The sequence below is a fragment of the Streptomyces sp. NPDC028907 genome, from assembly GCF_055564995.1.
In genome coordinates this window covers 54,921-168,863 of sequence record NZ_JBVHVE010000010.1, presented here as the reverse complement: position 1 = coordinate 168,863, position 113,943 = coordinate 54,921, and the positions used below count along the sequence as shown (strand labels likewise).

Sequence of the window (113,943 nt, the reverse complement as noted above, 5' to 3'; positions counted from 1 at the left end):
TCTGGTGGTGCGAGCCGCCGGGCCGTACCCGCATGTCGAGCAGGCATTCCCCGCCGCCCGCCTCGACCGCCTCGCCCAGATGGCGGTTCTCGGCCTCGCTGAACTGGAAGCGGTCCAGGTGGGAGCGCCAGAGCAGCCCCTTGACGATCACCCGGCGCGCGGCCGCCTCGCCCAGGACGCGGCCGATCTCGGTGCCGGGGCCGTCGAGGCGCTCGTCGGGGTCGCCCCGCCAGTCGGTGAACAGCAGCAGGTCTCCCGCGCGCTGCGCCCGGATCGCGTCGAGGAGTGCCAAGAAGTATGTCGAGCCATGGATGAGGGGCCGCACCAGGTTCCCGTGCGACCAGGCGGTTCGATCCGATCGGCGGCTGTCCAGCCGTGTGGCGCTGTTGCCGCGTTCGGCCGGGGTCAGCAGCCAGTCGGTGAGATCCACGACTCCTCCAGACAACACGGACGGGTAACCAGCCGGCGCCATTTCACGCCCGCAGGGCCGCAACGCTGGAATCCCTGCACCCCTCCCCCACTCAGGGTGACTCACCACGCCGCGATATTCGGTTGCCTGCCGACGAGCGTGATGGATGCAATGACCGGCATGATCACCCAGGTGCCCGATTCCGACACGGGAGACGCCCAAGCATGAATCCGCCGTCAACGCCACCCGGGGCAGCCCGAACTGACGGACCGTCCGTCCGGATCGGCGCTCTCGTTCCGCTGACTCGCCCGGGCTGGGTCCAGGCAGGCCAACACCTGCTCGCCGGGCTCGAACTGGCCGTCCACGAGGTCAACGACGCGGGCGGGATCGGCGGGCGACCGCTGGAGCTGGTGGTACGAGACACCGCTGCCGACCCGGAGAAGGCCAGGACGGCCGTGGACGAGTTGGCTCAGCTGGGCGTGGCCGCCTTGGCCGGCGAGTATCACAGTGTCGTCGCTCGCGCCGCCGCCACCAGGGCGGACGCGCTCGGCCTGCCGTATCTCTGCTCGTCGGCGGTGCTCGACGCCCTCACCACCGAGCAGCGGACGGACTGGGTAGCGCGGCTCTCCCCGCCGCAGTCCCGCGGCTGGCGGATCTACGCGGACTTCCTCCTCGCCGCAGGCCACAGTCGTATCGCCGTGGCGAGCCAACCGAGTGTCTACTGGGCCTCGGGGATCGGCATCCTGCGGGACCATCTGGCCCCACGCGGCGGTACCGTCCTCGAACTCGACATGCGGACGCTCTCCCCCACGGCACTGTGCGACGAACTCGTCGACAGCCGCGCGACAGCCCTCCTTCTCCTGGTCGGCCACCCGGAGCCGGCCGTGCCGATCGTCAAGTCCGTCCGCAGCGACCCGCGTCTCGCCCGGATCATGCTCGGCGCTCCGGCCGGGCAACCGGAGTTCGCGGAATGGGCGAGGTTGCTGGGCGACGACGGCACCGGGATCCCGTTCCTGCGCTATCTGCCCGAGCGCCTCGGTCCGCTCGGTGCCCGAGTCGAGGCCGCCCTGCGCGAGCGGCTGGCGCAAGCGCCCTCCTTCGTCGCCCACGAGGGCTACGACACGGTCGTCGTCCTCGCCGACGTGCTGCGTTCCCAGGGCACGGACCGGGCGCGTATCGCCGAGTCCTGGCCGCGGGTCGCCGTCGAAGGCACCCGCGGGCCGATCCGGTTCTCGCGCACGCCGGGGATCAGCGTGTGGCAGTGGGCCTGGCCGCCGGTTCAGGTCGTCGATCGGGATCCGGCGGAACCTGGACGCTTTCGCATCCTGCACACCGGCTGAGGATCGGGCCGTGAAGACCAGGTACGAGTGGCGCGGCGACTTCGACAACGGCGCCCTCGACGCGCTCCATGCCGACGGCTTCGGCCACCCCGTCGCGCAGACGGACTGGCGAGCACGACTTGAGCGGCACAGTCTCGGCTGGGTCTGCGGTCGGGAGGACGGCCGTCTGATCGGCTTCGTCAACGTGGTGTGGGACGGCGGAGCGCATGCCTTCGTCCTGGACACCGTGGTCGCGCGCGACTGCCGGTCGAGAGGAGTCGGAGCCGCGCTCGTCGCGACCGCGGCGGAAGAAGCCCGTGCCGCGAAGTGCCAGTGGCTTCATGTCGACTTCGAGGAGCACCTGCGCTCGTTCTACTTCGACGCCTGCGGCTTCAAGCCGACGGCAGCCGGGCTGATCGCCCTGTAACTCCGCCTGCGACTGCTCACCGAACAGCGCGACCCAGGACCGGGGCAGCAACTGACCCGTGCCGACGCGGGTCGCGTTCCGCGCGCTGGTCGACCGCTGACCGGCCCCGAGGTCTTCGACCAGGACCTCGAGGACGGCCACGTACTCCTGCGGCTCCTGGCTCTGTGGTGCTCCTAGCTCTGCGGGACGTCCTTCACGAACACGATGCCGTCGCAGGCCGTCAAGTGGGCCGGGTCGAACGGGGCATAGCCGAACCACGGGGACACGCGGGGCGCGGGAGGCGTGTCGCCGAGGGAGGTGGCCAGCCGCGTGGCGTCGATCACGCTGCGGTCCTCCGGGAGCGCGTACAGGAGTCCTTCGAGCGTGTCCGGCGGCGGGGTGTCCACTCCCTGGTGCCGGATGGTGCCGAGGGCCGTGGCCACGAAGGCGTACTGCTCGCCGAGTTCGGCGCTCACCAGCGCGCCGGCGCTCCACCACTCCACCCGCCCCTCCCACATCCGCATCGAGCTCTTCGGCCGCTGGAGATGGGAGTTGTGGGCGTGGACGAAGGTCCGGCCCCGTTCGGCGAGGCCGATGAGGTTGTGGGCCATCATCACGTCCCGCTGTGCGCACAGCCGGGTCATGCGGGCCGGTGAGGTGTCGGCCATCCAGTGGTGGTAGCGCAACAGGCCGGTCGCGGTACGTCCGTACAGGCGCGCGCGGTCCCAGTCGTCGCCGGAGGTCGCCTCGACGAGGTTCGGCAACTGCGTGTCGAGCAGCGTCACCAGGTCGTCGGCGAGCAGCCGCAGCCGAGCGGCCTCGGCGGACTGCCCCTCGGACCGGGCCGGGTCCATCATCGCGGCGGGGTCGGTCCACCGGTCGTCGCTGCCGAGCAGGCGGTCGAGTGTTTCCGCCGTGCACGGGAGCAGGTCCGCGTCCACCCAGGCGGAGAGGTAGCCGTGGAGTGCGGTGAGGGGCTGCCGCGGGCTCGCGGCGGCGGTGATCTCCAGCGGGCCGTCGAACCCGGCGAAGCGCAGCCACTGCGACTCGGGCCGGCCGTCGTTGTGGGCGCGCATCCAGCGCACGAGTTCGCGGTTGGCCTCGCAGGCGCCCCAGCCGTGGCTGAAGCCGCGTTCCATGACCTCGTCGAGGGTGCCCTTGCCCGAGGTGACGTAGTCGTCCACGACCAGGCCCATCATGCAGTCGCTCTCGATCGCGATCGTCCGGTAGCCGTCCTGCTCGACGAGCTGCCGGAAGATTTCGTTGCGCAGGTCGAGCAGAGCGTCCTCCCCGTGGGTGGGCTCGCCCAGCGCGAGCAGCCGGGGCCGGGCCGCCGGGAACAGCCTCATGAGGGTGGCGGCCTCGACGGCCTGGGCGATGTCCTGGAAGTCGTTGTCCTGGGTGTCGGTAGCCATGGCTTCAACGGTATCGTTGAACCTTCGGTTGAAACTTTTCCGCGATACTGTCGGGTCCATGGGGCGAAACCTTCAAAGCGGCGCACAGCTCAGGCCGATCGACCTGGCCCGTCGGCACGGTCTGTCCACGCAGGCGATCCGGAACTACGAGGAGGCCGGCATCCTCCCGGCCGCCGATCGCACGCCCCACGGCTACCGCACCTACACCTCGCTGCACGCCGCGGCCCTGGACGCGTTCCTCGCCCTGGTCTCCGGCCACGGCCACGGGACGGCGACGTCGATCATGCGGGCGGTGAACGAGGGCGCGCCCGACGAGGCGTTCCGTCTCATCGACGAGAGCCATGCCCAACTCCTCGACGACCGACGCACCCTCGAAGCCGTGGAGCGGGCCCTGCGCGATCTGCGGCCCATCGCGCCGCCACCCGAACCCGGTCCCAGGTCCGAGCCCGGCGGCACGTTCATCGGGCCGTTGGCGGAGCGGCTCGGAATCCGGCCCGCGACGCTGCGCAAATGGGAGCGCGCCGGGCTGGTGCACCCGCGCCGCGACCCCGGGACCGGCTACCGGGTCTACGACGAGGACGCCGTACGGGACGCCCGGCTCGCCCACCAACTCAGGCGGGGCGGCTACCTCCTGGAGCAGATCGCGCCGCTGATCGCCCAGGTACGGGCAGCCGGCGGGCTGGAACCACTGGAGACCGCACTGCGCGACTGGCACGGCCGCCTGTCGGCCCGCGGACGGGCCATGCTGACCGGGGCAGCGGAGCTGGAGGCGTACCTTCGCCGGTGAGTACGACAGCCTCACCACCAACACGGTCCTGCACTGCCTCGGCCCTGAGGGCTCACGGTTCCCGTCAGCTCTGCTCGATGGTGGCCGGTTCGGCGGGGGCGCGTTCGCCCTTGAGGGACTCGACGCCCTCAGCGGCCTCCGCGTCCCGCTTCGCCTCCGCGACGACCATCGCGGCCATGGGACCGGCGCCCAGCGCCCCGCCGACCAGGAAACCCACTCCCATGGCGACGACCATGATCACGTTGCCGACCCACACCATGGTGTCCACCGGCAGCGTGTACGCCCCCACGACCCGCACCACACACTCCGTGAGCAGTACGACACCCCACACCAGCGAGAACATCCGCTCGGCCCGTCGAAACCGCGCCGAACCGGCCCGCAGTCGTGCCCAGGCGGCCTCCCGGCCCGGGTTCCCCTTCACCACCCACGGCTTCATACCGGCCGTCATCATCGGCTTGCCGAGCACCACGGAAGCGATGATCCCGATCCCGATCACGCTGCTGACCACGCTGTCCTTGGCGATCATCAGTCGCGGGTCGCCCGCCACGAAGCCCAGCAGCAGGGACACGATGTTCACGCAGAGGATCAGAGCGGCCAGCCCGTTGACCTCGCGCGCCTTCAGCACACCCCATCCGGTCCGCACGGCCGGCACGACACTGCTCAGGGCGAGCGCCGTCAGCGTGCTCGTCCCGAAGCCGTTCTTCAGGAGGTAGTACGCCCCGAGAGGCACTGCGACATCGATGAGCAGCGGCGCGAAGTTCCGCAGCACATTCCGGCCGCCCGCGGTGCTCGTCCTGGTGGTCCCCGTGTTCCCCGTGGCCCCCGTGATCCCCGTGTTCGTCGTCATGCACCCAGCTTCGTGGCCATCGCCGGGTCACCGGTAGAAACGATCGTCCCGCCCTCGGCATGACAAATGTCAGCTCCGCACCAGCGCGCGGTGCCCGGCCGCCGCTCAGGCGCCCGGTGCCTCCAGGGTCGCCGGTGGCTCGGCGGGGCTCGCGGCGGGTGGGTGGAAGAGGACGGCTCGGGCGACGGGCGGGGCGAACAGGGTGGTGACGGGGGCCGAGAGGGTCAGTACGGAGCGGAAGGCGCGCCCCACGACGGGGTCGCCGGGCGCGCGGTCCTGCACGCGCTGGAGGTACCAGTCGGCGGCGCGGTCCGCGGGCCCGCCGGCCACCGCGTTCCCGACCGCGCCCGGCATCTTGCGGTCCGCCCCGGCGGAGATGTCCCACGCCTGCCGGGACGCGGCGAGAACGGCCCGCTGCACGCGCCGAGTCGTGGGCGTCCGGCGCGGATCGGCCAGTGCGTCGCGCAGCGCGACCGCGCTCATCGCGGCGACGGCCATGCCCTGGCCGTAGATCGGGTTGAAGGTGCACAGGGCGTCACCGGTGGCGAGGAATCCGGCCGGGCAGCTGCCGGGCAGGTCGTAGCGGCGGCGGACGTTGGCGGTACGCCGGTAGCCGAACGCCGGCGTGAGCGGTTCGGCCTCGTCCAGCCACCGGTGCAGGAGCGGGTGCGGCAGCCTCTTGGTGTACGTCACGAACTCGTCGTCGTCCGTGGGCGGTTCGTCGCCGCGCAGCCCCGAGACGATGACGAGATGGCTGCCGTCCTCCAGCGGCAGTGCGCCGCCGGCGTGGACCTGGTCCGGGCTCGGGTAGACGTAGTAGCCGGCGGTGTCACCGCCGAGGACGCCGTCGCGGCCACGGTAGACGCGCGAGGCGTATGCGAGACCCGTGTCGATGGTCTCCTCGTGCGGGACCCCGGACCCGATCGACTGGAGCCACCCCGGTGCCTTCGTGCCGCTGCCGGAGGCGTCGACGACCAGGTCGGCCGCCAGTTCCCGCTGTTCCCCGCGGGCGTCGCCGGAACGGTCCCGCAGGATGACGCCCCGCACGCGTGCGGCGTCGCCGAGCAGCCCTACGACCTCGGTCCCCTGCACCGTACTGATCACCGGGTCGGCCAGGACCCGTCGCCGTACCAGTTCCTCCAACTGCGCACGGGAGCCGGTGTAGATGTGCGTCGTCGCGGGCAGCCGGCGGAACCAGCGGCCGTTCTGCCACAGCACCAGGCCCGACGGCAGGCCCACGCGCGGCGCTCCCGCCGCCCGCAGGTCCGCCAGGATGCCCGGCAGCAGCGACTCCATGGCCACCTGCCCGCCCTCCAGCAGGACATGCGGATGCCGGCCCTGCGGTACGCCGGGCCGCGGCCCCGTCCCGTCCGGGAACCGGTCGCGCTCCACGACCGTCACCCGGTCGGCGTGCCCGGCCAGCACGTGTGCCGCGAGCATCCCCGCCAGACTCCCGCCCACCACGACCGCGTGCCGCCCGCTCCCGCGTCCCACGCCCCAACCACCCGTATTTCCGGCAGAGTTCACCGAGCCGCTCCCCTGTGTCGCCACGTCGCGAGAAGCCACCAGTATTCCGGACCGCGGCACGGGTCGACCGCGTTACAGCCGTTTCGCGCCACCCCGTGTCAGCGCGGGTCCACGTCGGTCTGCAGCATGTGGTGGTCCGAGTACGCGCTGGGTTGCACGCGGTGCTCGAGCGGGGCGAAGCCGCGCAGGAAGACGTAGTCGAACTTGGTGTGCCAGTCGGTGGTCGTCTCGCAGCCGGCGGTCTGCGAGGGACGGCACCGGGGGTCGGTGTCCGTGGCCAGCGCCCACATCTTGGAGAGTTCGGGGGCGTCCGGTACGGCGTTGAAGTCGCCGAGCACGATCGCGCGGTCGTGCCGGGCGACCGCGGCGGCGAGTACGCCGACCTGGCTCGCGCGGAAGGACTCTTGCCGTCGCTGGGCGAGGTGCGTGTTGAAGACCCGCACGGACCGGCCGCCGACCGTGGTGGTGACCGCCATGTACCCGCGGTCCTCGGATCCGCCGTCGGGGTACTCCACGTTGACCCGGTCCGTCATCGGAGCCGCCGAGAGGATCGCCTGGCCGAAGCCTCCCGGGTTCCACGGCACGCCCCCGCAGCGGCCCCAACTCTGCAGAACCGAGCCGTACTTGACGTGGTAGACCAGCCCGTGGAGGTTCTCCAGATAGTCCCGGATCATCTCGACGTCACGCACGCACGCTTCCTGCATGCCGATGACCTGCGGCGCGTACGCGGCGATCTCCGCCGCCCGGTCGACGTTGCTCACCTCGCACGGGTTGCAGATGTTCCACGTCATGACCCGGTTCGGTACGACGTCCCGGGCGGCCTCGACAGGCTGCGATCCGGCGGAGGAGGCACCGAGGGGTGTGCTGGGGCCGACTAGCAGCATGCAAGCCGCGATCACGGCTCCCACCAGCAACCACGCGCTCCGTCCGAGCACCATCGCCTCCTCGATGCGGGCTCTGTCCCGCCCCGCGCCCTGGAGCGACGATAACCCACCCGCCCCACCGGGAGGCGTCCGCGCCCGACTCCTGACTCAGGGCCGGGAAGGCGACACAGGTATCACTGCGGCCAGGGCCGGGCATGAGCGCTGGCCGCGCCGACCGCCGCTCTCGCCGCCCGTTCGACCAGCGAGATGCCGGCTTCCATGGATCGATTGCCGGCGCTGAGGACGGAGACCAGATAGCGGTGCCCGTGCACCGTGACCTGCCCGACGCTGTTGATGATCCACAGGCCGGTCGTGCTCCGCTGCAACCAGCCGTTCTTGAGAGCCCAGCGGGAGCCACGGGAGCCGGCCGCCGACACTCCCCAGTCCTGGTCGTCGGTGATCGAGCCCATCAGGTCCCGGATGTAGGCACGGGACGCCCGGTCGAGCCCTTGGGGTGGGCGAACGGAGGCCATCGGACCCCGCGCGAACACGGCGCGCAACAGCTTGACCTGGTCCGTGGCCGTGGTCCGGGTGAGGCCCCATCTGATGCCTGGGCCGCCCCGTGTCGAGGAAAGCCCCAGCCGTTCGTTCGCCACGCTCAGGCCGTCCGCCTCGCCGATCGCCTGCCAGAGGACGTTGGTGGCGTGGTTGTCACTCGTCCGGATCATCGCCTCGGCGTGTTCGCGCTCCTCGACCGTCAGCTCCCGGCCCTCGTCCTGCGCCTGGAGCAGCAGGGTCGCGAGGATACCCACCTTGATGACGCTCGCCGTTTCGAAGGTCGCGCCCTTCCCGTACGACGCGATCTCCTGGTCGGCGCTGTCGAGGTCGAGCACCGCCACCGCCAGTCGCGTGTCACCGCGCGGCAGGACCGGTCTGAGCGCCCGCGAGAGAGTCGTGCCCCGTTTCTCGCGCGGCGCCGCCGCCGGCCCGGCGGCCGGGGCGCCCGCCCGTGGCAGGGGCGTTGGCGTCTCGTGAACCGTACCGACGGCGGAACAGCCGGCGAACGCCGCCACGACTGCGGCGGCGACACAGGAGGCGGCCCAAACCCTCAGCGAGGGTGCGCGCGGGCCGCGCGCCGTGTGCGTCCGGTTCTGTCCGTCGAACATGGCGGGGCGGGCCTCGATGTTCCTGTGATGAAAGGACGGCGATCAATCTGAAAATATGTCATTCCTGATGGGATCGTGATCATTGATGCCAGGACAGGCGTGTCGTCCCCGATCGCCCGCTGGCGGGAGCTCTTTGCCCGGTGTGCCACCGTGCGGCCAGGGTCCCACCACGGGTGATCGCTCAGTCGTTGCAGCGTGCTGCGCCGCTGTGGGCCCTCGTCGGCGCTCGCTCGGGCGGTCGTCGTGCTGCTCACGCCGGCCGGTGACGGTCCGCAGGAGGCGGTGGAGCGCAGGGCCGGGATGCAACACGAACGTTCACGGTCACGTACAACCCGTCGCCGGAGCCCGGTGGGTACGACTGCGCGCGGATCACCGTCAGAGCCACGGGCACGGACGCGAGTTGAAGGTTCGGCACCCCGCCCGTCAGTTCTCCTGGAGGACGGAGAGGACATTGCCGGCGGGGTCGGTGAACCACGCGATCGCCGCGGGGCCGCCGTTGCCGACCCGGACGATGCCCTTCTCGTCGTGGTCGAATCCGGAGTAGCGCTCGAGGGTCACACCGCGTCGCTCCAGTTCACCGACGGCGGCCTCGATGTCGTCCACGGGGAAGTTGAGGATCGTGAACGTCGCGGGGGCGTGGTTCTCCTTGGGGTAGACGAAGACCTGTGCGCCGCCGCCGAGCTTGAGGGTCAGCAGCCGCATGTCACCCTGCCCGGACTCCTCCACGTCGAGGCCGAGGGTCTCACCGTAGAAACGGCGGGCCTCGCCGAGGTCGTCGACCGAGAAGCCGCTGAACGCCTGTGATTGTCCGAGCATGCCGTGTGTCTCCTTCGCGGATGAGCTGTCCTGCCGTCTCAGGGCACATCACGCATGCGGAGGCTCGGACGCGCGCCGCGCGGGTGGCGTCCGGATGGTCCTGTGTGCTTCACCCTCGCGAAGCGCCCGCCCCGACTCCGGGAGGCAACGGCACTCACTCGACATGCGCGGCGGTCCGGTTCGGTGGAGTCTGGGGATCATGGAGCGTAAGCACGGGCGACGGGCCGGCTCGGCCTTCGACGTGGAGTCCGTGCTCGACGACCTCTACACCACGCCGCCGCCCGGCTTCGTGGCCCGTCGCGAGGAGTTGGCCGCCGCGGCCAGGACGTCCGGCCGGGCGGAGGACGCCCAGAGGATCCACGCCGCCCGCCGCCCCACGCTCGCGGCCTGGGCGGCGAACCTGCTGCTGCGCTCCCAGCCGGAGGAGAGCCGGCGTTTCCTGGAGTTGGGGCGGGCGCTGCGCGATGCCTATCGCACACTGGATGCCGACGGGATCAAGGAGCTGTCCGAGCAGCGACGAGGTGTCGTCTCCGCGTTGTCCCGGCGGGCCGCCGAGCTGGCCCGTGCGGACGGTCACCGCCTGTCGGACGCGGCGCAGCAGGACGTCGAAGCAACGCTGCGGGCCGTGCTCGCCGACGAGGGCGCGGCCGAGCAGTGGGCCACGGGCCGCCTGGAGGGCGCGCTCACCCCGCCCTCCGACTTCCCCTCCCCCACCGGCACCAACACGGCGGCCGGTACGCCGCGCGAGACTCCGAAACGCGCAGCGGCATCGTCGGCGCCGGCGTCGGCCACGCGGGCGAAGGACGACCTGGCCGAGCGGCGGCGTCGCAAGCGGCAGGAGGAACTCGCCCGGGCTCGCAAGGCGGCCAAGGAGGCCGAGCGGCGGCTGCGCGATCGGCGTACGGAGCAGGCGGATGCCGACGCCGCGTTGCGGCAGGCACGTCACCGGCATGACCGGGCCCGTCAGGAGGCCACGGATGCCGAGCAGCAACTGCAGCGGGCACGCCGGGAACTTGAGCGCGCCGACCGGGAAGAGCGGGAAGCCGAGGACCGGCTTCAGGCCACCACGGAGGCCCTGGCCCGGGCAGAGCGGGCGGCGGGCGAGGCGGCCGACGAGGTGGAACGGCTCGCCACCTCCGACGGATAGGGCCGGCCGGGGACGGACGGGCGAGGCCTCGCCGGCCGTGGACGCGTTCGAGGCGGCCTTCGTGGGCACCGAAGTGCCCGGGCCGGCCGACGCGTTGAGCGTCATCGGGATCCACCCCGGTCAGTGCGGGGTGCTGGTCCATCTGGCCGACGCGCCGGCCGCGGCGTTCGTCGTGCCCCACCCGGACGACCACCGCACGCTGCACGCCACCCAGTGGGCCGACTTCCACGACACCACTTTCTGCCGAGTTTCCGTCCCAAGCAGGACAACCACATCGCTGAGGCGATCAGCGACGAGCAGGGGCGGACGGTCTGCCTCAAGACCTTCCGGCTGTCCGAGAGCCAGGTCCGCCGTGGCTATCCGCTCAGCCGTCTCGCCGCCCACGACTGGCACCTGATCTGCTGCGGCCGGAGATGAGGGGCCGCCAGTAGGCAGGGGGTTGGCCTATACCAAAGTCTTGACAGGGCGTTTCCGCCGCTCCTTAAATTCATGAAGTGAAATAAGTGCCCCGGAGGTCGAGCCCTCTGAGGGCTCACCTGTCATGCGCAGGCCAAACGCCCCCTCCCTGCTTGCCGCTCCCGACTCCCCCACCCCCCACTCATGCCGCTTCGCCGGCGCAGGAGAAACCATGCTCCCCACCCCGCGACCAGCCATCGGCGGCCGCCCCCCGTCACGCCGGGCCCGCACCCGTGGCCCCTTGACCGCGGCCCTCGTCGCCGCCGCGACGACCGCCTCGCTCCTGAGCGCTCTCCAGCCCACGCAGGCCGCCGCCGAACAGGCCGCCTCCTCAGCCCCGTCCGCCGCCGCCCTGCCCACCGGCTGGTCCACAGTGGTGAACAGCGGCAGCGGCAAGTGCCTGGACGCGCGGGCGGCCGGCACCGTCAACGGCACGGCGGTGCAGCAGTACGCCTGCAACAACAGCACCGCCCAGCAGTGGAGTCTCACACCGACCAGTGACGGCTTCGTGCGGATCGGCAATCGCAACGACACCCAGCAGGTGGTCGACGTGAGCGAGGTGTCCACGGCCGACAACGCGGCCGTACACCTGTGGACGTACGGCGGCGGGAACAACCAGCAGTGGCAGGCCGTGGACGAGGGCGGCGGCGCCTATCACTTCGTCAACCGGCACAGCGGCAAGTGCCTCGACGTCCCGTCCGCCTCGACGGCCGACAGCGTCCAGCTCGTGCAGTACACCTGCAACGGTACGGCCGCCCAGCGCTTCCAGGTCGCGCCCGTGAGCACCGCCCCGGGCGACGTCGACCTCGGTCCCAACGTGGCCGTCTTCGATCCGTCGATGCCCTCGTCCACGATCCAGAGCCGACTGGACTCGATCTTCCGGCAGCAGGAGACGAACCAGTTCGGCTCGCAGCGCTACGCGGTGATGTTCAAGCCGGGCACGTACAGCAACGACGTCAACGTCGGCTTCTACACCCAGGTCCTGGGCCTCGGCCAGTCCCCGGACTCGGTCACCGTCAACGGGGCCGTTCACGTCGAGGCCGACTGGTTCCCGCCGCAGAACGCCACCCACAACTTCTGGCGGGGCGCCGAGAACCTCTCGGTGAACCCCACCGGCGGCACCGACCGGTGGGCGGTCTCCCAGGCCTCCGGGTACCGGCGCATGCACGTGCGCGGCAACCTCGAACTCAGCGACGGCGGCTGGTCCAGCGGCGGCTTCATGGCCGACACGAAGATCGACGGCCAGGTCCGCTCGGGCACCCAGCAGCAGTGGCTGACCCGGAACTCGCAGCTCGGCAGCTGGACCGGCTCCAACTGGAACATGGTCTTCGTCGGCAGCCAGGGCGTGCCCGGCAACACCTTCCCCAACCCGCCCTACACGACGGTCGGCCAGACCCCGACCGTACGCGAGAAGCCCTTCCTGTACGTCGACGACGCGGGCGCCTACCGGGTGTTCGTGCCTTCGCTGCGTACCAACTCGACGGCCACCAGCTGGGCGAACGGGAACGCGCCCGGTACGTCGCTCGGCATCGACCAGTTCCACGTCGTCAAGCCCGGCGCCACCGCCGCGCAGCTCAACGCCGCCCTCGCCGACGGCAAGAACCTCCTGGTCACGCCCGGCGTCTACCACCTCGACCAGACTCTGCGGGTGACCCGCCCCGACACCGTGGTCCTCGGTCTCGGCCTCGCGACGTTCATCCCGGACAACGGCATCACCGCCATGACCGTCGCCGACGTCGACGGGGTGAAGATCGCGGGCGTGCTCTTCGACGCCGGCACCACCAACTCCCGGACCCTCGTGGAGATCGGCCCCGAGGGCGCCTCGGCCTCCCACGCGGCGAACCCGACCTCGCTGCACGACGTGTGCTTCCGCGTCGGCGGGGCCGCCGTGGGCAAGGCGACCACGAGCCTCGTCGTCAACAGCGACCATGTCATCGGCGACCACATGTGGATCTGGCGGGGCGACCACGGCAGCGGCATCGGCTGGAACACGAACACGGCCGACACCGGGCTCGTCGTCAACGGCGACGACGTCACCATGTACGGCCTGTTCGTCGAGCACTACCAGAAGCACCAGACGATCTGGAACGGCAACGGCGGGCGGACGTACTTCTACCAGAACGAGATGCCCTACGACCCGCCGAACCAGGCCGCCTGGATGAACGGCTCCACCCAGGGGTACGCCGCCTACAAGGTCGCGGACTCCGTCACCAGTCATCAGGCGTACGGACTGGGCAGTTACTGCTTCTTCAACGCCAACCCGTCCGTCACGGCCGAGCACGCCTTCGAGGTGCCGAACAGGCCCGAGGTCCGCTTCCGGAACATGGTGACCGTCTCGCTCGGCGGCACCGGAACCATCCGGCACGTCATCAACGACCGCGGCGGCCCCTCCAACTCGTCCACCAACGTGGCCAACCTGGTGAGCTACCCGTGAGGCGGCTCGTGGCACGTCTGCTGACGGGACTCGCGCTGGTGCTGGGGCTGACCGCGGCCCCGGCGCCCGCCGGGCCCGACGCCTCCGCCGCGCACGGGGCCGCCCCCGCCTTCAAGGTCATCGCCTTCTACAACGGCACCTGGGACGCCGCGCACATCGACTTCGTCAAGGAAGCCAACAAGTGGTTTCCGCGCACCGCCGCCCAGCACAACTTCACCTACAGGGCGACGACTGACTGGAACCTGCTCGCGAACGGAGGCGTGAACGACTACCAGGTCGCCCTCTTCCTCGACGACGCACCGGACACGGCGGCGCAACGGGCCGGATTCGAGCGGTACATGCGGGCCGGCGGCGGCTGGATGGGCTTCCATGTCTCGGCGTTCACCACCGACGCCGGGTCCTGGCCCTGGTACCACGACACCTTCCTCGGCAGCGGGAACTTCCGCTCCAACACCTGGGGGCCGACGACGGCGGTGCTGCGCACCGAGAACCGGACGCATCCGTCCGTGACCGGGCTGCCCGCGACGTTCACCTCGTCGGTGAGCGAGTGGTACAGCTGGTCCAGGGACCTGCGCACCAACCCGGACATCAAGGTGCTGGCCTCCGTCGACCCGACGAGCTTCCCGCTGGGCACGGACCCCAACCAGTCCTGGTACAGCGGCTATTACCCGATCCTGTGGACCAACAGCCGGTACCGGATGCTGTACGCGAACTTCGGCCACAACGCCATGGACTACGCCACGGGCACCCGGCTGTCCTCCACGTTCGCGAGCCCCACCCAGAACCGTTTCCTCGTCGACGGGCTCAAATGGCTCGGCGGCGCGGCCGGCAGCCGGGCACCCGGAGGTGTCGACTGAGCGTGCGCGGCTGGTGATCGGCCTGCGACGCCGTGGCCGCCAGTTCGGCGATCCCCTCGTCGAAGCTGATCGGCGGCTCGAACCCCAGGTCGCGGCAGGCGGCCTCGATGCTGAACCAGTGCGGCTGCACCAGCTCGGCGACGAGGAAGCGGCTGAGCGCGTGGGTGCGGGTGCGTCCGGTCAGGCGTAGGACGTTCTCGCAGGTGGCCGCGGCCGCCTGGGCCAACGGTGCCGGCACGGTGCACCAGGTGGCCCTCAGGCCTGCCGCGCGCAGGAAGTGGGCGGTGAGGTCGCGCAGGGGACGGGGGTCGTCCTGGGTGATGAAGTAGGCGCGGCCTCCGACCGGGGGGCCGCCCTGCTGGAGCCGGTCCAGGGCGAGCAGGTGCGCGTGGGCGGCGGTGCGCAGGTGGGTGGTGTCGACGAGGTTGGCGCCGTCACCGGGCATCACCAGTCGGCCCGCGTGCACGGCCCGTGCCAGGGCCGGTGCGAAGTGCGGGTCGCCGGGGCCCCAGATGATGTGCGGGCGCAGCGAGACCGTGGCCAGGTCGGGGCAGTTGGCGGCCAGGACGAGGGCTTCGGCCCGGGCCTTGGTACGGGGGTAGGCCGCCAGGTGCCGGTCGGGGTAGGGGCAGCTTTCGTCGGCGTCGCGCAGGCCGCCGGGCTGGAAGACGACACTGGCGGTGGACGTGTGGACCAGGGTGCCGATCCCCTGGGCGCGGCACTGGGCGATGACGTTGCGGGTGCCCCGCACATTGGTGTTCCAGTACGGCAGGAGGGGGCCGCTGACGCCGGCGAGGGCGGCGTTGTGGACGACGGCGTCGCAGCCGGCGAGCGCGCGGGAGACCGCGGACGGATCGGCGAGGTCGCCCCGGTGCTGCCGGACGCCGAGGCTCTCCAGGGCGGGGCTTGGGCGGCGGCTGAGGGACGACACCGTGGTGCCCCGGGCGACGAGTTGCCGGCAGATCTCCCGCCCGAGGAAGCCGCTCCCACCGGTGACCAGGACCCTCATCGCGTGGACCTCGGCAGATGCCTGGCGGCGGAGGCGGCGAGCCGGGCGCGGTCGGTCTTGGAGTTGTGGCGGATGTCGGTGGGGAAGCGAGGGTGGAACAGCACGGTGCCGATGCGGCGGCCGTGCGGGTGGTCGCCGAGGGCGGCCCGCAGCGCGTGCAGGATGTCGTCCCTGTCGGTACCGGGGACGGGCTCGACGCACAGCACCGGCCGCTGCTGTCCTGCGGGGCCGAGTCCGACCAGGGCGGTGCGGCGGACTCCGGTGGCGGTGTCGGCGACGGCCTCGACGTCCTCGGTGGTGAGGGTGAAGCCCTCGCCGGTCACGAGGTGCGCCTTGCGGCCGAGATACCAGAGGCGGCCCTGGTCGTCGAGGCGGCCCAGGTCGCCGGTGCGGTGCCACAGTCTGCCGTCGGCGACCGTCTTGGCGGTGACCGTGGCGTCGGGGCGGGCGTGGTAGGCGGGACTGACCACGGGCCCGGCGACGGCGATCTCCCCCAGTGCGGTGGCGTCGGCGTCCAGGATGCGGGCCTCGACACCGGGCAGGGGACGGCCCAGACAGGTGCCGGCGTGGCCCCGGGGCGGCCGGGTGCTGAGCTCGCGCAGGTCACCGGCCGCGATGGCGGCGACGGGCAGGCACTCCGTGGCGCCGTACACGCTGAGGATCTCCGCGTCGGCGGGCAGCACCTCGGCCAGGGCGTCGGCGAGGCGTGGGCGCAGGGACGCGCCGAAGGACAGGACGCGGCGTACGGACGGCAGGGTCAGGCCGGTGCGGGCGCAGTGGCCGACGATGAGGCGAAGGACGGCCGGTGAGGCGACCACGGCCGTGGCGCTGTGCTGCAGGAGCGGGCCGACGATGTGGCCGGGAGGTGTGCGGGCCGGAGCGAGATGGTTGATCCGCGGGGCGACGGTGGGCAGGCCGAGCAGCGGGCCGAACAGGGCGATCGGCAGGAAGCAGGAGAGCAGGACGTCATCGGGTTCCGGCCGCAGGACGGCGGCCAGGGTGGTGAGTTGCCCGGCGATGGTGGCGTGCCGGTACTCGACGCCCTTGGGGCGGCCGGTGGAGCCGGAGGTGAAGGCGATCATCGCCAGGTCGTCGTCGTGCGGCACCGGGGCGGAGGGCGGCGGCCCGCTCCCGTCGGCGACCGGCACCGGCAGGCTCGGGCCCAGGAGCCTGTCCTGGCCGGGGATTCGGCCGCCGGTGACGAGGGCGGTGTGGAGGTGGCCACGGCCCCAGCCCAGCGCTCTGCGCCCGACGTGGGCCAGGCGTTCCCCGACGAAGACGCCGGGGGCGATCTCGTCCAGGCAGCGGCGTACCTCGGCGCGCGGCTCGATCAGGGTGGGGACGGCACCGAGGAGGGCCAACCCGTGGACGGCGACGAAGAGTTCGTAGGCGTCGCGGGTCATGATGACGGCCTTGTCGCCGCGCTTGACTCCGGCCGTGCGGAGGTTGTCAGCGGTGCGGCGGCAGCCGTCCAGGAGTTGCGCGGCCGTGATGGTCTGTGATGCGCGGGCACCGGCGCAGCGGACGAGCGCGGTCGCCTCGGGGTGTTCGTGCAGCCTGGTCAGGCGGGCGTGGATGCTGTCCTGTGGGGTGGTCATCGCTGTCCTCGCAGGAAGGCGCGGAGGTCGACGCCGAGTTCGTGCCCGGCGTCCTCCATCGCGAGATGGCCGGCATTCGGGTAGCGGTGGACGACGGCGTGCGGATGGCGGCGGGTCCACTCGGTGAGGACCTGCGGGGTGAAGACCGGGTCGCGCATGCCCCAGCCGATGAACATCGGGATCCGGCGCAGGTCGTCCGATTCGGCCGACGGTTCGAGCAGCCGCCACGCCTCGTCCGTGTCGTCGCGGGGGATGGCGCGGACGAACTCCGTGATCGCCCTGCGGTTGCCGCGACGCCGGTGAGGCAGGAGGTAGGCGCGCCGTTCGGCGGGCGACAGCGGGTGGGTGACGCCGACGCGGAGCGTGGCCCGGGCGAAGGCGTTGGTGGCGTGGACGGCGGCGGCGACAGATCGGTGGTCCCTGATCCAGCGCAGGTAGAACGGCAGCCGGTAGCCGTCCGGCCAGGGAAAGGCGATGGTGTTGAGGACCACCAGGCGGGAGACGACGCCCGGGTTGCGCAGCAGCCAGGCGAAGCCGAGCGGGCCGCCCCAGTCGTGCACGGCGAAGGTCCAGCCCCGGGCCGGAACTCCCTCCTGGTCGACCAAGTGCCGGTAGAGGGCGTCCAGATGGTCCAGCTGGGCCTGGTAGCGGGCGGCCGTGTCCGTTGGCAGGGCGAGGTGATGGGACAGGCCGAGGCCCGGCAGATCGGGTGCCAGGCAGCGCGCGTGCGGGGTGAGCGCGGGAAGCAGTTTGCGCCAGGCGTAGCTCCAGGTGGGATTGCCGTGCAGGAACAGCAGCGGTTCGCCCGTGCCGACGTCCAGATAGTGCTGGCCGGTCGAGGGGACGAGTCGCCAGTGGTCGCGGGCGGGGTAGCCGGGCAGCAGCCGGCCGAGGAGGGACGCGTGCGGGGCGCCTGCCGTACGGCTCTCGGCGGTCACAGGCGGATCAGCGCCAGACCGAAGCTCATGCCGCTGGCCAGGCCGAGCATCGCCACTGTGTCGCCGGGTTCGACGCGGTCGGCCTCCCTCGCCTTGACCAGTTGCAGGGGCAGGGAGGCCGCGGCGCAGTTGCCGTGGTCGGCGACGGCGGGCATGCAGCGGTCCGCGGGCAGGGGCAGTTTGTCGACCATCTCCTGGTACTGCGGCATGCCGATCTGGTGGAAGGCGATGAACGAGCTGGCCCGGAGCGCCTCCAACTCCCTCTCGGCGGCCCGTTGGAGGAACGTCAGGCCTTCGACCGCGGTGGTGCGCAGCAGGTCGCCGTTGAGCCGTAGGGTCGTGTGCTCGTCGTCGAGCGAACGCGGGTGCATGGATCCGCCGCCGCTCACGGTGCAGGCGTTCCAGGCGGTCGAGTCCGCCGCGAAGCGGAGGGTGAGCACGCCGGGGTCGCCGTCCCCGTCGGGCCCGGCGGTGAGCAGCAGGGCGGCGCCGGCGTCGGAGACCGTGTAGCCGGGCATGGCCCGCATCAGGGCCTCGTGGTCGGGGACGTGCCAGCGGGTGACCATGGAGCCGACCTCGCCGCAGGCGATCAGCACGGTGCGGTAGCGGCGCGTCGCGATGAGCGCGCCGGCCACCTCCATGGCGTTGAGGACGCTGTTGCAGGCGTTCTTCACGTCGAACACCGGGCAGGTGGCGCCCAGTTTGGCCGCCACGATGTGCGAGGTCGACGGTTCGATCATGTCCAGACAGGTGGCGGCGAACAGCAGCAGGTCCACCTGGTCGATGGTCAGGCCGGCGTCGTCGAGCGCCTTGCGGGCGGCGGCGGCCGCGAGGTCCGAGGCACACACGCCCTCTTCGCACGCGTGGACGCCGCGTACGCCGGTGACGTCCTCGAGCAGGCCGGGTGGCGGTACGTAGGGGCTTCCGGCGGCGGCGATGCCGGCCCGGATGTCCTCCATGGTCCGGTAGCGGGGCGGCAGATGGACGGCGACGGCTGTCAAGCGGGCACGCGGGGCTTCGAGCACCGCGCCACCGTAACGGCCGGTCACGCACCGTGATCGATGATTCACTCGTTTGCCTCCCAAGACCCCACCAACGGGTGAAATCGGCCTTGGCCGGTGAACGATGAGGGCAGTGTCCTCCCGCTCGGACCGGCAAGCAGGCGGCGCAACAGGGGGCGGGGCATGGGTGTGGGGCGGGGCATGGGTGTGGGGCGGGACGACCGGTCAGTGGCGGTGGTGGGCGTCGGCTGTCGGCTGCCGGGCGGCATCACCGACCTGGACGGGCTGTGGGCGGCTCTGCGGGACGGTCGTGATCTGGTCGGGGAGATGCCGGAGGACCGGTTTCCCAAGCAGCGGTTCGTAGACCCGGGGGCGGTGCGCCCGGGCCGCAGTTACACGGCCGCCGGGGGCTTCCTCGACGACATCGCGTCCTTCGACGCCGGGTACTTCGGCATCTCGCCCAAGGAGGCGGCGCACATCGATCCGCAGCAGCGGCTGCTGCTGGAGATGGCGGCCGAGGCGCTCGACGACGCGGCCGTCCCGGCCGAGACGCTCGCCGGCTCCGACACCTGCGTGTACGTGGGCGTCTCCGATCCGGCCTACGGCACCGTCCTGTCGATCCTGGAGGACCACACCAGCCCGCACACGATGCCGGGCACCACCCTGTCCATCACCGCGAACCGCATCTCGTACGCCTTCGACCTGCGCGGCCCCAGCATGGCGGTGGACACGGCGTGTTCCTCGTCCCTGGTGGCAGTGGACCGCGCCTGCCGCACCCTGCATGAGGGCACGAGCCGGGTGGCGCTGGCGGGCGGAGTGAACGTGCTCGTCAACCCCTTCTCGTACGCCGGTTTCTCCTACGCGGGGATGCTGTCGCGGCGCGGCCGGTGCGCTGCCTTCTCCGCCGAGGCCGACGGTTTCGTGCGGGCCGAGGGCGGTGCGGTGCTGGTGCTGAAGCGGCTGGCGGACGCGGTGGCCGACGGCGACCGGATCCACGCCGTCCTGGCCGGCACCGGCAGCAACTCCGACGGACGTACGACCGGTATGACGCTGCCCAGTTCCAAGGCGCAGGAGGCGCTGCTGCGCACGGTGTGCCAGGAGGCCGGGATCGAACCGGACGACCTGGTGTACTTCGAGGCGCACGGCACCGGAACGCCGGTCGGTGACCCCGCCGAGGCCCGCGCCATCGGACAGGCCCTCGGCTCGCGGCGCGGCGCGGGCCCGCTGCCCGTCGGGTCGGTGAAGTCCAATCTGGGGCACCTGGAGCCTGCGGCGGGCATGGCCGGCCTGCTCAAGGCGATCCTGGTGCTCCGGCACCGGATCGCCCCCGCCTCGCTGCACGCCCTGCCGCTCAACCCGGCGATCGACTTCGACGCGCTCGGCCTGGCGCCCACGGTGACGCCGGTGGAGTTGCCCCGGTCGGAACGGGCCGCGGTGGGGGTGAACTCCTTCGGCTTCGGCGGCACCAACGCCCACGCGGTCGTCGTACCGCCGCCTGCCGTACCCCGGCCGCTGCGCCCGGGAGCGGAGCCGGCCGACAGGCCGGTTCCGGTGGTGGTGTCCGCGCGGTCGCCCAAGGCGCTGCGGCAGTTGGGCGAGCGGATGGCGCAGCGGCTGCGGGAGGCGGCGCCGGAGGAGTTCTACGACCTGGCTCGCACCAGCACGCTGCGGCGCGGCGCCCACCCGCACCGTGCCGCCGTGCTGGCCGCCGACGCGGGGCAGGCGGCCGACCGGCTGGAGGGGCTGTTCGCCGGATCGCCGTCCCACGGGGCCGTCGTCCGCAAGGCCGAGCGGGGCGCGGTGGCGTTCGTGTACTGCGGCAACGCCTCCCAGTGGCCCGGGATGGCCGCCGACCTGATGGCGGGCGAGGTCGTCTTCCGTACCGCAGTCGAAGAGGCCGACGCCGCGCTGTCCCCGTGTCTGGGCTGGTCCGTGGCCAAGGAACTGGAGCGTCCCGCCGCGGCCCGCTGGGCGCGTACGGAGATCGCGCAGCCGGTGCTGTTCGCCGTGCAGGTGGGGCTCACCGCCCTGTTGGAGTCCCGGGGCGTACGGCCGTGCGCGGTCGCCGGGCACAGCGTGGGCGAGGTGGCCGCCGCGTACGCGGCCGGGGCACTGACCTTGGAACAGGCCGCTCTGGTGCTCGCCCAGCGCAGCCGGACGCAGGCCCGCACGGCGGGCCGGGGCCGTATGGCCGCAGTACGCCTGCCCGAGGACGCCGCCCGGGCGGAACTGGCCCGCTTCGGAGGCGAGTTGGAGATCGCCGGAATCAACAGCGACCGGGACGTGACGGTGGCCGGCGCCCCGGACGCCCTGGCCTTCCTGGGCGCCGAACTGACGGCCCGTGACGTCTTCTTCCGCGAGCTGGAGCTGGACTACGCCTTCCACAGCCGCGCCATGGATCCCATCGAGGAACCGCTGCGCGCCGCCCTCGCCGCTCTGGCACCGGCCGAGGCCCGGGTGCCGTTCGTCTCCACCGTGACGGCGACCCCGTTGACCGGACGGGAGCTGGACGCGGAGTACTGGTGGCGCAACGTGCGCGAGCCGGTCCGCTTCGGGCCGGCCATGGAGCGCCTCGCGGCCGACGGCATCGGCATCGTCGTGGAGATCGGCCCGCATCCGGTCCTGCGTGCCTACCTGCGGCGCACCGGTCTGACCCATGTGCCCACGCTGCACCGGGACGGGGACGGGCCGCGTGAGGCGACCGCCGCGGTCGCCACCCTGCTCGCGGCCGGTGCCGACGTGGACTGGCGGGCCCACTTCCCGCACCCCGGCCGCGTCGTCGACCTGCCCGCCTACCCGTGGCAGCGCGACCGGCACTGGCACGGTGCTCCGCAGGATCTCGTACTGCACACCAGCGGCAGCGGGGTACTGGACCATCCGCTGCTCGGCGAGCGGCTGCCCGCGCCCCACCCCCTGTGGCACGGCACCGTGGAGCCGCAGCTCGTGCCCTGGCTGGGCGATCACCGGATCGGCGGCAGCGTGCTGATGCCGGCGGCCGCGTACGTGGAGATGGCGGTCACCGCCGGGTCGCGGGCGCTGGACCGGCCGGTGGAGGTGCGGCACCTGGACATCGCCCGCCCGTTCGCGCTCGGGTGGCCGGACCCGGCGGGCGCCGCGCTCCAGACCGCCGTCACCCCGGCCGACGGGGCGCTGACCATCAGCACCCGGGACACCCACGGCGGCGAGGTCCAGCCGGTCCTCCGCGCCCAGGTACGCACCCGGCTGGGCGACGCCCCCGGTCCGCTGGACATCCCCGGGGTGAAAGCCCGTTGCTCCCGCACCTTCACCGGCCCGGACCACTACGCGCACTGTCACCGCGTCGGCCTGGAGTGCGGTCCGGCGTTCCAGCTCCTGCGCAGCCTGGACGTGGGCGACGGCGAGCTGCTGGCGTGGTACCGGCTCGACCACCCGGCGGACGGCTACACGGTCCACCCCGTGCTGCTGGACGGGCCGTTGCAGGCCACCGTCGCGCTGGCCGACGGGCCGACCCGTCAGGACGCGGGCTATCTGCCGTCGGCGTTCGGGGCGGTACGGGTGTGGCGCACCCCGGCGCCGGAGGGCGTCGTCCATCTGCGGCGGCGCGGTCGCAGTGCCAACGAGATCTGCTGGGACATCACGTACGCCGATCTCGACGGCACCGTCACCGTCGAGATCGACAAGTGCCGTACCCGGCGTGCCCGGTTCACCGACCACGCCCCGTTGACCGTCCAGCGCACGGTCCTGCGCGCGGCCCCGCACCCGTCGGTGCCCGCCCCGCCGTCCCCGCTGCCCGCTCCGGCCGAGTCGGCTCGCGGCGCCCGCGCGCGGATCGTCGCCGCCCGTGCCGAGCTGGACGACAGCGGTCACGAACGGTTCACGGCCGCGGCGGAACGGGCCGGGGCGCACTGCTGGGCGGCGGCCCTGCGCGGCCTGCTGCCCCGCCCGAGCGAGCCGTTCACCATGCCCGTTCTGGTCGGTCACGGCCTCGCGCCCCGGCACCGCAGGCTGGTGCGGCTGATGATGCCGCTGCTGGTCGAACAGGGACTGGCCGAGGCGGACGGCGAGGGGTGGCGGCTGACCGACGTCACGGCGAACCCCGAGGCGTCCCTGCGTTCCCTGCTGGAGGATCACCCTCCTTTCGGCCCGGTCGCGTTGCTGATCAACACTCAGTTGCGGCATCTGCCCGACGTGTTGCGGGGCGGCCTCGACCCACGTGACCTGCTGCCCGTCGGCGAGAGCTTCCTCGAACAGCACCAGGAGACCGCGCCCGCCCACCGCTTCACCCACCGGGTGGTGCGGGCGCTGCTCGACCGGGTCGTCCGGGACTGGCCCGCCGACCGCCCGCTGCGTGTGCTGGAGGCCGGCGCGAACGACACGGCCCTGACGGCCGCCGCGCTGCCGATGCTGCCGCCCGAACGCACCCACTACGTGTGTACGGCCCCCGCCCACTCGTCCTTCGCCCGCGCGCGGCACCGTTTCGCCACCTGCCGGTTCATCGAGTACCGCACCCTCGACCTGGACGCCGATCCTGCCGTCCAGGGCTTCCCACCGGGGAGCTTCGATCTGGTCCTCGCCGGGGACTGCCTGCACGCGACGGCCGACCTGGCCGCCACCCTGGGACACGTCCGGTCACTCCTCGCCCCGGGCGGCCATCTGCTGGCGACCGAGCGGCATCACGATCGGCTCGACGCGCTGTTGTCGGGCGCTCTGGAGTCCTGGTGGCGACGCGCTGACCGGACCCTGCGCCCCACGACCCGGCTGCTCCCCCGTGACGCGTGGGTGCCCCTGCTGGAACGCTGCGGTTTCACCGGCCCTTGGCAGACGGGGCCCGCGGACCATTCGGTCCTGGTGGCCGCCGCGCCCCGGGTCCCCGTGACCGCGCCCGCCCTCCCCGATCCGCCATCGGGCACGTCCTGGCTCGTCGCCACGGAGAGCGACGCCGAGACCCCGACCGCCCGGGAACTCGCCGTACTGCTGGGCCGCCCGGTCACGGTCCTGCACTCGCCCACCGACGCCGATGCCTGGACGGCGGCCCTGCCCACCGACGCCGCACCGCGCATCGTGCTGCTGCTGGCCGAGCCCGACCCACGGCAACTCGTCGCCCAGGCCGGCCGTCGCGCGACCGTCCTGCGCGCGCTGGCCGCCGCCTGCCGGATTCTCCCCGCCGACCGCGCCCCCCAGGTCTGGCTGGTCACCCGCCCCACCGGTCTGTTCCCCGCGCCGGAACGTCCCGCGCATCCCGAGGACGCGGCCGTCTGGGGCGCCGCCCGCACCCTGGCCAACGAACAGCCCGACCTGGATCTGCGACGCCTCTCCTTCGACCGCACGGCGGAACCGGCCGCCGACGCCCGGCGACTGGCCGCGGAGTTGCTCACGGCATGCCGTACGCCGGACGACGGCGAAGGCGCGGGCGAAGGTGGCGGCACGGTCGAGGGGATGATCGAGGACGAGGTCGTCCTCACCGCGGCCGGTCGCTTCACGCCCCTGCACATCGAGCATCCGGCCGACGAGGCTCCCGCCGTCCCCCTCGGCGTGCCCTTCCTGCTGGAGGCCCGCGACCCCGGGCCCGCCCGGCGCCTGGTCTGGCGGGAGACGACGGTGCCGCGGCCGGGCCCTGGGGAAGTCGTCGTCCGGTTGCGTGCCGTGGCGCTGAACTATCGCGACCCGATGCGCGCCAACGGACTGTTGCCGCCCGAAGCGGTGGAGGACAGTCCGCTCAGCCGCGGGCTGGGCACCGACGGTGCCGGAATCGTCAGCGCCGTCGGCCCCGGCGTACGCGACTTCGCCGTCGGCGACCGGGTGTGCGGTGTCATGCCCGCAGCCCTCGCGTCCCACGGCGTCACCTACGACTACGGCCTGCTCAAGATCCCCGACGGAATGAGCTACGCCGAGGCGGCGACCTTCCCCGTCGCCTTCCTGACGATCCACCACGCCCTGGTCGACCAGGCCCGCATGGCTCCCGGCGAGACGGTGCTCGTGCACGGCGGCGCCGGAGCCGTGGGCCTGGCCGCGCTGCAATGCGCCCACGCCCGCGGGGCCCACGTCATCGCCACCGCCGGGACCGAGACCAAACGGAGCCTGCTGCGCGGCCTCGGCGCCCGGCATGTGCTCGACTCACGCAGCCTGGACTTCGTCCCACGCGTCCTCGAACTCACCGAAGGCCGGGGCGTCGACATCGTGGTCAACTCCCTCAGCGGTGAGGCCATCGCCCACGGCCTCGACCTGCTGCGGCCCAACGGGCGCTTCGTCGAACTCGGCAAGCGTGACATCTTCCTCGGCAACACGCTGCCGATGCGCCCGTTCGACCGCAGCCTGACCTTCATCGGCTTCAACCTCGACCACGTCCTTCTCGACCGCGACCGCGGCACCCGTCTCGTCGCCGACCTGGTGCCCCACATCGAACGCGGCGAGTACCGGCCGCTGCCGCACACGGTCTATCCGGCCGCCCGGGTGGAGGAGGCCTTCCAGGTCCTGCAGCACTCCCGGCACATCGGCAAGGTGGTCATCTCCCTCGACGGCGTCGACGGGGCCGACGAGAGCCCGCTGGACGAACCCGTCCTCGTCCAGCCGGCCTCCCCCTTGCCGCCCCTGGACGGCGACGGCACCTACCTGGTGACCGGCGGCCTGAGCGGGTTCGGCGCCGCGACCGCGCTCTGGCTGGCCGACCACGGCGCCCGGCACCTGGCGTTGGTCTCCCGGCGTGGCGAGGCCGCCCCCGGGGCGCCGGCTCTCCTGGACGACCTGGCCCGACGCGGAGTACAGGCCACCGCGTACGCGGCCGACGTCACCGACGCGTCGGCGCTGCGCCGGGTCATCGAGGCGGTCGACGCCGGCGGGCACCGGCTGCGGGGCGTGGTCCATGCCGCCATGCACCTCGACGACGCGCCCCTGTCCGAGCTCACCGACGACCGGTTCGCGGCCGTCCTGTCCCCCAAGGCGCACGGCGCGGCCCAACTGGACCGCCTCACCGCGGGCCACGACCTCGACCTGTTCCTCACCTACTCCTCGATCGCCGCCGCCGTCGGCAACCTCGGCCAGGCCCCGTACGCGGCCGGCAACGCCTACCTGGAGGCCCAGGCCCGCGCCCGGCGCGCTCAGGGGCGTGCGGCCACCGCCCTCGCCTGGGGGCCGATCGGCGAGACCGGATACGTCGCGCGGCACGACATCGGCGACGCCATGGCGGAGCGGGGCTTCCAGCCCCTCTCCGTCGCCGAAGCCCTCACGACCGCCGAGGGCCTGCTCCACGACGGCGTACTCCGCGACGGCCGGACCGGCCCGGTCACCGACGTCGCGGGCATCGGCCGCTACCGCTGGACCCGCGCCCGCCGGCTGCTGCCCGCCCTGGGCACGGCCCGGTTCGGCGACCTCGTGCCGGCCGACGCCGCGCCCGGCCCCGAGGGCCGCGCGGACCTGCTGCGCGAACTGTCCGCTCTCACACCCGACGAGGCCCGGGCGGCGATCACCCACACCCTGACCCGGCTGCTCGCCGCCGTGCTGCACGGCGACCCCGAGGAACTGGATCCCGCGCGGCCGGTGACGGACTTCGGCCTCGACTCGCTGCTGAGCACCGAGTTCCTGGTCCGGGCCGGCGAGCACTTCGACGTCCGTCTCGCCGCCGCCGAACTGATGACCAGCGACCGCACCCTGAACCATTTCGCACGGCTGGTGCACAGCAGGCTGGACCTCGGCTAGGCGCCGGAATCCCATACGTCGGGGCCACCGCCGCGCCATTCGATCAGTCCGGTCTGCCGCACGTAGTCGGGGTCCGCGCCCTCGATCCCGGCCCGGCGCAGGAACTCGGCCACGTCCAGCAGGCCGTACGCCATCCCCAGGAACTGGTCGTCGACCCGTACGCGCCGCCCGCCGTCCACGGCGGGCGGGTAGACGACGACGGGCTGCGCACTGGCCATGGCACCAGGGTGCGGGGTGGGCCGCTCCCCCGCATGTGGGGCGCGGCATATGCCCCTTACGGTGGCTTCGGGATGAACGGCCCTCCTGAGTCGGACCCGCGGTCCGAGCGTCGCTCCTGGGCACCGCTGCTGGCGGTGTGCGCCGGGTACTTCATGGTGATCCTGGATGTGACGGTCATCAACGTCGCCGTGCCGGTGATCGGCCGTGAACTGTCGGCGTCGCTCACCGGGATCCAGTGGATCACCGACGGCTACACCCTGGTCCTCGCCGGGTTCCTGCTGACCGGGGGCGCGCTGGGCGACCGGCTGGGCAACCGTCGGGTCTTCTGCTCGGGCGTGGTCGTGTTCACCGCGGCCTCGGCCGCGTGCGCGCTCGCGCCGAACGCGCCCTTCCTGGTGGTGGCCCGGCTGGTGGAAGGGCTCGGCGCGGCACTGATCGTGCCAGGTTCCCTGGCGCTGCTCCAACAGGCGTACCCGGGGGCGGCCGCACGGTCGCGGGCCTTCGGGCTGTGGGGTTCGATGGCGGGCATCGCGGCCTGCGCGGGGCCGCTGCTGGGCGGGCTGCTCGTCTCCACCGTGGGCTGGCGCTGGGTGTTCCTCGTCAACCTGCCCGTCGGCGCGGCCTGCCTGGCGCTGACACCGCGGTATGTGGCCCGCTCGCCCCGGCGCGCCGACCGGGCCCTGGACTGGCCCGCGCAGTGCGCGGTCGTGGCGACGGTGGCGCTGCTGACCGGGGCGCTCAACGAGGCCGGGCGGCGCGGCTGGTCCGATCCGGTGGTGCTCGCCGGGGCGGGCCTGGCGGTGCTGGCCGCCGTGGCGTTCGCGGTGCGCGAGCGGCTGGCCCGGTCCCCGGTGCTTCCGCTGGGTCTGCTGCGCTCACGTGCGATGAGCGGCGGGGCCGTCATCGGTCTGCTGTTCAACTTCGGTTTCTACGGCATGGTGTTCACCGCCGGCCTGGCGTTCCAGCACCATCGCGGCTTCAGCGCCCTCGGCACCGGGCTGGCACTGTTCCCGGCGGTGGCGATGACCATGTTCGCCTCCGTGCTGTCCGGGCGGCTGAGCGCCCGCACCGGCGACCGTCCGCTGGTGGTCTCCGGCATGCTCCTGGCCGCCCTGGGGCTGGCCGGCTGGGCCGCGGCGGGCGCCGACCCGGCCTACGCGCTGCTGGTCGCCCCGATGATGGCCGCGGGGTTCGGTACCTCCTTCGCCCTCACCGGCTCGACCGCCACCGTGATGGGCGCCGCGCCCCCGGCGTACTCGGGGGCCGCCTCGGCCCTGTTCAACACGACCCGTCAGATCGGCAGCGCCACCGGTGTGGCCCTCGGCGGCAGCCTGCTCGCCTCAGCCGGCGACTTCGACACCGGGCTGCGCACCAGCATGGCCGTCGGCGCGCTCGCCTACCTGGGCGCCGCCGTCCTCGCGTGGCTGTGCGTGCCGGGCAGGTCCGAACGGGCGTAGGGCCGTCAGTCCTCGTCGACGACCCGGATGGTGCTCAGTTGCTTGTCCGCCGCGTCGGGCAGGTTCATGCCGGCGCGGACGCCGGTCGACAGGTAGCGCAGGACCGGTTCGGTGAGGAGTTCACCGGGGAGGACGGCGGGGATGCCGGGTGGATACGGCGTGATCATCTCGCCGGCGACCCGGCCCTCGGCCTTGTCCAGGGGTACGTCCGTGTGGTCGCCGAAGTAGGCGTCGCGGGGCAGCGTGACCTGCTCCATGCGCAGGTCGGCCGGGCCGGGCACGTCGACGCGGGGTGAGTCACACAGTTCGCCGGCGTGGTCGGCCAGGTCACGCAGGGCGGCGAGCAGACGGGCGGTGGTCCGGTCGTCGTCGGCGTGGGTGAGCTGGGCGCTGACCCGCCGGTGGTCGAAGAGGTGCATGTCGATGTGGTGGTGTTCGCGCAGCCAGTCGGCGGCCCGATAGCCGGTGGTGTCCAGCGTGTCGATGTCCATCACGACCGGGAGCGGGTCGAATTCGGCGGCCCGTCCGGGACCGCAGAAGTCCGCCGCGTCGTTGACGTGGAAACCGTCGATCTCCTCGATCGCGGCACGGGTACGCCTGCCCAGGGCGAGCGCCCGGTCCATGAGTTCACGGCCGTGCTGGACCATCTGCCGGCGCCACGCGTCGATCCCGGCGTACAGCAGGACGTTGGGGCTGGTGGTGCCGAGCAGGTCGGCGCGCGCGGCGAGTTCGGCGGGGTCGACGAGCTCGCCCTGGAGGTGGAAGACCGAGCCCTGCTCCAGGCCGCTGCCCATCTTGTGGATGCTGGTGACGCAGACGTCGGCGCCCGCGTCCATGGCCCAGGACGGCAGCGCGTCGTGGAAGGGCAGGTGCGCTCCCCAGGCCTCGTCGACGATCAGGGGCTTGCCGCGGCGGTGGCAGACCTCGGCGATCGCGCGCAGATCGGCCGCCGAGCCGTACGGGGTGGGGCTGGTGACGAGGGCGCCGTCGGCATCGGGATGCTCGGTGAACGCCTTGTCGTAGGCGGCGGCCGACGGCGGATGGGCGAGGTGGCGTTCCTCGTCCCACTCCGGTTCGACCCAGGCGGGCCGGACGCCGGACAGGACGAGTCCGGCGACCACGGACTTGTGGGCGTCCCGCCCGACGAGAAGGCTGTGGCCCGGGCAGGTCACCGTGAGCATGGCCGCCTTCACGGACAGGGAGCTGCCACAGGTGGAGAAGAACGTGTGCTCGGCGTGCACGGCATCCGCCATCAGCTCCTCGGCCCGCTCCAGCACCCGCCCCCGCAACAGGCGGTCGTCCAGACCGCCGTCGGCCAGCACGTCACCGAAGTAGACGGCGTCGCCGAGGACGGCCCGGGCTCTGGGGTCCGCGCCGCGTGCCTGTTTGTGACCGGGCGGGCTGAAACCCAGCTCGTCGGCGTCGTGGTAGCGGGAGAGGGCCTCCAGGACGGGCGCCTCGTCATGGTTCGGACGCATGCTTCCGGGGTTCCCAGGGCGGCCATGTGCATGCGTCCCGCCGCCCGGCGGCCGGTGCCCCGGGCGGCGGCCAGGCCGGCCCGCAGCAGCAGGGTGCCGATGGCGGCGCCGGCGAAGACCGCCACGAGAGCGGCGAGGCGGTAGGGCTGGAAGGTGTCCGGCGTGCCGCCGCCCGCCGCCGACTTCCTGATCCTGGTGACCAGGGTGCCGGTCACCAGGGTGGTGTTCAGGCCCGTCCCCAGCCGCCACATCGTCGCACCGCGCACCCCCATGGCCGGCGCGGTCAGCGCGATCACGGCGTAGTGCCTCGCGGCCGGTCCGCCCCGTACCGACTGCGGGCCGATCGCCGGACGTCGCCCTCGGCCGGGGGTTAGCCCCAGCACAGGTCCGGATGGCCGCCCCATCGCGACGGCAGGCCCGCCGCGGACATCGTGGGACAGCGGGGCGGGGCCGCCGGTGCTCCGTGCCCGATGGTTGTCACGACCGAGGGGGCACACGTGATCAAACAGAAGCAGCGTGCGACGGGCGGCTTACTCACACTGGCGGTGGTGGTCGGTGTCGCGGTGGGCGCACCCGCGAGAGACGACGTGCCCCGGCCGAGTACCACCGCTCCGGTCGGCTCCGCCGAGTCCGCCGCCCACAGCTCCGACCACGCGCGCCTGCGCGCACTCCTGCGGCGGCTGACCACGGTCGACGGCGGGCCCGGAGCGCTCGTCGAACTGCGGGGCCGGCGCGGCAGCGCGGTGCTGACCGACGGTGTCGCGGACGTGCGGAGCCAAGCGCCGGTGCGCCCCGACAGCAGGTTCCGGATCGGCAGCATGACCAAGACGTTCGTGGCGAGTGTTGTGCTCCAGCTGGTGGGAGAGCGTCGCATGGTCCTCGACGCACCGGTGGAGCGGTACCTGCCCGGCGTCGTCCGTGGACACGGCAACGACGGACGGGCGATGACTGTCCGTCAGTTGCTCCAGCACACCAGCGGCGTCCCGGACATCCTCGACCACCTCAGCCCGCAGGAGATCCTTCAGGACCCACTGGCCCATCGCGACCTCCGTGACCTCGTGGACATCGCGCTGGCCCACCCTCCGACCTTCGAGCCGGGCACCGGCTGGCGCTACTCCAGCACGGGCTACCTGCTGGCCGGCCTGATCATCGAGAAGGTGACCGGGCACCCCTACGGCGACGAGATCCGTCGGCGCATCATCGCTCCGCTCGGCCTGCGCGAGACGTATGTACCCGGTGACTCCCCGGCGATCCCCGGGCCGCACCCGCGCGGGTACGTACGGCCGGGCGACGACGCGCCCCTCAGGGACATCACCGCGATCAACCCGTCGGTGGGAGGCCCGGCCGGCGAGATGATCTCCAGCGGAACCGACGTCAACCGGTTCCTGGACGCCCTTGTACGCGGCAGGCTGCTGCGCCCGGCCCAGCTCCGGGAGATGATGCGGACCCGCCCGACCGGCAAGCCGGACGGCCAGGCGTACGGTCTCGGTCTGGAGAGCAGGCCGCTGCCCTGCGGCGGCCTCTACTGGGGACACACCGGTGACTTCCCCGGGTTCGAGACGGCGGCCGGTGCCACGCTCGACGGCAGGCGGGCGACGGTCATGGTGAACCTCGGCCCGGGTGGTCCGGACGCGCAGAGCGCCGACATCAAGGCGGCCGTCCGGACGGCGCTCTGCGCGGGCCGGTCCCGTGATCAGGGCACCCGGTGACCCCGGGTGCCCTCGCTCATACGGGGCCGACGGGGCCGTTGCCCTGGGCCGCCTTCGTGGCCTCCTCCGGGGCGGGTGCCTCCGTCTGGCGCGGAACCGACAGGGTGCGGCGCCGGGTGATCCACGCTGCGGCCGGTTCGGTGAAGCGGGCGGTGAGCGGGCCGACGACGACGAGGATCAGGACGTAGGCGGTGGCCAGCGGGCCGAGGGACGGCTCGATGCCGGCGGTGACGGCGAGGCCGGCGATGACGATGGAGAACTCGCCGCGGGCGACCAGGGTGCCGCCGGCGCGCCAGCGTCCCTTGACACCCACGCCGGCGCGCTTGGCGGCCCAGTAGCCGGTGGCGATCTTCGTGGCGGCCGTGACGACGGCCAGCGCGAGGGCGGGCAGGAGCACGGGCGGGATGCTCGCGGGGTCGGTGTGCAGGCCGAAGAAGACGAAGAACACCGCGGCGAACAGGTCCCGCAGCGGGGCGAGAAGGTTGTGGGCTCCCTCGGCGACCTCGCCGGACAGGGCGATACCGACCAGGAACGCGCCCACCGCGGCCGACACCTGGAGCTGCTGGGCGATCCCGGCGACCAGCAGGGTCAGGCCGAGGACGACGAGCAGCAGCTTCTCGGGGTCGTCACTGGAGACGAAGCGGGAGATGTGGCGTCCGTAGCGCACGGCCAGCAGCAGGACGAGGCCGGCCACGCCGAGGGCGATGGCGAGGGTGAGGCTGCCCGCCGCGAGCCCGGCACCGGCGAGCAGGGCGGTGAGGATCGGCAGGTAGACGGCCATGGAGAGGTCTTCGAGGACCAGGATGCTCAGGATGACCGGGGTTTCGCGGTTGCCGAGCCGGCCCAGGTCGCCCAGGACCTTGGCGATGACGCCGGAGGAGGAGATCCAGGTGACGCCGGCCAGTACGACGGCGGCGACCGGGCCCCAGCCCAGCAGCAGGGCCATCGCGGCGCCGGGCAGGGCGTTGAGGGCTGCGTCGACGAGACCGGCGGGGTACTGGGTCTTGAGGTTGGTGACGAGGTCGCTGGCCGTGTACTCCAGGCCGAGCATGAGGAGCAGCAGGATGACGCCGATCTCGGCGCCGATCGCGACGAACTCCTCGCTGGTGCCGAGCGGCAGCAGACCGCCCTCGCCGAAGGCGAGCCCGGCCAGCAGGTAGAGGGGTATGGGGGAGAACTTGAGGCGCCCGGCCAGTCGGCCGAGGAGGCCGAGACCGAGGATGATCGCGCCGAACTCGATCAGGAAGACCGCGGAGGAGTGCATCGCTCAGTCCCGCCCGAGTATCTCGGCGGCCGCCTCCACACCCTCGCGGGTGCCGATCACGATCAGGATGTCACCGCCGGCCAGCCGGAAGTCCGGCGTCGGCGACGGGATCGCCTGGGCCCGCCGGAGTACCGCGACGAGCGAGGCGCCGGTCTCGGTGCGCATCCTGGTGTCCCCCAGGACCCGCCCGTTCCAGTAGGAGGCCGCGGACAGCTCTACGCGCTCCGCCACCAGTCCCAGGTCGGTCGTGGACAGCAGGTTCGGGCTGTGGTGGGAGGGGGTCAGCGCATCGATCAGGGAGGCGGCCTCCGGCTCCGTCAGATGCAGCGACTGGGCGCACGCGTCCGGGTCGTCGGTCCGGTACACGTTCACCGTCCGGGTTCCGTCCCGGTGCGCGATCACCGACAGATGGCGGTGTTCCCGTGTGGTGAGGTCGTACTGGACACCGATACCCGGCAAGGGTGTGGTGCTCATCCGCGGAGCAGGCACAACCCCTCCCTCCCTGTTCATTCGTTGCGACGTTCGTGCGTGCACGGCGGAACGGAGCTGGTGGACCGCCGCGACGAAGGTCATCGTGCCAGGTGCGAACCGGCCCCGAACATGGGTGTCAGCACGGATGGACGCGCCGTGTCCACAGCGGTCAGAGTGGTGCGGGGCAGTGGGCCCGCCGCCAGGCCGGGCCCCGGTGCGGGCCGGTCGGCGATGGCAGGAGACAGTGGAGGTGAGGGACACCGGGAAGGGAACGCGATCATGACGTTGTACTGGCGGATCTTCCTGCTGAACGCGGCGGTGTTCGTCGCCGCGGTCCTGCTGCTCCTCGGTCCGGTCACCGTCTCCACCCCGGTCCTCCTGGGCGAGGCCCTGGTCCTGCTCGCCGGGCTGATGGTGATGCTGATCGCGAACGCCCTCCTGCTGAGGATCGGCCTCGCGCCGCTGGCCCGGCTGACCCGGGCCATGGCGACCGCCGATCTCCTCAGACCCGGCAGTCGTACGACCGTCACCGGCCCCGGCGAGATCGCCGGGCTGACCACTGCCTTCAACGCCATGCTCGCCCGGCTGGAGACGGAGCGGGCCACCAGCTCCGGCAGAGCGCTGTCCGCACAGGAGGCCGAGCGTCAGCGCCTCGCCCAGGAGCTCCACGACGAGGTCGGGCAGACCCTCACCGCCGTACTGCTCCAGCTCCGGCACACGGCCGACCACGCCCCCGAAGCGGTGCGCGCCGACCTGCGTCAGGCGCAGGAGACCACCCGTGCCGGCCTGGAGGAGATCAGGCGGATCGCCCGCCGTCTGCGCCCCGGCGTCCTGGAGGAGCTCGGGCTGCACAGCGCCCTGCGCGCGCTGACGACCGAGTTCACGAACTCCCGTCTCAGTGCGACGGCCCATATCGCGCCGGGCCTGCCGCCGCTCGACCCGGCCACCGAACTCGTTCTCTACCGCATCGCCCAGGAAGGGCTCACCAACACCGCACGCCACGCCGTCGCCACGCGCGTCGAGGTCCATCTGCGCCCGCTGCCGGGCTCCCGGGTCGTCCTGCTCGTCCGCGACGACGGCCAGGGCATCGGTGCGGCGCCCGAGGGTGCCGGCATCAGCGGTATGCGGGAGCGCGCCCTGCTCGTCGAAGCGGACCTCACGATCGGTCAGGTCCCGCGGGGCGGCACCGAGATTCGGCTGAACGTGGCGGGCCGTACGGCCGGCCACCGTCCCCGGGAGGTCGTGCGATGACCGCACCGGCCCGCATCCTGCTCGCCGACGATCACGCGCTCGTCCGCCGCGGCGTCCGCCTCATCCTCGACGCCGAACCGGACCTGACCGTGGTGGCCGAGGCGGCCGACGGCGCGGAGGCCCTGTCCAAGGTCCGGGACAACGAGGTCGACCTGGCCATCCTCGACATCGCCATGCCCCGCCTGACCGGGCTGCAGGCCGCCCGTGAGCTCGCCCGTATCCGGCCCGGACTGCGCACGCTGATGCTGACGATGTACGACAACGAGCAGTTCTTCTTCGAGGCGCTCAAGGCCGGGGCCTCCGGCTACGTCCCGAAGTCCGTCGCCGACCGCGACCTCGTCGAGGCCTGCCGTGCCGCCCTGCGTGACGAGCCCTTCATCTACCCGGGCGCCGAGTCCGCCCTGATCCGTACCTACCTCGACCGCGTCCGCACCGGCGCCCGGCTGCCCGCCCGCCCCATCACCGAACGTGAGGAGGAGATCCTCAAACTCGTCGCCGAGGGCCACTCCTCCAAGGAGATCGCCCGTCTCCTGGTGATCAGCGTCAAGACGGTCGAACGCCACCGCGCCAACCTGCTCCAGAAACTGGGCCTGCGGGACCGTCTGGAACTCACCCGCTACGCCATCCGCGTCGGCCTCATCGAGCCCTAGGCTCGCGGAGCACTCCAGGCGGACCTGCTCGGGCCGTGCGACGGTAGCAGAACCGCCACCGCCACCCAGGAGGCCGCGACATGGGCGAAATGATCAACACTGAGGGTGTCGAACTCTGGGTCGAGCGCCGGGGCGAGGGACCCGACGTCCTGCTCATCGCGGGCCTCGGCGACCCCGCCGAGGCCTGGCAGGCGCAACTCGACGGTCTGTCGGACCGCTACCGGCTGACCGCCTTCGACAACCGCGGCGCCGGGCGTACGCGTTCCCCCGAGGAGTCCGTAACCGTCGCGCAGATGGCCGACGACGCCGCCGCACTGCTGCGTGCGCTCGGCGTCCCGGCCGCCCATGTCGCCGGCTTCTCGGGTGGCAGCTTCATCGCCCAGGAACTGGCGCTCCGTCACCCCGGCCTCGTCCGCAGCCTTGTCCTGATGAGCACGGTGGCCCGCCCGGACGCCTACTTCCGGTCCATGACGGACTTCTGGCGCTGGATGGTCGAGAGGGCGCCGAGCGAGCGCGCCATGCTCAAGGCGTTCTACCTGTGGATCTACACGCCTCGCGCCCACGCCGACGGCACCGTCGACCGGCTGATCGAGGAGACGCTGGCCTTCCCCCACCCCCAGTCGGTGGAGGCCTTCCAGGGCCAACTGGCGTCGTTCATCGGCCACGACACGTTCGACCGGCTGCCGCAGATCGCCGTACCGACCCTCGTACTGGCCGGTGAACTCGACATCGCCACGCCGCCGCGCTTCGGCCGCGAGGTCGCGCAGCGGATCCCCGGCGCCCGGTTCGAGGTGCTGCCCGGCGAGGCCCATCAGCCCTTCCAGGAGGTCCCGGACCTGTTCAACGCCCGGATCGACGCCTTCTGGCGCCAGGTCGAGACGCGCGGCTGACCAGGCCGGGCGGTCCGACCGGGGGACGCCGGCGCGGCACGCTGGTGATGCGGCCTCGCGAGGTCGGGCGCAGACTGGACGGGTGAGTGGCACGTACTTGCGGCGTGGCGAGACCGCGTCCTCACCCCGCTCGGCACCACGACAGACCGTGGCGCTCACGGCGATGATGTTCGCGGTCGCGATGACGTTCATCGACCAGACCATCGTCGCCATCGCCGCCCCGGACATCGTCCGTGAACTGGGGCTGTCGGCATCCGGTATGCAGTGGGTCGTCAACGCCTATCTGCTCGCGCTGGCCGCGTTCTTCGCGCTGGGCGGCCGTCTCGCCGACCTCTACGGGCCGCGCCGGATGGTCGTGGTCGGCACGCTGGTGTTCGTCGTCTCGTCGGTGCTGTGCGGCTGCGTCCCCAAGGGCGACGTGGCGCAGGGCTGGCTGATCGCCTTCCGGGCCACGCAGGGCTTCGGCGCGGCGCTTCTCTTCCCCGCGGCGCTGGCCGTGGTGGTGGCGGTGTTCCCGCCCGACCGACGGGGCCGGGCCCTGGCGTTGTTCTTCGGGCTCTCCGGCGCGCTGACCGCCATCGGGCCGCTCCTGGGCGGCTGGCTCACGGGCTGGACCTGGCGTGCCGTGTTCTGGGTCAACGTCCCCGTGGCCGTCGTGGCATTGGTCCTCACCGCGCTCGCCCACGTCTCCGACCGGCGACGCGCGGGCACCCTCGACATCCGCGGCGCCGCTCTCATCGCCGTCGGCATGGGGCTGAGCGTCCTCGGCTTCCAGCAGGCGTGGTCCTGGGGCTGGGACAGCGCGGCGACTTGGCTCTGCATCGTGGGCGGCCTCATGGTGCTCGGCGTGTTCGTCGCGTACGAGCGCGGGGTCCGCCATCCGCTGATCGATCTGCGGGTCTTCAAGGACAAGGCGTTCAGCGTGGACGCGGCGGTGCTGTTCTTCTCCATGCTGGCCTTCGTACCGCTGTTCTTCTTCGCCTCCGTGTACGCCCAGGTGTGTCTGAGCGCCTCCCCCAACCAGGCGGCGCTGTTCCTGCTGTACTTCTTCGCGGGGTTCGCCATCGCCTCGCAGTGGGGCGGCCGGATCCTCGACAAGCAGGGCGCGCGCCCGGCGCTGAAGATCGGCACCGTCGTGGGCTGCGTCGGGTTCGCCCTGTGGGCGGGCGAACTCACCGATCTGAGCATGCACGACCAGTGGCCCTACGCGGCCCTCGCGGGCGCCGGCATCGGCTTCATTCTCGCCCCTGCCTCCACGGACGCCGTCAACCGCTCCATCGGCGCCTCGTACGGTGAGGTCACGGGCATCACCCAGACCGTACGCAACTTCGCGGCGAGCGTCGGTCTCGCCGTCCTCGGTACCGTGTTGACCCACGTCACCAACACCAACGTGGTCAACACCCTGGAATCCCGTGGCCTGCCCCCGAACGTGGCGGACGACGTCGCCCGCGACATCACCGAATCCGTCACAGGCAACGGCGACGCCGCCCCGCCCACCGGCACGGGCCCCGCCGCCACGACGATGCGCGACGCGATGAGCGCGATCCGCATGGACTTCGCCGAGGCCAACCAGTGGGTGTTCTACGGCATGGCCATCGCCCTGGGCATCGGCTTCGTCTGCGCGCTCCGCCACCCGGGCGGCCGCGCGGTGACTCCCGAGGAACCGGAGGAGACACCGACCCCGGCGAGCCGCCCCGGCCGGCGAACGGGTACGTGACCTTACACCGGGTTGGCCAGGTCGCTCACGCCGCCGATGAGGTGACCTCCGGTGGCCACCTTCGTGGCCTTGCGCCAGTCCTCCTCGTCCACCTCGAGGCGCCAGCCGAGCGTCTGGGCGAAGAAGGCCGCGGTGCCGGACAAGTCGCGGGTCTTACGGTCGTCCATCCAGCAGAATTCGTTCAGTGAGCCCAGACGGCCCCGCCGGGCGCCCGCGCAAGCGGGATTCACGGTGCCGGTGCCGGTGCCGGTGCCGGTCAGGTGTCGTACGGCGTGTCGCCGGGCTCCGGTGCGGCGGAGCCCGAGCCGGCGGTGAGGCGGCGATAGGCCGCGCGGGCGTGGAGCAGGCGGGCCAGGGCGGTGCCGACGAGGGCGGCGACGAGCAGGCAGGTCAGCCAGAAGGTGTCGCGGTGCCCCACCCAGGTGAGGATTCCGGCGGGCGGGATGGCGAAGCCGTTGAGGAACAGCCAGCACAGCAGGGCGGTGCCGGGTGCCGCGGTGAAGCGGGCGCACAGGCCGAGCAGGGCGGCGAGCAGGGACAGCACGGCCAGGGCGAGGCCGGGACGGTCGGTGCCGACGACGGAGTTGAGCAGTGCCACCAGCAGCAGCGCCCCGCCGCACGCCGCGGCCCAGACCAGCGGGGTGGCGACGGGCCGTGGGACAGGCCTGGCACCGCTGCTGACGGACACCCACTCGATCATGCTGACGTTCCCTCCCCATCTCCCCGATGCGGACGGAGACGGGCTCCGGTCACCCGGCATCGGCGCCGTGGATCCTGGCCCGCCCATTGTCCCAGGCTTCCCACGGCCGCCTCCCCCGCGGTCAACTCCGGGCGCTCGTTAGGGTGGCACCGAACGCCGACCGATGAAACACCCGAACCAGACAGGGGGACAGTCGTGGGGGTCACGCGTCTGAGCCGTACGCCGTTGCCGGGCATCGGGGTCCGTTACGACCTCACGACGCGCGAGCAGCGTCGCCTGTCGGTGGTCGCGCACCGGGACGGGGCGCGGACGCTGAACGCGTACCGGCAGGACGATCCGGACGCGTCCGCGTTCTCGGTACGGATGACACCGGGTGAGGCGGAGGCCCTCATCGACGCCCTGATGCCGGCGCACCACAGCCCGAATCTGCTGTCCACCACCGAACTGGGCCTGGTGGCGGAACGGATCGAGCTGTCGTCGCTGTCGCACTGGAACGGGCGGGTCCTGGGCGACACCCGGATGCGTACCGAGACCGGCGTGTCCATCGTGGCCGTACTACGGCGCGCCGAGGCGATCCCCTCCCCCGGGCCGGACTTCCGGCTGGCCGGCGGCGACGTCCTGATCGTGATCGGCACCCGCGAGGGCGTGGACGCGGCCGCCGGCATCCTCGGCCGGGAGTGACCGGCCGCTGTCGAACGCCGGTTGCGGCCGCCGCGAGGAACGGGAGAGGCGGCGGGCCAGGGGCTCGGTCCAGCGAGCGGCGAGCGGGCCGAGGACGACCAGGATCAGGACGTAGGCCGTGGCCAGCGGACCGATGCGGGGTTCGACGCCGACGGCGAGTCCGGCGATGACGATGGAGAACTCGCCCCGCGCAACCAGGGTTCCACCGGCTCGCCAGCGTCCCTTCGACGAGATCCCCGCGCGGCGGGCGGCCCAGTAGCCGGTGGCGATCTTCGTGAGGGTGGTGACGGCGGCCAGGGCGAGGGCGGGCAGCAGGACGGGCGGAATGTCCGCGGGGTCGGTGTGCAGGCCGAAGAAGACGAAGAACACCGCGGCGAACAGGTCCCGCAGCGGCGTGAGAAGGTTGCCGGCCCCTTCGGCGACCTCGCCGGACAGGGCGATCCCGACCAGGAACGCCCCTACCGCAGCGGAGACTTGGAGCTGCTGGGCGATGCCCGCGACGAGCAGGGTGAGGCCGAAGACGACCAACAGCAGCATCTCGGCGCTGTCCGAGGAGACGGCACGGCTGATGAGGCGGCCGTGCCGCAGCGCCACGTACAGCACGGCGCCGACCGTGCCGAGGGCGATCAGCAGGGTCACGGCGCCGCCCGCCAGGCTCACCCCGGCCAGCAGCGCGGTGAGGATCGGCAGGTAGACGGCCATGGAGAGGTCTTCGAGGACCAGCACGCCGAGCACGACGGGGGTCTCGCGGTTGCCGAGCCGGCGCAGGTCGCCGAGGACCTTGGCGATGACGCCGGACGAGGAGATCCAGGTGACACCGGCGAGGGCCACGGCGGCGATCGGCCCCCAGCCCAGCAGCAGGGCCATCGCGGCGCCGGGGGCGGCGTTGAGTACGAAGTCGACCGCGCCGGAGGGGTATTGGGTCTTGAGGGTGTCGACCAGTTCGGAGGCGCTGTACTCCAGGCCGAGCAGGAGCAGCAGCAGGATGACGCCGATCTCGGCGCCCGTGGCGACGAACTCCTCGCTGGCCTGGAGGGGGAGGATGCCGCCGTGGCCGAAGGCGAGTCCGGCGAGCAGGTACAGGGGTATGGGCGAGAAGCCCACCCGGCCGGCGAGGCGGCCCAGCAGCCCCAGGACGAGAATGATCGCCCCGAGTTCGATGAGCATGGCAGCGGTGTTGTGCACGGGCGTCGGACCTCCGTGATCGGTTCGGCGGCGTCTGTGCCTGTTGCGGGTGCAGGCGGCCGGGCTTGAGCTCCGGACGGGCCGTTGGGTGCTGTTGCCGGTACGCGCGCCGTCGCCGGGACCGGTCGGATTCCCGGCGTAACCCGGCGGGACGGGTGTCGAGGTCGTGTCCCGAAACGAGCGCGACGGCCCAGCGGGCGGCGCGACGAGGTGGTGGTGCCCCGGCGCCGGGGCGGGGCGCTCGTCAGCGCGCGGAGCGTCTGACCGAGTCGGCGGCGCTGTCGGTATCAGGGACGCCGTCGCGGGCGGCGTTCTCGACGCGGACCGGGACGTCGATGCGCACGGGGACGATGACGCGCACAGAGACGACTCTGCTCATCCCACGCCCCCCATCACGTCGGCCGGAATCCGGCGACGACCACCCCAACGACTGAGCGAGCCCTCGCTCAACGGTGCGTAAGGGCTTGGTAAAGGATTCTAGCGCACCCCAACGGCCGACAATCGTACGCACGTTGGCACATCGGCCTGCCGAGGCTGTCAGAAGTACGGCGGAAGGCGCCGCTCCGGCCGCGCGCGATGGGGGTCGAGCAACTGCACGGCGATCCCGGCGAGGACCAGGCCGGTGGCGATGAGCAGACCGTCGGGCAGCACGACGCCGGTGATCAGTACGGCCATGGCGGTCAGGAGCATCCACCACGCGCCGGTACGCCGGTACTCGCGGGGCGGTGCCGGGCGCCCGGCGCGCAGCGCCTCGGCGAACCGGGGGTCGTCACGTGCGAGTCGTGCTTCCAGAGCAACCAGACGCTCGTCGTCGGAGTGGGGCATGGCTCCTCCTTCCCGGAGACCGTCACCGTCCAGGGGCGGTTGAGAGACGGTGGGTTGATGGGCCATGGGTGGCTTCTCCGACGCCGGGCGTCGCGCTCAAGGTCAGGCAGGCTGTCGGCGTACCACGCGTCTGCCGGTCGGGGGCCTCGCCGCTCCCGCCCACTCCCGCCACTGCGCCCACCAGTCATCCTTCCTGGCGGCGCACACGCACAAACGCTCGACGAAGGACCTGCACGAACCCTGCCGAGGACATCCGACGGCCCTGCACCGGCCAGGTACGTGAGTTGCCGCGCAGCAGCAGGAAGCCGGACGGCGCGCCGGTGCCCGGCGCGGCGAACCATGTCCGACGCCCGAGCACCCGGGCGAGGAGGGTTGAGCCGACACCTGATAACTTCTACATCGCTGTAGAAGTCAACGACGTATGGAGCCCTCATGGCCCTGTGGGACCGCATCAAGGAGTCCGCATCGACGATGCAGACCCAACTGGTGGCGAAGAAGAACGACCTCAAGAGCGGCGCCTTCCGCGACGCGAGCATGGCGATGTGCGCGCTGGTCGCCGCGGCCGACGGCACCGTCGACCCCTCCGAGCGGCAGCGTGTGGCCCAACTGATCGCCGGTAACGAGGTGTTGCGGAACTTCCCGGCCGACGATCTGCGCCGGCGGTTCGAGGAGAACCTGGACCGGCTCACCGCCGACTTCGACTTCGGCAAGGTGAGCGTGATGCAGGAGATCGCCAAGGCGAAGAAGAAGCCCGCCGAGGCCCGTGCCGTGATCCAGATCGGCATTGTCATCGGCGGCGCGGACGGCGACTTCGACAAGGACGAGCAGGCGGTGGTCCGCGAGGCGTGCTACGCGCTCGACCTGCCGCCGCACGAGTTCGACCTCTGATCGGGCGGCTTTCACTCGGCGCGGCGGATCACCGGATGTCGTCGGGGTCGAGGTCCTTGCCCACGACCAGGGTGACCACGTCCGCCGCGGCATCGGACGCCTGGGCTGCCCGCACGCCGGGCAACCGGGCGGCCAGCGCCTCGGCCTGCTTCTCCAGGCCCGCCGGGTACGTCACCGTCGTCTCGTCGGCGTCCTGCGGGGCGTTGCCCGTGCCGGCGACGGTGACGCCGGCCCTGCCCAGCTTGTCGGCGACGGTGGCGGCCCGCCCCGAGACTCCCGTGCCGTTGAGGACCTGGACGCGCACGGAGGAGGCGTACACGGGGTTCTCCGCATCGGCCTCCAGGCGCTTCTTGTCGACCTCCTTGTCCTTGGCCAGGGAGGTGAACAGGTCGGTGGCCTGCGGGTACTGCCAGACGACGTTGGCCCGGTCGGTGGGCACGTCGGCCTCGCGCGGGTAGTTGGGCACGGTGAGGAAGGTCAGGCGATCGCTCGGTATCCCCTTGAGCTCGGAGGCGAGGGCGTACAGCGGTTTGATGCCCGCCAGGTCGGGGTCCGTGGTCAGGGACTTGGTGGCGGACCCCAGGAAGCCGTACAGCGCCTTCGGGTTGGTCAGCTTGTCCTGCGCCTTCTCGGCCAGGGCGTTCATGAACTCCTGCTGGCGTCCGATGCGTCCGATGTCGGAGTTGTCGCCGACGCCGTAGCGGACCCGTACATAGCCGAGGGCCTTCTCGCCCGACACGGTCTGGCAGCCGGCGGCCATGTCGAGGCGGGCCTTCTTGGAGTGGATGGCCTGCTGGGGGCAGACCTCGATGCCGTCCAGGGCGTCGACCATGCCCTTGAAGCCCTGGAAGTCGACGGACATGAAGTGGTCTATGCGCAGGCCCGTGTTGGCCTCGACCGTCTTGATGGAGCAGGCGGCGGCCCCGGCGACCTCACCGCTGCTGCCGCCGAGCGCGAACGCCTCGTTGATCTTGGCGTGGTGCAGTGTGGAGTCGCTCCCGTCGCCCTTGTCGCAGGCCGGTATCTCCACCCAGGAGTCACGCGGGAACGACACGACCGCGGCCCACTTACGGTTCGCGGGGACGTGCAGCACCATCAGCGTGTCCGACTGCATGGTGTCGAGGTCCTTGCCGTACTCGGCGTTGGCGCCGTCGCGGCTGTCGGAGCCGACGACCAGGATGTTCTTCGAGCCCGGGCTGAGGTTCTCGGGGCGGTCGCCGCCGATCTTGTCGTCGACGTCGGCGGACTTGATGTTGTTGTCGAGGTCGTTGTAGACCCAGGCGCCCACCCCGGCGACACCGAGGACGACCACCGAGGTCACGCCCCCGCCCCACGCCAGGATCCGCCCCCGCCGCGTCAGCCGTGTCCTGCCCGCACCACCGCTCGACGTACGTCGCCGCCGCCCTGTTCCACTCACCCGCGCCCCCTCTGTGGATGTACGTCGTCGTAGATGTACGTCCGTCGTTGTACGGCCGAAAGGCCCCGGCCCCCTCACCATCAACAGACGACGATCTTCGCATCATCCGTTGCCCGAACCGCACGACTTTCTCGCGCTCCCGCGAACGCGGCGCCTCAAAGAGGCGTGGCCGCCCGAAGGATCAGGACCATCGTCACCGCCGAGTTCGCCGACGACATCGCCGAGATGGCCGTCCCCGCCGCCGCGCACCACGCCGCCAGACCCACCGAGGTGAACAACGAGGGCCAGCGGCGCGCCGACGGAGCCGGGCCGAGCAGCGCGGCCACGCGGCGCGGCACCGGCCCCGGCGCGGCGAAGCCCGCGAGTGTCGCGACCGGAGTACCCCGCGACACCAGCGCCGCCTTGCCGATCGCGCACGCCACCGCCCTTCGGCTGCCGACGGCTCGGGCGGCCTCTTCGTCGGCCCATCGCTCGGTGGTGTACGACACGGCCGTGCGCAGCGGGCGCAGGAACGGGTTGGCCCGCGCGGCCAGTTGGACGGCGAGCAGGAAACGGTGGTGCCGCGCGGTCAGATGGGCGCGCTCGTGAGCGAACAGCGCTCGGCGTTCGGCGGGTTCGAGGCGGTCCAGCAGGGCCGTGGTGACGACCACACGGTCCCGGCGGCCGCCCGGCAGTGCGTACGCGTACGGCACCTCGTCGGGGAGGACGGCGACGGCGGTCGCCGGCAGTCCCGTCAGCGCCCGGTGGGCCCGGCGGCGCACCCGGCCGTGCCGCCAAAGGGTCCGCCCGCAGGCCGCGACCACAGCGCACAGTGCCGGAATCGCCGCCTTGCCGGCGATCTCGTCGAACGGCACCGCGGCCCGCACCTCGGGGTCCGACCAGCCGTCGGGCAGCGGGTTCCCGGGCAGTTGGGCGGTGCCGACCACCATCACCAGGCCCAGGCACACCGTGCTGCACAGCGCCATCACCGCGGCCACCGCGGTGAGCAGCCGCGTCGCGGCGCGGGGATGCAGATGCTGCTCGGCAAGGCGTGCGATCGGCCATGCCGTCAACGGCAGGACGAGCGGCAGAAAGACGAAGACCCCCATGAGGTGTCAGGCTTCCCCTTCGCTCCCGGACTCACCCAGCAGCTCACGCAGCAGCCGCTCGTCGTCCGGCCCGAGGCCGGTGACGAAGCTGGCCAGGACGGCCTCCCGGTCGCTCTCGCCGTCCAGCACCTTGCGCATCCTGTGCGCCGCGAGGCCCGCCTGGTCCGAGGCCGGCGTCCAGGCGAAGGACCGGCCCGCGCGCTCCCGGGTCACCGCACCCTTGGCCAGCAGGCGGGTCAGGATCGTGATCACCGTCGTGTAGGCGAGGTCGCCGCCGAGCCTCTCCTGCACCCAGCCGGCCGTCGCCGGGCCGTCCGCCTCCCGCAGCGCCGACAGGACCAGCGCCTCCAGCTCGCCCTGTCCCCGGCGCCCGGAACGCTGCCGGTGATCCGTCATGCCCTGTCTCCCTTCCGCTGGCCTGTGCGTCATGTGCGGCATATCAAACGATGCATCGAGCGGTACATCGTAAGGAAAGCAGAGGCGGCGCAGGCAAAGCAGCGGCGGTACAGCATTCTATCTACAGTGCTGTAGATTTCATGGGTGTCACTCACCAGAAGGACGGGACCCATATGTTCGGACTGAGCGAACTCGCGATCATCCTCCTCGTCGTCATTGCCGTCCTCTGCGCGAAGAAGCTGCCCGAGCTGACGCGTTCGGCGGGCAAGTCGGCACGCATCCTCAAGGCCGAGGCCCGGGCCATGAAGGACGAGGACGATCCGGCGGTGCCCCGGGTGATCCAGGGGGAGACCGTCGATCCGGACCACCCGAAGCCCCAGGGCACTCAGCGACACCCACAGTGACCGAGGGGGGCCGCGCCCCGGCTTTCCGCCCCCGCATCCACGCCGTCCGGATTCGCCTCTTTGATCAGCCATTCCGTCGTTGAGGTGAAAAAGCAGGCGGAATAGGCGAGTTCACGGCCACGGCCCTACCGTGATCATTGTGCCTTCCGATGTGCGCAACCAGTCGCTGACCACCGGTTTCCCTCTCCCGCCACGTTCCGCACCAGGGCTGACTTCCGCGATACCCGACAGCGGTCACCGTTCGAGGTGACCACCTGATCGCTCGATCACACAGGGTTACGGAATTGGGGTGTGGGGATGGTGGATTCGTCCGCCGCGGACGCGTTCGCGATCGTGGGACTGGGGTGCCGACTGCCCGGCGGGATCGTGGACCTGGCCGGGTTGTGGGAGGCGCTGGAGGCGGGGCGCGATCTGGTCGGCGAGATCCCGCAGGACCGGTTCGAGGCCGCGCGCTTCGTCGACACGGAGATGGCGAGGCCGGGGAAGTCGTACACCGCGAAAGGCGGATTCCTGGCGGACCTCACGGCGTTCGACGCGGACTACTTCGGGATCTCGCCGCGGGAGGCGGCGCAGATGGACCCGCAGCACCGGCTGCTGCTGGAGACCGCCGTCGAGGCGCTGGACGACGCGGGGATCGACCCCGTGACACTGGCGGGCTCCCACACCTGCGTGTTCATCGGCATCTCCGACTTCTCCTACGCCGGCCTCCAGATGTCCAGACCCCGGCGGATGAACGCCTACTCCATGGCGGGCGGCGCCCATTCGATCGCGGCGAACCGGCTGTCGCACTGCTTCGACCTGCGCGGGCCGAGCATGGTGATCGACACGGCCTGCTCGTCGTCGCTGGTGGCCGTGGAACGCGCCTGCCGGGAACTGGCGTCGGGCGGCAGCCGGGTGGCCCTCGCGGGCGGGGCCAACGTGCTGCTCAACCCGAACGGGTTCGTCGGCTTCAGCCAGGCGTCGATGCTGTCGAGGCGGGGCCGTTGCTCGGTGTTCTCGGCGGACGCCGACGGGTTTGTCAGGGCCGAGGGCGCGGGCGTGGTCGTGCTGAAGCCGCTGGCCGACGCAGTGGCCGACGGGGACCGGATCCAGGGCGTGATCGCCGCGTCCGGCAGCAACTGCGACGGGCGCACGGCCGGACTGTCCCTGCCCAGCGCGCGGGCTCAGGAGGACCTGCTGCGCCGGGTGTACGAGCGGGCCGGGATCGCGGCCGACGAGGTGGTGTACGTGGAAGCGCACGGCACGGGCACCCAGGCGGGCGATCCGGCCGAGTGCACCGCGCTGGGCCGGGCGCTCGGCGTGGCACGGACGGTGGGGCCGCTGCCCATCGGCTCGGTGAAGTCCAACGTGGGGCATCTGGAGCCGGCATCGGGCATGGCGGGGCTGTTCAAGGCCCTCGCGGTGCTGCGGTACGGCACGATCCCGGCCTCGCTGCACCTTCGACCGCTCAACCCCGGCATCGACTTCGCCGGGCTGGGGCTGGAGCCGGTCGAGCGGGCGCGTCCGCTGGCGGCCGCGGAGGGGCGGCGGTTCGTCGGGGTCAACTCCTTCGGGTTCGGCGGGGCGAACGCCCATGTCGTCGTCGGACCGGCGCCTGCCTCCGTACCCCGGCCCAGGATCGAGGCGGTGGCCGAACTGCCGGTGATCGCCTCGGGTCGTACCCCGCGGGCGGCCGAGGAGGCGGCGCGGCGGCTGGCCGCCCGGCTGATGGCTGCCGCGCCCGAGGAGCCGTCGGAGTTCTACGACATCGCCGCCACCGCCGGCATGCGCCGGGCCAGGCACCGTTACCGCAAGGTGGCACTGGCCTCGACGGCGCACGAAGCCGCGCGGATCCTGTCCGGCGAACAGGTGGCGGGCGAGCCCGCGACCGGTGAGGCGGTCCAGCGCGGCCGAGTCGCGCTGGTCTTCGCGGGCAACGGCTCGCAGTGGGCCGGGATGGCCGCCGATCTGCTGGAGGATCCGGTGTTCCGGGCCGAAGTGGAGGCGGTCGACGCCGCGTTGGCGCCGCAGCTCGGCTGGTCGGTCGCCGCGGCGCTGCGGCGGCCCGCGGACGAGTGGGGGCTGGAAGCCACCGAGGTGGCGCAACCGCTGCTGTTCGCGGTGCAGGCCGCGATCACCGCGCTGCTGCGGGAGCGGGGCGTGCGGTGGGCGGTCGCGCTCGGGCACAGCGTCGGGGAGGTCGCGGCCGCGTACGCCGTCGGCGCGCTGACGCTTCAGGAGGCGGCCCGGGTGGTCGCGGAGCGGGGCCGGGCCCAGTCCGCGACGGCCGGTCAGGGGCGGATGGCCGCGGTCGGGATGTCGTCGGCCGAGGCGGAGGAGGTCCTGTCGGCGCACCCGCGTCTGGTCGTGGCCGCCGTGAACAGCGGCAGGGACGTGACGATCGCCGGTCCGGTGGACCAACTCAAGACGCTGGGAGACGAGTTGGCGGCACGGGAGGTGTTCTTCCGGCTCATGGACCTCGACTACGCCTTCCACAGTCCGGTCATGGAACGGGTCCGGGCCCCGCTGGCCGCCGGTCTCGACGGGTTGCAGCCGCGCGGCGGCACCGAGGCTCTGATCTCCACGGTCACCGGTGGCCCCGTGCCCGACTCCGGCCTGGCCGGCGACTACTGGTGGCGCAACGTCCGCGAACCGGTCCGGTTCGCCGCCGCCGTCGAACACGCCCTGGACACGGGCGTGGACGTGCTCCTGGAGGTCGGCCCGCATCCCGTCCTGCGCACGTACCTGCGCCGGATCACCGCCGGACGCGGCCGAGTGGCCGTCCTCGCCACCCTGCGCCGCGACACCGCCGGACCGACCGCGCTGCGCCGGTCGGTCGAGGCGCTGATCGCCGCCGGCGCGGAGACCGACTGGACGCGCTGGTTCCCCCGCCCCGCCCGGGTCGCGGAGCTGCCCGCGTACCCGTGGCAGCGGGAACGGCACTGGAGCGGCACCCCTCAGCAGTGGGTCATCAGCAGCGGGACAGGACGGCTGGACCACCCCCTGCTGGGCGAGCGGCTGCCGACGGCGGAGCCCGCATGGGAGGGGCCCGTCGAACCGGCGCTGGTGCCCTGGCTGGCCCACCACAAGGTGGCCGGATCCGTGCTGTTCCCCGCGACGGGGTACGTCGAGATGGCCCTGGCCGCCGGGCGGCGGGTGCTGGACGGGCCGGTGGAGCTGGCCTGGCTGGAGGTGAGCCGCCCGCTGGTGGTGCCGTGGAGCAGGGCCGGGGACGTCCGCGTGCAGCTCGCGTTCTCGTCCGACGACGGCCGGGTGTCCGTCACCAGCACCGAGGCCGTGGACGGCGCCGAGGCCGACGGCACACAGCCCCGGCCGCACGCCCGGGGCCGGGTCCGTGAGCTGATCGGCCGCGCACCCGTGCGGCTCGACGCGGCCGGGGTACGCGCCCGCTGCACCCGGCGGGTCGACGTCGAGGCCCTGTACCGCGAACTGGCCGCGAGCGGCCTGGCCTACGGGCCCGCGTTCCGGCAGCTCGTGCGGCTGCACCTCGGAAAGGCGGAGGTGCTGGCCGCCTACCGGCACACCACGGACACGGCCGACACCGCCCCCTACGTGGCGCATCCGGCGCTGCTCGACGGTGCCCTCCAGGCGTGCGTACCGCTCGCCGCCCACCGCGCGGAGGCCGCGGAGGCCTGGCTGCCGGCCTCGATCGCAGCCGTACGCGTGTGGCGGAACCCGTCCCCTACGGGGCTGATCCACGTCCGTGACCGCACGCGCGGCGCCGTCGAACTCTGCTTCGACATCTGCGTCACCGATCCGGACGGCGGCGTCACCGTCGAACTGGACGGGGTGCGGATGCGGCGCCTGCCCGGCCCGGGCGACCGGGTGCCGAAGCGGTACGAGACCGTCTTGCGTGCCGCGCCCCACCTGGGACTGCCTGCCGCGCCCTCGCCGCTGCCCGGCAACCAGGACCTCGCCGACGCCGTGTCGGGCAGCGTCGACGCGGCGCGGGCCGACGCGCGGGCCGTACGGTCCGGTGACTTCATGGTCCGGCTCAAGGAGGTCACCGCCCATGTGGCCGCGACGGCCTTCGCGGACCTGCTGCCCTCGGGCGTGGCCGAGTTCACGACCGCCGACCTCGTGCGGGAGGGCATGCTCCCCGATCACGACCGGTTGGCGCGGGCCCTGCTCCGACTGATGACCCGGCACGGCCTGGCCGCCCTCGGCCAGAACGGCGACTGGCGGCTGACCGGCACCGCGGCCCCGGCGCCCCTGCTGTCCCGGCTGCCGCTGGACTTCCCGGCCGGGAGTGCCGAAGTACAGCTGGCGGTAAGCCAGTTGGCGCATCTGCCGCAGGTGCTGCGCGGCGCGCAGGACGCCCTGCATCTGCTCACCGACCAGGGCTCACGCGAGGCTCTGGAGCAGTTCTACGACCTCTCGCCGACCTGCCGGGGCCGTAACCGGATCCTCGCCGCGCTGACGGCGGAGGTCGTGCGGGCCTGGCCCGAGGACCGTCCGCTGCGGATCCTGGAGATCGGCGCGGGCACGGGCGGCACCACCGCCGCCCTGCTCCCGCTGCTGCCGCCGGAACGCGCTGTCTACCACTTCACCGACGTCTCGGCGGGGTTCTTCGCCCGCGCCCGGCATCGCTTCGGCGCTCACCCCTTCGTCGACTACCGCCCGCTCGACCTGAACACCGACCCCGGCGAGCAGGGCTTCGCCGACGGCGCCTACGACCTGGTCCTCGCGGCCAACTCGCTGCACACCGCGGCCGATCTGCGCGCGGCTCTGCGCCGGGTGCGGGGGCTGTTGGCGCCCGGGGGCCGGCTGTTCGCCTTCGAGACCCACGACACGGACTATCTGCTGCCGTTCTTCGGCCTGCTGGACAGTTTCTGGAGTCACGGCGACGAGCTGCGGCCGGAGTCACCCTTGCTGCTCCCGGAGCAGTGGTCCGAGGTGCTGCGCGCGGGCGGCCTCACGGACGTCGTCTGCCTCGGTGCCGCCATCGAGTCGGCCGCCGAGACCGCCTCGGTGCTGCTCGCCTCGGCACCCGTGTACCGGACCGCCCGACCCGTGGTGGCCGGACCCGAGGACGGCACCCGGTGGCTCGTGGCCACCGAGAGCGGACCGGAGACCGAGCCGGCCGAGCACCTCGCGGCACTGCTGACCGGCGGCGGAACGCGGTCCGTGCCGGTGCTGCCCGCTCCCGTCGACGCGGCGGCCTGGACCTCGGTGCTCACCGGGGACGGTGACCCATCGGTCGTGCTCGTCCTCGGTGAGTCGCCCGCCGACCCGGAGCCCGTGCTCGACCAGGCCGTGCGCCGTGCGGCGACCCTGCGCGCCCTGGCCTCTGCCTGCCGGGACCTCCCCGAGGGCAGTCGGCCGGCGCTGTGGCTGGTGACCCGGCCCAGCGGCGCGCTGCCCGCCCCCGAACGGGTCGTCCAACCGCAGGACGCCGCCGCCTGGGGCATGGCCCGCACCCTGGCCAACGAACATCCGGGTCTGCGGGTGACCCGGCTGTCCCTGGAGCGCCTCGGCGACCCCGCGGCCGACGCGCACCGGCTGGCCCTCGAACTGCTGGAACCCGTCACCCCGTCCGCCCACGACACCGGCGCCACGGCACGTGAGGACGAGATCGTGCTCACCTCGCGCGGCCGTTTCGTCCCCCGGGAACGCGAACTCCCCTGCGGCGAGCACACCGTGCCGAGCGGGGACGAGCCCTACGCCCTGGAGATCGGCGCGCCCGGGCTGTCGTACGAGCCGGTCTGGACGCGAACCGGGCCGGTCGCCCCCGGGGTGGGCGAAGTGGTGATCGCGGTGCGCGCCGCCGCGCTCAACTACCGGGACATCATGCAGGCGACCGGGCTGCTGCCCCCGGAAGCCACCGAAGCCGGGCCCAGCGAGAAGGGTCCCGGGTTCGAATGCGCCGGGATCGTCACGGCCGTGGGCGAAGGCGTGCACGGTCCGGCCGTCGGCGACCGGGTGTGCACGGTCGTGCCGGGCTGTCTGGCCTCGCACACGGTGGCGCCCGCGTCAGCCGTGGTGAGGGTGCCCGACGGTCTCGCTCTCACGGCGGCCGCGACCCTGCCGGTGGCCTTCCTGACGGTCCACTACGCGCTGCGCGACCTGGCCCGCCTGGCGGCCGCGGAGACGGTGCTGGTGCACGGCGCCGCCGGCGGGGTCGGGCTGGCGGCGATCCAGTACGCCCGCCTGGTGGGTGCCACGGTGATCGCCACCGCTGGCACCCCGGCCAAGCGTGACCTCCTGCGGGCCCTGGGCGTCGAGCACGTGCTGGACTCCCGGACCCTGGAATTCGCCGACCAGGCGCTGCGGATCACCGGCGGGCGCGGGGTCGACGTGGTCGTCAACTCGCTGGCCGGGCAGGCCATCGACCGGGGCCTGGAGATCCTGCGGCCCGGCGGCCGGTTCGTGGAACTCGGCAAGCGGGACATCTACGCCGACAAGCCGCTGCTCATGCGGCCGTTCAGCCGCAACATCGCCTTCTTCGGCGTCGATGTCACCGCCCTGCTGAACCACGAGGCCGGACTCGTGGCCGGGCGGCGGCTGCTGGCCGAGGTGGCCGTGCGGGTGGCGGACGGCCGCTACCGGCCGCTGCCGCACACGGTGTTCCCGGCGGCCCAGGTCAAGGAGGCCTTCGCGCTCCTCCAGCACTCTCGGCACATCGGGAAGGTCGTCGTCAGCCTCGATCCCGCGGACGGCCCGGTTCCCGTCCGCACCCGGCCGGAGCCGCCCGCGCTCGATCCCGACGGCAGCTATCTCGTCACGGGTGGGCTGAGCGGGTTCGGCGCCGCCACCGCCCGCCGACTCGCCGAGCGCGGTGCCCGTCATCTCGCCCTGGTGTCCCGGCGCGGCGCCGACGGTCCCGAGGCGGCGGCCGTGCTGTCCGGGCTGGCCGAACTGGGTGTGACGGCCACGCCGTACGCCGCCGACGTCACCGACGCCGACGCGATGGCCGACGCGATCGGCCGCGTCGACGCCACCGGGCATCGGCTCGCGGGGGTCGTCCATGCGGCGATGACGCTGGACGACGCGCCCCTCACCGAGCTGACCGACGAACGGATCCGGGCGGTCCTGGCCCCCAAGGTGGCCGGCGCGGTGGTCCTCGACGCCCTGACCCGGGACCGCGAACTGGGCCTGTTCTGGCTGTACTCCTCGTTCTCCGCGTCCGTCGGGAACATCAAGCAGTCCGCCTACGTCGGCGGAAACCTGTTCGCCGAAGCGCTGGCCCGACGACGGCACGGCGCCGGGCAGCCGACGCTCGCCGTCGCGTGGGGCGCCCTCGGGGGCCACGGGCACATCGTCCGCGAGGGCCTGGCGCCGGCCATGGAGGCCCTCGGGACCGCGCCGGTCGGCTCCCGCGAGGCGCTGGACGCCCTGGAGACTCTGGCGGCGTGCGGTAGCCCCGTCGCCGGTGTCGGCCGCTACGAGTGGTCCCGGCTGCGCACCTTGCTGCCCACCCTGGCGGCACCCCGCTTCGCGGCACTGCTGCCCGCCGACGGTGAACTCGGCGGACACTCCCGGCAGGACCTCGTGGCCGCCCTGGCCGGACTCAGTGCGGACGAGGCGCTCCATGCCGTCAGCGCCACACTCGCCGAACTGCTGGCCCGGATCCTCCAGAGCGACGTCGCACGCCTCGATCCACGACAGCCGCTTCAGGACCACGGCGTCGACTCCCTGATGGCCGCCGAACTGCTCACCACACTGCGGCAACGCCTCGACGTCGAGATCCCGCCGATGGAACTCCTCCAGGGCGGCATCACCCTCACCGACCTCGCCCGCCATGTGCTGCTGCGCCTCGGCGTCCGCACCACCGACACCGCCAACGGCTGAAAGAGAGGCCTGCCATGGTGACCTGTCAGGAGACCGACGGCCCGGCGACGGACGGCGCCGACGGCATGCTCAGCTTCGGCCCGCTCATCGGCGGCGCCACCGTCCCCGACCCCACCGACTGGGTCTACGCGGTCCGCGCGAGCGCGCTCATCGACGATCCCGTAGGCGCCACCTGCTACCGCAACGCGCTCAACAGCGGGCGGATGAGCCCCGACGCCCACCCGGAGGCGATCCTCGGCCGCTGCGCCCTCGCCGGTCCCGACCACCTCGATGCGGCGCTGCGGGCCGCACGGGACGCGGCCGCCGAGTGGGGCGGCGGCCCGTCGGACCGGCGCGCCACGCTCGCCGAGGCGTTCCGGGCCAGGCTGCGAGAGCACGCGGACACCCTGACCGGGCTGCTGGTGGAGGAAGGGCACCCGGTGCGGCTGGCCCGCTCGGAGGTCGCCGACCTCCTCACCTTCTTCGGCCCGGAGACCACCCGGTGGTGTCTGGGGCAGATGGAGACCCGGCACACGGCCGAGGGACGGTCGGTGGTGCTGCGCCGGGTACCGGACGGTGTGGTGTGCGTCCAGCCGCCGCAGAACACCCCGGCGCTGAGTGTCGGCGCGGCGTTCCAGTCGGTCCTGGCCGGCAACGCGCTGGTGGTGCGGCTGTCCCGGCACGCCCCGATCGCCGCCATGTACCTGCTGGAACGCATCGCCGCGCCCGCGCTCGCCGACGTCGGCGCCCCGCCGGGCGTGCTGTCGGCACTGTGCACCGACCCCGCCCAGGCGTTGGACGCGTGGCTGGCCAGCCCGCTGGTGGACGACGTGCTGTACTTCGGCGACTCGATCCGCGGCGAGCAGCTGGAGAAGGCGTGTCTCGCCGCGGGCAAGAAGCCGATCCTGGAACTCGGCGGCAACGACATGGTCGTGGTCTGGCGGGACGCGCCGCTCGACCGTGCCGTGGCGGCGCTGATGGAGTCGTACCACGGCAGCGGCCAGATCTGCTGCGCGCCCAACGTCGCGCTGGTCCACCCGGAGATCGCCGACGAACTCACCGACCGGCTGACCGAGCGGGTCAGAGCCCTGCGGCCCGGCTTCCCGGACGACCCCGAGGTGGTGCTGGCCGCGACGCCCAACACCGCGGGGTACGACGCCACTCTCGCCGACGCCCGGCGGGCGGGCGCCCGGTTGCTGACCGGCGGACGCCATCTGGACGTCCACGGCCACGAGAGCGACGTCGCCGTCTTCGCGGAGCCGGCGCTGGTCCGGGTCGACGGGCTCGGCCGGGCGCGGGAGCTGCGCTCGGTCCGCTACGAGACGTTCTTCCCGCTGCTGACCCTGGCCGTCCCGCACCCCGTCGGTGACGACGCCGAACTCCTCACCGAGATGGTGTCGTTCGTCGCCACCGGTACGTACGGACTGCGCAACTCCCTGTGGACGCGGTCCGAGGAGGTCATCGACCGGTTCGTCCGGGACGTCCGCTCGTGCGGGCAGCTGCGGGTGAACGACTCGCACCTCGCGGGCGTTCCGTTCCTGTCCAACCACGGCGGGCCGGGCCTGAGCGGCGACCGGTTCGGCGAGCTCAACTACCCGATGCTGCGCACCAGCCGCCTCCAGGGCGTGTCCGTCGCCCGGTCCGCGCCGCCTGCCGAGGCTGCCGTCACGTACGTCCCCGCGGTACCGAGGCCGAGGGTGGAGGCCGTCCGGGAGTACCCGCCGGGCTGGCCGCCCGAGGAGCTGCCCGGTGGGCTGCCGGCGCCGTTCACCGCGGCGTTCCACCACGACCCGTACCCGACGCTGCGCTGGCTGCGTGAGCACCGTCCGGTGAGCCGGGTGATCAGCCCGGACGGTCCGGGCTGGCTGCTGACCCGCTACGACGACGTCCGCGCGGCGCACACCGATCCGCGCGTGACCTGTGACAGCAAGCGCGTCCCGGCCGGTCTGATGTGGCTACGGCACTGGCCGTCCGAGCTGCGGGAACGGCTGTTCGTGCATCTTCTGGACAGCGACGACCCGCGCCACGGCGAACTGCGGGCGATCATGCGGCCGTTCTTCACGCCCGCCCGGCAGGAGCAGTGGCGCACCCGGGTGCAGCGCATCGTCGACGCCCGGATCGACCGGATCGTGGACCGGGGCCGCGGTGATCTCATGGCCGCGGTGGCCTATCCGCTGGGCGGCAACGTCCTGTTCTCCGTCCTCGGCGCCACGCCGCCCCAGATGAACCATCTGCGGGCGATGATCTGGCGTACCGCCGAGTGGAACAACGACGTCCCCTACGTCGCGGCGCTCGCCCACGAGGTCGACGCGTTCGTCCGCGCGGCCGTCGCCGACAAGCGCCGCTCCCCCGGCGACGACCTGATCTCACTGCTGGTGCGGGCCCGCGACCAGGACGGTCTGATCAGCGAGGACGAACTGCACGGCCAGGTCATGATGATGCTCGTGGCGGGCCAGGACCCCAGCATCAACAGCGTCGGCAACAGCCTGCACGCCCTGCTCGCCCACCCCGACCAGCTCACCGCGCTCAGAGACGACCCCACCCTCATCGGGACGGGCATGAACGAACTGCTCCGCTATGAGAGCCCGTTGCCGTTCACGAGCTGGCGGGGCACCCTCGAACCCGTCGAGTTCGGCGAGGTGACCGTCCCCGCGGACGACTCCCTGTTCCTGTGCCTCGGCGCGGCCAACCGGGACCCCGCGCGCTTCCCCGATCCCGACCGCCTCGACCTGTACCGCACCGCGCCGGGCCATCTCGCGTTCGGCCACGGCGCCCACTACTGCCTGGGCGCCCATATCGGTCGTATGACGGCCGAGGCCGCCGTCACCACCGTGCTGCGCAGACTGCCCGGCCTGCGGCCGGACGGCACACCGCGCTGGCGGCCCAGCATGTTCGAACGCGGGCTCAGCGTCCTGCCCGTCGCCTGGGACGTCCCGCGCAAGAGGGTGGCCCTCCGGTGAGGCGCTCCGAGATTCTGGCCGAACTGAAGGCGATGCTCGCCGAGTTCGGCGACGTCGACCCCGAACTGGTCGACGAGCAGACGGCGTTCATCGCGGACCTAAGCCTCGACTCGCTCGTCCTGGTGCGGACGACCGTCGCCGCCGAGGAGAGGTTCGGGGTGCGGATCCCCGACGAGGTCGCCTGGGAGCTGCACACCGTCGGCTCCGTGGTCTCGTACGTCGAGGAGGCCCTGTCCGGGCGGATCGGGGCCGGCGGTGAGTGAACTCGTCCGGTTTCTGCGCGAGAAGGTCTGGATCCTGGGCGACACCCGCTGGTACGCGCGGGTGGACAGCGTGCGCGACGAGCTCGTCGAGGTGGAACGCCTCGGCTACGCCCAGCTCGACGCGCGGGCCAGGGCGGTGGGAGCGTGGCTGGCCGACCGTACGCCGCCCGGGGCGCGTGTGATGCTGATGTACCCGGCTGGCCTGGAGTTCTTCGCGGTCTTCCTCGGCTGTCTGTACGCGGGGCGGGTCGCCGTCCCGGCTCCCCTGCCGGACACCGACCGGCGGGCCCTGGAGCGCGCCGCGGGCATCATCCGTGACGCGGAAGCGGGCCTGGTCCTGAGCGACGCCGCACACCAGCCCGCCCTCGCCTCCTGGCTCGCCGGCCTGGCCCCGGCGCCGCCGGCCGAGTGCGTGGCCACGGACAGCGCCGGGCTGCCGGACCCGGGCACCTGGGCGCCGGCCGCGCTGGAACTGTCGGCGACCGCCTACGTCCAGTACACCTCCGGGTCGACGAGCGAACCGCGCGGTGTCGTCATCACCCACGGGAACCTGCTGCACAACCTGCTGTCGATCAGGGAACTCCTCGCCCCCGCACACATCCTGGACGAACTGCGCCTCGACCCGGCACCGACCGGTGCGGGATGGCTTCCGCACTACCACGACATGGGCCTGGTCGGCATGCTGCTCAGCCCGCTCGCGAGCTACGGCAATCTCGTGTTCTGCTCGCCGGTTTCCTTCGTCGCCCATCCGCGGCTGTGGCTCCAGATGATCAGCCGGTACCGGGCGTTCTACACGTTCGCCCCGAATTTCGGATACGACTGGCTGCTGAGAAGCCTCAAGAACACCCGGCTCACCGACCTCGACCCGGACCTGGACCTCGGCTGCCTGCGGTTCGCGCTGAACGGCGCCGAGCCCGTCCGCGCCGAGGTCCTGAACGCGGTCGCACGCCGACTCGCCCCGGTCGGCTTCGAGTCGGACATCTGGGCGCCCAGCTACGGCCTGGCCGAGGCGACCCTCATGGTCACCGGCACGCCGTGCGGCCAGGGGCCGGCCCTGGGCCGTTTCGACCGGGACGCGCTGGAGACCGGCCTGGCCGTGCCCGCAGCGGACGGAGTGGATCTCGTCGGCTGTGGTCGGCCCGTCGGCGCCGACGTCCGCATCGTCGACCCCGACACCGCGCATCCCCTCGAAGAGGGGCACATCGGGGAGATCTGGGTGTCCGGCGAGAGCGTGGCCGACGGCTACCTCGGGGGCCCGCAGGCCACCGCCGAGCAGTTCGCCGCCATGACGGCCGACGGCGAGGGCCCCTTCTTGCGCACCGGTGACCTCGGCTTCCTCCAGGACGGTGAACTCTTCGTCACCGGCCGCGCCAAGGACCTGATCATCGCCAACGGCCGCAACATCCACCCCCAGGACATCGAGGGCGTCAGCGAGTCGGCCGACCCCGCGACCGGCCCCTGCGCCGCCTTCACCCTGCCCGACGCCTCGGGGCGGGAGCACGTCGTCCTAGTCCAGGAGGTCCGCCCGCTCCATCTCGACGGCCGTACGCCCGCGGCTCTCGCCGACCTCATCAGACGGCGACTGGCCCAGGAACTGCGCCTCGCCGTCCAGGTCGTGGTCGTCGGTCCGATGAGCGTGCCCCGGACCACGAGCGGCAAGATCCAGCGCTCCCGAACCCGGGACGAACTGCGCGCGAGCCGCCTCAGCGCTCTGCACTGCGACCTCCCGTCCGACCTGTTCACGGGCGCGCGCGCAGGTGCCTGACCTCACTTGCGCCGGTCGTGGACCGCTGGGCCGACGACCGTGTCGTGGTGGGGCAGCCGGCCGGCGGAGGCTCGCGGCACGTCGAGGCGGGACGGGCGCAGCCGCAGCATCAGGTCCGTCACGACACTGACGCCGACGCCGGACTCGACCAGGGTGAGGGTGGCGGCCGTGTCGGTCACCTCGTCCACGTCCAGGTCCCTGCTGCGCACGGTCCCGCCCGGGTGCAGCTCTCGGATCCGCCGCAGGGCCGGCGGCGGAATCTCGGCTGCGGCCGTGAATCCGGCTCGGACGCCTGCAGGGCCTATCTGCGCCCGGCCACCAACACCATCAACTGCTCCGGCGAACCTGTGGTGGCCGGCGCGGCGCAGGCCGTGCTCGATCAGCTGTCTCATATCCAGGTGTCGAACCACATCCGGGCGTGCCAGTCGGCGTACGGGATCGTCTGCCCGGTGTAGATCGGGAAGAGGTGGATGAAGTTCCAGGCGATCAGCAGCACCAGCGTGCCCGCCGGCACGGCACCCCACATGCGACGTTTCTCGCTCGCGCTCCGTGGCCCCAGCAGCGCGCCGATCGCCATCGACACGGCGAGGCACAGGTATGGCACGAAGACGACCGCGTAGAAGGAGAAGATCGTGCGGTCCTGGTAAAGGAACCAGGGCAGATAGCCGGCGCCGACCGCGCACAGGACGGCGCCGGCCCGCCAGTCGCGGCGCAGGGCCCAGCGGTAGAGCAGATACAGCAGCGCGCCGCACGCCGACCACCACAGGAGCGGTGTGCCCAGCGCGAGGATCGCCTGTGAGCAGTCGGCGGTCGCGCCGCAGCCGTCCCGCCCGGCCGGCACCGACTCGTAGTCGAACAGGACGGGGCGGCCGAGGACGAGCCAACTCCAGGGGTTGGACTCGTACTTGTGGAAGGAGTGCAGCCCGACGTTGAACTGGTAGACCCCGTACTCGTAGTGCCACAGGCTCCGCAGCGGCGCCGGGATCCACGACCAGGTGCCGCCGCGGCCGTCCGCCCAGTGGCGCGCGTAGCCGTTGTCGGACAGGAACCAGCCGGTCCACGTCAGCAGATACGTCACCACGGCGACCGGCACCACCGACAGCACCGACCGGCCGAGGTCCTTGCGCAGAACGGCCGGATACGGCCGCCGCGCCCCCGCCACGCGACGGGCGCCGACGTCCCACAGCAGCGTCAGAACCATGAAGAAGGCGAGGAAGTACAGGCCGTTCCACTTGGTGGCGGCCGCGAGTCCCAGGAAGAGGCCGGCGGCGAGCCGCCACGGGCGCAGTCCCGTCCCGGCGCGGTCGCCGGTGAGAGCGTCCGGGCGGGCGCGGCCGTCCTCGCCGACGGGCAGGGCCGCCGCGAGCCGGGCCCGTGCGTGGTCGCGGTCGATCAGCAGGGATCCGAACGCCGCCAGCACGAAGAACATCACCACGAGGTCGAGCAGAGCCGTCCGGCTCATCACGTAGTGCAGACCGTCCACGGCCATCAGCGCGCCGGCCAGGCAGCCCAGTGCCGTCGAGCGGAACAGGCGGCGGCCTGTTCGGCACAGCATCAGCACGGAGAGCGTGCCGAGGACGGCCGTCATGAAGCGCCAGCCGAACGGGGTGAGACCGAAGCCCCACTCGCCGAGGGCCATCACCCACTTTCCCATCGGGGGGTGCGCGACGAAGACCCCGGTGTCGGAGAGCGGGATCACCTGAGGGTCCGCGAGTATCTGCGGGTCGGCGACCTTGCGGTCCGGCCAGGTGCCCTCGTAGCCCAACTTCAGCAGGGACCAGGCGTCCTTGGCGTAGTAGGTCTCGTCGAAGACGAGGGTCCGGGGGTTTCCCAGGTGCCAGAAGCGAAGAGCCCCGGCGAGGAGGGCGACGAGTGCGGGTCCCAGCCAGCTCATCGCCTGTGCGGCCCGATGCGACCGCGCCGGCTCGGGGAAGGGCGGAACAAGACGTTCGCGGGTGTCGGTGCGAGGGCCTCCGGCGTACCCGAACAGGCGTAGGCGGTCCCGCCAGTTGTCGGATGCCGTGGTCGGAGGGGTGCCGTCGATGACGTGGGCACGCGACAACCTGCTACTCGTCATCGGACGACCTTAATGGGACGGCCCCGAACGGATTGAACCGAGCCGGGCCGAGCCGGGCCAGGCCGAGTCGGGCCGAGCCGGCAGAGCTGAGCCGGGCATCGTGGCGCGGCGTACGGCAGCGCAGGGTGAGGTCCAGGAAACTTCCCGTTCACATCAGTCGGCCCCCACTGAAACAACCGCTTTCTAACGTGGCGGCCCGTGGGATCCGAGTCGTATACAGGCCCCTTGGGCGGTTCATGACGAACCGTCGGCTCCCCCGTCCTGCCGACGACGTCAAGCGGGGCTCCCATACATCCCCCACCACCCGAACCGAGCGCCACCGGGAGGCGTGACATGAGCACCACAGAGTCACGGTCGGCTGCGGCAGACCCGACACCATCCGCCGACCAGGCGGTGAAGGAGACTCTGGAGGACTACACCCTCCGTTTCGCACCGCGCAGTTACCGCCGCTGGACCCCGATGGTGGTGGCGACGACCGCGCTCGGCGGCATCGCCTACATGGCGGACTTCTCCATCGGCGCCGGCATCGGCCTGGCCCACGGCACCGGCAACGCGCTGCTCGCCATCGCCGTCGCGGCCGTCGTCATCTTCGTGACCGGATTCCCGCTGGCCTACTACGGGGCCCGATACAACATCGACCTGGACCTCATCACCCGCGGTTCCGGCTTCGGCTACTTCGGTTCGGTCCTCACCAGTGTCATCTTCGCCAGCTTCACCTTCATCTTCTTCGCCCTCGAAGGCTCGATCATGGCCCAGGGCCTGAAGCTCGGCCTCGGAATGCCGCTGTGGCTGGGCTACCTGGTCTCCACCCTCATGGTGATCCCGCTGGTGATCTACGGCATGAAGGCGCTGAGCACGCTCCAGGTATGGACGACGCCGATCTGGCTGCTGCTGATGGTCGGCCCGCTGGTCTACCTGGTCGCCACCGATCCCGGGACCGTCGACCGCTTCCTCGCCTACGCCGGCACCGACGGCGAGGGCGGCGTCAACACCGCGGCCGTACTGCTCGGCGCGGGCGTGTGTCTCTCCCTGATCGCGCAGATCGGCGAGCAGATCGACTACCTGCGTTTCATGCCGCCCAAGACCGAGGCGAACAAGCGCGCCTGGTGGACGGCCGTCGTGATGGCCGGGCCCGGCTGGGTGGTGCTGGGCGCGCTGAAGCAGGCCATCGGCGTGTTCCTCGCGGTGTACATCCTCGCCGAGGTCGGTCCCGCCGCCGCGCCCGAGCCGATCCAGCAGTTCAAGCACGCCTTCGACGCGATGCTGCCGTCCTGGATCGTCGTACCGCTGGCCGTGGCGCTGGTTGTGATCAGCCAGATCAAGATCAACGTGACCAACGCCTACTCCGGCTCCCTGGCCTGGACGAACTCCTTCACCCGGGTCACCGGACGCTACCCGGGCCGCATGGTCTTCGTCCTGGTCAACCTGGCCTTCGCGCTCGCGCTGATGGAGGCCGACATGTTCAGCTTCCTCAACGGCATCCTGGGCTTCTACTCGAACTGCGCCATCGCCTGGGTCGTCACGGTCGCCACCGACATCGGCGTCAACAAGTACCTGCTGAAGCTCTCCCCGCTCCAGCCCGAGTTCCGCCGGGGCATGCTCTACGCCGTCAACCCCGTGGGCGTGGTGGCCTTCGTCGCCGCCTCCGGCCTCTCCATCGCCATGTACTTCCACGCACTCGGCGACACCCTCCAGCCGTACTCCCCCGTCGCCGCCGCCCTCATCGCCTTCGTCCTCACCCCGCTGATGGCGCTCGTCACCAAGGGCAAGTACTACCTGCGCCGCACCGACGACGGCATCGCCGAGCCGCTCCTGGACGAGGACGGCAACCCCAGCGCCGTCACGTACGACTGCCACGTCTGCCGGCAGCAGTTCGAGCGCCCCGACGTGGCCGCCTGCCAGACGCACGACGCCGTCGTCTGCTCCCTGTGCCTGAGCACGGACAAGGTCGGCGACCACGTGCTGCCGGCCGCGCCCGCAGCCACCTGACGGCCCTTCACCCCGAGGACGTGGCGGAGGGCTCCCGTGAGCAGTTGCTCACGGGAGCCCTCCGCCGTGTCAAGCGCGAACGCGCCTCACTCGCCGCCCTCCAGGTCACCCTCGGTCTCCAGGTACACCTGCCGCAGCGCCTCCAGCACCGCCGGGTCCGGCTTCTCCCACATCCCGCGCGACTCGGCCTCCAGCAGCCGCTCGGCGATGCCGTGCAGGGCCCAGGGGTTGGCCTCCTGGAGGAACTCGCGGTTGGTGGGGTCCAGGACGTAGGTCTCGGTGAGCTTGTCGTACATCCAGTCGGCGATCACGCCGGTCGTGGCGTCGTAGCCGAACAGGTAGTCCACGGTGGCGGCGAGTTCGAAGGCGCCCTTGTAGCCGTGGCGGCGCATCGCCTCGATCCACTTCGGGTTGACGACGCGGGCGCGGAAGACGCGCGAGGTCTCCTCGACGAGGGTGCGGGTGCGGACCGTCTCCGGCCGGGTGGAGTCACCGATGTACGCCTCGGGGGCCGTGCCGCGCAGGGCGCGGACCGTGGCCACCATGCCGCCGTGGTACTGGAAGTAGTCGTCGGAGTCGGCGATGTCGTGCTCGCGAGTGTCCGTGTTCTTGGCGGCGACCGCGATCCGCTTGTACGCCGTCTCCATCTCGTCGCGCGCCGGGCGGCCGTCGAGTTCACGGCCGTAGGCGTAGCCGCCCCAGACCGTGTAGACCTCGGCGAGGTCGGCGTCGGTGCGCCAGTCGCGGGAGTCGATGAGCTGGAGCAGTCCGGCGCCGTAGGTGCCGGGGCGGGAGCCGAAGATGCGGGTGGTGGCGCGGCGTTCGTCGCCGTGGTCCGCGAGGTCGGACTGGACGTGGGCGCGCACGTGGTTGACCTCGGCGGGCTCCTCCAGTGAGGCGGCCAGCCGAACGGCGTCGTCGAGCAGGCCGATCGTGTGCGGGAACGCGTCCCGGAAGAACCCCGAGATGCGCAGCGTCACGTCGATGCGCGGGCGGCCCAGCTCCTCGTACGGGATTGCCTCCAGTCCCGTGACCCGGCGCGAGGCGTCGTCCCAGACCGGGCGGACGCCGAGCAGGGCGAGCGCCTCGGCGACGTCGTCGCCCGCCGTGCGCATCGCGCTCGTGCCCCACAGGGACAGACCGACGGAGGTGGGCCAGTCGCCGTTGTCGGTGCGGTAGCGCTCCAGGAGGGAGTCGGCGAGGGCCTGGCCGGTCTCCCAGGCGAGCCGGGACGGGACGGCCTTCGGGTCGACCGAGTAGAAGTTGCGGCCGGTCGGCAGGACGTTGACCAAGCCGCGCAGGGGCGAGCCGGAGGGACCGGCGGGGACGAAGCCGCCGTTGAGGGCGTGCAGGGCGTGGTCGAGTTCGGCGGTGGTGGCGGCGAGGCGGGGGACGACCTCGCGGGCGGCGAACTCCAGGATGGCGGCGACCTGTTCGCCGTGCTCGGTGGGGACGGCGGCCGGGTCCCAGCCCGCTTCGTCCATCGCCTGGACGAGGGCGCGGGCCTTGTCCTCCGCCTCGTCGGCGGTGGTGCGGGTCGCGGCGGACTCGTCCAGGCCGAGGGCTTCGCGCAGGCCGGGCAGGGCGGTGGTGCCGCCCCAGATCTGGCGGGCGCGCAGGATGGCGAGGACGAGGTTGACGCGGTCGGCGCCCTGCGGCGGCGCGCCGAGGACGTGCAGGCCGTCGCGGATCTGTGCGTCCTTGACCTCGCACAGCCAGCCGTCGACGTGCAGCAGGAAGTCGTCGAAGCCGTCGTCGTCGGGGCGGTCGTCCATGCCGAGGTCGTGGTCGAGCTTGGCGGCCTGGATGAGGGTCCAGATCTGGGCGCGGATGGCCGGGAGCTTGGCCGGGTCCATGGAGGAGATCTGGGCGTACTCGTCGAGGAGTTGCTCCAGGCGCGCGATGTCGCCGTAGGAGTCGGCGCGGGCCATCGGCGGGACGAGGTGGTCGATGAGGGTGGCGTGGACGCGGCGCTTGGCCTGGGTGCCCTCGCCGGGGTCGTTGACCAGGAACGGGTAGATCAGCGGCAGGTCGCCGAGGGCCGCGTCGGGGCCGCAGGCGGCGGAGAGGCCGGCGTTCTTGCCGGGCAGCCACTCCAGGTTGCCGTGCTTGCCGAGGTGGATCATCGCGTCGGCGCCGAACCCGCCGTCCTCGGCGCGGGCCGCGATCCAGCGGTAGGCGGCGAGGTAGTGGTGGGACGGCGGGAGGTCCGGGTCGTGGTAGATGGCGATGGGGTTCTCGCCGAAGCCGCGCGGGGGCTGGATGAGGATCAGCAGGTTGCCGAAGCGCAGGGCCGCGAGGACGATGTCGCCCTCCGCGTTGCGGCTGCGGTCGACGAACATCTCGCCGGGCGCCGGGCCCCAGTGCTCCTCGACTGCCGTCCGCAGTTCCTCGGGCAGCGTGGCGAACCAGCGCCGGTAATCGGCCGCCGGGATCCGCACCGGGTTGCGGGCCAACTGCTCCTCGGTGAGCCAGTTCTGGTCGTGGCCGCCGGCCTCGATGAGCGCGCGGATCAGCTCGTCGCCGTCGCCGGAGACCAGGCCGGGGATGTCGCTGTCGCCGAAGTCGTAGCCCTCGGCCTGCAGGCGCCTGAGCAGCGCGACGGCGCTGGCGGGGGTGTCGAGGCCGACCGCGTTGCCGATCCGGGAGTGCTTGGTCGGGTAGGCGGACAGGACCAGGGCCAGGCGCTTGTCGGCGGCCGGGATGTGCCGAAGCCGGGCGTGGCGTACGGCGATTCCGGCGACGCGCGCCGCGCGCTCGGGGTCGGCGACGTAGGCGGGCAGGCCGTCGGCGTCGATCTCCTTGAAGGAGAACGGCACGGTGATGAGCCGGCCGTCGAACTCGGGTACGGCGATCTGGCTGGCGGCGTCGAGCGGGGAGACGCCCTCGTCGTTCTCCTCCCAGGCGGACCGGGATCCGGTCAGGCACAGGGCCTGGAGGATCGGCACGTCGAGGGAGGTCAGGGCGCCCGCGTCCCAGGACTCGTCGTCGCCGCCGGCGGACGCCTCGGCGGGCTTGGTGCCGCCCGCGGCGAGGACAGTGGTGACGATGGCGTCGGCGGCGCGCAGTTCGTCGATGAGTTCGGGCTCGGGGGCCCGCAGGGAAGCGACGTACAGCGGCAGCGGCCGGCCGCCCGCGTCCTCGATCGCGTCGCACAGGGCGCCCACGAACGCCGTGTTGCCGCTCATGTGGTGGGCGCGGTAGTAGAGCACGGCGATCGTCGGGCCGTCCGTCTGCCGGGGCTCGCGCGCCAGCGGGCCCCAGCTCGGCGCGGCCGCGGGTGCCTCGAAGCCGTGCCCGGTCAGCAGGACCGTGTCCGACAGGAAGCGGGCGAGCTGCTCCAGGTTGGCCGGGCCACCGTGGGCGAGGTAGGCGTGGGCCTCGGCGGCGATGCCGACCGGGACCGTGGAGGCGGCCATCAGCTGGGCGTCCGGGGCCTGTTCGCCGGTGAGGACGACGACCGGGCGGCCGTCTGCGAGCAGCAGGTCGAGGCCTTCCTGCCAGGCGCGCAGACCACCGAGGAGGCGTACGACGACGAGGTCGACGCCGTCGAGGAGCGCGGGCAGGTCGTCGAGCGGGAGCCGGGCGGGGTTGGCGAAGCGGTACGGGACCGGGCCGTTCGCAGCGCGGGCGCTGAGCAGGTCGGTGTCGGACGTCGACAGGAGCAGGATCATGCGGCGTCGGCCTTCCTCGGGGTGTCCGCGCCCCGGGTGGTGTCTGACGGCGGGAGTTCCTGACTCACCCGACCCTGGCGGGGTGGGCTCACAGTGGCGGGACCGCGCCGGATTCGCACCGGCTTCCTCCCCTGTCGCCGTCGTGGCGGTGGCGGACCGGATGATCCACCGAGAAGCATAGTAAGGGGCACGGGACCAGCCGTCGGCATGCGGAGGCGGCGGCATACGGTCGCCGGGGCGGTCGGTATGCTCGCCGCCATGTCCACGCCCTCCATCCGACCGTCGTCCCAGGCCACAGGGGTCACACGGGACCGCGACGACGCATGCCCGGGCGCACTGAGGCTCCACACGGCGGACGACGGCGCACTCGCCCGGATCCGGATTCCCGGAGGCGTGCTCCAGGTCGGTCAGGCGCGGGAACTCGGCCGGGCGGCGCTCGACCTCGGCGACGGGGAGCTGCATCTGACGTCGCGGGGCAACGTCCAGCTGCGCGGTCTGCCGACCGGCTGCGGCGGGGAGTTGGCGGGCCGGCTGGAGACGGCCGGGCTGCTGCCGTCGTGGCGGCACGAACGCGTACGCAATGTGGTGGCCTCGCCGCTGTCCGGGCTGGACGGGCGCGGCCACGCCGACGTACGGCCGTGGCTGCGGGCGTTGGACGAGCTGCTGTGCGCGAGCGAGGCGGCGGCCCGGCTGTCCGGGCGGTTCCTGTTCGCGCTCGACGACGGGCGCGGGGACGTGGCCGGGCTCGACGCGGACGTGACACTGCGGGCCGCGCCGGACGGTGCCGTGTGGCTGCGGATCGGGGCCGCCGATTGCGTCGTGGTCCTCACCGCCGAGGACGCGCCTCGGGCCGCGTTGCTGGCCGCCGAGGTCTTCCTGGAGGCGAGTGCCGGCCAGGTCTGGCGGGTGGCCGAACTGCCGGTGCCCGCCGATGAGTTGGCGCAGGAGATCGTTCGGCGGCTGAGGGCCGGACACGCCTCGCCGGCCTGGCCGCAGGCGAGCGAACCGTCCCCCGCCCCCGGCGTCGTCACCGGCCCCGACGGCACGACGAGCCTGTCCGTCCTCGCCCCGCTGGGCCGCCTCACCGCAGCGCAGTGGACCGAGCTGACGGCGACCGCGTCCGGGGAACTGCGGCTGACACCTTGGCGTGGAGTGATCCTTCCCACAGTGCGCTCCGACCGGCTTGTCGGCCTAGACTCCGTCGGTCTGATCACGGATCCGGCCTCTCCCTGGCTCGGCGTCGGTGCCTGCATCGGACGGCCCGGTTGTGCCAAGTCGCGGGCGGACATCCGGACGGACGCGGCCGCGTCGCTCGGCGCGGGCGGCGGGCTGCCGGCGTACTGGTCCGGCTGCGAGCGCCGTTGCGGCCGTCCGCGCGGCGATCATGTGGACGTCGTCGCGGCCCCGGACGGCGGCTACCTGATCTCCGTCGTGGCGGGCGGCCGGGTTCGCGCCACGACGACGACCGACCATCCATCGAAGCTCGCCGCCGACCTGGCGGCGGCCCGCACGCATGACCTGTAGGAGCACGGTGTTCGAGTACGAGAAGGACGGCGCGGCGATCTACCGCCAGTCCTTTGCCACCATCCGCGCGGAGGCGGACCTCGCGGGCCTGCCCGCCGACGTCAGTCAGGTCGCGGTCCGGATGATCCACGCCTGCGGGATGGTCGACCTCGTGCGCGACCTCGTGTACTCGCCCCAGGTGGTGGCCCGTGCGCGGGCGGCCCTGCGGGCCGGGGCGCCCATCTTCACGGATGTGCAGATGGTGGCCAGCGGCGTGACCCGCAAGCGGCTGCCCGCCGACAACGACGTGCTGTGCACCCTCTCCGACCCGGCCGTCCCCGAACTGGCCGCGAAGATGGGCACCACCCGCAGCGCGGCCGCCATGGAGCTGTGGCGGGATCGGCTGGAGGGTTCGGTGGTGGCCGTCGGGAACGCGCCTACCTCACTGTTCCGGCTCCTGGAGATGATCGAGGCGGGCGCCCCCCGCCCGGCCGCCGTCATAGGTGTGCCGGTGGGGTTCGTGGGGGCCGCCGAGTCGAAGGAGGCGCTCGCGGAGCATCCGTCGGGCCTTGAGCACCTGATCGTCCGTGGCCGACGCGGGGGCAGCGCCATCGCCGCCGCCGCGCTCAACGCTATCGCGAGTGAGGAAGAGTGAGCGGGAAGCTGTACGGCGTCGGGCTGGGCCCCGGCGATCCGTCGTTGATGACCGTGCGCGCGGTGGAGGTCATCGCCGAGGCGGACGTGATCGCGTACCACAGTGCGCGGCACGGGCGGTCCATCGCCCGTTCGATCGCGGCGAAGCACATCCAGGAACGGCACATCGAGGAGCGGCTGGTCTACCCGGTCACCACCGAGACCACCAACCACCCCGGCGGCTACCAGGGCGCCATCGACGACTTCTACACCGAGGCCGCCGCCCGCCTCGCCGCGCACCTCGACGCCGGCCGGACGGTCGCCGTGCTCGCGGAGGGCGACCCGCTCTTCTACGGCTCCTACATGCACATGCACAAGCGGCTCGCGGACGGCTACGACACCGAGGTCATCCCCGGTGTCACCTCCGTGTCGGCCGCCGCGGCCCGCCTGGGCACCCCCCTCGCCGAGGGCGAGGAAGTGCTGACGATCCTGCCGGGCACCCTGCCCGAGGAGGAGCTGACCGCCCGGCTCGCCGCCACGGACGCGGCGGTGGTGATGAAGCTGGGCCGCACGTTCACCAAGGTCCGCGGCGCGCTGGAGAGTTCGGGCCGGCTGGGCGAGGCGCGGTACGTCGAGCGGGCCACGATGAGCGGCGAGCGGCTGGCCGAACTGGCCGACGTGGACCCGGAGTCGGTGCCGTACTTCGCGGTCGCCGTGCTGCCGAGCCAGGTCGACGCCGAGCCTGAAGTGCGGGAGCTGGGGGAGGTCGTCGTGGTGGGGACCGGTCCGGCCGGTCCGCTGTGGCTCACTCCCGAGACCCGGGGTGCGCTCGCCGCCGCCGACGACCTGGTCGGCTACACCACCTACCTGGACCGGGTGCCGGTCCGTCCCGGTCAGCTCCGGCACGGCTCGGACAACCGGGTCGAGTCCGAGCGTGCCGAGTTCGCGCTGCAACTCGCCCGGCGGGGGCGGCGGGTGGCCGTCGTCTCGGGTGGCGATCCGGGGATCTTCGCGATGGCCACGGCCGTTCTGGAGGTCGCGTCGGAGCAGGAGTACGCGGACATTCCCGTGCGGGTGCTGCCGGGGGTGACCGCCGCCAACGCGGCCGCCGCCCGCGCGGGTGCCCCGCTCGGGCACGACTACGCCACCATCTCCCTCTCCGACCGGCTCAAGCCCTGGGAGGTCATCGCCGAACGGCTGCACGCGGCGGCCTCGGCGGATCTGGTGCTGGCCCTGTACAACCCGGGCTCGCGCAGCCGCACCTGGCAGGTGGCCAAGGCCCGCGAGCTGCTCCTGGAGCACCGGGCTCCGCAGACTCCGGTGGTGGTCGCGCGGGACGTCGGCGGCTCCGGGGAGCGGGTGCGGATCGTGCGGCTGGCGGACCTCGATCCGGCCGAGGTCGACATGCGCACGATCCTGCTGGTCGGTTCCTCGCAGACGCAGGTCGTGCGGCGCGGGGACGGCGAGGACGTCGTCTGGACACCGCGCCGCTACCCGGACGCGTGACGCGGGGGCGCCTACTCGGCTCCCTGTTCGGCGGGGATCGGCCCCCGTTCGGCGGGGGCCGGCCCCTGGGCCGTCCCCGCCGTCCCCGCCGTCCACTTCTCCTCGATCCGGCCGACCTTCCACACCAGCAGGGCGATGGCCCAGGTGGCGAGGAACAGGCCGACGACGACGTATCCGATGATGTTGAGGTCGAGTCCGCAGACCCAGTCCCAGAAGGCACCGTGCAGATGCGCCTTCTCGGCGATCAGGCCCAGCAGTTCGACGGTGCCGATGATGAGGGCGACGGCGACGGACAGGCCGGTGACGGTGAGGTTGTAGTAGACCTTGCGGACCGGCTTGGAGAAGGCCCAGCCGTAGGCGAAGTTCATGAACGAGCCGTCGACGGTGTCCAGCAGCGACATGCCGGCCGCGAACAGGACGGGCAGGCAGAGGATCGCGTACCAGGGCAGACCGGAGGCGGCGCCCGAGCCTGCGAGGACCAGCAGGGCGATCTCGGTGGCCGTGTCGAAGCCGAGGCCGAACAGCATGCCCAGGGGGTACATCTGCCAGGGCTTGGTGATGGACTTCATGACGCGGCCGAGGAGGCGGTTCATGAAGCCGCGGTTGTCGAGCTGTTCCTCCAGAGCGGCCTCGTCGAAGTGGCCGGAGCGCATCTGCCGGAACACCTTCCAGATTCCGGCCATGACCACCAGGTTGATGATCGCGATGAGGTAGAGGAAGGCCCCGGAGACGGAGGTGCCGATCCAGCCGGTGATGTCGTGCAGTCGGGAGTCGTCGTCCCGGACCGGGCCGGCCACCGCCTTCACGCCCAGGGAGAGCAGGAGGGCGAGGACGAAGACGATGGTCGAGTGGCCGAGGGAGAACCAGAAGCCGACGGACAGCGGACGCTGTCCCTCGCTCATCAGCTTGCGGGTGGTGTTGTCGATGGCGGCGATGTGGTCGGCGTCGAAGGCGTGCCGCATGCCGAGCGTGTACGCGGTGATGCCGATGCCGACGCCGAACGACCTCTCGCCGAGGCTGTAGTGATGCGGGGCGACGATCGCGACCAGCGTGAACCAGCCGATGACGTGCAGAGCCAGGATGAACGCGGCCATGCCGGCGAGGTTCGCCCATTCCCTGCGGGTCATCGAGGCGCGGATGCGGTGCCATCTCGTTGTTCGGTTCTTCTCAGCCACATCCCCGAGCCTGCTGCAACAAGGTTGCAGGTAAAAGCCAAACGCGGCAAAGCTGGGGTCAGGTTTCAGCCAGTGCCCGGGAAAGAGGGTGTGCCGTTGACCAGCCAGTGCAGCGCCTGCTCGGGTTCGGCCACGACCCGCACACCGCCTGGGACCGGCGGCCTGCGCACCACGACCACGGGCACCCCGGCCTCGCGTGCCGCCCGCAGCTTCGGCGCGGTGGCCGCTCCCCCGCTGTCCTTCGTGACGACCACGTCGATGCCGTGTCGGCGCAGCAGTTCGCGCTCCCCGTCGAGGGTGAAGGGGCCGCGATCGAGCAGCACCTCCATGCGGGGCGGATGCGGGGGCTCGGGCGCGTCCACGGACCGGACGAGGAACCACAGGTCGGCGAGGTCCGCGAAGGCGGCCAGCCCCATCCGCCCGGTGGTGAGGAACACGCGTCGGCCGAGCCCGGGCAGCGACCGCGCCGCCTCCTCCAGCGAGTCGACCTCGCGCCAGTCGTCCCCCGCCACCGGGACCCAGCCGGGGCGCCGCAACGCGAGCAGGGGAACATGGGCGGTGGCGGCGGCCCGCGCCGCGTTGAAACTGATCGTCCCGGCGAACGGGTGCGTGGCGTCGATGAGCGCGTCCACCTCGTGCTCACGCAGCCACGCGGCCAGCCCGGCGGCGCCGCCGAAGCCGCCCACGCGCACCTCGCCGGGCGGCAGGCGGGGCGCGGACACGCGTCCGGCCAGCGAGTTCGTCACCCGCAGCCCGGGCACGGCGGCCGCCGCCAGCAGTTCGGCGAGGCGACGGGCCTCGGTGGTCCCGCCCAGAATCAGTACGTGCACGAAGTCCGGTTCCCTTTCGAAGAGTGAGGCATGACGAGCGAGGCCAAGGGCGGCCGCGGCGCCCAACTCAAGCACACCGGTCTGCGGCACGGCTGGACGACCGGCGCCTGCGCGACGGCGGCGACGACGGCCGCGTACACCGCGCTGCTGACCGGGGAGTTTCCCGACCCGGTGCCGATCACGCTGCCCAAGGGGCAGACGCCGTCCTTCGCCCTGGCGGCCGAGGAGCTGACGGACACGTACGCCATGGCGGGCATCGTGAAGGACGCGGGAGACGACCCTGACGTCACCCACGGCGCGCTGATCCGGGCGACCGTGCGGGTGCTGCCCGCGGGTGCCGGGGTCGTGTTCAAGGCGGGCCCCGGCGTGGGGACGATCACCCGGCCCGGACTGCCGCTGCCCGTCGGCGAACCGGCCGTCAACCCCGTGCCCCGGCAGCTGATGCGCGACCACGTCGCCCAGGTCGCGCGGCGGTACGGCGGCAGCGGCGACGTGGAGATCACCGTCTCCGTGGACCACGGCGAGGAGATCGCCCGCTCCACGTGGAACCCTCGGCTGGGCATCCTCGGCGGCCTCTCCATTCTCGGCACCACGGGCATCGTGGTGCCGTACTCCTGCTCGGCGTGGATCGACTCCATCCGGCGCGGCGTGGATGTGGCCCGGGCGGCGGGGCGCACCCACGTGGCCGGTTGCACCGGGTCGACCTCGGAGAAGACGGTCGTCGCCGCGTACGACCTCCCCGAGGACGCCCTGCTCGACATGGGCGACTTCGCGGGCGCGGTCCTGAAGTACGTCCGCCGCCACCCCGTCGACCGCCTCACGATCTGCGGGGGCTTCGCCAAACTCTCCAAACTGGCCGCCGGCCACCTTGACCTGCACTCCGCCCGCTCCCAGGTCGACAAGGGCTTCCTGGCCGACCTCGCCCGGCGCGGCGGCGCCGACGAGGCCCTCGCCGCCGAGGTGGCGAGCGCCAACACCGGGCTGGCCGCCCTCCAGTTGTGCGCGGCGGCCGGCGTACCGCTCGGCGACCTGGTGGCGGTCACCGCCCGCGACGAGGCCCTGTCCGTACTGCGGGGCGCACCCGTCGCGGTCGACGTGATCTGCATCGACCGGGCGGGGACCATCGTGGGGCGCAGCCCGCTGTCCGGACCTGCGACCGCCCGGCCGTGAACACGGCGCCAAGTCGACGGCGGTCCCGCAACGCCCCGAGGGGCGCGGGGAACTGCGCGACCAGCCACGACGAACCCGCCACCGACGCGTGAGCGCTCGGCGGCCAGGCAAACCCGAGGAAGTCGCCGACGGTTCCGCAACGCCCCAAGGGGCGCGGGGAACCGCGCGACCGGCCACGACGAACCCGCAGACAAAGACGGCACTTCGCGGCGTTGCAAGCGGAGCGCCTAGCAGACGTGCCGCTCGCGCTCCGGCGAGTACAGGTGGCTGTCGCGGAACTGCTCCGCGCCGAGCGTGCGGCCGACCATGATGACGGCCGTGCGCAGTACACCCGCCTCCTTCACCCGCCCGGCGATCTCGTCGAGAGTGCCCCGGATGATCAGTTCGTCGGGGCGGGAGGCGTAGGCGACGACGGCGGCGGGGCAGTCGGCGCCGTAGTGCGGGAGGAGTTCCTCCACGACGCGGTCGACGTACCGGGCGGCGAGGTGGAGCACGATGAGCGCGCCGCTGCGGCCGAGGGTGGCGAGGTCCTCGCCGTCGGGCATGGCGGTGGCGCGGTGCGCGATACGGGTGAGGATGACCGTCTGGCCGACCGTCGGCACGGTCAGTTCCCGCTTCAGGGCGGCCGCGGCGGCGGCGAAGGCGGGCACCCCGGGTACGACCTCGTACGGCACTCCGGCCGCGTCCAGTCGCCGCATCTGCTCGGCGACCGCGCTGAACACGGACGGGTCGCCCGAGTGCAGCCGCGCCACGTCGTGCCCCGCTTCATGGGCCCCGACCAACTCGGCGGTGATCTCGTCGAGGTTGAGGTCGGCGGTGTCCACCAGCCGTGCGTCCGGCGGGCATTCGGCGAGCAGTTCGCGGGGCACCAGGCTGCCCGCGTAGAGGCAGACCTGGCAGGCGGCGAGCGTACGGGCGCCACGCACCGTGATCAGGTCGGCGGCACCGGGGCCGGCACCGATGAAGTACACGGTCATCTGTCTGCTCCTGGAACGGGGTTGAGGGTTCGCTGCTCTTTCCGCACGGCCCACTGGGTCACCGGCATCGCCTGACGCCAGCCGGTGAAGCCGCCCACGGGGACGGCGTGTGCCACGGCGAGCCGCACCAGCTCGCCACCGTGTCGCCGGTGGGCGTCGGCGAGCAGCGCCTCCGACTCCAGCGTCACGGTGTTGGCGACGAGACGCCCGCCTGCGGGCAGCGCCTCCCAGCAGGCGTCGAGGAGGCCGGGCGCGGTGAGGCCGCCACCGATGAACACCGCGTCCGGCGTGGGCAGTTCGGCCAGGACGGCGGGTGCGGCGCCGGTGACGACGCGCAGGGCGGGCACGCCGAGCCGGTCGGCGTTGCGGGTGATGCGCTCGGCGCGCACGGGGTCGCGTTCGACGGTGACCGCCCGGCACGTGGGGTGGGTGCGCATCCACTCGATGGCGATCGACCCGGACCCACCGCCGACGTCCCACAGCAGCTCACCGGGCGCGGGCGCGAGCACGCCCAGCGTGGCGGCGCGGATGTGCCGCTTGGTGAGCTGTCCGTCGTGCTCGTAGGCGGCGTCGGGCAGTCCGGGCACGGCGCCGAGGCGTGGGGCGTCGGGGGCGCGGTGGCACTCGACGGCGACGATGTTGAGCGGGTCGCCGGGGGCTTCTTGCCAGTCGTCGGCGGAGGTCGATGCGGTCGTACGTTCCTTCGCGCCGCCGAGCTGTTCCAGCACCCGCATCCGGCTGGGTCCGAAACCGCGGTCTCGCAGCAGCGCGGCGACCTCGGCGGGGGTGGCGGCGTCGGCGCTGAGCACGAGCAGCCGTCGGCCCTCGTGCAGGGCGGCGGCAAGGCGGGCGGCGGGGCGGCCGACCAGCGTGACGACCTCGACGTCCTCCAGCGGCCAGCCGAGGCGGGCGCAGGCGTGGGAGACGGAGGAGGGGTGCGGCAGGACGCGCACGGCACCGGAGCCGAGGACCTCGGTGACGGCGCGCCCGATGCCGTAGAACATGGGGTCGCCGCTGGCCAGTACGGCGACGCGGCGGCCGGCGTGGGCGGCGAGGAGGCCGGGGACCGCGGGCCGCAGCGGCGAGGGCCAGGCGATGCGCTCCCCGGCGTACGCGGGCGGCAGCAGGTCCAGTTGGCGCGGGGCGCCGATGACGACCTCGGCGTCCAGCAACGCGGCGCGGGAGCCGTCCGGGACGCCTTCCCAACCGTCGGCTCCGATCCCGACGACGGTCACGGCGGCGGGCGGAGGGGCGGGGCGTGCGGGGGTCACTGCGCGGTACCTCGGGGCTCGAAGGGCAACGGAGACGCACTCTACGGGGCGGTGGCCTGCGTGTCCTTCGTCGGGTACGCATTCACGGCCACCTTATTGCACACTGCTTGCAATTACATATCCTGTGTGGCAAGTACGGAAAGGGCGGCGATGGGTTCTCCGATCGTGCTCGGCATCGAGTCCTCCTGCGACGAGACCGGCGCCGGGCTGGTCCAGGACGGGCGGCTGTTGGGGCATGCGGTGGCGTCGAGCATGGAGGAACACGCCCGTTACGGCGGGGTGGTGCCCGAGATCGCCTCCCGGGCCCATCTGCACACGCTGCGCCCGGTCATCCGGCAGGCGCTGGACGAGGCGGGCCTGGCGCTGTCCGACATCGGCGCCGTCGCCGTCACCACCGGACCGGGCCTGTCGGGCGCGCTCCAAGTGGGCCTGGCCGGGGCGAAGGGCGTCGCCTACGCCCTGGGCGTGCCGCTGTACGGCGTCCACCACCTGGCCGGCCATGTCGCCGCCGACACTCTCGCGCACGGGCCGCTGCCCGACCCCTGCATGGTGCTGATCGTCTCCGGCGGCCACACCTCCCTCCTCCTCGTCCGCGACCTGGCCCGCGACCCGATCGTCCACCTCGGCGACACCCTCGACGACGCGGCCGGGGAGTGCTTCGACAAGGTGGCGCGGGTCTTCGGACTGCCGTATCCCGGCGGTCCGGCCGTCGACCGGGCAGCGCGCGCGGGGGATCCGCGCGCTGTCCCCTTCCCGCGCCCGCTGACCGGCCCGCGCGACGAGCCGTACGCCTTCTCCTTCTCCGGGCTGAAGACGGCCGCCGCCCGTTGGGCCGAGGGCCACACGGCCGGTGTGCTGCCGGTGGCCGACGGTGCGGCCTCGCTCCAGGAGGCGGTGGCCGATGTGCTGACCCGCAAGGCGGTCTCGGCCTGCGCCGAGTACGGCGTGGGGACGCTGGTGGTGGTCGGCGGGGTCGCCGCGAACTCGCGGGTGCGCTCCCTGGCGGAGGAACGCTGCCGGGCCGCCGGCGTCACGCTGCGGGTGCCGCCGCTACGGCTGTGCACGGACAACGGCGCGATGATCGCCGCCGTCGGCGACCTCCTCGTACGGGCCGGAGCCGAACCCGCCGCGCTCGACGTGTCGATCGACCCGTCGGCACCCCTGGAGCACGCGACCCTCCACCCGGTCGCGGCGGGGGCGAGGGCGCTTGCGGGGAGCCCTTCGCCGGGCGCCTAGGAGGCGCGCCGTTCATGGCGTGTGCGGGCCAGGTGACAGGCGCCGCGCAGCAGTTCACGCACCGCCGCATCCGTGCTCGGCCCCGGGTTGACCACCGCCAGCCAGCCGACGCCCCCGTAGACGGGGTGCGCCGTCAGGGTGTCGGTGGCGCCGGGGTCCGTCCCGGTGGTGCCGGGTTCGCGCGGTGCGTGGCCGGTCCACCGGATGAACTCCTCCTTTCCGGCGGCGATGTTCAGCCGGAAGGTGTCCGCCCGGTCCAGACGTGATGCTTCGTCGCCGGGGTAGTTCTTGGTCACGATCGTCGCGAACGGCTGGGTCGTCGTCGGGACGACGCCATCGGGTGCGTAGTAGAAGAACGTGTCGCCCCAGCTGATCTCGGGCGAGCCGTCGCCGGGTGCGGGCCTGAGGGTCAGGACGCCGTCGAGAGCCTCGACGAAGCTGATGATCTCGTCCATGGTCATGTGTTCCAGCGTTGCATCGAAGTGCTTGTGGAGACTTGGCGCTCTCGGAGAGGGGTTTCTGGTTGAGAAGTCTCAAATCAGGTGAACTGCGTACCGGCGACATCGCGCGGCGTGCCGGGTACTCCGTGCAGCAGGTGCGCAATCTCGAGCGCGACGGTGTGCTGCCGCCGGCGACACGCACGGCCAAGGGCTACCGGACCTACGGGGAGAGGCATCTGCGGTCCGCACTGGCCTACCGCGCGCTGGCTGCGGGTACGGGTCCGACCGAGGCCAAGAAGATCGTCCGGGCCGTCCACCGGTCCCCGCTCGCGGAGGTCCTCGCCCTGCTCGACGCGGCGCACGCCCGGCTCGACACGGAGCGCGGGGATCTGCGACAGGCCGAGGAGGCTGCCCGGGCCATCTCCGGCGAGCCGATCGAGGACGTACGGGCGTCCGACTCGATGAGCGTCGCCGAACTCGCCGCCGCGCTCGGCATCCGCCCGTCGACGCTGCGGCACTGGGACGCGGAGGGTGTCGTCGTCCCGGTTCGCGACGGCGTGCGCGGGACGCGCCGGTACACACCGGCCCAGGTGCGGGATGCGCGGATCGTGCACCAACTGCGCAAGGCCGGTCACCGCATCGCACCCCTGCGGGCCCTCATGCCGGAGTTGCGCCGCGCCCGCCGCACGGAGGACGTGTTCGCCGCGCTGGCCGCCAGGGACGCCGACATCACGGCCCGGTCCAGGGCCCTGCTCGACGGAGGCGCCGCGCTGTCCGCGCTGCTGCCCCCAGGTGGGACAGTGATCTGACCGCGCGCGGTGAATTCGCAGGTCAGAGGCGTTGTCAGTGGTGGCGGGCAGGATGGTCGGCATGACAACACCAGTTGCGCAGATCGTGGACGCCGCCGGGTACGCCCGGGCGGTCGAGGACGTCGTGCGGGCCGCGGCCGCCTACTACACGGACGGCACCTCACCGCTGGACGACGACGCCTACGACCGGTTGGTGAGAGAGATCTCCGCGTGGGAGGCCGATCATCCCGACGAGGTGCTGCCCGACTCCCCGACGGGGAAGGTCGCCGGCGGCGCGGTCGAGGGCGATGTGCCGCACACGGTGGCGATGCTGAGCCTGGACAACGTGTTCTCGCCCGAGCAGTTCACGGCCTGGACGGCCTCGCTGGCCCGCCGCATCGGCCACGAGGCGCAGCGGTACAGCGTCGAGCCGAAACTCGACGGTCTGGCGATCGCCGCGCGCTACACACGGGGACGGCTGACACGGCTGATCACACGGGGTGACGGGACGGCCGGGGAGGACGTCTCGCACACCATGGGAACCATCGAGGGCCTGCCCGCCGCCCTGGCCGAGCCGGTCGACGTGGAGGTGCGCGGCGAAGTCCTCATGACGACCGCGCAGTTCGAGCACGCCAACGAGGTGCGCACCGCGCACGGCGGCCAGCCCTTCGCCAACCCCCGCAACGCCGCCGCGGGCACCCTGCGGGCGAAGGACCGCGCCTACACGGTCCCGATGACGTTCTTCGGCTACGGCCTGCTGCCGGTGCCCGAGACCGACGGGGCTCTGGCCGCACGGCTGGACGGCCTCGCGCACAGTGAGCTCATGACCCTCGCGGCCGAGCTGGGCGTGAACACCACCGCCACCACGCCGGTGCCCGGCATCACCGCGGCCACCACGGTCGACGTGCTGACCCGGGTGCAGGAGATCGCCGCGCTGCGCGCCGGGCTTCCGTTCGGGATCGACGGCATCGTCATCAAGGCCGACCACGCGGCCGACCAGAAGGCCGCCGGATCCGGATCGCGGGCCCCGCGCTGGGCCATCGCCTACAAACTCCCCGCCGTGGAGAAGATCACCCGACTGCTGGACGTCGAGTGGAATGTGGGCCGCACCGGCATCATCGCCCCGCGCGCCGTACTGCAGCCGGTCGAGATCGACGGCTCCACCATCACCTACGCCACGCTCCACAATCCGGCCGACATCACCCGACGTGACCTGCGGATGGGCGACCAGGTGATGGTGCACCGCGCCGGTGACGTCATCCCGCGCGTCGAGGCCCCGGTCGCCCATCTGCGCACGGGTGACGAGAAGCCGATCGTCTTCCCTCAGGTGTGCCCGCGCTGCGGCTCGGGCATCGACACCAGCCAGGAGCGCTGGCGGTGCGAGCAGGGACGCAACTGCCACCTGGTGGCCTCCCTGTCGTACGCCGCGGGCCGCGACCAGCTCGACATCGAGGGTCTGGGCGGCACCCGCGTGGTGCAGCTCGTCGAGGCCGGACTTGTCAGCGACCTCGCCGACCTGTTCACCCTGACCCGTGAGCAGTTGCTCGGGCTGGACCGGATGGGCGAGACCAGCACCGACAACCTGCTGGCCGCCCTCGCCACCGCGAGGACACGGCCGCTCTCGCGCGTGCTGTGCGCCCTGGGAGTGCGCGGCACGGGCCGGTCCATGTCCCGCCGAATAGCCCGGTACTTCGCCACCATGGACAACATCCGCGCCGCCGACGCCGGCCAGTTGCAGCAGGTCGAGGGCATCGGCGCCGAGAAGGCGCCCTCCATCGTCGCCGAACTGGCCGAACTCGCCGGGCTGATCGACAAACTCGCCACGGCCGGGGTGAACATGACCGAGCCGGGCGCCACGTTCCCGCCCATGACAGCTGCCGCCGACGCCGACCCGGACACCGGCGCCGACGACGGGGCGAGTGGCACCCCGGCCGCCGGGCCGCTCGCCGGGATGACCGTCGTGGTCACCGGTGCCATGACCGGTCCGCTGGAGAAGCTCAGCCGCAACCAGGTGAACGAACTCATCGAGCGGGCCGGCGGTCGCTCCTCCTCCAGCGTCTCCAGGAAGACCAGCCTGGTGGTCGCCGGAGACGGGGCCGGATCCAAGCGCGCCAAGGCCGAGGACCTCGGGATCCGCCTCGCCGCGCCCGACGAGTTCGCTCTCCTCGTCGCCGACTTCCTGGACTGACCTATGCCGCCCCGGCGACCGGGCGGGCATCAGCCCAGGTGCCTGCCGGTCAGCAGGTGCGGTTGACGTAGTGAGCGCCCTGGATCTTGCTCGCGGAGCCCAGCCAGGTCCTGCCGGGGCCGACACACCGCTCGTAGTCGGGCGCCTGGGCGACCCGCACCTGGATGACCACGCGGGAGCCGTCTGACGTGCAGTGGTTGTAGTAGGCGTCGGAGCTGGTCTCGTAGAAGCCGCACGGGTCGGCCGCCGCGGGGCCGGCCTGGGCGGTCACCGCGCCGAGGGACGTGAGGACGAGGGCGGCGGAACCGAGAGCACCGGTCACCAGACGACGAAGGTTCAAGGGAACTCCTTGGGAAGGGGAGGCAGCATGACTCGAACGCCGGACTCGAAGTTCGGTCTCGAAGGTCGGTCTCGAAGGTCTGCTGCCTGCCGGTCGGTCGGTCGGATACCGGCACAAGAATCACCGCGCGGCCCGGGCGTCGTTGATCGAACATCGCGACGTTCACCTGGTGAATCGTTCGTCCTGTGCTCGATCGGATGATCCTGCCTCTTTTTGGGATCATGGGCATGTGGACGGGTACGCGGCTTTCGGCCCGGCCGAGCCGGGCGGTGCGCTCGAGGTGACGCCGACGGCCCGGACGGCGGTCGCCTGGCTGCCGCCGAGTGAGCTCTGGCCGGTCATCCAGGACATCCGCTGGGAGCATGATCCGCAGGTACGGCGGTGGCCGCCGCATGTGAACCTGCTGTTCGGTTTCGTACCGGAGGAGGAGTTCGCTCGGGCCGTGCCCCTGCTCTCCGCCGGGGCGGCGGCCGGCACGCCGTTCACCGCGCGGTTGGCGGGGGTGCGGTACTTCCGGCACCGCCACTACGCGACGGTCTGGCTCGATCCGGCCGCGGCGGGCCCGGACCCGTGGACCCGGCTCCAGCGGGAGCTGCAGCTGCGATTCCCACTCTGTCTCGGGCGTGGCGGCCGCTTCACCCCACATCTGTCCCTCGGCCGCACCCACGACCCGAGAGGCCTGGCAGCCGAGTGTGCCGTCCGGCTCGGCACCCTGTCGGCCGCCGTCGAGGAGGTCGTCCTGCTCTCCCGCCGAGGTGAGGAGCCCATGACTCCCCGGGCCGTGATCACGCTGGGCACGGGCGAGGTCCGCCGACCGGTGCGGTGAGGGACCCGCATCCACCGCGCCGCCCGCCGGGGTGGGCCCGGCGGACGGCGGGGACAGCGGTCGGTGGTCGGTGGTCGGTGGTCAGCGGTTGGTTCCGGCCATGGCCGGGACCGGCGCCGCGGTGGCGTCGAGGTGGCGCAGGATGTCCTCGACCCGCTGCTTGGCGTCGCCGAAGAGCATCTGGCTGTTCTCGCGGAAGAACAGTGGGTTCTGCACGCCCGCATAACCGGTCGCCATGGAGCGCTTGAAGACGACGACCTGGGCGGCCTGCCACACGTGCAGGACCGGCATTCCGGCGATGGGACTGGCCGGGTCCTCGGCGGCGGACGGGTTGACGGTGTCGTTGGCGCCGATGACCAGGACGACCGAGGTGGCGGCGAAGTCGTCGTTGATCTCGTCCATCTCCAGCACGATGTCGTACGGCACGTTGGCCTCGGCGAGCAGCACGTTCATGTGTCCGGGCAGCCGGCCGGCGACGGGGTGGATGCCGAAGCGCACGTCGATGCCGCGTTCGCGCAGCTTGCGCGCCAACTCCGCGACGGGGTACTGGGCTTGGGCGACCGCCATCCCGTAGCCCGGGGTGATGATCACGGAGGAGGCGTCCTGGAGGAGTTCGGCGGTTTCCTGCGCGCTGATCTCGCGGTGCTCCCCCTGGTCGGCGCCGTCACCCGGCACCGCCGTCTCGCCGCCGAAGCCACCCGCGATCACCGAGAGGAAGGAACGGTTCATCGCCTTGCACATGATGTACGACAGGTAGGCGCCGGAGGAGCCGACCAGCGCGCCGGTGACGATGAGCAGGTTGTTGGCGAGCAGGAACCCCGAGGCGGCCGCGGCCCAGCCGGAGTAGCTGTTGAGCATCGAGACGACCACCGGCATGTCGCCGCCGCCGATGGAGGCGACCAGGTGGGCGCCGAGGGCGAGTGCCACCACGGTGACCGCGATGAGCAGTCCCATGTGGGGGCGGGCGACGAACGCCACGGTGAGCACGGCGAACGCGACGAGCGCGCCCAGGTTGAGGACGTGCCTGCCGGGGAGCATGAGCGGGCGGGACTTGATCCGCGCCGACAGTTTCAGGTAGGCGACGACGGAACCCGTGAAGGTGACGGCGCCGATGAACACCCCGATGAACACCTCGGCGTGGTGGATGCGCAGCAGCGAGCCGGTGATCTCCTGGCCGGTGTGGCCTCCGGCGTCGACGTCGAGGTAGCCGTTCCAGCCGACGAACGCGGCGGCGAGGCCGACGAGGCTGTGCATGATGGCGATCAGCTCGGGCATGCCGGTCATCTCGACGACCCGGGCACGCCACAGTCCGATGCCCGCGCCGACGGCCGTGGCGACGGCGATCAGCACGAGACCGGTGGCGGTGATGCTCCGGGAGGCGAGGCCGACGGTGGCGGCCAGGGCGATGACCATGCCGGCGATGCCCCAGACGACTCCCGAGCGGGAGGTCCGGTGCTGGGAGAGTCCGGCGAGGCTGAGGATGAACAGCAGCGCGGCGACGACGTATGCGGCCTCTGCGGCCGTGGCGGTGGTCATCCGGGATCAGCCCTTCGAGAACATGCCGAGCATACGGCGGGTGACGGCGAATCCGCCGAAGACGTTGATGCTCGCCAGCAGGATCGCGGCGAAGGACAGCACGGTCACCACGGTGTTCCCGTGCCCGATCTGGAGCAGCGCGCCGACCACGACGATCCCGGAGATCGCGTTCGTGACCGACATCAGCGGCGTGTGCAGCGCGTGGTGCACATGGCCGATGACGTAGAAGCCGATGACGATCGCCAGGACGAACACCGTGAAGTGGGCGATCAGTTGGGGCGGCGAGAAGGCGGTCACCAGGAAGAGCGCGAGCGCTCCGGCGCCGACGAGGACGTACGCGGACCGCGCGGGGCGTGCCGGCTTCGCCGGTACGTCGGCGGCAGGGGCGGGTTCGGTGGGTGCGGCGGGGGCGGGCGCGGCGGACACCTGCACCGGTGGCGGTGGCCAGGTCTTCTCGCCCGCGTGGACCACGGTCATCGAGCGCTGCACCACGTCCTCGAAGTCCAGGACGAGCCGGCCGTCCTTGCCGGGGGTGAGCAGTTTCATCAGGTTGACCAGGTTGGTGCCGTACAGCTGCGAGGCCTGGGCGGGGAGCCTGCCGGGCAGGTCGGTGTAGCCGATGATCGTCACGTCGTTGTCGGTGACGACCGCCTTCCCGGCGACCGTTCCCTCGACGTTGCCGCCCTGGGTGGCGGCCATGTCGACGATCACGCTGCCGGGCTTCATACGGGCGACGTCCTCGGCGGTGATCAGCCGCGGTGCCGGGCGGCCCGGGATCAGGGCGGTGGTGATGATGATGTCGACGTCGGCCGCCTGCTCGGCGTACAGCCGGGCGGCGAGCCGGTTGTAGTCGTCCGACGTGGCCTTGGCGTATCCGTCGCCGCTGACCTGCTGTTCGTCCTGCTCGGGCCGCACCTCCAGGAACTCCCCACCCAGCGACCGCACTTGCTCGGCGACCTCGGGCCGGGGATCGGTGGCCCGGACCACGGCGCCGAGGCTGTGGGCCGCGCCGATCGCCGCGAGACCGGCCACTCCGGCGCCCGCCACCAGCACCTTGGCCGGCGGCACCTTCCCGGCCGCGGTGACCTGACCGGTGAAGAAGCGGCCGAAGGCATGCGCCGCCTCGACCACGGCCCGGTAACCGGCGATGTTCGCCATCGAGCTGAGCACGTCCAGGGACTGGGCGCGCGAGATCCGCGGTACGGCGTCCATGGCCAGCACGGTGATCGGCCGCCGCGCCAACTCCTCGACCAGTTCCGGGTGGAGCGCGGGCCCGATGAGCGCGATCAGCGTCGTTCCGTCACACAGCCGGCCGATCTCCTCGCTCGACGGGCCGTTGACCTTCAGCACGACCTCCGCCCGCCAGGGGTCGCCCAGCCGGGCGCCCGCCTCCTCGTAGGCCGCGTCGGAGAAGCGGGACAGCTCCCCCGCCCCCGGTTCCACGACCACGTGGTAGCCCAGCGCGACCAGCCGGGCCACGGTGGCGGGGGTCGCCGCCACCCTGGTCTCGCCCGCGGTGGACTCGGCGGGTATGCCGATGCGCTGGGCTTCCTGTTCCGGTTCCCGTTCCGATGGGGCCATCGTCTTCCTCTCCGATCGGTTCGCCTCCGCCGAAGGTCTGCCCCCTGTGGCCCTTCGGGAAGCCGCGTATCAGACGCGATCAGAAGGGGCGGTGGGCTGCCCGGTGGAGGAGCCCCGCCGCTACCGGAGGACCACCGTGCGCCTGCCCTGGACGAACACCCGGTCCTCGCAGTGCCATCGGACCGCCCGGGCCAGCGCCGCCGACTCCGCGTCGCGGCCGATCGCGGCGAGGTCGTCGGGGGTGTGGCTGTGGTCGACGTTGATGACCTCCTGGGCGATGATCGGGCCTTCGTCGAGGTCGGCGGTGACGTAGTGGGCGGTCGCGCCGACGAGTTTGACGCCGCGGTCGTGCGCCTGGTGGTAGGGCTTGGCCCCCTTGAAGCTCGGCAGGAACGAGTGGTGGATGTTGATCATCCGCCCGGCCAGCCGCCCGCACAGGTCGTCGGAGAGGACCTGCATGTAGCGCGCCAGGACGACCAGGTCGACGTCGAGGGAGTCGACGATCTCCATGAGCCGGGCCTCGGCCTCGGGCTTGGTCGCGGCGGTGACCGGCACGTGGAAGAACGGGATGCCGTGCCAGGTGACCAGTTCCTCGTGGTCGCGGTGGTTGGAGACGACCGCTACGACGTCCATGGGCAGGTCGCCGCTGCGGGTACGGAACAGCAGGTCGTTGAGGCAGTGGCCGTAGCGGGAGACCATGACCAGCACCCGGCGCCGGGTGCTGACCGGTTCCAGGTGCCAGCGCATCGCGAACGGGGCGGCCACGGCGGCGAAGTCGTCGCGCAGCGCCTGGGTGTCGTGCTCGCCGCCGGAGGCCGCGAAGTGCACCCGCATGAAGAAGTGGCCGTCGCGGCGGTCGCCGAACTGGTGGTTGTCGATGATGTCGCTGCCGTGGTCGAGCAGGAAGCGCGAGACGGCGTGCACGATGCCGGGTGACTCGGGGCAGTCGAGGGTGAGGATGTGCTCGGTGTTCGGGGTCGTGCTCATCAGGGCACCTCCGGTCCGTGATACTCGCTCATCGCGTCGACGAGCCAGCGCGCCAGGTGGTCGGCGAACGAGGAGCGCGGGAGGAGGCGGTACGTCGGTGTGTCGTCGACCTGCCAGAGCAGTACGGCGACGGGACCCACCGTGGTCGACACCGCCCGGCCGGGGCCGAAGGCCCGGGGGTGCAGGTCCAGCGGGCAGCCTTTCTCCAGGACCTGACGGGCGGCCGGGCCGCTCAGCTCCAGCGTGGTGCGGTTCGCGGAGACGTCCACGACCGAGCCCGGGGCGCCGACGAGGGCGTCCCTCAGCTCGGCGGTCACCTCGGGTGCTTCGGCCTGGGACAGTACGAGCCATTCGTCCGGGCCCAGCCAGAGGGCTGTGTGAGGGCCGGCCGCGCCGGTGTGTCCGCACTGGCGCGGCAGCGGTGCCCCGAGGGCCTTTTCGATGCGGTCGGCCGTCTCGGAGTCGGGGTCGACGCGCAGGTTCACCATGGTGAGGAACGGCCGCTCGGTGAGGGTGACGCCGCGGGCGCCGGTGACCGTGGCGGCGCGCATCCGCTCTTCCAGGTGCGCCAGCGGGCTCACTCGTCCGTCGATCGTCGGCTCAGCCATCGCGTTTGGTCCCTTCGGGGTCGTAGAGGACGAAGTCGGTCACCTCGACGGGCACCAGGTGCTCGCCCACCGGGGCGAGCAGGGTCTGGCCCTTCCTCGCCTGCCCGTCGGCGACGAGGGCGAGGGCGAAGGGGTGCCCGAGGGCGGGGCTGTGGTAGCTGGAGGTGACGTGACCGAGCATCGGCACCGGCACCGTGGCCAAGTCGGCTTCCGGCGCGACAAGTTGGGTGCCTTCGGGCAGCCGGGTCGTGCGGTCGCTCGGCAGCAGGCCGACCAGTTGCTTGCGGTCGGTGCGGGCGGTGTCGGCGCGGGAGTGGGACCGCTTGCCGATGAAGTCCTTCTGCTTGGACACCACCCAGGACATGCCCGCGTCCTGCGGGGTGACGGTGCCGTCGGTGTCCTGGCCGACGATGATGTAGCCCTTCTCGGCCCGCAGGACGTGCATGGTCTCGGTGCCGTACGGGGTGATGTCGTACGGTCGGCCGATCGCGTACACCTCCTCCCAGACCGTGCGGCCGTACCAGGCGCAGACGTTGATCTCGTAGGCGAGTTCGCCGGAGAAGGAGATCCGGCAGATCCGGGCCGGGATGCCGGAGGCCAGGGTGGTCTCGCGGAAGGCCATGAACGGGAAGGCCTCGGCGGACAGGTCGACGTCGGGGGCGAGATGGGCGACGACCTCGCGCGACTTGGGGCCGACCACGGCGATCGTCGCCCACTGCTCGGTCACCGAGGTGCAGTGCACGTCGAGTTCGGGCCACTCGGTCTGCAGCCACTCCTCCAGCCAGTCCAGGACGCCCGCGGCGCCGCCCGTCGTGGTGGTCATGAAGTAGCGGTCGTCGTCGAGGCGCAGGGTCACGCCGTCGTCGAAGATCATGCCGTCGGGCTTGCACATCACGCCGTAGCGGGCCATGCCGGGCTTCAGCTTCTTGAAGGCGTTGGTGTAGATCCGGTTGAGGAACTCGCCCGCGTCCGCGCCCCATATCTCGATCTTGCCGAGGGTGGAGGCGTCCATGAAGGCCACGCCCTCACGGGCCGCGCGGCACTCGCGGGCCACGGCGGTGTCCATGTCCTCGCCGGGCCGGGGGTAGTACCGGGGGCGCTTCCACTGGCCGACGTCCTCGAACTCGGCGCCCTGTTCGACATGCCAGTGGTGGATGGAGGTGGTGCGCTCCGGGTCGAACAGGTCGCCGCGCTCCCGTCCGGCGAGGGCTGCGAAGGCCACGGGGGCGTACGGCGCCCGGTAGGCCGTGGTGCCGATCTCGCCCGGGGAGCCGCCGAGGATCTCGGCGATCACGCCGATCGCGTTGACGCCGGACGTCTTGCCCTGGTCGTTCGCCGTGCCGAGCGAGGTGTAGCGCTTGACGTGTTCGACGCCGCGCATGCCGGCGCCGGTCGAGCGCAGCACGTCGGCGACGCTGACATCGCGCTGCAGGTCGACGAAGTGGGTCTCCCAGGAGTCGCCGGGCACCAGCCACAGCGCCCGCACCGGCCCGGCCGGGCGCCGCTCGCGGTCGTCGTACGACGGCACGGGCACCGGGAACCCGGCTTCCGTCGCGGCCAGCGCTCCGGCCCGTGCCCCCTCGGCCGCACAGCCGTCGAGGTCGTACGTCCCGCGCGCCGCGCCCACGACCTGCTGGTCCCGTACTGCGCCGTCGGGTACGAACGCGACGAGTTCCTCGTCCCATCGCAGACGTCCCTGCCGCTGGCTGTGCAGATGGACGACGGGGCTCCAGCCGCCGGAGACGGCGAGCAGGTCGCAGGCGAACGACTGCGCCGGGCCGTCCGCGTCGAGGGGCCGGACCGTGACCGCGGTGAGCCGCCCGTCGCCCGAGGTGTCGGTCACCGCGCTCCCGGTCAGCACCGGAACCCCGGTCGTGCGGGCGACCTCGGCGGCCCGCGGGGACAGCTCGTCTCGTGCGTCCACGACGGCGGCGACGTCGATCCCGGCGGAGTGCAGGGCGGTGACCGTGTCGTACGCGCTGTCGTTGGTCGTGCTCACCACGGCTCGCGAACCGGGGGCCACGGCGTACCGTTCGAGGTAGGTGCGCACGGCGCCGGCGAGCATCACGCCGGGTCGGTCGTTCCCGGCGAATACCAGCGGGCGTTCGTGGGCGCCGGTCGCCAGGATCACCTTGCGGGCGCGGATGTGCCACAGCCGCTGCCGTGAGACGCCGGGCGGGGCGTCGGCGCCGAGGTGGTCGGTGCGCCGTTGCAGCGCCAGCACGTAGTTGTCGTCGTACGACCCGAAGGCAGTGGTCCGGTGCAGTACGACGGTCCCGGGCTCGGCGTCGAGCACCGCGCGCAGTTCGGCGGCGCGCTCCCAGTCGGCGGGTTCGGGCTGTTCGTCGACGAGGATCACCCGGGCGCCGGAGGCGGCGGCAGCGGCGGCAGCGGAGAGACCTGCGGGTCCGGCGCCGACGACGAGGACGTCGGTGTGGACGTACTTCTTGTCGTAGACGGCGGGGTCGGGGGTCGCATCGAGCCGGCCCATCCCGGAGAGCGTGGTGGCGGACAGGCCGTCGTAGAGCTCCACGGTGGTGGCCGGGAGCATGCCCTCCGAGCACGAACCGTCCAGCTGGACAAGGGCGTTGGGTTCCTCGGCGCCCGCGGAGACGATGCCGCGCGGGCGGCCGCGGTAGAGCGAGGGGGCGACCTCCACGAGGCCGTTGGCCAGCATGGCCGAGGCGAGGGTGTCACCGGGGTGCCCGGTCAGTTCCCGTCCGTCGACGGTGAACCGCAGCACGGCGGTGCGGTCGATGCGGCCGCCCTGCGGGAGCCGGAAGTGCTGGTCGGTCATCGGTTCCCTCCGGCCTGCGGCAGTTCGGGGCGTGGCTCGTCGAGCCGGTAGGAGGCGAGCACCTGGTGGGTGGCGGTGTCGCGCAGGACGTTGAACCAGCGGCGGCAGCCGGTGCCGTGCATCCATCGCTCGGCGAAGGGGCCCTTGGGGTTGTCGCGGTAGAAGACGTACTCGGCCCACTGCTCGTCGGTGAGGTCCGCGGGCGTCTCGGGGTAGGGCACATGGGCCTGTCCGCCGTAGTGGTACTCGGTCTCGTCGCGCGGACCGCACCATGGGCAGGTGATCAGCAGCACGGCGTCTCCTCAGTGGGCCACGGCGGCGGCGCCGTGTTCGTCGATCAACGCGCCCGTCCGGAACCGGTCCAGGGCGAAGGGGGCGTTCAGCGGATGCGGCTCACCGGCGGCGATGGTGTGCGCGAAGGTCCAGCCGGCGGCCGGGGTGGCCTTGAAACCGCCCGTTCCCCAGCCGCAGTTGACGTAGAGGTTCTCGACGGGCGTGCTGCCGACGATCGGGGAGGCGTCCGGGGTGACATCGACGACGCCGCCCCAGGTCCGCAGCACATGCGCCCGCGCGAAGACCGGGAACAGCTCGACGGCGGCGGCCATCTGCTGCTCGATGACGTGGAAGGAGCCACGCTGCCCGTAGCCGTTGTACGAGTCGACGCCCGCGCCCATCACCAGCTCGCCCTTGTGGGCCTGGGAGACGTAGACGTGCACGTGGTTGGACATGACGACCGTCGGGTGGACCGGCTCGTGCAGTTCGGAGACCAGGGCCTGGAGCGGGTGTGACTGCACCGGCAGCCGTACGCCCGCCCGCTCGGCCAGCACGCTGCTGTGCCCGGCGGCGGCGAGACCTATCCGCCCGGCATGGATGCGGCCCAGGTTGGTGTCGACGCCGACGACCCGGTCGCCGTCCTTGAGGAAGCCGGTGACCTCGCAGCCCTGGATCAGGTCGACGCCCAGCTCGTCGGCGCGGCGGGCCAGCGCCCAGGCGACGTGGTCGTGCTTGGCGATGCCGGCCCGGGGCTGGAAGGTGCCTCCGAGGACCGGGTAGCGGGTGCGCGGCGAGACGTTGAGGATGGGGCAGACCTTGGCGACCTCGTCCGGTTCGAGCCATTCGGCGTCGACGCCGTTGAGCTTGTTGGCGTTGACGCGGCGCGTGCCCTCGCGGACGTCCTGGAGGGTGTGGGCGAGGTTGAGGACGCCGCGCTGGCTGAACAGGAAGTCGTAGTCCAGCTCCTCGGGGAGCCCTTCCCACAGCTTGAGCGCGTGTTCGTAGATCGCGGCGCTCTCGTCCCAGAGGTAGTTGGAGCGGATGATCGTGGTGTTGCGGGCCATGTTGCCGCCGGCCAGCCAGCCCTTCTCCAGGACGGCGACCTTGGTGATGCCGTGGTTCTTGGCGAGGTAGTAGGCGGTGGCGAGGCCGTGGCCGCCCCCGCCGACGATGACGACGTCGTAGGAGGAGCGCGGCTCGGGGTTGCGCCAGAGGAAGTCCGGGTGCTCCGGCAGCGGTTCGGCGGTCATGCCGCGTCTCCGTTCAGGGGGGACGGGTGGGACAGGTGGGGGTAGAGGGGGAATGCGGAGGCGAGTTTCTCGACCCGGCCGCGCAGTTCGTCGTCGGGCCGTTCGCCCTTCAGGGCCTCGGCGATGATGTCGGCGACCTCCCGGAACCCGGCCTCGCCGAAGCCGCGGGTGGCCAGCGCCGGGGTCCCGATCCGCAGGCCGGACGAGACCATCGGCGGACGCGGGTCGAACGGCACCGCGTTGCGGTTGACGGTGATGCCGATGCGGTGCAGCCGGTCCTCGGCCTGCTGTCCGTCGAGCGCGGAGTCGCGCAGGTCGACGAGGACGAGGTGCACCTCGGTGCCGCCGGTCAGGACGGTGATGCCCGCCTCGGCGACGTCGTCGGCCAGCAGCCGCCCGGCGAGGATGCGGGCACCGTCCAGAGTGCGCTGCTGGCGCTCCCGGAACTCCTCCCCCGCCGCCACCTTGAAGGCGACCGCCTTCGCCGCGATGACATGCTCCAGCGGGCCACCCTGCTGGCCGGGGAAGACCGCCGAGTTGATCTTCTTGGCCAGGTCGGCACGGCTGAGGATCACGCCGCCGCGCGGACCGCCGAGGGTCTTGTGGGTGGTGGTCGTGACGACGTCGGCGTACGGCACCGGGTTCGGGTGGAGGCCCGCCGCGACCAGGCCGGCGAAGTGCGCCATGTCCACCATCAGGTACGCGCCCACCGCGTCGGCGATCCGCCGGAACGCGGCGAAGTCCAGCCGTCGCGGGTAGGCCGACCAGCCGGCGACGATCATCTTCGGCCGGTGGGCGAGGGCGAGTTGCTCGACCTCGTCCATGTCGATGCGCAGGTCGGACTCGCGCACGTGGTAGGGCACGACGTCGTACAGCTTGCCGCTGTAGTTGATGCGCATGCCGTGGGTGAGGTGGCCGCCGTGCGCGAGGTCCAGGCCGAGGATCGTGTCGCCGGGGTTCAGCAGCGCGAACATGGCGGCCGCGTTGGCCTGGGCCCCCGAGTGCGGCTGCACGTTCGCGGCCTCGGCGCCGAAGAGCTCCTTCACCCGGGCGATGGCCAACTGCTCGACGACGTCGACGTGTTCGCAGCCGCCGTAGTAGCGGCGGCCCGGGTAGCCCTCGGCGTACTTGTTGGTCAGCACCGAGCCCTGGGCCTCCATGACGGCGGCCGGGGCGAAGTTCTCCGAGGCGATCATCTCCAGCGTGGACTGCTGGCGGTGCAGCTCGGCGGCCACCGCGGTGGCGACGTCCGGGTCGAGGTCGCTGAGCGGGACGGCGAGAGGGGAGGTGAGTGTGCTGGTCGACGGGCTGGTTGCCATGGGTGCACCATCCTGGGGGCCAACTAATGCGCAACTGATATATCAGACTCTGCGGTACGGTATGGGAGCTCGCCGAACAGGTCAAGGGGGCATTTCATGCAGCAGGTGGCGACCGCGCCCGGAGACGGGGAGACCGGACCCGGCGGATCGGGTGGCGGGGAGCTGTCCCTCGCCGAGCGCGCCTACCGCGCCATCCGCGACCGGCTCGTCATGCTCGACATCCGCCCCGGCGCGCCGATCAACGAGGAGCAGCTGGGCCAGTCCCTCGGCGTCGGACGCACGCCGGTGCGCGAGGCGCTCAAGCGGCTCCAGTACGAGCGCCTGATCACGACCTACCCCCGGCGCGGCACCTTCGCCACCGAGGTCAACATCACCGACCTGGCCCATATCTCCGAGGTACGCCAGGAGTTGGAGCCCCTCGCCGCCGCCCGGGCCGCACGGCGCGCCACGGCAGCCGACCGCGCGACGCTCACAGGCCTACGGCGGAAGCTGGAGGGCGTCGATCCCCGGCGGGACGACTCCTCCGAGCTCATGCACCTCGATCTGCAGATCCACCGTGCCATCTACGCCGCCGCGCACAACCCGTACCTGGAGGACACGCTCGTCCGCCACGACAACCTGGCCACCCGCATCTGGTGCCTGTTCATCGACCGGCTGTCCGACATGGCCGGCCACGTCGGGGAGCACGGGCCGTTGATCGACGCGATCGTCGACGGTGAACCGGAGAAGGCGGCGCAGCTGGCCCGCAGCCATGTCGAGGACTTCGAGCGGGCGATTCGCGCGGCCATCTGACGTCGTACGGCAGCGTGTCCGGCGCGCCGCGAGCTCCCGGTGCGCGGTGAGGTGTCAGTGCGCGGCGCCCCGTAGTTCCTCCCTGCCCAGGCGGGGCCTGCCCGCCAGGGTCGCCCACAGGTGCGGGGCGATGTCGTCCCCGGGAAGCTGGGCGATCATGTAGCGGACACAGCGCTCGATCTTGACCCGCCACAGGCGTGCCGCCTCGTTCCCGTCGCCGTCGCGCAGCGCGTCGAAGACGACGGTGTCCTCGTTGAGGATCGTGTCGAACGCCTGGCTGTAGTCCATGTCCAGAACGGCGACGAACATCCGCAGCCGGGCCGTGAGGCGTTCGAAGGTCTGCGCGGCCTGCGGGAGGTCGGCGGTGCGGGCGAGGGCGTCCTGGAACCGCAGGTCGACCTCGCGGATACCGACGAGGTCCTTGGCCCGGGCGGCCGCGCGGACCTCCGCGAGCGCCGCCGATGCCGGAGCGAGGTGCTCCGGGCCCAGCATGGCGACGCGTCGGATGAGCAGGGCGCCGAGACTGGCGCGCAGCGCGTAGAGGTCGAGGACGTCCTTGGCGGTGACGGCGGGGACGGCGCTCGCGCCGCTCGGGAGCAGATCGAGCATGCCCTCCTCGGCCAGCGCCCGCAGCCCGGCACGGACGACCCGGCGGGAGAGCCCGAGGCGTGCCGCGAGCGGCGCCTCCCGGACCCGGTCGCCGGGTGCGTGGCCCCCGGCGAGGACGGCTTCACGCAGCACTCCGACGACGGGATCGGTGGTGACGGGGGCGCCGGGCGGGGCGTCGTCCTGGCTGGTCCCGGTGCCGGGGTGGCCGAGTGTGCGCGCGTCGACGCGGTGTGAGTCGTTGTCACGACCGCAGATGGCCGGGGTGTCGTACGACGGGCGCGGGGCGGCGCCCCGGGCGAAGGGGGCCGCGGCGGGCGTCCAGGTGGTGGACCAGGTCAGCAGCGCGTCCCGGAGGCGGTGCGGTTCGGGTGCCCCCTCGCGGGTGGCGTGGGCGCCCCCGGCGAGCAGCCGCCGGGTCTCCTCCGTCCACTGCGTGGCGTCCGGGGTGTGGTGCCAGCGCAGCCGCGCCAGCCCCGCCGTGTCCTGGCCCTCGCACGCGGCCGGCATGCCGTGCGCCAGCAGGTGTACGGCCTCCCCCGGGCCCGCCGCCGACCTCACCTGCCGCAGGAACTCGCCCAGGTCGAGGGGGCCGGGCGTCCGCTCCTCGCCCCGCAGCTGTGCGAACGCGCAGGCCACGGCGAGCACCTGGGGTGCCTCCGGGTCGTGGCCGAACAGGCGGGCCGTGCCGGTCGCCGCAGCGGCACGGGCTGCGCGGCCCCGTCCGGTCCGGGCCGTCACCGCGAGCACGCACACCGGCGGCGCGATGAACAGGCCGACGACGTCCTCGGCATGGTCCGGCAGCGACCAGGCCTGGCGGGGCGGCGGCGCCGTGGTGCGCGCCCCCGGCTGGACGCCGTAGGTGCGCCAGATCCGGTTCACCGTGCTCTGGCTCAGACCGGTCTCGGCCGCCATGGAACGGGTCGACCAGGCCTGTCTGGCGCCGGCGGGTGGCGGAGTGAGGGTGCGCAGGAGGACGTGGGCGACGGTGTCGTCGTCGGCGCTGGGCGGCCGCCCCGGGCGGGGCAGCTCGTCCAGGCCGTCCAGCCGGTCGGCGAGGAAGCGCGCCCGCCATGTGCCGACCATGTCACGGGAGATGCCGAGGCGTGCGGCGACGGCGGTGTTGGTGGGCTCGTCGGCGCAGGCCAGCACGATCTGGGCGCGCAGGGCCCGGGCCTGTGCGCAGGTGCGGCTGCGGGTCCACGCGAGCAGCGTGGCCCGTTCTTCGTCGGTGAGCACGACGGTGGTGCGGGGGCGGCCGGCCATGGCGGGAACCGTAGCCGAATTTCTGACTCGGATGCAGCCCCTCGTTCGGTGCGGGACCGCGGGCATTGTTGGCCGCTCCCGGCCTTCACATACTTCGTTGCCATCCGGTGGTCACACCACCGGCGTCCCCCGGACCCCGCGAGTTCGCCGCGAACCCGAGCCGATCACGTTCGTTCGCCGGGCGGCACCCGCGGCATCGGAAATCCGCACATCAACCCCGACCTGGCCTGGACCTACCCTCGCACGGGCAAGTCCGGGAACCGCTCCCGGAGGCTGTGATGACCGCAAACGCAGGAAACAGACTGGATGACGCGCCCCTGTCGCGCTTCCACAAGAAACTGGCGCTGTACTCCTCCGGAGGCCCGTTCCTCGACGGCTACGTCCTGAGCGTCATCGGCGTGGCCATGGTGCAGATCTCGCCGCAGCTGCATCTGTCCGACTCCGCCGAGGGCCTCATAGGCGCCTCCGCCCTCATCGGTATCTTCCTCGGCGCGTTCGTGGGCGGCTGGCTGACCGACAAGTTCGGCCGGCAGCTGCTCTACACCATCGACCTGATCGCCATCATCGTCTGCTCGGTCGCCCAGTTCTGGGCCACCGACCCGGTGTGGCTGTTCGTCCTGCGCCTGCTGATCGGCATGGCCGTCGGCGCCGACTATCCCATCGCGACCTCGCTGCTGGCCGAGTTCACGCCGCGCCGCTACCGGGGGCCGCTGCTGGGCGGCCTGGTCGTCATGTGGTTCGTGGGCGCCGCCGTGGCGTACATCGTCGGCGAGATCATGCTGTCTTCGCTCGGTGACGACGCCTGGCGGTGGATGCTGGCCAGCGCCACGCTGCCCGCCACGATCATCGTGCTGCTGCGTCATGGCACGCCCGAGTCCCCGCGCTGGCTGGCGAACAAGGGCCGCACCGAGGAGGCCGAGGCCGTCCTGAAGCAGGTCTACGGTGCGGACGTGACGATCGCCGACCTGCCGGACGAGGCGGAGGAGCGGGAGAACGTCGACATCAAGGCGATCCTGCGGTCCGGCTACGGCGGCCGGATGCTCTACATCTCCGTCTTCTGGACCTGTTCGATCGTGCCGCTCTTCGCCATCTACGCCTTCGGCCCGAAGATCCTGGACGCGCTCCAGCTGGAGGGCGGCCTGGCCAACATCGGCGAGGCCATGATCACCGTCATGTTCCTCATCGGCTGTGTGGTCGCCCTGCTGGGCGTGAACAAGATGGGCCGACGCCCGCTGGTCATCCACAGCTTCCTCTGGTCGGGCCTCGCCCTGTTGCTGCTGGGTATCTTCCCCGACGCCCCGTCGAGCGTGATCATGACGCTGTTCGCCCTGTACGCGGTCATCATCGGCGGCACCCAGATCCTCCAGTGGATCTACCCGAACGAGCTGTTCCCGACCGAGGTGCGCGGCTCCGCCGTGGGTCTGGCGTCCTCCGCCAGCCGGATCGGCGCCGCCGTCGGCACCTACCTCGTCCCCATGGCGCTGACCGGCTGGGGTGTCGGCGGCACCATGCTCGCGGCCGCCGCCATCAGCCTCCTCGGTGCCGTCGTCTCCGTCCTGTGGGCGCCCGAGACCCGCGGCATGGCGCTGCACGAGGCCGCCGCACTGACGCCGCGGGCCGCGCAGGGCAAGCCTTCGGGCCGTCCCGCGAGCGTCTGAGCGTCCGCCGCCGGGTCCCCGCCACGCGGTGGGGGCCCGGGCGGCCGGCCCCGGTCGCCGTAACTACCGGAACATCACCGAACTTCACCGAACTTCGCGCGGCACCCCCATGCCGCCGACATCGCCGACATCGAGCGGCGCGTTCCTCACCCGTGAACCCGCAGGAGGGCACCGATGAAAGACGTAGTGATCGTGGGAGGCGGCATCGCGGGACTGGCCGCGGGCTGGCGACTGCGGCACTGGGACACGCTCCTGCTCGAGTCCGAGGGCCGGGTCGGCGGCCGTATCCGCTCGGAGCGGCGCGGACCGTACTGGCTGAACTGGGGCGGGCACGTCTACGCCGGCGGGAACTCGGCGACGTCGTGGCTGCTGAACAACACCGGCGTCGACTCGGTGCCGGTGCCCGGCTCGCTGGCCGGGCTGTCGATGAACGGAAAGCTGCTGCTCAAGGGCCGGGTGGAGACCTATCCGTTCCGTATTCCGATGCCGATGTCGGCGCGGGTCGGCATGGTCAAGGCGGGCGCCAAGGTCGCGATGCAGGTGGCCCGCTACGCCCGGATCGTGCGGCGGCGCAAGGGCGAGTCCGAGGCGCAACGCCAGCAGCGGATCTACGACTTCATGAACGACCGTTCCTTCAAGGACTTCATCGGCGATCTGCCCGAGGACGCCGAGGCCCTGTTCAAGCCCACGGTGACCCGGTCCGCCGCCGACATCGACCAGCTTTCGGCCGGCGCGGGCGTCGGCTACTTCAGCCTGGTGTGGAACATCGGGGCCGGTCTCTCGCAGAGCATCGTCGGCGGCCCGTCCACCCTCACCGAGTCCATCGCGGCGGCCCTGGGCGACCGGGTGCGGCTGAACGCGACCGTCGACGAGATCGTCCAGAAGACCGGCTCGGTCGTCGTCCGTTACCGGGAGGACGGCGTCACGAAGGAGGCAGAGGCGCGCTGCGTGGTGCTGGCGACCCCGGCGACCGTCAGCCATCGGGTCGCCGTCGACCTGGACGCGGATGTCCGCGAGGCCCTGTCGAAGATCGTCTACGGCCCGTACGTCAGCGCCGCGTTCCTCAGTGACGAGACCGGGCGCCAGGTCTGGGACGACGCGTACGGCGTCGCGACGCCGAAGCGGTCCTTCAACGTCGCGCTGAACATGTCGAACGTCGTCCACGGTTACGAGCGGGAGCGCCGGCCCGGCAGCAGCATCATGACGTTCTCGCCGGGCAGTCTGGCCCGCGAGCTGCTGGAGCACGACGACGACAAGATCCGCCGTATCTACCTGGACGACCTCGACCAGGTGCTGCCCGGCTTCGCCGACCACGTGGTCGAGGCCGAGGTGCAGCGCTGGCCCACCGGTGCGCCGTACTGCTTCCCCGGCCGCGGGAAGCTCCAGCGGACGCTGACCCGCCGCAGCGGACGCGTGCTCCTGGCCGGTGACTACCTCGGCACCCTCTACACCGAGACCGCGATCCAGAGCGGCCTGTCCGCCGCCCATGAGGCGCGGAGCCTGCTGGCCACCGAACGGCAGACCGCACACCGCGACCTGGCGCACGCCGCGCCGTAGACCCGCTTCCCCGTTCCCGGTTCCCGGTTCACACCTTCACTGCTTCACACCTTCACTGCTTCACCTGAGGAGATCCAAGAATGTCGTCACAGCTGAGCGGTGTCCTGACCGCCCTGGCCACTCCGTTCGCGTCGGACGGGGAGATCGACGAGAAGACCCTGCGCCGCCTGGTCGACCGCAGCATCGACGGCGGGGTCGACGGCGTCGTCGCCTGCGGATCCACCGGTGAGTTCGCGGCGATGAGCGGGGCGGAGCGACGTCACCTGGTGGAGACCGTCATCGACCAGGCGGCCGGACGGACACCGGTCGTCGCGCAGACCGGTGCGCTGAGCACCCGGGAGGCGGTCGAACTGTCCCGGCACGCGCAGGCCGCCGGGGCCTCGGTGCTGATGGTGGTGGCCCCGTACTACGAGCCGCTCACGCTCGACGAGACGCTGCGCTATCTGCGTACGGTCGCCGACGCCGTGGACATCCCGATCATGCTCTACAACCTGCCTGGCGCCACCGGTGTCAATCTCACGCCGGACGTCGTCGGGCAGCTCGCCCGCGAGGTCGAGAACATCCGGTACATCAAGGACACCAGCGCCGACATGGCCCAGGCCGGGCAGCTGATCCACCGGCACGGCGACGTCATCTCCACGTTCATCGGCTGGGACAGCCTGCTGCTGACCTCGGTCGCCGAGGGCGCCGCCGGCGTCATGGCCGGGACCGCGAACGTGATGCCGAACGAACTCGTCTCCATCCACCGGGCGTTGCGGGCCGGTGAACTCGACCGTGCGCGGGCCGAGTGGGCGCGGATCTACCCGCTGATGGACACGATCATGTCGGCGCCGTTCATCCCGGCGATCAAGTCCGCCCTGGAGGCCGTCGGCTTCCCCGTCGGCGGCCCCCGCGAGCCACTGCTCGGCCTCGACGCCGCCACCGCCGCCAGGATCTCCGCTCTGGTCGAGGAGCTTTTCCAGCTGTCGGCGGCACGGTGACACGGTCCCGTGTGACCTGTTCCAGCCTTCCCACCCGCTCACTCTCAGGGAGTCACCGACCATGACCACCGCCACCGGCCGCACGTCGGCCACGGTCCGGCGCGCCACGGACGCGCCGCCTCTGCTCACCCCGGCCGACCTTCCTCCGGCCCGGCACTTCGTCGACGGCGGGTTCGTCGACGCGGCACCCGAGCGTCTCATCGACGTGATCGACCCGAGCACGGAGAACGTCATCGCCCGTGTCCCCGAGGGCACGGCCGGGGACGTCGACCGTGCGGTGGCCGCCGCCGTGGCGGCCAAGGGCGCGTGGGGGCGGCTGGTCCCCAAGGCCCGCGCGGAGGTGCTGCACGCCATCGCCGACCGGGTGGCCGAACACGCCGAGCCGCTGGCCCGGCTGGAGTCGGCGAACACCGGCAAGCCGCTCGCGGTGTCGCGGGACGACGTCGGCATGACCGTCGACACCTTCCGCTTCATGGCCGGCGCGGGGCGCGCGACCACCTCCATGGCGGCCGGCGACTACGCGGAGGACCACCTGTCGGTCATCCTGCGCGAACCGCTCGGGGTGATCGGCGTGGTCACACCGTGGAACTACCCGCTGCTGATGGCGGCCTGGAAGATCGCCCCGATCCTCGCCGCGGGCAACACCCTGGTCCTCAAGCCGTCCGAGCAGACCCCGCTGACCACCCTGAAGTTCGCCGAACTCGTCGCCGACCTGCTGCCGCCCGGCGTGCTGAACGTCGTCAACGGGTACGGCGCGGTCGCCGGGGCCCGGCTCGCCGAACACCCGGACGTGAACATGATCGCCCTGACCGGTTCGGTCGCCAGCGGCCGTGCCGTCGCCCGGGCCGCCGCGGAGAGCCTCAAGCGGGTGCACCTCGAACTCGGCGGCAAGGCACCGGTGGTGATCTTCTCCGACGCCGACCTCGCGGCGGCCGCGTCGTCCCTGCGCGTCGCGAGCTTCTGGAACTCGGGCCAGGAGTGCGGGGCCGCCTGCCGCGTCCTCGTGCACGAGTCGGTCGCCGAGCGGTTCGTCGAGCAACTCGTCGCGGAAGTGGAGGCGTTGGTGGTCGGTGAGCCGGCCTCGGGCGACGACGTGGAAATCGGCCCCATGGTCTCCAAGGCCCACTTCGACCGGGTCACCGGGTACCTGGAGCGCGCGAAGAAGGCCGGCGTCCGCGTGGCGACCGGCGGTGGCGCCCTCGACGGGCCCGGCTACTTCGTCGCCCCGACCGTGCTGGTCGACGTGCCCGAAGGAGCCGAAGCCGCCCGCGAGGAGATCTTCGGGCCGGTGGTCACCGTCGAGACCTTCACCGACGAGGAGGAGGCCGTACGCCGCGCCAACGACGTGCCGCTCGGCCTGTCGGCCTCCGTGTGGACCGAGAACGCGCGCCGCAGCCACGACGTCGCCGCGCGCCTCGACTTCGGCACCGTCTGGGTCAACTCCCATCTGGTGCTGGCCGGTGAGGTCCCCTGGGGCGGCTTCAAGGGCTCCGGCTACGGCCGGGACCTGTCGATCTACGCCCTGGACGACTACTCGCGCACCAAACACGTCATGCACAACCACGGGCGCTGATCCGAGCCGAGCCCGCGGACGCGGGGTGCTCACCGGCGGGTCGGCCCTGATCGCCTATCTTGGCGCGTATGCAGTCCTACACGATCGGCCAGGCGGCACGTCTGCTCGGGGTGAGCCCCGACACCGCACGACGGTGGGCCGACGCCGGCCGCGTCGCCACCCATCGCGACGAGGGCGGGCGCCGCCTCGTCGACGGGAAGGACCTGGCCGCGTTCTCCGTGGAGCTGGCCAGGTCCGGTGAGGGCGAGGAGGACCTGTCGTACACGTCCGTCCGCAACGCCTTCCCCGGCATCGTCACCGCCGTGAAGCTCGGCGACGTCGCCGCCCAGGTCGAGATCCAGGCCGGCCCGCACCGGCTGGTGTCCCTGCTGACCCGGGAGGCCGTGGAGGAGCTGGGCCTGGAGGTCGGTGTGGAGGCCACCGCCCGGGTGAAGTCGACGAACGTGCACATCGACCGGACCTGAGCCAAGCCGGGCCGGGCTCCCCACCTCCCTCCGCCCCGCTCCCGTACAAACGCACATGCCACCCCCCTGGCCAGTCGGACCGGCTCATGCGATGCGACAGGAGACTTTCACCTCGCATCTGCGGCATTATCATCGGCGCATGGCGTACGTGGTCCGCGCCGGACCGCGAGTGAGTGGGTCCGTCAGGACCAGAGGGAGTGGCCCCGTGATGACCCGTACCGCGCGCCGGAACCGCCGCATGTCGCAGCTGACCGGTGTGAGCGCCGCGGCGCTGCTGGCGCTGAGCGCCTGCTCGTCCGCCGGCTCGGACTCCTCGGCGAAGTCGGACTCCGCCGGGTCCGCCTCCTCCTCCGACAAGATCTCCGGTGCCGTGACCGTCTTCGCGGCGGCCTCGCTGAGGGAGAGCTTCGAGGCGTTGGGCAGGCGGTTCGAGAAGGAGCACCCGGGTACCGAGGTCACTTTCAGTTTCGGCGGCAGCGATTCCCTCGCGGCGAGCATCACCGGTGGCGCCCCGGCCGATGTGTTCGCCTCGGCCAGCCCCAGGACGATGAAGATCGTCACGGATGCGGGGGCCTCCTCCGGCACCCCCGCCACCTTCGTCCGCAACGAGCTGGAGATCGCCACCCTGCCGGGCAACCCCGACAGGATCTCCTCTCTCAAGGACCTCACCAGGTCGGACCTGAAGGTCGTGCTCTGCGACAAGGCGGTGCCGTGCGGTGCCGCCGCCCAGAAGGCGCTCGACGCGAGCAGTCTGAAGCTCACGCCCGTGTCCTACGAACAGGACGTCAGGGCCGCCCTGACGAAGGTAGAGCTGAAGGAGGCCGACGCGGCCGTCGTCTACAAGACCGATGTGCACGCGGCGGGTGACAAGGTGGAGGGCGTGGAGTTCCCCGAGTCCGCCGACGCCGTCAACGACTACCCGATCACCCTGCTCAAGGACACGCGGAACGCGGAGGCCGCCAAGGCGTTCGTCGCGCTGGTGCGGTCCGCCGAGGGCCAGAAGGTCCTGTCCGAGGCCGGGTTCCTCAAGCCGTGAGTCCGACAAGGGACAAGGCCGGCGACGCGCCCGACACCCTCCGGGGCGGCCCGCGGCGTCGCCGCGTCCGTTCGGGTGTTCCGCTGCCCCTGCTGTTCCCCGCGCTGATCGGCCTGGCGTTCCTGATCGTGCCGCTGATCGCCCTGCTGGTGCGGACCCCGTGGCACAGCCTGCCCGAGCAGTTGACCAGCCCCGGTGTGTGGCAGGCACTGAGGCTGTCCCTCATCTGTGCCACGGCCGCGACCGCGGTGAGCCTGGTCATCGGTGTGCCGCTGGCCTGGCTGCTGGCCCGGGTGGAGTTCCCAGGCCGGGGCCTCGTACGGGCCCTCGTCACCCTGCCCCTGGTCCTGCCGCCGGTCGTCGGCGGTGTGGCGCTGCTGATGGCGCTCGGCCGGGGCGGCATCGTCGGTCAGTGGCTGGACTCGTGGTTCGGGATCACGCTGCCGTTCACGACGACGGGCGTCGTGATCGCGGAGGCGTTCGTCGCCATGCCGTTCCTCGTCATCAGCGTCGAGGGCACCCTGCGGGCCGCCGACCCGCGCTACGAGGAGGCGGCCACCACGCTGGGCGCCTCCCGCTTCACCGCGTTCCGCCGGGTCACCCTGCCCCTCATCGCGCCCGGCGTCGCGGCGGGCGCGGTCCTGGCCTGGGCCCGGGCGCTCGGCGAGTTCGGCGCGACGATCACCTTCGCGGGCAACTTCCCGGGACGCACCCAGACCATGCCGCTGGCCGTGTATCTCGCCCTGCAGAGCGACCCGGAGGCCGCCATCGCCCTCAGTCTGGTGCTGCTGGCCGTGTCGATCGCGGTGCTGGCCGGGTTGCGCGACCGTTGGGCGAGTGCCGGATGACCCGGCCCGCACGACCGGGGGCGAGCACCGGATGACCGAGACCCACGACGTCCGCGCCGACGACGCCGACACCGCCCCGGAAGGGCTCGACGCCCGCCTCGTGGTGGACCGCGGCGCCTTCCGCCTCGACGTGGCGCTGACCGTCACACCGGGCGAGGTGGTCGCGCTGCTCGGCCCGAACGGCGCGGGCAAGACCACCGCCCTGCGCGCCCTCGCCGGGCTGACCCCGCTCTCCGACGGCCATCTGCGGCTGGACGGTGCGGAGTTGGACCGTACACCGCCCGAGTCCCGCCCGGTCGGAGTCGTCTTCCAGGACTATCTCCTCTTCCCGCACCTTTCGGCCCTCGACAACGTGGCCTTCGGGCCGCGCTGCCAGGGCGCGACCAAGGCGGCGGCGCGAGCTCGGGCCGCCGAGTGGCTGGACCGGCTGGGGCTCACGGACCACGCGAACGCCAAGCCGCGCAGGCTGTCCGGCGGCCAGGCCCAGCGCGTCGCGCTCGCCCGCGCCCTGGCCACCCGCCCGCGTCTGCTGCTCCTCGACGAACCGCTGGCCGCGCTGGACGCCCGTACCCGTCTGGAGGTCCGCGCCCAACTGCGCCGCCACCTGGCCGAGTTCGAGGCGGTAGCCGTTCTCGTCACGCACGATCCCCTGGACGCCATGGTCCTGGCCGACCGCCTGGTCGTCGTGGAGCACGGCCGGGTCGTCCAGCAGGGCAGCCCGTCCGACATCGCCCGCCATCCCCGTACGGACTACATCGCCCAGCTGGTCGGGCTGAACCTGTACCGGGGCGTGGCCGACGGCCACGAGGTCCGGCTGGACGGCGGCCCTGCCGTCACCACGACCGAGGACCTGTCGGGGCCGGTCCACGTGGCGTTCCCGCCCAGCGCTGTCACCCTCCACCGGGTGCGCCCCACCGGCTCCAGCGCCCGTAATCTCTGGCGCTGCGAGGTGGCCGGCCTGGAGACCCACGGCGACCAGATCCGTGCCGACCTCACGGGCGAACTCCCCCTCGCCGCGGACCTGACCACGGTCGCCGCCGCCGAACTCGATCTGCACCCGGGCGCCGAGGTCTGGGCGACGGTGAAGGCCACGCAGACGCACGCCTATCCGGTGTGAGACCGGGGCTGCCCGTCCCGGTCTCCGATACGTCCGTCACGAGGGGCGCAGGTGCTCGATCGTGACGCCGTGCTCCTCGGCCAGCCGCCGGGCGATCAATGAGCGGTGGCATGCCTCCGGGTCACGCTCGACACAGAACAGCGCCGCGTTCCCGTCCCGCGGCAGCGCCGACACGATGGGCGTGAGGTCGGCGCCGTCGAGGATCTCGGCGGTGTAGCGGTGCGCGTACTCGGCGGCGAGCTCGCGGCGCGAGCGCTTGCCGACCCCTTGGCGGTCGTCCTCGGCGTACTGGAGCCGGCGCAGTTCGGTGGTCGGGGCGAGCTCGGGGTGGTGCTCGTAGGCGATCGCGGCCTGGTCGAGGGCCCGCTGCAACCGCAGTGAGTTCGCCCAGGCGTACTCGGGACCGCGGACACCGCGGCGCTGACGTACGTCGAGCAGGAGCCGGACGTCCGCGTGCCGCAGCTCGCGCAGGAAGGACTCGCGGTCGAAGCCGTAGACGCCGATCGTCATGATGCCGAGGCGGCGCGCTCGCGTCATGCGTCGGCGCTCCCCGCGAGCTCGACCGGCGTTCGTTGCACGCCACATCAGCTTCCTTCGAGTCCTCGGCGCCCAGGCACCCTCCCACAAATCATGACATCCTCGGCCGCAGTCGCCGAGAGTGACTCCGTGTGCCCTCTCCCGTACAGTCCGTGGCATCCGCGCCCGGTCGCGGCCAAGCCCAACGGCTCACCTGGAGAAGAGACATGGACACCGAAGCCGGCCTCGGCGCCCTCCCGCACGTTCCCGGCGCGGGAGGGCCGGTTCCCGAAGCCGAGCCCGGGATCGTGGCGCGATGGCGTTCGGGGGGAGATGGCGAACTGGTGGAGTTGCTGGCGCAGGTGCGCGCTGCGGTCGGCGGCGTCGCCGCGTTCCGACTCGGGCCGGTGCCCACCGTGCTCGTCACCGATCCGACAGCCGTCCAGCATGTACTCGCCCGCTTCCCGGACCGGTACGTCAAGCGCTCCCACCGTGCCCGGCTGCTGATCGGCGACGGGGTCATGGCGGCCACCGGTGCGGCGTGGAAGCGGCAACGCCGGTTGCTGCAAGGGCAGTTCACCGGTACCGGGATGCGTCGCTACGAGCAGCGGATCACGGCGGCCGCCCGCACCACCGCCGAGCGCTGGGACGGGTACGCCCGCACCGGTCAGGTTCTCGACGTCGGCCGGGAGATGCACCGCTTCGCGCTCGACGCCATCTGGCGCTCCCTGACCGGGCACCCCCTGGACGAGGAGACCGAGCATGAACTGGCAGCTGTGGAGGCTGTGGCGGCGGCCGTACCGACCCTGCCCGCCGACGTCGCCGACGCCCGCGACGCCGTGGCCGCCGATCTCGCCCGGATCGACGCGGTCGCCCGGCGCGCCGTCGAAGCGGCCCGCAGCGGTGTGGCCGGCCCGGACGGCCCGGGTCTGGTGCATGTTCTGACCGACGCCGCCACCGAACGCCCCGAGTACACCGACGGGCTGATCCGCGACGAGTTGGTCACGCTGCTCGCGGCCGGGCACGAGACCAGTGCGACCACTCTGACCTGGCTCCATCTGCTCCTCGACCGGCATCCCACCGCGCGCGAACAGGCCCTCGCCGCCGGCGGCGAGGGTTCACCGGAACGCCGCCAGGCGATCCAGGCACTGATCCACGAGACGCTCCGCCTCTACCCGTCGGCCTGGATCCTGCCCCGCCACGCCGCCGAGGACGACACCCTGGCCGGGTACCTTGTCGAGGCCGGCACCGACATCCTCGTGTGCCCGTACCTCACGCATCGCGACCCCGAACTGTGGCCGGACCCCGAGCACTTCGACCCCCGGCGCTTCACCGCCCCGGACGGCCGGCCCGCACACCCGGGGGCCTACTTCCCCTTCGGCATCGGCCCCCGCGCCTGCCTCGGTCTCCAGTTCGCGCTCCGCGAGTCGACCGTCCTGCTGGAACACCTGCTGCCGTTCCACGTCCCCGAGTTCGCCGCCACCCCCACGAAGGCGGAGTACGGCATCACGGTCCGCCCCGCAGGACCCACCCCCGCGACCCTGGCCCCACTGCCCGCCTGACCCGGCCGCGTAGTTCCGCTCCAGTGGCTTTCCGCCGGCGCCGTACCTTGCCGTGGCCGCCGTTCTGCCAACGCGCCCCACCCGTTGTGGCAGTATCCGCTGTCATGCCGTCACTGTCCGCATGGTCGTCAAGTTCCGTCAGGCGTCTGCTGGTTGTCCTGCTCGCCGTGCTCCTGGCGCAGAGCGCCGGCGGTCCGGACGCTGTCTCGGCACCGACGGCCCGCGCCGCGTCCGCCCCGGCCGCGACACCCGACCGGCCGCGCTACGACGTGACGCTGCGCGGCGACGCGGACGGCTCTCGCTGGACGGGCCGGCAGCGTGTGTCGTTCCGCAACGCCTCCGATCACCCGCTGCGTGAGGTGTACGTACGCCTGTGGGGCAACGGTGCGGACAAGTGCGGCGCGCCCGGGACGCCGCCGCCCGTGAAGGTGTCCAAGGTCGCCGGGGGCACCGCTGGCCCGCTCACCGTCGACTGCACGGCGCTGCGGATCGCCCTGCCGAAGCCGCTCGCGCGGGGTGAGCGGTCCGCCGTCGCCTTCGACGTGTCCCTCACGGTGCCGCAGCGCAACAGCCGCTTCGGCCGCGAGGGCGCCTTCCGCTTCCTGGGCAACGCCCTGCCCGTGCTCGCCGTGCACGACGCCGCCGGCTGGCACCTCGATCCGTATGTGTCGACCGGAGAGAGCTTCTACGCGCTGGCGAGCGACTTCCGGGTGGCGCTCGACCACCCCGCCGCCCTCGAGGTCCCGGCGACCGGCCGCACCTGGACCCGGCCCGCCGCGCCCGGCCGTAGCCGCACGCTCAGCGTCGCGCACCGGGTGAGGGACTTCGCCTGGGCCGCGGGTCCGTTCCGAACGGCCACCGAGACCACGCCCGGCGGCGTGCGGGTGAGGTCGTACTGGGCGCCGGACACGTCCGCGGCCGGGGTGCGTCTCACCCGTCAGGACGGCGCCGCCGCCGTCGACCGGTTCGGCGAGGAGTTCGGGCGCTACCCGTACGGAGAGATCGACCTGGTGATGACCAGCGGGTTCGGCGGCGGCATGGAGTACCCCGGCCTGGTCCTCCTCGGCACCACCGAGGAAGGCGGTGCGGTCGTCCACGAGGTCGCCCACCAGTGGTGGTACGGCATCGTCGGCAACGACGAGTACGGCGCGCCCTGGCTGGACGAGAGCTTCGCCCAGTACGCCAACGCGCGCTTCTACGGCTGGGACACCCGCGAGTGCTGGTCGGAGGTCGAGTGGCCGAGCGACCGTACGGCGCTGACCGCCTCCATGGCCTACTGGGCCGCGCACCCGGGCGAGTACCACTTGATCTACACGGCCGGCCCCTGCGCCCTCGCGGACCTGGAGCGCACGCTCGGCGCGGGCACCATGGCCCGGCTCCTGAAGCGGTACGCCGCGGACCACTGGTACGGCGTCTCCACCACCGCCGCGTTCAAGCAGGCCGCACAGTCCGTGACCGGGAAGGATCTCGGTCCGTTCTGGAAGCGGCACCGGATCCGGTGATCCGGACCAGGCTCTTCCCGTCCGCTCCGCTACGCCCCGGCGCCACCCGTCTCGACATGCCGGGCGGCCTTGCGCACCTGCTCCTCGACATCGCTGCGCGACTCGCCCCGCGTCCGCGCGTACTCGACCAGCGCGACCTGTGCCTCCCGGGCGAGATCGCGCCAGGCGCGCAGGGCCGTGTTGTACGTCTCGGTCTGCCGCGCACTCCAGCCGCCTCGCTGGGTGGGCGACCCGTACATGCGTCGCAGATCCTCCACGCGCGTGTGCGCCTGTTCGGCGGCACGCTCCTTCTGCACCAGCTCTTCGAAGATAGTCGTCACACAAATGGAGCATAGGCGGGCAAATCACCTCTCGCGCGCGGAGTGGGCGGCGGGCTCGGGCCGATGTCGGCACGGCCGCCCTCACCGAGCCCGCTCCCTCCACTCCCGGGGCGGGAGCGCGAGCAGTGCCTCCTGCTCCCGTCGGCCCGGCAACGGGCCGTGGTCTCCGGTCACTTGGAGGGCGGAGGCGGCGGTGATGTGGCCCAGACGGAGGGCCCTGGCAGCGGGTTCGCCCCGCAGCAGCCCGGCGAGGAAACCGGCCGCGAAGGCGTCGCCTGCGCCGACGGGCTCCACGACGGTCGTGCGCGGAGCCGGCACCGAGCGCACGCCCTCGTCGCTGAACGCGGTCGCGGCGTTCGCCCCGTCCTTGACGACGAGGACGCGTGGGCCGGGGAGCTGTGCCCGTACGTCCGCGGGCGTCAGGTTCCCGCCCCACAGGGCCTGCGCCTCGTCCAGGCCGACGAAGGCGATGTCGGCCCGGTCCGCCAGTTCCCGCAGCACGCTCGGGGCCGATCCGTCCGGCCAGAGCGCGGCACGGTGGTTGACGTCGAAGCTCACCGCGTACGGGCGTGCGCCGGTCTCGGCGGTCAGTGCCCGGGTCACCAGCCGACGGCACGACTCGGACAGCGCGGGCGTGATGCCGGTCAGGTGCAGCAGCGCGGCCGTGCTCACGGGCTCCCCGTCGAGTGCCTCGGGGCCGAGTGCGGAGGCGGCCGAGCCGCTCCTGTAGTAGTGCACGCGGGTCCCGGCCGGGCCCGGGTCCTTCACCAGCAGGCCGGTCGGACGGCCGGGGTCCGTGCGCACGTGGGACACGTCGACTCCGGCGGCGGCGACGGCGGTGCGGACACGGTGACCCAGGGGGTCGTCGCCGAGCGCGGAGAGCCAGGCGACGGGGACGCCGTGGTCGGCGAGGTACATGGCGACGTTCGACTCGGCTCCCGCCACCGCCAGCCGCAGGTGGGCCGCGTTCAGCAGGGTGCTCGGTGGGTCGGGGGCCAGGGCCGCCATGGTCTCGCCGATGCAGACGACCGGGCCCGCCGCGGGGCGCCAGGGGCCGGTCATGCCGGAGCTCCGACGGACGAGGAGCGCCGGGCGGCGTCCAGCCGGCAGGCGGGCGTCGGGGTGCCCGGCACGTCCACCCGGGCGGTGAACAGGGCGCCGTCGTCGGGGCCCGGTACGGCCTGCCCGACGCGGGCGCTGGTGACGTACAGGACGTCGTGGGCGAGGCACACCCCGGCGGGCTGCCGTGCGGGCAGCCGCAGCGTGCGGTCGAGCGTGCCGTCCTCCCGGTAGCGGCGTACGGTGCCGGTGCCCCAGACGGCGATCCACACGGCGCCCTCGACGTCGACCGCCATGCCGTCGGGACTGCCGTCGCGGATCGTCACGAACTCCTCGGGTGCGCCGAGGTCGGCGGTCACGGGGTCGACGGGATGGCGCCGGACCACGCCCCGGGCGCTGTCGGCCAGATACATGTGGCCGCCGTCGGGAGTGAACGCGGGTCCGTTGGGCACGGTGACGCCCTCCAGTACGCGTACGACGCCGCCGTCCCGGTCGAGGCGGTACAGGGAACCCGCGCCTTCGTCGGCGTCGTAGGCCATGCTGCCGGCCCAGAACCGGCCGAACGGGTCGGCGACGGCGTCGTTCATGCGCATCCGGGTCGGGGCGTCCTCCTCGGGCCGGGCCAGCCAGTCGACCGTGCCGTCGGAGCGCAGCAGGCAGATGCCGGTGCCCGCGGCCGCGACCCAGGTGCCGGCGTGACCGGCCAGGGGTGCCACGGCGCCCAGCGGGACGGAGAGCCGGGCCAGGGTAGTCAGGGGTGCGTCCGGGGCGTCCGGCACCGACAGGAGCCGGCCGGCGAGGATGTCGACGAGGACGACGCCGGAGCCGGTCCAGCGGACGCCCTCGCCCAGTTCGAGACGGTCGGGGTGGACCGGGCGCAGGTCGGCGGTCACGGCGTCGCCTCCGCGACGACCGTGCGGAACAGGCGGGCGCGTTCCCTGAGGGCGGCGACACTGCCGCCGTCCGCGGCGTCGCCGACGAGGGGGGACCCGACGCCGACCGCGAGCGCTCCGGCCGCGAGGCAGGCGCGGGCCGCGTCGGCGTCGATGCCGCCGACCGGGACGAACGGGGCGCCGGGGAACGGGCCGCGCAGGGCCTTGAGGTAGGCCGCTCCCCCGGCCTGGGCGATCGGGAAGACCTTCAGCGCGGCGACGCCCAGGGCGCGGGCCGCGATGATCTCGGTCGGGGTCAGCACCCCGGCGAGGACCGGCATGCCCAGCCCCTGCGCCGTGGTGACGCCGTCGCCGAGCCCCGGGGTGACCGCGAAGTCGGCTCCGGCGCGCCGGGCGGCGCGGGCGTCGTCGGCGGTCAGTACGGTGCCGGCACCGAGGGGGCGGTCGGGGCCGAGAGCGTGGCGGGCGCGTTCGATGACGGAGAGGGCGTCGGGGGCGGCGAGTGACACCTCGATCAGTTCGATGCCCTCCTCGGCCAGGGCCAGCACGGTGCGCAGCGCGGCGTCGGGGTCGTCGCCGCGCACGATCGCGACCAGGCGGTGGGTGGCCAGCGCGGCTGTCAGGTCCACGGACGGTGCTCCTTCGGTGCGGGGGGCGCGGGGCAGCGGCAGGTCGCGGTAAGGGCGAGCCGCCAGCGGACCTCGCCGGACGCCGGTACGCGCGCGGCGTCGTCGGGGCCCGCGTCGGCGAGATCGAAGACGCGGCCGAGCATGGGCTCCACGCCCGTGCTCCGGTAGGGGTGCGGGCGGGGGTGGCCGCCGAGGTTGCGCCACAGGGCGGTCGATACAGGTTGTCCGTCGGCCCGCAGTTCCAGGGCCAGTCGGTCGCGGCCGTCGTGGACGCAGCACCGCGGTGTGTCGACGACGGCGCCGACCGCGGTGCCGTCGTCGGGGCCGAGCCGGTCGAGGGGCAGTCCGTGGGGCGTGGGCCACGGGCCGGTGATCCAGGGCGCTCCGGTGGGCCAGGTCGTGCCGAGGAGCGGGGCGGCCTCGGGGAACAGACGGGTGGGTGCGCCCGGGGTCATGTGCAGGGTGGCGTGCCGGGAGAGGTCGAGCAGGGCGTGCGCGGCCCAGACGAAGCGGAAGCCGGGCCGTGCGGTGAGGGTGTAGTCGACCTGGGCGTCGTCGGCCGTGGTGCGGATGGACCGTGCGAGAGTGAAGGACTCTCCCCGGACGTGTTCCGTTCCGTCGGTCCCCCGGGTCCAGGGGCGTGACCAGGCCTCTCCGTGGTCGGGGCGGCCGCGGACGGTGGGGACGCACTCCTCCAGTCCGCCCGCGTCCACGAACGCGTCGCCCGGCACGGCCGTGTCCCGTTCCGGCGCCGGGCGGTGCCACAGCCACTCGCGGCCCGCCGAGCGCAGGGACGTCCAACGGCCGCCGTGCGCGGGGTCGGTGGTGATGTGCGGCACCGCCGTCACCACTCGGCGAAGGAGTCGTCGGTGTGCCGCCAGACCGGGTTGCGCCAGGCGTGTCCGGCGCGGTCGGCGGCGCGTACGGCCGTCTCGTCGAGGGTGATACCGAGGCCGGGGGCGTCGTTGCGAGGCGCGTGGCCGTCGACGAAGCGGAACGGGGCGGGGTCGGCGAGGTAGGACAGCAGGTCGGCTTCCTTGTTGTAGTGGATGCCGCGGCTCTGTTCCTGGATCAGGAAGTTCGGGGTGGCGAACGCGATCTGGAGGCTGGCGGCCAGCGCGATCGGGCCGAGCGGGCAGTGCGGGGCGAGCTGGGCGCCGTAGGTGTCGGCGAGGGAGGCGATGCGGTGGACCTCGGAGATCCCGCCGGCGTGGGACAGGTCGGGCTGGGCGACGGCGACACCGGCGGCGAGGACGGGCAGGAACTCGGCGCGCGAGTACAGCCGTTCGCCGGTCGCGAGGGGCACCGGGCTCGCGGCGACCAGGCCGGGCAGCAGATGGCCGTGTTCGGGAACGACGGGTTCCTCCACGAACAGCGGGTGCAGCGGGGCCAGTTCGGCCAGGACGCGGCGGGCGCTCGCGGCGGTGAAGCGGCCGTGGAAGTCGACGGCGACGTCGCGGTGCGGGCCCAGCACCTCACGGGCGGCGGCCACGCGGGCGACGACGGCCTCCGACTCGGCCGCGGTGGCGATCGGTGACGTGGCTCCGGCGGCGTTCATCTTCACCGCGGTGAAACCGGCCTCCACCTGGGCGGCGATCTGTTCGGTGAGCTCGGCGGGTTCGTCGCCGCCGACCCAGGCGTAGACGCGGACGCGTTCGCGTACGGGTCCGCCCAGCAGGGCGTGCACCGGGGCGCCGTAGGTCTTGCCCGCGATGTCCCACAGGGCCTGGTCGAGGCCGGCGACGGCGCTGGAGAGGACGGGGCCGCCGCGGTAGAAGCCGCCCTTGGTGAGCACCTGCCAGTGGTCCTGGATGCGCAGCGGGTCCTGGCCGACGAGGTACTCGGCGAGCACGTCCACGGCGGCGCGGACCACCTCGGCCCGTCCCTCGACGACGGGTTCGCCCCAGCCGACCACGCCGTCGTCGGTCTCGACCCGGCAGAACAGCCAGCGCGGCGGAACCAGGAAGGTTTCTATGCGAGTGATCTTCACTTGCCGCCGGTGCCTTTCGCGTCGTCGGAACCCGGATCGTCGGAGCTCGGATCGTCGGAACCCGGGACGTCCGGACCGTCGATCCGGTCCAGGTCGCGTCCGGCCTGGACGAGCAGGGCGCGCATCGCCGTCTCCGCGGCCTGCGGGTCCTGTTCGCGCACGGCGTCCAGGACGGCGCGGTGGGCCGGTACGGGGTCCTCGCTGTGCGGGTGGCTGTGGACGATGCGGTCGCGGTGGGCGAGGCCCGGCTCGATGACCATCTCCATGCGCTGGAGCAGCTCGTTGTGGGTGGCGGACAGCAGGGCGCGGTGGAAGGCGAGGTCGGCCGCCACGGCCTGCCCCGGGTCGGTGCCCTGCTCCCCCATCGCCTCCAGTGCCGCTTCCAGGGCCGCCAGGTCGGTGTCGGTGCGGCGCTCGGCGGCCAGGCGTACGGCGGCCGGTTCGACGATGGCGCGTACTTCGGCGAGGTTGCGCAGCAGGGTGCGGTCCGCGTCGGTGGCGAGGTCGGCGCCCTCGAACTGCCAGCGCAGTACGTCGGCGTCGAGCAGGTTCCAGTCGGCGCGGGCTCTGACGAAGGTGCCGCGTTTCTGACGGGCGTCGACCATGCCCTTGGCGGCGAGCACCTTCAGGGACTCGCGCAGGGCGGTGAGACTGACGTCCAGCTCGCTCTGGAGCGCCACCAGGTCGAGCGTGGCGCCCTCGGGGATCCGGCCGCCCAGGATGCGGCGGGCGAGGGCCTCCACGGTCTGGCCGTGCACGCCGCGGCGGGCGTAGGGCGTCATGTCGTACAGCCTTTCTGCTGAGGGTGGTGTTGCGGGGTGCGGGTCATGCCGAGGCCTTCACGACGCTCCAGCCCCCGTCCACGACCAGGCTCGTACCGGTGATGAAGGCGGCCTCGTCCGCGCTCAGGAACGCGATCGCCGCGGCCACCTCCTGGGGGGTGCCGAACCGGCGGGCCGCGGTCCCGGCGACGCTGCGCTCGCGTTCCTCGGGCGGCACTCCGTCCCACGCGGCGGTGAGGACGGGGCCCGGCAGCACGGCGTTGACGCGGACCTTGGGTCCGTACTCGACGGCGAGCTGCCCGCACAGGGACAGCAGGGCGCCCTTGGACGCGGCGTAGGCGGGGTGTCCGGGGATGCCCGCGCGGGCGTGGACGGACGAGGTCAGCACCGCTGCGCCGCGCCGGGCGCGCAGATCGGCCAGCGCCGCGCGGAAGCCGAGGAACGCGGCGGTGACGTTGACGGAGAGCTGCCGTTGCCAGGACTCCAGGCTCAGCTCGTGCGCCGGAGCCACCTCGACGGTGTAGGCGTTGCTGACGAGGACGTCCACGGGCCCGAAGTCGCGGGCGGCGGCCAGGATCCGGCGCCAGTCGTCCTCGGCCGCCACGTCGGCCCGCACGAACCGCGCCCGGCCGCCGCCCGCCGTGATCCGCTCGGCGACGGCCGTGCCGTGCTCCTGTGCCAGGTCGGCGAGCACGACGGCGGCTCCCTCCTCGGCCAGGCGTACGGCGGTGGCGGCGCCGATGCCGGAGGCCGCGCCGGTGACCACGGCCGTGCGGCCGGTGAAGCGGTCCATCGTGGGGTCGACTCCTTCGTGAGCGTCGTTCTCGGACGGGGACAGGCCGTGCGGGCAACATATGCGGGTCACTGACGTGTCAGCACCACCAGGTCCGCATCATGATCGGCGCTCCAGGCGAACGGCAGCCCGTGGTGCAGCAGATGGGCTCCGCCGTACGTCGTCCCGGTGGCCGTGTCCCGGTAGCGCGCCGCCGGGTCCAGCCCGCGCAGCCGGAGCCGGTCGGGCCGTCCGGGCAGGAGCGGTGCGCCGTCGAGGCGTCCGGTACTCAGCGCGGTGACGACCGTGCGGTCTCCGGCGTCGTACTGCACCCCGCAGGTGGTGTCGGCCGGGGAGCCGAGCAGCCGGGCCTCACCGTGGTGGACGACCTCGCGCACCTCCTTGTAGCGGGCGATCCACCGCGCGGCCTCGGCCCGCTGCTCCGGCGTCCAGACGCGCAGGTCGGCGCCGATGCCGAGCACCCCGCACATGGCGTTCACGAAGCGGAAGGCCAGACTGCGCGGGCGTGGGTCGAAGACGCCGGGGGCGTCGGTGACCCAGGAGCTCATGACGTGCGGCGCGTGGGCGTGCAGGAAGCCGTACTGGACGGTGAGCCGGTCCAGCGGGGCGGTGTTGTCGCTGGGCCAGACGACGTCGGTGCGGGCCAGCGTGGCGTGGTCGATGCGCGCGCCGCCGCCCGCGCAGCCCTCGACGGTGACGTCGGGGTGGGCGGCGCGCAGGTGGTCCAGGACGCGCAGGTATCCGGCGACGTGCTCGGCGTCCAGGTCGACGGGCCCCGCACCGGGGCGGCCGCGTTCGGTGGGCGGCCGGTTCATGTCCCACTTGAGGTAGCCGATGTCGTACGTCCCGAGGAGCCGGTCCAGCGTGCCGATCACGAAGTCCTGGACGTCGGGGCGGCCGAGGTCGAGCAGG

90 protein-coding genes, 4 pseudogenes and 1 riboswitch (2 of these 95 running past the window's edge) are annotated in these 113,943 nt (G+C 72.5%); of the genes and pseudogenes, 42 read left to right on the top strand and 52 right to left on the bottom strand.

Features of this window, described 5'->3' with window-relative positions; translation table 11 throughout:
* On the bottom strand, nucleotides 1-430 hold the beginning of the coding sequence (locus ACZ4UU_RS29055) for a phospholipase D family protein (RefSeq protein WP_471906320.1). 1,187 nt of this gene lie to the left of the window's left edge; only the first 430 of its 1,617 coding nucleotides appear in the window; the start codon lies at nucleotides 428-430; its stop codon lies off the left edge, out of view.
* 203 nt (nucleotides 431-633) lie between these two features.
* Between ACZ4UU_RS29055 and ACZ4UU_RS29050 the strand changes: the two genes are divergently transcribed.
* Both ACZ4UU_RS29050 and ACZ4UU_RS29045 read left to right on the top strand, forming a co-directional pair.
* Nucleotides 634-1,749, top strand: coding sequence for an ABC transporter substrate-binding protein (locus tag ACZ4UU_RS29050; protein WP_471906319.1), 1,116 nt, complete (start codon nucleotides 634-636; stop codon nucleotides 1,747-1,749).
* 10 nt (nucleotides 1,750-1,759) lie between these two features.
* A complete protein-coding gene (locus ACZ4UU_RS29045; protein WP_471906318.1) occupies nucleotides 1,760-2,155 on the top strand; it encodes a GNAT family N-acetyltransferase in 396 nt (131 codons plus the stop codon).
* A 173-nt stretch (nucleotides 2,156-2,328) separates the two neighbouring features.
* Here the strand turns inward: ACZ4UU_RS29045 and ACZ4UU_RS29040 are convergent, their stop codons facing one another.
* Complete coding sequence (locus tag ACZ4UU_RS29040) at nucleotides 2,329-3,549, bottom strand: erythromycin esterase family protein (RefSeq protein ID WP_471906317.1); 1,221 nt, start codon at nucleotides 3,547-3,549, stop codon at nucleotides 2,329-2,331.
* 58 nt (nucleotides 3,550-3,607) lie between these two features.
* Here ACZ4UU_RS29040 and ACZ4UU_RS29035 point away from each other — a divergent pair, with 58 nt between their 5' ends.
* Nucleotides 3,608-4,336 (top strand): TioE family transcriptional regulator, encoded by a 729-nt coding sequence (locus tag ACZ4UU_RS29035; RefSeq protein ID WP_471906316.1) that lies wholly within the window; start codon nucleotides 3,608-3,610, stop codon nucleotides 4,334-4,336.
* Between the two features lie 64 nt (nucleotides 4,337-4,400).
* On the opposite strand, the gene ACZ4UU_RS29030 is transcribed toward ACZ4UU_RS29035, so the two are convergent.
* From ACZ4UU_RS29030 to ACZ4UU_RS29010, 5 genes are all read right to left on the bottom strand, one after another.
* A complete protein-coding gene (locus tag ACZ4UU_RS29030) occupies nucleotides 4,401-5,183 on the bottom strand; it encodes a VC0807 family protein (RefSeq protein ID WP_471906315.1) in 783 nt (260 codons plus the stop codon).
* Between the two features lie 105 nt (nucleotides 5,184-5,288).
* Nucleotides 5,289-6,677 carry an FAD-dependent oxidoreductase gene (locus ACZ4UU_RS29025; protein ID WP_471906314.1) on the bottom strand — a complete coding sequence of 463 codons (1,389 nt, stop codon included), beginning with the start codon at nucleotides 6,675-6,677 and terminating at the stop codon, nucleotides 5,289-5,291.
* A 131-nt stretch (nucleotides 6,678-6,808) separates the two neighbouring features.
* Complete coding sequence (locus tag ACZ4UU_RS29020) at nucleotides 6,809-7,648, bottom strand: endonuclease/exonuclease/phosphatase family protein (protein WP_471906313.1); 840 nt, start codon at nucleotides 7,646-7,648, stop codon at nucleotides 6,809-6,811.
* Nucleotides 7,649-7,767: 119 nt separating this feature from the next.
* Nucleotides 7,768-8,739: a serine hydrolase gene (locus ACZ4UU_RS29015; protein WP_471906312.1), complete on the bottom strand. Its 972-nt coding sequence runs from the start codon at nucleotides 8,737-8,739 to the stop codon at nucleotides 7,768-7,770.
* A gap of 423 nt (nucleotides 8,740-9,162) precedes the next feature.
* Nucleotides 9,163-9,555 (bottom strand): VOC family protein, encoded by a 393-nt coding sequence (locus ACZ4UU_RS29010; protein ID WP_471906311.1) that lies wholly within the window; start codon nucleotides 9,553-9,555, stop codon nucleotides 9,163-9,165.
* A 199-nt stretch (nucleotides 9,556-9,754) separates the two neighbouring features.
* Between ACZ4UU_RS29010 and ACZ4UU_RS29005 the strand changes: the two genes are divergently transcribed.
* The 5 genes and pseudogenes from ACZ4UU_RS29005 to ACZ4UU_RS28985 all read left to right on the top strand — a co-directional run.
* Complete coding sequence (locus ACZ4UU_RS29005) at nucleotides 9,755-10,702, top strand: hypothetical protein (protein WP_471906310.1); 948 nt, start codon at nucleotides 9,755-9,757, stop codon at nucleotides 10,700-10,702.
* Between the two features lie 37 nt (nucleotides 10,703-10,739).
* Nucleotides 10,740-10,904: pseudogene (locus ACZ4UU_RS29000) on the top strand (ARPP-2 domain-containing protein); the annotation flags it as partial.
* An 11-nt stretch (nucleotides 10,905-10,915) separates the two neighbouring features.
* The gene (locus ACZ4UU_RS28995) at nucleotides 10,916-11,119 is read left to right on the top strand and encodes a hypothetical protein (protein ID WP_471906522.1); all 204 of its coding nucleotides are present in this window, start codon (nucleotides 10,916-10,918) and stop codon (nucleotides 11,117-11,119) included.
* 211 nt (nucleotides 11,120-11,330) lie between these two features.
* Nucleotides 11,331-13,592 carry an RICIN domain-containing protein gene (locus tag ACZ4UU_RS28990; RefSeq protein ID WP_471906309.1) on the top strand — a complete coding sequence of 754 codons (2,262 nt, stop codon included), beginning with the start codon at nucleotides 11,331-11,333 and terminating at the stop codon, nucleotides 13,590-13,592.
* A pseudogene (locus ACZ4UU_RS28985) lies at nucleotides 13,589-14,434 on the top strand (ThuA domain-containing protein); the annotation flags it as partial. The gene ACZ4UU_RS28990 and the pseudogene ACZ4UU_RS28985, both read left to right, overlap by 4 nt.
* Here the strand turns inward: ACZ4UU_RS28985 and ACZ4UU_RS28980 are convergent.
* Genes ACZ4UU_RS28980 through ACZ4UU_RS28965 form a run of 4 tightly spaced genes read right to left on the bottom strand, consistent with a single transcriptional unit; the run spans nucleotide 14,397 to nucleotide 19,019 of the window.
* Complete coding sequence (locus tag ACZ4UU_RS28980) at nucleotides 14,397-15,458, bottom strand: NAD-dependent epimerase/dehydratase family protein (RefSeq protein ID WP_471906308.1); 1,062 nt, start codon at nucleotides 15,456-15,458, stop codon at nucleotides 14,397-14,399. The pseudogene ACZ4UU_RS28985 and the gene ACZ4UU_RS28980 sit on opposite strands and share 38 nt — an antisense overlap.
* On the bottom strand, nucleotides 15,455-17,056 hold the full coding sequence (locus ACZ4UU_RS28975; protein ID WP_471906307.1) for an AMP-binding protein: 1,602 nt from the start codon (nucleotides 17,054-17,056) through the stop codon (nucleotides 15,455-15,457). Before ACZ4UU_RS28975 ends, ACZ4UU_RS28980 begins: the two co-directional genes overlap by 4 nt.
* Complete coding sequence (locus ACZ4UU_RS28970; RefSeq protein WP_471906306.1) at nucleotides 17,053-17,994, bottom strand: alpha/beta fold hydrolase; 942 nt, start codon at nucleotides 17,992-17,994, stop codon at nucleotides 17,053-17,055. The genes ACZ4UU_RS28975 and ACZ4UU_RS28970 overlap by 4 nt, the downstream gene beginning before the upstream one ends.
* The gene (locus ACZ4UU_RS28965; RefSeq protein ID WP_471906305.1) at nucleotides 17,991-19,019 is read right to left on the bottom strand and encodes a 3-oxoacyl-ACP synthase III family protein; all 1,029 of its coding nucleotides are present in this window, start codon (nucleotides 19,017-19,019) and stop codon (nucleotides 17,991-17,993) included. The genes ACZ4UU_RS28970 and ACZ4UU_RS28965 overlap by 4 nt, the downstream gene beginning before the upstream one ends.
* A 159-nt stretch (nucleotides 19,020-19,178) precedes the next feature.
* Here ACZ4UU_RS28965 and ACZ4UU_RS28960 point away from each other — a divergent pair, with 159 nt between their 5' ends.
* On the top strand, nucleotides 19,179-26,666 hold the full coding sequence (locus ACZ4UU_RS28960; protein ID WP_471906304.1) for an SDR family NAD(P)-dependent oxidoreductase: 7,488 nt from the start codon (nucleotides 19,179-19,181) through the stop codon (nucleotides 26,664-26,666).
* Here ACZ4UU_RS28960 and ACZ4UU_RS28955 read toward each other — a convergent pair.
* Nucleotides 26,663-26,884: a hypothetical protein gene (locus tag ACZ4UU_RS28955; RefSeq protein WP_217206949.1), complete on the bottom strand. Its 222-nt coding sequence runs from the start codon at nucleotides 26,882-26,884 to the stop codon at nucleotides 26,663-26,665. The genes ACZ4UU_RS28960 and ACZ4UU_RS28955 overlap by 4 nt on opposite strands.
* A 72-nt stretch (nucleotides 26,885-26,956) precedes the next feature.
* Here ACZ4UU_RS28955 and ACZ4UU_RS28950 point away from each other — a divergent pair, with 72 nt between their 5' ends.
* The gene (locus ACZ4UU_RS28950) at nucleotides 26,957-28,342 is read left to right on the top strand and encodes an MFS transporter (protein ID WP_471906303.1); all 1,386 of its coding nucleotides are present in this window, start codon (nucleotides 26,957-26,959) and stop codon (nucleotides 28,340-28,342) included.
* Nucleotides 28,343-28,347: 5 nt separating this feature from the next.
* Here ACZ4UU_RS28950 and ACZ4UU_RS28945 read toward each other — a convergent pair whose 3' ends face one another.
* Both ACZ4UU_RS28945 and ACZ4UU_RS28940 read right to left on the bottom strand, forming a co-directional pair.
* Complete coding sequence (locus ACZ4UU_RS28945; protein WP_471906302.1) at nucleotides 28,348-29,820, bottom strand: aminotransferase class I/II-fold pyridoxal phosphate-dependent enzyme; 1,473 nt, start codon at nucleotides 29,818-29,820, stop codon at nucleotides 28,348-28,350.
* Between the two features lie 125 nt (nucleotides 29,821-29,945).
* Nucleotides 29,946-30,092, bottom strand: a pseudogene (locus ACZ4UU_RS28940) (hypothetical protein); the annotation flags it as partial.
* A 225-nt stretch (nucleotides 30,093-30,317) separates the two neighbouring features.
* Here ACZ4UU_RS28940 and ACZ4UU_RS28935 point away from each other — a divergent pair.
* A complete protein-coding gene (locus ACZ4UU_RS28935; protein ID WP_471906301.1) occupies nucleotides 30,318-31,529 on the top strand; it encodes a serine hydrolase domain-containing protein in 1,212 nt (403 codons plus the stop codon).
* Nucleotides 31,530-31,545: 16 nt separating this feature from the next.
* Here the strand turns inward: ACZ4UU_RS28935 and ACZ4UU_RS28930 are convergent, their stop codons facing one another.
* Nucleotides 31,546-32,793 carry a cation:proton antiporter gene (locus ACZ4UU_RS28930; protein WP_471906300.1) on the bottom strand — a complete coding sequence of 416 codons (1,248 nt, stop codon included), beginning with the start codon at nucleotides 32,791-32,793 and terminating at the stop codon, nucleotides 31,546-31,548.
* A gap of 3 nt (nucleotides 32,794-32,796) precedes the next feature.
* Nucleotides 32,797-33,267 (bottom strand): cation:proton antiporter regulatory subunit, encoded by a 471-nt coding sequence (locus tag ACZ4UU_RS28925; protein ID WP_471906299.1) that lies wholly within the window; start codon nucleotides 33,265-33,267, stop codon nucleotides 32,797-32,799.
* A 276-nt stretch (nucleotides 33,268-33,543) separates the two neighbouring features.
* Between ACZ4UU_RS28925 and ACZ4UU_RS28920 the strand changes: the two genes are divergently transcribed.
* The 4 genes from ACZ4UU_RS28920 (at nucleotide 33,544) to ACZ4UU_RS28905 (ending at nucleotide 37,772) form a co-directional block, all read left to right on the top strand.
* On the top strand, nucleotides 33,544-34,515 hold the full coding sequence (locus tag ACZ4UU_RS28920) for a sensor histidine kinase (protein ID WP_471906298.1): 972 nt from the start codon (nucleotides 33,544-33,546) through the stop codon (nucleotides 34,513-34,515).
* Nucleotides 34,512-35,165, top strand: a complete 654-nt coding sequence (locus ACZ4UU_RS28915; RefSeq protein WP_471906297.1) for a response regulator — start codon at nucleotides 34,512-34,514, stop codon at nucleotides 35,163-35,165. The genes ACZ4UU_RS28920 and ACZ4UU_RS28915 overlap by 4 nt, the downstream gene beginning before the upstream one ends.
* An 80-nt stretch (nucleotides 35,166-35,245) precedes the next feature.
* Entirely contained in the window at nucleotides 35,246-36,055 is an 810-nt protein-coding gene (locus ACZ4UU_RS28910) for an alpha/beta fold hydrolase (protein ID WP_471906296.1), read from the top strand.
* Between the two features lie 163 nt (nucleotides 36,056-36,218).
* A complete protein-coding gene (locus ACZ4UU_RS28905) occupies nucleotides 36,219-37,772 on the top strand; it encodes an MFS transporter (RefSeq protein ID WP_471906514.1) in 1,554 nt (517 codons plus the stop codon).
* A gap of 2 nt (nucleotides 37,773-37,774) precedes the next feature.
* Here ACZ4UU_RS28905 and ACZ4UU_RS28900 read toward each other — a convergent pair whose 3' ends face one another.
* Entirely contained in the window at nucleotides 37,775-37,939 is a 165-nt protein-coding gene (locus ACZ4UU_RS28900; RefSeq protein ID WP_471906295.1) for a VOC family protein, read from the bottom strand.
* 89 nt (nucleotides 37,940-38,028) lie between these two features.
* Nucleotides 38,029-38,472: a hypothetical protein gene (locus tag ACZ4UU_RS28895; RefSeq protein ID WP_471906294.1), complete on the bottom strand. Its 444-nt coding sequence runs from the start codon at nucleotides 38,470-38,472 to the stop codon at nucleotides 38,029-38,031.
* A gap of 195 nt (nucleotides 38,473-38,667) precedes the next feature.
* Between ACZ4UU_RS28895 and ACZ4UU_RS28890 the strand changes: the two are divergent.
* Nucleotides 38,668-39,081, top strand: a pseudogene (locus ACZ4UU_RS28890) (cation:proton antiporter regulatory subunit); the annotation flags it as partial.
* On the opposite strand, the gene ACZ4UU_RS28885 reads toward ACZ4UU_RS28890, so the two are convergent.
* From ACZ4UU_RS28885 to ACZ4UU_RS28875, 3 genes are all read right to left on the bottom strand, one after another.
* Nucleotides 39,028-40,338, bottom strand: coding sequence for a cation:proton antiporter (locus ACZ4UU_RS28885; protein WP_471906293.1), 1,311 nt, complete (start codon nucleotides 40,336-40,338; stop codon nucleotides 39,028-39,030). The pseudogene ACZ4UU_RS28890 and the gene ACZ4UU_RS28885 sit on opposite strands and share 54 nt — an antisense overlap.
* 244 nt (nucleotides 40,339-40,582) lie before the next feature.
* On the bottom strand, nucleotides 40,583-40,717 hold the full coding sequence (locus ACZ4UU_RS28880; protein WP_471906292.1) for a hypothetical protein: 135 nt from the start codon (nucleotides 40,715-40,717) through the stop codon (nucleotides 40,583-40,585).
* 158 nt (nucleotides 40,718-40,875) lie between these two features.
* Nucleotides 40,876-41,163: a DUF3040 domain-containing protein gene (locus ACZ4UU_RS28875; protein WP_471906291.1), complete on the bottom strand. Its 288-nt coding sequence runs from the start codon at nucleotides 41,161-41,163 to the stop codon at nucleotides 40,876-40,878.
* 432 nt (nucleotides 41,164-41,595) lie between these two features.
* Between ACZ4UU_RS28875 and ACZ4UU_RS28870 the strand changes: the two genes are divergently transcribed.
* Nucleotides 41,596-42,051: a tellurite resistance TerB family protein gene (locus tag ACZ4UU_RS28870; protein ID WP_471906290.1), complete on the top strand. Its 456-nt coding sequence runs from the start codon at nucleotides 41,596-41,598 to the stop codon at nucleotides 42,049-42,051.
* 28 nt (nucleotides 42,052-42,079) lie between these two features.
* On the opposite strand, the gene ACZ4UU_RS28865 is transcribed toward ACZ4UU_RS28870, so the two are convergent.
* From ACZ4UU_RS28865 to ACZ4UU_RS28855, 3 genes are all read right to left on the bottom strand, one after another.
* Nucleotides 42,080-43,468, bottom strand: coding sequence for an LCP family protein (locus tag ACZ4UU_RS28865; RefSeq protein ID WP_471906289.1), 1,389 nt, complete (start codon nucleotides 43,466-43,468; stop codon nucleotides 42,080-42,082).
* 155 nt (nucleotides 43,469-43,623) lie between these two features.
* The gene (locus ACZ4UU_RS28860) at nucleotides 43,624-44,556 is read right to left on the bottom strand and encodes a M56 family metallopeptidase (RefSeq protein WP_471906288.1); all 933 of its coding nucleotides are present in this window, start codon (nucleotides 44,554-44,556) and stop codon (nucleotides 43,624-43,626) included.
* Nucleotides 44,557-44,562: 6 nt separating this feature from the next.
* Complete coding sequence (locus tag ACZ4UU_RS28855; protein WP_471906287.1) at nucleotides 44,563-44,952, bottom strand: BlaI/MecI/CopY family transcriptional regulator; 390 nt, start codon at nucleotides 44,950-44,952, stop codon at nucleotides 44,563-44,565.
* A 173-nt stretch (nucleotides 44,953-45,125) separates the two neighbouring features.
* On the opposite strand from ACZ4UU_RS28855, the gene ACZ4UU_RS28850 reads away from it, so the two are divergent.
* From ACZ4UU_RS28850 to ACZ4UU_RS28830, 5 genes are all read left to right on the top strand, one after another.
* A complete protein-coding gene (locus ACZ4UU_RS28850; RefSeq protein WP_471906286.1) occupies nucleotides 45,126-45,356 on the top strand; it encodes a twin-arginine translocase TatA/TatE family subunit in 231 nt (76 codons plus the stop codon).
* Between the two features lie 297 nt (nucleotides 45,357-45,653).
* Nucleotides 45,654-53,147, top strand: a complete 7,494-nt coding sequence (locus tag ACZ4UU_RS28845) for an SDR family NAD(P)-dependent oxidoreductase (protein WP_471906285.1) — start codon at nucleotides 45,654-45,656, stop codon at nucleotides 53,145-53,147.
* A gap of 14 nt (nucleotides 53,148-53,161) precedes the next feature.
* Complete coding sequence (locus ACZ4UU_RS28840; protein ID WP_471906284.1) at nucleotides 53,162-56,086, top strand: aldehyde dehydrogenase family protein; 2,925 nt, start codon at nucleotides 53,162-53,164, stop codon at nucleotides 56,084-56,086.
* Nucleotides 56,083-56,349 carry an acyl carrier protein gene (locus tag ACZ4UU_RS28835; protein ID WP_471906283.1) on the top strand — a complete coding sequence of 89 codons (267 nt, stop codon included), beginning with the start codon at nucleotides 56,083-56,085 and terminating at the stop codon, nucleotides 56,347-56,349. Before ACZ4UU_RS28840 ends, ACZ4UU_RS28835 begins: the two co-directional genes overlap by 4 nt.
* Nucleotides 56,342-58,114 carry a fatty acyl-AMP ligase gene (locus ACZ4UU_RS28830; RefSeq protein WP_471906282.1) on the top strand — a complete coding sequence of 591 codons (1,773 nt, stop codon included), beginning with the start codon at nucleotides 56,342-56,344 and terminating at the stop codon, nucleotides 58,112-58,114. Before ACZ4UU_RS28835 ends, ACZ4UU_RS28830 begins: the two co-directional genes overlap by 8 nt.
* Nucleotides 58,115-58,116: 2 nt before the next feature.
* Here ACZ4UU_RS28830 and ACZ4UU_RS28825 read toward each other — a convergent pair whose 3' ends face one another.
* Together ACZ4UU_RS28825 and ACZ4UU_RS28820 are read right to left on the bottom strand one after the other, a co-directional pair.
* Complete coding sequence (locus ACZ4UU_RS28825; protein WP_471906281.1) at nucleotides 58,117-58,506, bottom strand: hypothetical protein; 390 nt, start codon at nucleotides 58,504-58,506, stop codon at nucleotides 58,117-58,119.
* A complete protein-coding gene (locus tag ACZ4UU_RS28820; protein WP_471906280.1) occupies nucleotides 58,503-60,191 on the bottom strand; it encodes a dolichyl-phosphate-mannose--protein mannosyltransferase in 1,689 nt (562 codons plus the stop codon). Before ACZ4UU_RS28820 ends, ACZ4UU_RS28825 begins: the two co-directional genes overlap by 4 nt.
* A gap of 333 nt (nucleotides 60,192-60,524) precedes the next feature.
* On the opposite strand from ACZ4UU_RS28820, the gene ACZ4UU_RS28815 reads away from it, so the two are divergent.
* Nucleotides 60,525-62,180, top strand: a complete 1,656-nt coding sequence (locus ACZ4UU_RS28815; RefSeq protein ID WP_471906279.1) for a purine-cytosine permease family protein — start codon at nucleotides 60,525-60,527, stop codon at nucleotides 62,178-62,180.
* Between the two features lie 86 nt (nucleotides 62,181-62,266).
* Here ACZ4UU_RS28815 and cobN read toward each other — a convergent pair whose 3' ends face one another.
* Nucleotides 62,267-65,854 (bottom strand): cobaltochelatase subunit CobN, encoded by a 3,588-nt coding sequence (gene cobN / locus ACZ4UU_RS28810; protein WP_471906278.1) that lies wholly within the window; start codon nucleotides 65,852-65,854, stop codon nucleotides 62,267-62,269.
* Nucleotides 65,855-65,888: 34 nt separating this feature from the next.
* Nucleotides 65,889-66,039, bottom strand: a riboswitch (cobalamin riboswitch).
* Nucleotides 66,040-66,112: 73 nt separating this feature from the next.
* Between cobN and ACZ4UU_RS28805 the strand changes: the two genes are divergently transcribed.
* Genes ACZ4UU_RS28805 through ACZ4UU_RS28795 form a run of 3 tightly spaced genes read left to right on the top strand, consistent with a single transcriptional unit; the run spans nucleotide 66,113 to nucleotide 69,496 of the window.
* On the top strand, nucleotides 66,113-67,378 hold the full coding sequence (locus ACZ4UU_RS28805) for a cobalamin biosynthesis protein CobG (RefSeq protein WP_471906277.1): 1,266 nt from the start codon (nucleotides 66,113-66,115) through the stop codon (nucleotides 67,376-67,378).
* Nucleotides 67,368-68,012, top strand: a complete 645-nt coding sequence (locus ACZ4UU_RS28800; protein WP_471906276.1) for a precorrin-8X methylmutase — start codon at nucleotides 67,368-67,370, stop codon at nucleotides 68,010-68,012. Before ACZ4UU_RS28805 ends, ACZ4UU_RS28800 begins: the two co-directional genes overlap by 11 nt.
* A complete protein-coding gene (locus ACZ4UU_RS28795; protein WP_471906275.1) occupies nucleotides 68,009-69,496 on the top strand; it encodes a precorrin-2 C(20)-methyltransferase in 1,488 nt (495 codons plus the stop codon). Before ACZ4UU_RS28800 ends, ACZ4UU_RS28795 begins: the two co-directional genes overlap by 4 nt.
* A gap of 11 nt (nucleotides 69,497-69,507) precedes the next feature.
* On the opposite strand, the gene nicT is transcribed toward ACZ4UU_RS28795, so the two are convergent.
* Nucleotides 69,508-70,623, bottom strand: coding sequence for a Nickel transporter NicT (gene nicT / locus ACZ4UU_RS28790; RefSeq protein WP_471906513.1), 1,116 nt, complete (start codon nucleotides 70,621-70,623; stop codon nucleotides 69,508-69,510).
* Between the two features lie 113 nt (nucleotides 70,624-70,736).
* Entirely contained in the window at nucleotides 70,737-71,501 is a 765-nt protein-coding gene (locus ACZ4UU_RS28785; protein ID WP_471906274.1) for a cobalt-precorrin-6A reductase, read from the bottom strand.
* Between the two features lie 30 nt (nucleotides 71,502-71,531).
* On the opposite strand from ACZ4UU_RS28785, the gene ACZ4UU_RS28780 reads away from it, so the two are divergent.
* Complete coding sequence (locus ACZ4UU_RS28780; RefSeq protein ID WP_471906273.1) at nucleotides 71,532-72,671, top strand: cobalt-precorrin-5B (C(1))-methyltransferase; 1,140 nt, start codon at nucleotides 71,532-71,534, stop codon at nucleotides 72,669-72,671.
* Between the two features lie 227 nt (nucleotides 72,672-72,898).
* Here ACZ4UU_RS28780 and cobM read toward each other — a convergent pair whose 3' ends face one another.
* A complete protein-coding gene (cobM, locus tag ACZ4UU_RS28775) occupies nucleotides 72,899-73,648 on the bottom strand; it encodes a precorrin-4 C(11)-methyltransferase (RefSeq protein WP_471906272.1) in 750 nt (249 codons plus the stop codon).
* Complete coding sequence (gene cbiE, locus ACZ4UU_RS28770) at nucleotides 73,645-74,919, bottom strand: precorrin-6y C5,15-methyltransferase (decarboxylating) subunit CbiE (protein WP_471906271.1); 1,275 nt, start codon at nucleotides 74,917-74,919, stop codon at nucleotides 73,645-73,647. The genes cobM and cbiE overlap by 4 nt, the downstream gene beginning before the upstream one ends.
* Nucleotides 74,920-75,069: 150 nt before the next feature.
* Here cbiE and tsaD point away from each other — a divergent pair, with 150 nt between their 5' ends.
* Nucleotides 75,070-76,155 (top strand): tRNA (adenosine(37)-N6)-threonylcarbamoyltransferase complex transferase subunit TsaD, encoded by a 1,086-nt coding sequence (gene tsaD / locus ACZ4UU_RS28765; RefSeq protein ID WP_471906270.1) that lies wholly within the window; start codon nucleotides 75,070-75,072, stop codon nucleotides 76,153-76,155.
* Here tsaD and ACZ4UU_RS28760 read toward each other — a convergent pair.
* Nucleotides 76,152-76,616 (bottom strand): DUF6194 family protein, encoded by a 465-nt coding sequence (locus ACZ4UU_RS28760; protein ID WP_471906269.1) that lies wholly within the window; start codon nucleotides 76,614-76,616, stop codon nucleotides 76,152-76,154. The genes tsaD and ACZ4UU_RS28760 overlap by 4 nt on opposite strands.
* 62 nt (nucleotides 76,617-76,678) lie before the next feature.
* Between ACZ4UU_RS28760 and ACZ4UU_RS28755 the strand changes: the two genes are divergently transcribed.
* Nucleotides 76,679-77,404: a MerR family transcriptional regulator gene (locus ACZ4UU_RS28755; protein ID WP_471906268.1), complete on the top strand. Its 726-nt coding sequence runs from the start codon at nucleotides 76,679-76,681 to the stop codon at nucleotides 77,402-77,404.
* A gap of 61 nt (nucleotides 77,405-77,465) precedes the next feature.
* Nucleotides 77,466-79,571: an NAD-dependent DNA ligase LigA gene (ligA, locus tag ACZ4UU_RS28750; protein ID WP_471906267.1), complete on the top strand. Its 2,106-nt coding sequence runs from the start codon at nucleotides 77,466-77,468 to the stop codon at nucleotides 79,569-79,571.
* 49 nt (nucleotides 79,572-79,620) lie between these two features.
* On the opposite strand, the gene ACZ4UU_RS28745 is transcribed toward ligA, so the two are convergent.
* Nucleotides 79,621-79,911, bottom strand: a complete 291-nt coding sequence (locus ACZ4UU_RS28745) for a DUF6355 family natural product biosynthesis protein (protein ID WP_471906266.1) — start codon at nucleotides 79,909-79,911, stop codon at nucleotides 79,621-79,623.
* A 229-nt stretch (nucleotides 79,912-80,140) separates the two neighbouring features.
* Between ACZ4UU_RS28745 and ACZ4UU_RS28740 the strand changes: the two genes are divergently transcribed.
* Nucleotides 80,141-80,737, top strand: coding sequence for a 2'-5' RNA ligase family protein (locus ACZ4UU_RS28740; RefSeq protein ID WP_471906265.1), 597 nt, complete (start codon nucleotides 80,141-80,143; stop codon nucleotides 80,735-80,737).
* Between the two features lie 81 nt (nucleotides 80,738-80,818).
* Here ACZ4UU_RS28740 and pntB read toward each other — a convergent pair whose 3' ends face one another.
* From pntB to glyA, 8 genes are all read right to left on the bottom strand, one after another.
* Nucleotides 80,819-82,273: a Re/Si-specific NAD(P)(+) transhydrogenase subunit beta gene (gene pntB / locus ACZ4UU_RS28735; protein WP_471906264.1), complete on the bottom strand. Its 1,455-nt coding sequence runs from the start codon at nucleotides 82,271-82,273 to the stop codon at nucleotides 80,819-80,821.
* A 6-nt stretch (nucleotides 82,274-82,279) separates the two neighbouring features.
* The gene (locus tag ACZ4UU_RS28730) at nucleotides 82,280-83,854 is read right to left on the bottom strand and encodes a Re/Si-specific NAD(P)(+) transhydrogenase subunit alpha (RefSeq protein ID WP_471906263.1); all 1,575 of its coding nucleotides are present in this window, start codon (nucleotides 83,852-83,854) and stop codon (nucleotides 82,280-82,282) included.
* 120 nt (nucleotides 83,855-83,974) lie between these two features.
* Nucleotides 83,975-84,841 carry a formyltetrahydrofolate deformylase gene (gene purU, locus ACZ4UU_RS28725; protein WP_471906262.1) on the bottom strand — a complete coding sequence of 289 codons (867 nt, stop codon included), beginning with the start codon at nucleotides 84,839-84,841 and terminating at the stop codon, nucleotides 83,975-83,977.
* On the bottom strand, nucleotides 84,841-85,449 hold the full coding sequence (locus tag ACZ4UU_RS28720) for a sarcosine oxidase subunit gamma (protein ID WP_471906261.1): 609 nt from the start codon (nucleotides 85,447-85,449) through the stop codon (nucleotides 84,841-84,843). Before ACZ4UU_RS28720 ends, purU begins: the two co-directional genes overlap by 1 nt.
* Nucleotides 85,442-88,246: a sarcosine oxidase subunit alpha family protein gene (locus ACZ4UU_RS28715; RefSeq protein WP_471906260.1), complete on the bottom strand. Its 2,805-nt coding sequence runs from the start codon at nucleotides 88,244-88,246 to the stop codon at nucleotides 85,442-85,444. The genes ACZ4UU_RS28720 and ACZ4UU_RS28715 overlap by 8 nt, the downstream gene beginning before the upstream one ends.
* Nucleotides 88,243-88,539, bottom strand: coding sequence for a sarcosine oxidase subunit delta (locus ACZ4UU_RS28710; RefSeq protein WP_471906259.1), 297 nt, complete (start codon nucleotides 88,537-88,539; stop codon nucleotides 88,243-88,245). The genes ACZ4UU_RS28715 and ACZ4UU_RS28710 overlap by 4 nt, the downstream gene beginning before the upstream one ends.
* Before the next feature lie 9 nt (nucleotides 88,540-88,548).
* Nucleotides 88,549-89,769, bottom strand: coding sequence for a sarcosine oxidase subunit beta family protein (locus ACZ4UU_RS28705; protein WP_471906258.1), 1,221 nt, complete (start codon nucleotides 89,767-89,769; stop codon nucleotides 88,549-88,551).
* Nucleotides 89,766-91,088 (bottom strand): serine hydroxymethyltransferase, encoded by a 1,323-nt coding sequence (gene glyA / locus ACZ4UU_RS28700; RefSeq protein WP_471906257.1) that lies wholly within the window; start codon nucleotides 91,086-91,088, stop codon nucleotides 89,766-89,768. Before glyA ends, ACZ4UU_RS28705 begins: the two co-directional genes overlap by 4 nt.
* A 96-nt stretch (nucleotides 91,089-91,184) precedes the next feature.
* On the opposite strand from glyA, the gene ACZ4UU_RS28695 reads away from it, so the two are divergent.
* Nucleotides 91,185-91,880 carry a GntR family transcriptional regulator gene (locus ACZ4UU_RS28695; RefSeq protein ID WP_471906256.1) on the top strand — a complete coding sequence of 232 codons (696 nt, stop codon included), beginning with the start codon at nucleotides 91,185-91,187 and terminating at the stop codon, nucleotides 91,878-91,880.
* Nucleotides 91,881-91,934: 54 nt separating this feature from the next.
* On the opposite strand, the gene ACZ4UU_RS28690 is transcribed toward ACZ4UU_RS28695, so the two are convergent.
* Nucleotides 91,935-93,752, bottom strand: coding sequence for a helix-turn-helix domain-containing protein (locus ACZ4UU_RS28690; RefSeq protein WP_471906255.1), 1,818 nt, complete (start codon nucleotides 93,750-93,752; stop codon nucleotides 91,935-91,937).
* Nucleotides 93,753-94,030: 278 nt separating this feature from the next.
* Between ACZ4UU_RS28690 and ACZ4UU_RS28685 the strand changes: the two genes are divergently transcribed.
* The 8 genes from ACZ4UU_RS28685 to ACZ4UU_RS28650 all read left to right on the top strand — a co-directional run bounded on the left by ACZ4UU_RS28685 (nucleotide 94,031) and on the right by ACZ4UU_RS28650 (nucleotide 102,985).
* Nucleotides 94,031-95,410, top strand: a complete 1,380-nt coding sequence (locus ACZ4UU_RS28685) for an MFS transporter (protein WP_471906254.1) — start codon at nucleotides 94,031-94,033, stop codon at nucleotides 95,408-95,410.
* Nucleotides 95,411-95,584: 174 nt separating this feature from the next.
* Nucleotides 95,585-96,967 carry a flavin monoamine oxidase family protein gene (locus ACZ4UU_RS28680; RefSeq protein ID WP_471906253.1) on the top strand — a complete coding sequence of 461 codons (1,383 nt, stop codon included), beginning with the start codon at nucleotides 95,585-95,587 and terminating at the stop codon, nucleotides 96,965-96,967.
* 80 nt (nucleotides 96,968-97,047) lie between these two features.
* Nucleotides 97,048-97,947 carry a dihydrodipicolinate synthase family protein gene (locus ACZ4UU_RS28675; protein ID WP_471906252.1) on the top strand — a complete coding sequence of 300 codons (900 nt, stop codon included), beginning with the start codon at nucleotides 97,048-97,050 and terminating at the stop codon, nucleotides 97,945-97,947.
* 61 nt (nucleotides 97,948-98,008) lie between these two features.
* On the top strand, nucleotides 98,009-99,520 hold the full coding sequence (locus tag ACZ4UU_RS28670; protein WP_471906251.1) for an aminobutyraldehyde dehydrogenase: 1,512 nt from the start codon (nucleotides 98,009-98,011) through the stop codon (nucleotides 99,518-99,520).
* Between the two features lie 68 nt (nucleotides 99,521-99,588).
* Nucleotides 99,589-99,984 carry a TOBE domain-containing protein gene (locus tag ACZ4UU_RS28665; protein ID WP_471906250.1) on the top strand — a complete coding sequence of 132 codons (396 nt, stop codon included), beginning with the start codon at nucleotides 99,589-99,591 and terminating at the stop codon, nucleotides 99,982-99,984.
* Between the two features lie 208 nt (nucleotides 99,985-100,192).
* Nucleotides 100,193-101,020, top strand: a complete 828-nt coding sequence (gene modA / locus ACZ4UU_RS28660) for a molybdate ABC transporter substrate-binding protein (protein ID WP_471906249.1) — start codon at nucleotides 100,193-100,195, stop codon at nucleotides 101,018-101,020.
* Nucleotides 101,017-101,868 (top strand): molybdate ABC transporter permease subunit, encoded by an 852-nt coding sequence (modB, locus tag ACZ4UU_RS28655; protein WP_471906248.1) that lies wholly within the window; start codon nucleotides 101,017-101,019, stop codon nucleotides 101,866-101,868. Before modA ends, modB begins: the two co-directional genes overlap by 4 nt.
* A gap of 31 nt (nucleotides 101,869-101,899) precedes the next feature.
* The gene (locus ACZ4UU_RS28650; RefSeq protein ID WP_471906512.1) at nucleotides 101,900-102,985 is read left to right on the top strand and encodes an ABC transporter ATP-binding protein; all 1,086 of its coding nucleotides are present in this window, start codon (nucleotides 101,900-101,902) and stop codon (nucleotides 102,983-102,985) included.
* Nucleotides 102,986-103,021: 36 nt separating this feature from the next.
* Here the strand turns inward: ACZ4UU_RS28650 and ACZ4UU_RS28645 are convergent, their stop codons facing one another.
* Entirely contained in the window at nucleotides 103,022-103,522 is a 501-nt protein-coding gene (locus tag ACZ4UU_RS28645; RefSeq protein ID WP_471906247.1) for a DUF488 family protein, N3 subclade, read from the bottom strand.
* Between the two features lie 206 nt (nucleotides 103,523-103,728).
* Here ACZ4UU_RS28645 and ACZ4UU_RS28640 point away from each other — a divergent pair, with 206 nt between their 5' ends.
* Both ACZ4UU_RS28640 and ACZ4UU_RS28635 read left to right on the top strand, forming a co-directional pair.
* A complete protein-coding gene (locus ACZ4UU_RS28640) occupies nucleotides 103,729-105,063 on the top strand; it encodes a cytochrome P450 (RefSeq protein WP_471906246.1) in 1,335 nt (444 codons plus the stop codon).
* 104 nt (nucleotides 105,064-105,167) lie between these two features.
* The gene (locus ACZ4UU_RS28635) at nucleotides 105,168-106,565 is read left to right on the top strand and encodes a M1 family metallopeptidase (protein ID WP_471906245.1); all 1,398 of its coding nucleotides are present in this window, start codon (nucleotides 105,168-105,170) and stop codon (nucleotides 106,563-106,565) included.
* A 29-nt stretch (nucleotides 106,566-106,594) separates the two neighbouring features.
* Here ACZ4UU_RS28635 and ACZ4UU_RS28630 read toward each other — a convergent pair whose 3' ends face one another.
* From ACZ4UU_RS28630 to ACZ4UU_RS28590, 9 genes are all read right to left on the bottom strand, one after another.
* Nucleotides 106,595-106,885 (bottom strand): hypothetical protein, encoded by a 291-nt coding sequence (locus ACZ4UU_RS28630; protein ID WP_471906244.1) that lies wholly within the window; start codon nucleotides 106,883-106,885, stop codon nucleotides 106,595-106,597.
* A gap of 81 nt (nucleotides 106,886-106,966) precedes the next feature.
* Entirely contained in the window at nucleotides 106,967-107,947 is a 981-nt protein-coding gene (locus ACZ4UU_RS28625) for a sugar kinase (RefSeq protein ID WP_471906243.1), read from the bottom strand.
* Complete coding sequence (locus ACZ4UU_RS28620) at nucleotides 107,944-108,837, bottom strand: SMP-30/gluconolactonase/LRE family protein (RefSeq protein WP_471906242.1); 894 nt, start codon at nucleotides 108,835-108,837, stop codon at nucleotides 107,944-107,946. The genes ACZ4UU_RS28625 and ACZ4UU_RS28620 overlap by 4 nt, the downstream gene beginning before the upstream one ends.
* On the bottom strand, nucleotides 108,834-109,466 hold the full coding sequence (locus ACZ4UU_RS28615; RefSeq protein WP_471906241.1) for a bifunctional 4-hydroxy-2-oxoglutarate aldolase/2-dehydro-3-deoxy-phosphogluconate aldolase: 633 nt from the start codon (nucleotides 109,464-109,466) through the stop codon (nucleotides 108,834-108,836). Before ACZ4UU_RS28615 ends, ACZ4UU_RS28620 begins: the two co-directional genes overlap by 4 nt.
* Nucleotides 109,457-110,314 (bottom strand): hypothetical protein, encoded by an 858-nt coding sequence (locus ACZ4UU_RS28610; protein WP_471906511.1) that lies wholly within the window; start codon nucleotides 110,312-110,314, stop codon nucleotides 109,457-109,459. Before ACZ4UU_RS28610 ends, ACZ4UU_RS28615 begins: the two co-directional genes overlap by 10 nt.
* Nucleotides 110,311-111,456 (bottom strand): galactonate dehydratase, encoded by a 1,146-nt coding sequence (gene dgoD, locus ACZ4UU_RS28605; RefSeq protein WP_471906240.1) that lies wholly within the window; start codon nucleotides 111,454-111,456, stop codon nucleotides 110,311-110,313. Before dgoD ends, ACZ4UU_RS28610 begins: the two co-directional genes overlap by 4 nt.
* A complete protein-coding gene (locus ACZ4UU_RS28600) occupies nucleotides 111,453-112,238 on the bottom strand; it encodes a FadR/GntR family transcriptional regulator (RefSeq protein ID WP_471906239.1) in 786 nt (261 codons plus the stop codon). The genes dgoD and ACZ4UU_RS28600 overlap by 4 nt, the downstream gene beginning before the upstream one ends.
* Before the next feature lie 43 nt (nucleotides 112,239-112,281).
* Nucleotides 112,282-113,031: an SDR family NAD(P)-dependent oxidoreductase gene (locus ACZ4UU_RS28595; protein ID WP_471906238.1), complete on the bottom strand. Its 750-nt coding sequence runs from the start codon at nucleotides 113,029-113,031 to the stop codon at nucleotides 112,282-112,284.
* 68 nt (nucleotides 113,032-113,099) lie between these two features.
* Nucleotides 113,100-113,943, bottom strand: partial view of an alpha-galactosidase gene (locus tag ACZ4UU_RS28590; protein WP_471906237.1) — the 3' portion only. Its footprint extends 1,226 nt past the window's final position; 844 of the gene's 2,070 nt are visible here — the last part of the coding sequence; its start codon lies beyond the right edge, outside the window; its stop codon occupies nucleotides 113,100-113,102.

Excerpts from the sequence above, each read along its gene's own strand:
- ACZ4UU_RS28900 (WP_471906295.1), bottom strand. The coding sequence starts at position 37,939 with ATGGACGACCGTAAGACCCGCGACTTGTCCGGCACCGCGGCCTTCTTC.
- ACZ4UU_RS28665 (WP_471906250.1), top strand. The coding sequence starts at position 99,589 with ATGCAGTCCTACACGATCGGCCAGGCGGCACGTCTGCTCGGGGTGAGC.
- ACZ4UU_RS28880 (WP_471906292.1), bottom strand. The coding sequence starts at position 40,717 with ATGAGCAGAGTCGTCTCTGTGCGCGTCATCGTCCCCGTGCGCATCGAC.
- nicT (WP_471906513.1), bottom strand. The coding sequence starts at position 70,623 with ATGACCCGCAGGGAATGGGCGAACCTCGCCGGCATGGCCGCGTTCATC.
- modA (WP_471906249.1), top strand. The coding sequence starts at position 100,193 with ATGACCCGTACCGCGCGCCGGAACCGCCGCATGTCGCAGCTGACCGGT.
- ACZ4UU_RS28960 (WP_471906304.1), top strand. The coding sequence starts at position 19,179 with ATGGGTGTGGGGCGGGGCATGGGTGTGGGGCGGGACGACCGGTCAGTG.
- pntB (WP_471906264.1), bottom strand. The coding sequence starts at position 82,273 with ATGACCACCGCCACGGCCGCAGAGGCCGCATACGTCGTCGCCGCGCTG.
- ACZ4UU_RS28850 (WP_471906286.1), top strand. The coding sequence starts at position 45,126 with ATGTTCGGACTGAGCGAACTCGCGATCATCCTCCTCGTCGTCATTGCC.
- ACZ4UU_RS29040 (WP_471906317.1), bottom strand. The coding sequence starts at position 3,549 with ATGGCTACCGACACCCAGGACAACGACTTCCAGGACATCGCCCAGGCC.
- ACZ4UU_RS28955 (WP_217206949.1), bottom strand. The coding sequence starts at position 26,884 with ATGGCCAGTGCGCAGCCCGTCGTCGTCTACCCGCCCGCCGTGGACGGC.
- ACZ4UU_RS28695 (WP_471906256.1), top strand. The coding sequence starts at position 91,185 with ATGCAGCAGGTGGCGACCGCGCCCGGAGACGGGGAGACCGGACCCGGC.
- ACZ4UU_RS28895 (WP_471906294.1), bottom strand. The coding sequence starts at position 38,472 with ATGATCGAGTGGGTGTCCGTCAGCAGCGGTGCCAGGCCTGTCCCACGG.
- ACZ4UU_RS29020 (WP_471906313.1), bottom strand. The coding sequence starts at position 7,648 with ATGGTGCTCGGACGGAGCGCGTGGTTGCTGGTGGGAGCCGTGATCGCG.
- ACZ4UU_RS28675 (WP_471906252.1), top strand. The coding sequence starts at position 97,048 with ATGTCGTCACAGCTGAGCGGTGTCCTGACCGCCCTGGCCACTCCGTTC.
- ACZ4UU_RS28640 (WP_471906246.1), top strand. The coding sequence starts at position 103,729 with ATGGACACCGAAGCCGGCCTCGGCGCCCTCCCGCACGTTCCCGGCGCG.
- ACZ4UU_RS28855 (WP_471906287.1), bottom strand. The coding sequence starts at position 44,952 with ATGACGGATCACCGGCAGCGTTCCGGGCGCCGGGGACAGGGCGAGCTG.
- ACZ4UU_RS28990 (WP_471906309.1), top strand. The coding sequence starts at position 11,331 with ATGCTCCCCACCCCGCGACCAGCCATCGGCGGCCGCCCCCCGTCACGC.
- ACZ4UU_RS28670 (WP_471906251.1), top strand. The coding sequence starts at position 98,009 with ATGACCACCGCCACCGGCCGCACGTCGGCCACGGTCCGGCGCGCCACG.
- ACZ4UU_RS28690 (WP_471906255.1), bottom strand. The coding sequence starts at position 93,752 with ATGGCCGGCCGCCCCCGCACCACCGTCGTGCTCACCGACGAAGAACGG.
- ACZ4UU_RS28650 (WP_471906512.1), top strand. The coding sequence starts at position 101,900 with ATGACCGAGACCCACGACGTCCGCGCCGACGACGCCGACACCGCCCCG.
- ACZ4UU_RS28910 (WP_471906296.1), top strand. The coding sequence starts at position 35,246 with ATGGGCGAAATGATCAACACTGAGGGTGTCGAACTCTGGGTCGAGCGC.
- ACZ4UU_RS28645 (WP_471906247.1), bottom strand. The coding sequence starts at position 103,522 with ATGACGCGAGCGCGCCGCCTCGGCATCATGACGATCGGCGTCTACGGC.
- ACZ4UU_RS28800 (WP_471906276.1), top strand. The coding sequence starts at position 67,368 with ATGACCTGTAGGAGCACGGTGTTCGAGTACGAGAAGGACGGCGCGGCG.
- ACZ4UU_RS28600 (WP_471906239.1), bottom strand. The coding sequence starts at position 112,238 with ATGACGCCCTACGCCCGCCGCGGCGTGCACGGCCAGACCGTGGAGGCC.
- ACZ4UU_RS28625 (WP_471906243.1), bottom strand. The coding sequence starts at position 107,947 with ATGACCGGCCCCTGGCGCCCCGCGGCGGGCCCGGTCGTCTGCATCGGC.
- ACZ4UU_RS28860 (WP_471906288.1), bottom strand. The coding sequence starts at position 44,556 with ATGGGGGTCTTCGTCTTTCTGCCGCTCGTCCTGCCGTTGACGGCATGG.
- ACZ4UU_RS28925 (WP_471906299.1), bottom strand. The coding sequence starts at position 33,267 with ATGAGCACCACACCCTTGCCGGGTATCGGTGTCCAGTACGACCTCACC.
- ACZ4UU_RS28815 (WP_471906279.1), top strand. The coding sequence starts at position 60,525 with ATGAGCACCACAGAGTCACGGTCGGCTGCGGCAGACCCGACACCATCC.
- ACZ4UU_RS28975 (WP_471906307.1), bottom strand. The coding sequence starts at position 17,056 with ATGACCACCCCACAGGACAGCATCCACGCCCGCCTGACCAGGCTGCAC.
- ACZ4UU_RS29035 (WP_471906316.1), top strand. The coding sequence starts at position 3,608 with ATGGGGCGAAACCTTCAAAGCGGCGCACAGCTCAGGCCGATCGACCTG.
- ACZ4UU_RS28635 (WP_471906245.1), top strand. The coding sequence starts at position 105,168 with ATGCCGTCACTGTCCGCATGGTCGTCAAGTTCCGTCAGGCGTCTGCTG.
- ACZ4UU_RS29050 (WP_471906319.1), top strand. The coding sequence starts at position 634 with ATGAATCCGCCGTCAACGCCACCCGGGGCAGCCCGAACTGACGGACCG.
- ACZ4UU_RS28905 (WP_471906514.1), top strand. The coding sequence starts at position 36,219 with ATGATGTTCGCGGTCGCGATGACGTTCATCGACCAGACCATCGTCGCC.
- ACZ4UU_RS28780 (WP_471906273.1), top strand. The coding sequence starts at position 71,532 with ATGACGAGCGAGGCCAAGGGCGGCCGCGGCGCCCAACTCAAGCACACC.
- purU (WP_471906262.1), bottom strand. The coding sequence starts at position 84,841 with ATGAGCACGACCCCGAACACCGAGCACATCCTCACCCTCGACTGCCCC.
- ACZ4UU_RS28930 (WP_471906300.1), bottom strand. The coding sequence starts at position 32,793 with ATGCACTCCTCCGCGGTCTTCCTGATCGAGTTCGGCGCGATCATCCTC.
- tsaD (WP_471906270.1), top strand. The coding sequence starts at position 75,070 with ATGGGTTCTCCGATCGTGCTCGGCATCGAGTCCTCCTGCGACGAGACC.
- ACZ4UU_RS28805 (WP_471906277.1), top strand. The coding sequence starts at position 66,113 with ATGTCCACGCCCTCCATCCGACCGTCGTCCCAGGCCACAGGGGTCACA.
- ACZ4UU_RS29015 (WP_471906312.1), bottom strand. The coding sequence starts at position 8,739 with ATGTTCGACGGACAGAACCGGACGCACACGGCGCGCGGCCCGCGCGCA.
- ACZ4UU_RS28705 (WP_471906258.1), bottom strand. The coding sequence starts at position 89,769 with ATGACCGCCGAACCGCTGCCGGAGCACCCGGACTTCCTCTGGCGCAAC.
- ACZ4UU_RS28680 (WP_471906253.1), top strand. The coding sequence starts at position 95,585 with ATGAAAGACGTAGTGATCGTGGGAGGCGGCATCGCGGGACTGGCCGCG.
- ACZ4UU_RS28760 (WP_471906269.1), bottom strand. The coding sequence starts at position 76,616 with ATGACCATGGACGAGATCATCAGCTTCGTCGAGGCTCTCGACGGCGTC.
- ACZ4UU_RS28870 (WP_471906290.1), top strand. The coding sequence starts at position 41,596 with ATGGCCCTGTGGGACCGCATCAAGGAGTCCGCATCGACGATGCAGACC.
- ACZ4UU_RS28825 (WP_471906281.1), bottom strand. The coding sequence starts at position 58,506 with ATGAGACAGCTGATCGAGCACGGCCTGCGCCGCGCCGGCCACCACAGG.
- ACZ4UU_RS28595 (WP_471906238.1), bottom strand. The coding sequence starts at position 113,031 with ATGGACCGCTTCACCGGCCGCACGGCCGTGGTCACCGGCGCGGCCTCC.
- ACZ4UU_RS28945 (WP_471906302.1), bottom strand. The coding sequence starts at position 29,820 with ATGCGTCCGAACCATGACGAGGCGCCCGTCCTGGAGGCCCTCTCCCGC.
- ACZ4UU_RS28845 (WP_471906285.1), top strand. The coding sequence starts at position 45,654 with ATGGTGGATTCGTCCGCCGCGGACGCGTTCGCGATCGTGGGACTGGGG.
- ACZ4UU_RS28950 (WP_471906303.1), top strand. The coding sequence starts at position 26,957 with ATGAACGGCCCTCCTGAGTCGGACCCGCGGTCCGAGCGTCGCTCCTGG.
- ACZ4UU_RS28820 (WP_471906280.1), bottom strand. The coding sequence starts at position 60,191 with ATGACGAGTAGCAGGTTGTCGCGTGCCCACGTCATCGACGGCACCCCT.
- glyA (WP_471906257.1), bottom strand. The coding sequence starts at position 91,088 with ATGGCAACCAGCCCGTCGACCAGCACACTCACCTCCCCTCTCGCCGTC.
- ligA (WP_471906267.1), top strand. The coding sequence starts at position 77,466 with ATGACAACACCAGTTGCGCAGATCGTGGACGCCGCCGGGTACGCCCGG.
- ACZ4UU_RS28840 (WP_471906284.1), top strand. The coding sequence starts at position 53,162 with ATGGTGACCTGTCAGGAGACCGACGGCCCGGCGACGGACGGCGCCGAC.
- cobM (WP_471906272.1), bottom strand. The coding sequence starts at position 73,648 with ATGACCGTGTACTTCATCGGTGCCGGCCCCGGTGCCGCCGACCTGATC.
- cobN (WP_471906278.1), bottom strand. The coding sequence starts at position 65,854 with ATGATCCTGCTCCTGTCGACGTCCGACACCGACCTGCTCAGCGCCCGC.
- ACZ4UU_RS28980 (WP_471906308.1), bottom strand. The coding sequence starts at position 15,458 with ATGAGGGTCCTGGTCACCGGTGGGAGCGGCTTCCTCGGGCGGGAGATC.
- ACZ4UU_RS28915 (WP_471906297.1), top strand. The coding sequence starts at position 34,512 with ATGACCGCACCGGCCCGCATCCTGCTCGCCGACGATCACGCGCTCGTC.
- ACZ4UU_RS29010 (WP_471906311.1), bottom strand. The coding sequence starts at position 9,555 with ATGCTCGGACAATCACAGGCGTTCAGCGGCTTCTCGGTCGACGACCTC.
- ACZ4UU_RS28720 (WP_471906261.1), bottom strand. The coding sequence starts at position 85,449 with ATGGCTGAGCCGACGATCGACGGACGAGTGAGCCCGCTGGCGCACCTG.
- ACZ4UU_RS29030 (WP_471906315.1), bottom strand. The coding sequence starts at position 5,183 with ATGACGACGAACACGGGGATCACGGGGGCCACGGGGAACACGGGGACC.
- ACZ4UU_RS28730 (WP_471906263.1), bottom strand. The coding sequence starts at position 83,854 with ATGGCCCCATCGGAACGGGAACCGGAACAGGAAGCCCAGCGCATCGGC.
- ACZ4UU_RS28715 (WP_471906260.1), bottom strand. The coding sequence starts at position 88,246 with ATGACCGACCAGCACTTCCGGCTCCCGCAGGGCGGCCGCATCGACCGC.
- ACZ4UU_RS29005 (WP_471906310.1), top strand. The coding sequence starts at position 9,755 with ATGGAGCGTAAGCACGGGCGACGGGCCGGCTCGGCCTTCGACGTGGAG.
- ACZ4UU_RS28875 (WP_471906291.1), bottom strand. The coding sequence starts at position 41,163 with ATGCCCCACTCCGACGACGAGCGTCTGGTTGCTCTGGAAGCACGACTC.
- ACZ4UU_RS28685 (WP_471906254.1), top strand. The coding sequence starts at position 94,031 with ATGACCGCAAACGCAGGAAACAGACTGGATGACGCGCCCCTGTCGCGC.
- ACZ4UU_RS28920 (WP_471906298.1), top strand. The coding sequence starts at position 33,544 with ATGACGTTGTACTGGCGGATCTTCCTGCTGAACGCGGCGGTGTTCGTC.